Genomic DNA, 112,051 nt, shown 5'->3' on the forward strand with positions numbered 1-112,051 from the left:
AGTCGTCCAGCAGCGGATTGATGCCGGCCTGCGCCGCCGTCTCAGCGTTCAGAGCGGCGGTGCGCTGCTGGATCATCTGCGTCAGCCGCTCATAGTCGTTCTGCCGCTCACGCGATGTCTTGCCCGCGCCTTCGACGGGCGCATCGGCGATCGACACGGTACTGACCGGCTGCGGCGCCATCACCGCCCCGCCCCGCCGGCTGGATCCGGCGCGAGGAGTATCCGCCGCAGGCGGGTTGTAGCCATAGGCCTGCGCTCGCTTCCTCAGCCCCTCCGGCGAATAGTCGATGCCCATGAACTCGCCGAGCTTGCGCCACACCGACGCATTGCCGATCTCAGCCAGGGCGGAACGCAGCGAGCCCAGCTTCTGCACGGCCCTCGAAATGAAGTCGGGCATGCTCTCGATGCTCGACGCCACGGAACCGAGGTTCTCAGCCGCCTGAGCACTGGCGCCTGTCGCCTCGTCGAGCTTGCCGACAAGGTTGATCAGCGCGTTGTTCACGCGGGTGAGACCTTGGCTCACGGTACCCGTCGCCTTGGCCGACTGCCTTTCGAGGTTCGGCATACCCGCAAGGAAGGCGCGGAAGAACGCCTCGCTCGACAGCTTCCCCTCGACCACCAGATTACGCAGCTTGGAGACTGAGCCGCCGGCTTCTTCTAGCCCATCCGCTACCGCCTGCAGGATCGGCCGGGCGCCCTCATTGATCGAGTTGAATTCCTCGGCCCGGACCACGGCGCCGCCCATGGCCTGGCTCAACTGCATCAGCGCGCCGGATGCCGCCTCGGCGCTGGTGCCGCCCACGCGCAGCGCCAGGGCGATTCCATCCGTGAAGCGGGTGAGATCCTCGGCCGAGGCCCCGAGCTCGCCCTGCGCCTGCGACAGGCGGGAATAGAGCGTCACCAGCGGTTCAATGGCGGTGCCGTTGCGCTGTGCGATGTCGAACAGGTCGCGGAAGGTACCCTGCAGCGCCGCGCCCTCAAGCCCGGCCACCTTCAGCGTATTAGCCAGGTCGGTATAAACCGCCGCCGCGCCGGCGATCTTCTGCACCGAGATAGCCGCCGCCAGGCTCGATGCCGCCGTGCGCGAAAGGGCGATCATGGCGGTTGATGTGCGCTCGGAGACCTGCCCCATGCTCTTTTCAATCCGCACGCTGGTGCGGGCGGCACCCTGCGACATCCTGTTGTAGGTGCGGGAGGTCACCGCATCGGCCCGCGCCATTGCCTTTTCAAGGCTGGTAATGCGGCCCTCGATGGCGACGGTCAGGCGATTGCTGTCGAGCGCCATGGCGCTATCCCTTCTGTGTGCGTTTCACAGCCTTGGAGATCGCGCGCTTTGCCCGCGATTTGATGCGCTTGCTGCTCAGGCGATAGGCCGGCCAGAAGAAGGGCTGGGCGGGCGTGTCGATGGTCCCGTACTCGACTGCCAGGGCATAGTCGTAATCCACGCCGGAACCACGCCGCACCTCCCGCGTGGTTGCCTCTCCGCCGGCCTCAACTCTCACCTCAAGATCGTGATCGCCAGGCTCGCGACGGATGGATGCGCGCAGCGTCCCGTCATCGACGGGCGCGAGGCGCCGCGCCATAGTGACCACCTCATCCGCGCTCTTCTCAAGCGTCGGCCGAAGCTCCCGCTTGACGGCTTCCGGGATAGCCATCAACCGCCGCTGAAGACGGGCAAGATCAGGCGACCGCGCCAAGCTCGGCCCCCTCGTCGAAATGCGCCGCATCGGCCTCAATGCCGTAGAGCGCCGCCTCAAGCAGCCGCGCCGCCAGGACCGCATAGGGGGCGATAGGATGAGCATCGAGGAAGCGCTGCACTTCCGTGCGCCCGATAAGGGCGCCACGGGCCGCGCTCGGCATGGCGAGACCGGCCGGGCCGGTCAGCGCTTCGGCCGTGCTGTCCGTCAGCATCGCATATTCGAGAACAAGCTCGACGTCGGAGCGTGTCCAGTCACCCTGTGCAAGGCGACGCAGAAGCGCGTGAGCCGAGCCCCGCAGTTCGCGCTCGAAAGCCGTCAGCGTCTCGCGCCGCAGCTGCAGGCGGCGCGCCTTGCCGTTGAAGATCGCGTTGATGTGCTCGAGCATATCAGCCTCTCATTGGTCGGGGCACGGGGTGTGAAAGGTGCCGGCCGCGCCGCAAAGGAGATCGGCCGCCGGCTGTCGGGGTTGTTGCGGACACTCGCCGACTTGTCCGGGCGCGCTGATGCGCGAGCGCGCCAATGCGCAGTGCCGGCGATGACGGCACTGCGCGCCTCGGGGAGGTCAGGTCTCGCTGATCTTGAGCAGCTTGATTGCCTCGAAGTCGTTCACCGCGCCGCCGACACGGCGATAGCAGTAGAAGATCACATGCGGCTTCGCGCTGTAGGGGTCGCGCAGCAGCCGCGTCGCGTGACGATCAACGATCGTGTAGCCGCGACGGAAATCGCCGAAAGCGATCGGGAAAGCGCCCGCGCCGATATCCGGCATTTCCTCGTCGAGCTCGACGGGATGCCCCAGCAGCAGGGCGGGCTGACCGGCCTGGGTCGCGTTCTGCCAGAGGTAATTGCCTTCCCCGTCCTTCATCTTGCGGACACTGCCGGCCGTCTTACGGTTCATCAGCCAGACGGCGCCGGGGCGGAAGGTCGCCTTCAGCGTATAGACGAGATCGATAAGGCAGTCGGCCGGGGCCGTGCTGGCGAAGGCGCTGGCATGGCCGCTGGGCACATACTGCAGCGATCCCCACGCGCGCGAATCGTCCGCTGCGATGCTCTTTGTATAGGTGAGGAAACCGCGCGGGCGCTTCACGCCGTCACCGGCAACGAAAGCCTCCCCTTCCTTCTGGCCGAGACGGTCGCCGACCTTGGCGACCAGCCATGTGGCGATGTCGATATTTGCGTCGTCGAGGATCGTCTGCGTCACCTTCGGCGCCGCGTAGAGCTCGCGCGCGGGGATCTCGAGAAGGCCCAGCTTCGGGCTCGAGGTTTCCGGCCGCGCTTCCTCCTCGCCGACCCATTCCGCCTGCGCCTGGTCGGCATCGACCAGTTCCGTGAAGGTGCCCGTACCGACGGGAACGACCCGTGCCAGGCGGCGCAGCGGCGACACATCGAAGATCCGCCGGGTGATCGCATCCGAGAAATACGGGGTGACGGTATAGCCACCATCCGGGTTGGACTGCGAGCCCATGGAGGCCTGGACGCCGCGCGACGACAGTTCCGCCAGCGGCCCGGCCTCACCCGCCCCGATGAAGGCACGCAGCGCCGCGTTCACGTCGTCATGCGGGGGCGTTTGCGCCGGCCCGCCGCTACCGCCGCCACTGAGCCGAAGCGACGCCATGGCAGCGTTGATATCGTCGACACCGGCAATGATGTTGTCGATCCGCTTCGATTCCTTGCTCTGAAAGCTCGCGAACGTCTGTCGCAGTTCATTGAAAACGGTTGCCGGATCATCGGAGAGCGGGCCGGCCTTGACCGACATGATGCCGCGAGCAGGCGGCATCGCCCCAGACGCGAGGGGAGAAGCCGGGAAGATCTCGCCGAGGTGCAGTCGAAGATTGGATGGCGACGGCCCCACAGCCGGCGCCATCGCGGCCGTGGCGAGCGCCGACATGGTGAGAATGTCATTCAGCGCACCGATGCGCGCCACGTCGTAATCATGATTGATCAGGCCCACGGCGATGATCACCGCCGCGAAAAGGCCCAGGGGGAGAAGGAAACGGCACGCTTTCATGGCGTTGCGCCTCTATTGATCGTGTGAGTGAGGTGCGAGAGGTCGCCCGCTGATCGCAGAGCGAAACCAGCCCGCAGTGACAAACCGAACCGCTCGGGCCCAAGGCCTGCGAGTGCTCCGGAACGGGCTGCATCACGCTCACCCGCAAAAGCCGCGAAGTCTTGCGGCCCGCCAGTCCCCAGCTACATCACGCGCACCAGGAACCCAATTCAATCATCATCTAGAAGTCTGAAAGCTCTTAAGCCAGGCTGCATCACGCGCGCCCAACTAATTTGAGATTCATCTCACATATTAAAAATGTCAAGTCAGGAAATAAAACAACAAATTCAACTATCTAAGTACTGTAACGCACTGATATTATTACTTTTTATTTAAAAGATATCCTTTGTTAGCCCGAAAATACGATTAACAAGGAAAAAAATCTGCGAATGAGGGGGACGCGGGTCCGCGCTCTGAGAGGGCTATAGACTTTTTGCCCCCCCTACCTTTGCTGCTGAACCCGGCTCTCAACTGGGGTAATGCCGCCGAGTGACCGGATCACCTCTTGGGCTCGCTGGACCACTCGCTTGCGCTCATCTTCTGTATGCACCACGCGCTCATGTCGGCGCGCCTCCATCTCCCGTGTGATGCGCTCATCGTACAGCGCGCGGCGGCCGTCGTTGGGAGAGCTCTCTTGAAAGCGCCGACGTTCACCCGTGATCAGCCGAACGCCCTTCCCCACCCTCGACAAGAGCCCGGCATCTTCCATCTCGCGCAGACGCCGCTGCACCACATCCTCGGACTGCATCGTGCGTGCAGCCAGATACTCAGGATCAGCAGGGCTGTAGGCGACATGATCGCTGATGTCGGCAAGCGCCAGCAGCACAAGCCGAGCGCTGGGCTGAAGGGCCGGCACATCCCATGCCCAAGAAATCAATTCAGCACTCATCAGTGACGATCTCCCTAGACATCAACCTCAGACATGGAGCCGCCTCACTGGCTGCATTCCAGCGCTCGATTTGAACTGCCGCGTATTCCCATCTCTGCTTTCGAAGGCTTCTTTCTTCTCTTTGCTCTTCGTGGGGTTCATAATTTTGGATCGTGCAACCGATTTGGACCCTATCGGCCTGTGAGCGGTCGGGCCGCGTTTGATCCACGCCAGCCATTCGGGCGAAACGATCTCCACCATGTTCGGAAGGCTCTTTGCGCCGCGGCGAGGCCGGTTGGTAACTCTGATCAAGCCCAGCCTTCGCGCCTCATGCAGGGCGTTCTGAACAGACGTGCGGCAGACACCAGCCAGGGCGGCAATCTTGTCGATGGGCAGGTCACAGGCGCCCCGGTGCTTGACTTCGCCAGCGACGATGGCGAGCACCGCCCGCTCGGCTTCAGTGAAGCGCCCGCGAAGTTTGTCCGGCATCGACCCTGAACCGCCCAAGGAGCGCCGCCGCTGCCGCGAGGCCTCGCGATCTGGCGAGGTCTGTCTCCGGCGGGGCGCGAACCGTGACATGATCTGGAGGGCCCGGCCTGCCGAAGGCGGGCAAGGAAAGCGCTTCATCGAGCCACGCCGCGCCTCGATCAGGACCGAAAGAGCTTGCGCCTCTTCATCGTTCAGCAGACCAGAACCATGCAGATTCCACAGGCGGCGAGAGAGGTCATCAAGTCCCTCGATGCCGGTTACGCTGATCGCGTCGCGCATCGTGGCGACGGCGCCGGCTGAGCGGGAAAATGGGACAAGCTCGGTTGTATCGCGACCAGAAACGTTGAGTTTCTCAGTCGTCCCAAATCGGCTTAACGCGTTGCCAAGGCTAAGAGCGGCGCGGCCTACCGGGCCCACCAATGACATCGCGGTTGTCCATGCGGTGGTGATGGCCGACAGAGGGCGCGCGCCCTATAAGGAGAGTGGCGCCGAACTGCCGGCGTCCTCTGCGAGGCTTTGCACATGCCGAACCTTTTCGCTTCCGCTGCCGTGCGCCGCATCGGTGCGGCCTTCCTGCTGTCCCTGATGGCGCTCGGCCTCGCCGGCTGCGGGGTCAACACGATCCCCACCGAGGAGGAGCGCGCCAAGGCGGCGTGGAGCGAGGTGCTGAACCAGTATCAGCGGCGCTCCGATCTGATCCCGAACCTCGTTGAAACGGTGAAGGGCTATGCCCAGCAGGAAAAGGACGTTCTCACGCAGGTGACGCAGGCGCGCGCCAATGCCACCTCGATCAAGGTGGACGCCGATACCATCACCGACCCCGCCAAGTTTCAGCAGTTCCAGAGCGCGCAGGGCCAGCTTTCCAGTGCGCTGGGGCGGCTGATCGCGGTGGCCGAGGCTTATCCGGACCTGAAGTCCAATCAGAACTTCCTCGCCCTGCAGGCGCAGATCGAGGGCACGGAAAACCGCATTGCCGTCGCGCGGCGCGATTATATCGAGGCGGTGCGGGTCTATAATACCGAGCTGCGCACCTTCCCCGGCGCGCTGTGGGCGATGACGCTGTACCGCGCCAACAAGCCGATGGAGACCTTTACCGTCTCCGAGGAGCAGATGAAGGTGCCGCAGGTGAAGTTCAACTAGGCGGGTGAGGCCTGTGCTGATGCTCCGCTCCGCCCGCCGGCTCCTGCCCGCCGCCGCGCTGCTTTTTGCCCTCTTCGTGCTCGGTGGACTGGCCGGGGTGGCGCGGGCCGAACTGGCCTTTCCCGCGCTCACCGGCCGTGTGGTCGACGCAGCCGGTATCCTCGATGCGTCGACGCGGGCAAGCCTCGATGCGGAACTGGCCGCGCAGGAGGCCAAGACGACCGACCAGTTCGTCGTCGCGACCGTCGCGTCGCTTGAGGGCACCTCGGTCGAGGACTATGCCAACCGTCTGTTCCGCCATTGGAAGCTCGGCCAGGCGGATAAGGACAATGGCGTGCTGCTGCTCGTCGCGCCGAATGAGCGCAAGGTCCGCATCGAGGTTGGATATGGCCTCGAAGGGGTGCTGCCCGATGCGGTGGCGAGCACCATCATCAGCACGACGATCCTGCCCGCCTTCCGTGCGGGCGACTTTGCCGGCGGAATCACACGCGGCGCGGCTGCGATCCTCGAAATCCTCAATCTCGACCCGGCTGAAGCGGAAGCGCGCGCCCGGCAGGCGGCCGAGCCGGCGATGACCGCGGATGACTGGATCTTCATCATCATCTTTGTCGCGATGATCCTGTTCTGGGTCTTCGTCATCTATCGGCAGGTTCGTTCCGGGCGGGGCAGGGGCGTTCGTCGTGGCGCCGCGCTCGGCACGGCGGCGGGCTGGGAATGGGGCCGTCGCTCCGGTAGCGGCGGCGGTGGCTGGTCCAGCGGTGGCGGCGGCTTCTCCGGCGGTGGGGGTTCATCGGGTGGCGGTGGCGCCTCGGGGAGTTGGTGATGGCCGAGGCGAGCGAGACTTTTCTCACGACGGATGAACAGACACGGCTTGCCGCCGCCATCGCGCGGGCGGAGGCCGGCACGGCAGGTGAAATCCGGGTGGTGCTGTCGACCCGGCCGCTCACGGACCATGCGTTTCATGCGCTGATGTGGGCCGCGATCATCGCCTTGGTGATCCCCTGGCCGCTGGCGTTTCTGATGCCGGTCGGTGTCGCGGCCTTGCTGGCGTTTCAGGCAGGCAGCTTTCTGCTGCTCGGTGCCATGCTCGCCTTCACCCCGCTGGGCCGGCGCTGCGTGCCGGCCGTGGTCGAGCGCGCGGCGGCGCGTAAGGCCGCGCTGGATCATTTTCTCGGCTTCGGCATCCACCAGACACGAGATCGGACGGGGGTTTTGATCTTTATCGCGCTGCCGGAGCATCGGGTTGAAGTGGTGGCCGATGAGGCCATTCACGCTCACGTCGGCACCCATGCATGGGAGGATGTGTGCACCCGCGTCCTCGCCGGGGCGCGGGCGGGCCGGCTTGCCGAGGGGATCGAGGCGGGCATTGCCGAGGCGGGGCGGCTGCTCGCCAAGCATGCGCCGCGCGGCGAGGTGGACGCGGACGAACTGCCGGACAGGGTCGTCATTCTCTGAACGGTCGGTGATCCATCGCGCGCGCTGAAAGGGTTGCGCGCGTTGATGCTGAAGCGCATAAGCCCGGCCAAGAAGATTGGAGGAATTCCATGCCTGCCTACCGCTCCCGTACCACCACCCATGGCCGCAACATGGCCGGCGCGCGCGGCCTCTGGCGTGCGACGGGCATGAAGGATGGCGATTTCGGCAAGCCGATCATCGCCGTGGTGAACTCCTTCACCCAATTCGTGCCCGGCCATGTGCACCTGAAGGATCTCGGCCAGCTCGTGGCGCGTGAGATCGAAGCGGCGGGTGGTGTGGCCAAGGAGTTCAACACCATCGCGGTCGATGACGGCATCGCCATGGGCCATGACGGCATGCTCTATTCGCTGCCCTCGCGCGAATTGATCGCCGACAGCGTGGAGTACATGGTCAACGCCCATTGCGCCGACGCCATGGTCTGCATCTCCAATTGCGACAAGATCACGCCGGGCATGTTGATGGCCTCGCTGCGCCTCAACATCCCCACCGTGTTCGTCTCCGGTGGGCCGATGGAAGCCGGCAAGGTGGTGCTGGGCGGCAAGACCAAGGCGCTCGACCTCGTCGATGCCATGGTGGCGGCGGCCGATGATCGCGTGTCGGACGAGGATGTGCAGGCGATCGAGCGGTCGGCCTGCCCGACCTGCGGCTCCTGCTCGGGCATGTTCACCGCCAATTCGATGAACTGCCTGACCGAGGCGCTCGGCCTGTCGCTGCCGGGCAACGGCTCGACGCTGGCCACCCATGCCGACCGCAAGCGTCTGTTCGTCGAGGCCGGCCATCTCATCGTCGATCTCGCCCGCCGCTATTACGAGCAGGACGATGCCGGCGTGCTGCCGCGCAACATCGCAACCTTCGCCGCCTTCGAGAACGCGATGACGCTCGACATCGCCATGGGCGGCTCGACCAACACCGTGCTGCATCTGCTGGCCGCTGCTCATGAGGGCGAGGTGCCCTTCACCATGACGGATATCGACCGGCTGTCGCGCCGCGTGCCGGTGCTGTGCAAGGTGGCTCCCGCGATCGCCGATGTGCATATGGAAGACGTGCACCATGCGGGCGGGATCATGGGGATCCTCGGCGAACTGGACCGCGCCGGCCTGCTCGACACCTCGGTCGGCAGCATCCATGCGCCGAGCCTCAAGGCGGCACTGGATCAGTGGGACGTCAAGCGCACCAGCAGCGCCTCCGTGCACGAGTTCTTCCGCGCCGCGCCGGGGGGGGTGCCGACGCAGGTCGCCTTCTCCCAGTCCGCCCGCTACGAGGATGTCGACACCAACCGTGACACGGGTGTCATCCGCAATGCCGAGCACGCCTTCTCCAAGGATGGCGGCCTTGCCGTGCTGTTCGGCAACCTCGCCGAGGATGGCTGCATCGTGAAGACGGCCGGTGTCGACGAGAGCATCCTGAAATTCACCGGCACCGCGCGGGTGTTCGAGAGCCAGGACGATGCCGTCTCCGGTATTCTCGGCAACCGGGTGAAGCCGGGCCAGATCGTGCTGATCCGCTATGAGGGCCCGCGCGGCGGGCCGGGCATGCAGGAAATGCTCTACCCGACCAGCTATCTGAAGTCGAAAGGCCTCGGCAAGGAGTGCGCGCTGATCACCGACGGGCGGTTCTCCGGCGGCTCCTCGGGCCTGTCCATCGGCCATGTCTCGCCGGAAGCGGCCGAGGGCGGCACGATCGGCCTCGTGCATGAGGGCGATACGATCGAGATCGACATTCCGAACCGGCGCATTCACCTCGCGGTCAGCGACGAGGTGCTTGCCGCCCGCCGCGCCGAGCAGGAAGCTCAGGGCTGGAAGCCTGCCGCCCCGCGCAAGCGCAACGTGACCACGGCGCTCAAGGCCTATGCGGCGCTCGCCACCAGCGCCGCCAAGGGCGCGGTGCGCCAGATACCCTGATCGAGTCGGCGCGCGCTGATCTTTTCGGATGGGGCGGAGCCGTCGCTTTGCCCGTCCGCCCCGTCGGCTGGGACAGCCCTCATTTGTAAGCGGAGGCACACATGGCCGACGAAGACGACGCATATGTTTACGACGAGGCCACCGGCGAGTGGCGTCCGGCTTCCGAGCTGAAGGCGGCCGCGGCGGCGGCCTCCGAGGTGCGGGACGCCTCGGGCACCCTGCTGGCGGACGGCGATTCCGTCGTTCTCATCAAGGATCTCAAGGTCAAGGGCGCCGGCCAGACGCTGAAGCAGGGGACGGTCATCAAGACCATCCGGCTCACCGATAACCCGGAAGAGATCGATTGCCGTCACGAGGCGATCAAGGGTCTGGTGCTGCGCACGGAGTTCGTCCGCAAGCGCGGCTAGTCGGGGTATTTTAAAACCGCCGGTGCGGGGCTCCTACCCGAAAGGGGAGTTGCGCCGCGCCGCCGGTGTGGATCAGATGGCGCATCCCAGCAGGCGGAGCGACCATGGCCGACTATGTGAAAATCAGTGGATTTCTTGGCGCCTGCGTCACCGGCGTGGCGCATTTCCTCACCGATTTGCGCAAGGCGCCGGTGCTGGACGAGAAGGCGGGGTATGGCGATTCACCGAGCCTGCCGAAGCCCAAGCCCACCCTGATTCCGGTGATGAAGATCGCCCCTGCGGTCGGCTGGCCGAAGGGGCGCCGGCCGACCCCCGCGACGGGCTTCAAGGTGGTATCATTTGCCGGCGATCTCGATCACCCCCGCTGGGTCTATGAATTGCCGAACGGCGATATCCTCGTCGCCGAAACGGCGTCACCGCCGTCACCGCCCGATGTGTTCAGCCTGCGCTGGTGGGCGATGGGTTTTGTGCTCGTGCGGGCCGGGGCGGGGGTGAAGAGTGCGAACCGCATCACCCTGCTGCGCGACGCGGATGGCGACGGCGTCGCCGAGATCAAGCTGCCCTTCCTGGAGAACCTGAATTCGCCCTTCGGCATGGTCCTGATCGGCGACCAGTTCTATGTGGCCAATGCCGACAGTGTGGTGCGCTTCCCCTATGTGCCGGGCGCAACCCGTATCGATGCCGCGCCGGTGAAGATCTGCGACCTTCCCGCCGGGCGAAACCACCATTGGACCAAGAGCATGGTCGCCAACAAGGCGGGCACCAAGCTCTATGTCGGCGTGGGTTCCAACTCCAATGTCGGCGAATTCGGCATGCATGAAGAGGAGAACCGCGCCAACATTCTGGAGGTCGACATCGCCACGGGAGCGGTGCGCGTCTTCGCGGGCGGTCTTCGCAACCCTGTGGGCATGGACTGGAATCCGGTCACCGGCGAGCTGTGGACCAGCGTCAATGAGCGCGACGAGATCGGCGACGACCTCGTGCCGGACTATATGACCTCGGTGAAGGACGGCGCCTTCTATGGCTGGCCCTACAGTTATTGGGGCCAGACCGTCGACGAGCGGGTGAAGCCGCAACGGCCCGATCTCGTGGCCAAGGCGCTCAAGCCGGACTATGCGCTGGGCTGCCACACGGCGTCCCTCGGCTTGACCTTCGTCGATGATGATCGCTTCGGCGCGCGCTTCCGCAACGGCGTGTTCATCGGCCAGCATGGCTCATGGAACCGCAACCCGCCCTCGGGCTATCGCGTCATTTTCATACCGTTCGCCGATGGCAAGCCGGCCGGTGAACCGGAGGAAATCCTTGGCGACTTCCGGGTCGATGGCAAGGCGCTCGGCCGTCCGGTGGGCGTGCTGGTGGACAAGCGGGGCGGGCTGCTGGTGGTGGACGATGTCGGCGACTGCATCTGGCGCGTGACGCCCGCCTGACCACCGACCGCGGTTTCCACGAAAACAGACGCCGGCGCCGGACGGGTCCGGCACCGGCGCAAGTTGGGCCCTGGACCGCGGGAGGGGGAGAGCGGTCCGCCGGGATAAGGCCGCAGCGGGGGAGCTACGGCTTTCGGTAATAAGATACCTCAGAGGTCATCCGGAGGTCGTTGAGCGGGTGACAGAAGCTGCCACCCGGTCACGATCACGCGCCGCGGCAGGGCTTGTAGCCGGCGGCGAGCAGTTCGCCACGGGAGAACACCACCCAGTCGCGGGCCGGCGGCGTGAAGGCTGCGCGGGCCTTCTCACGCGCCCAGTTCGGCAGCGCGACGTAGTTGGCGCGGGTCTGCGTATCGGCGAGCGCCCAGGCGGCCTTATCGCCGCGCAGACCATCCACCGGACGGGCGGCGTGGAGCGAAATCTCGGCCGAACGACCGACGCAGACCTGGTTCTTGGGCAGCGAGAGCACGACGAGGCCGCAGGCCGACTCGCACACGCCGGTGAGCTGGACCTGACGCTTCCCGATGGAGGCGCGCAGCTTCATGCTGTCGAGCTCGGTGCCGCCCTTGTGATGCCAGATTTCGAGGGCCGAGCCGCTCTGGCCGCCCTGCTCGAAAACCTTGTTGCCATCGCCGCGCTGCGGGATCATCTGCCAGTCACCCCAGCTCGCGCCGCCGTAATACTGAGCAGATGCCGGCATCGCAAGGCCGAGGCTGATGAAGAGAGCGATAATGATCTTTTTCATTGTAGTACTAGATTCCCGTTGCCTATGTTGAATCAGTCAAAATTGACATTGATTGTCCCGACCGAGGCTGGGATTGCGGTCAGCCCCGCGACTAACGCCACGTTCGGCTTGCCGCGACTGCCGGTATGCACAAGCGAACTTGCGCGAAACTGTCGTGATGTGAATTGAGGGCACGCGCGATCGGCTGGCCGGCCGAAGCTCGTCCCGCTTTGTGGTGATAGGTAATATGAAACCGTCAGATGCGTGGCGTATTGGACAACGGGTCTCTCGCCGTAATAGCGCCGACTTCGCAGGCTGCTGTGTGGTTCTGCCGTTCGGTCAACGGAGCGGCGTTTTCGGAGTGTTTTCGATGCTTGTGCGCCGCGTGTCTCTCTGTGCCGTCCTGCTGGTTGCCAGTTTTGTTCCGCTAGCGGCGCAGGAGCTGCCCTCGGCTCCGCGGCGGCAAATTATTACCGTCAGTGGCGAAGGAATCGTGCGGGCGGTGCCGGATATGGCGAGCTTTTCCAGCGGGGTGGTGAGCGAGGCGAAGACCGCGCGCGAGGCGCTCGACGCCAATTCGCAGGCGGTGGGAGCGATGGTTGCTGCGATCAAGGAGGCCGGGATCGAGGCGCGCGATATCGCGACCTCCGGCTTCTCGGTCCAGCCGCGCTACGCGCCGCCGCGCAAGGACGGCACCGGGGAGCAAAATATTACCGGCTACGAGGTGCGCAACACCGTCACCGTGCGGGTGCGCGATCTGGCGCGCCTCGGCGATCTGCTCGACAAGGTGGTGACGACGGGGGCCAACCAGATCGACGGCGTCTCCTTCGACATCGCCGAACCCGTCAAATTGCAGGAAGAGGCGCGTGTGGCCGCGGTGAAGGATGCCCGGCGGCAGGCGGAGATCATGGCCGAGGCGGGCGGTGTCAGGCTCGTGCGGGTGCTGTCCATGACCGCCGACGGCGCCAGCGCCCCGCCGATGCGGCGCATGATGGCCGCTCAAATGATGAAGGCGGAATCGGTGCCGGTCGAGGCCGGCGAGAGCGAGATTCGTGCTGGCGTCACCGTGACTTACGAGATCGAGCCGCGCTAGGCAGCCGGCCCGGTCGCCGGGCGCGGCGGCATCAGCAGCCGTAGCGCGCCCGGTAATATGTTATAGTTCAGCGGCATGGTTTCGCGGTCGAGTTCGCCATCGGTCGAGACCCAGGAACGGGACCGGTTGTGGCGCACGACGGTGATGGAACGGCCGGCAAGGCTGACAATGCCGGGATTTCCCCGCCAGTTGTCGGTGACCATGTCGGCGCCGGCCTTGAGCAAAGCGAGGGCGCCGCGATCCTCGGCGATGTGGATTTCCAGCAGCCCCTCGTCGAGCCGCCCGCGCCGCCAGCCGGGCCCGGTGAAGCGGTTCACGGATACCAGCGCGGCAAAGGCGCTGAAGCTGTGCGCGGTGCCGTCAATGGTGACGTCGAGTTCCATCCGGCCGGAACGGCGGATGGCGTGGAAGGCGGCGAAGGCCACGGCAAAAAACCGCCAGAGCTTCAGCTTGCGCGCGGCTTCACGCGCCCGCGCCATCTGGCTGAAGAAGCCCATGCCGGAAATCGTGTGAAACATCTTGCCGTTAAGCGTGGCGAGATCGACCGTGGACGGCTGCGCCTCGTCGAGCGCGGCAAGGGCGGCCTCCAGCTCCATCGGCATGCCGATATCATGCGCCAGCAGGTTGAGCGTGCCGAGCGGCAGGATGCCGAGCACCTTGTCCGACCCATCGAGGCTGCTGACCGCCAGATTGACGCTGCCGTCGCCGCCGCCGACGATCACGGTATCATGTTGCCCCCGACCGGATTCCCGGATGGAGCGCAGCAGGTTCTTGCCGCTCAGCAGATGGACTTCAAGCGTGCGCCCTTCCTTGCCGAGTTCGCGCTCGACGAGGTCGCGCACCGCCTCGCCGCCACGGTCCAGCAGGGTCCCGGCGCGGGCGTTGAGCAGCACGAGGACGTGGCGCATGGACGGGGCCGTGGCGTCGGCTGCGCGGGCGTTGCTCTGCATGTTCGGCTTCCGGGAAGGGGAGAGGGTCAGGGACGCGGTAGATAGTGCGGATTGCGGAGGGGGCGAGGATAAGGCACTGATTCCGGCATCTTTCCGGCAGGAGGCGACGCCATCATGGCGGATAACCGCGCGACATTCCCCATCATCCGGCTGCGCGCCGGCATTCTTGTGCTTGTGGCGCTTACATTTATTTCCGTCAGCGCCGGCCGGTGGATGGCGACGCTGTTCTCGCTCGGCTGGGGCTGGGCGGCGCTGATCGGCGTCGCGGTGGCGGTGCTGATCGCGCTGATCGTCTCGCGCCTCGACCGTGTGGCCTATTTCGGCATCGCGGTGCTGATCATCCTGTTCGCCAGCTACACCGCCTATGATTTCGCCCGTGGGCCGGTCGACTGGTCGCAGGGGTCGGCGCTGCTGCTGGCGCTGATTCCGGCCGTTCTGCTCGGCGCCGCCTTCTGGGATTTCCGCCATTTCGTGCGCGAGGTGCGGGCCTGGGCGAACAGCCGGAGCTGATCGGAAGGGGGCCATTCGGCCCGCACCCGGACGGGTGTGGCTCTCGGTGTTTTATTACCTCCTTACGTGCCGCTTTATCGTCCGGGGTGCGGAGTTCGCCTGTTTTTCTGTTGGTGAACAAACGGCCAGTGAGGCCGATGAGGTGGACGATCAGGCCGAAGAGTCGCATCAGACCCGTCGCATCAGACCCGTCGCGTCAGACCCGTTGCGTCGGACCCAGGGTCGCCCCGCCGGATCGGCGCGTGCCTCTAGCGGAGGACGAGACGGCGCAGGCCGAGGGTCAGCCGGCGGCGCAGCCGATGCAGCAGCGGGCGGGGATCGGCCGGGCGCGGCGCGGCGGGAGGGACGGGCAGGGGGGCGCTTTCCACCTGCCGCGCCTGCGTGAACCAGAGGCGGGCGCCTTCCGGGTCGGCGGGGCCGCCCAGCCCTTCGGCCAGCGCCGAGGCATAGGCCCGCAGGTCGCCCGCCTCGCCGGTGGCGCAGGCCCGCTCCAGCGCCCGCCGGGCCACCTGTTGCAGGGCCGGGATGCCTGAGGTGCGCAGGCCCGCCCCGACATTGCGGCAGAAGGCCGGGACGCCGCTCTCCACCGCCTGCTCGAACCAGGGAAGGGCGGCGGCCAGGTCTCCGCTGCGCTCCAGCAGCAGCCGCGCATAATCGAACTGGCCGCGATAATCGCCGCCCTCGGCGCCCCGCCGGTACCAGCGCAGCGCCGCGGCGGGACGGGCCGGGCGGTCCCAGCCCTGCTCCAGATAGCGCCCGATCATGGTCATCGACTTCACGTGGCGACCCATATGGCGCCCGCGCGCCGCGCGCACGAACCAGACTAGCGCCTGCGCCCGGTCCGGGGCGACGCCGTGGCCGTCGAGCAGCAGGCAGGCGAGGTTGAACTGGCCCCAGCCATGGCCCTTTTCCGCCGCCGCGCGGTAATGCCGGGCGGCTTCCGACGGGTCGGCCGGCACGCCCCAGCCGCGCTCATGGCAGCGGCCGACCATGTTGATTCCCTCCGCGCTGCCGGCCGCTGCCGCGATGGAGAACCAGCGCAGGCCGGCCTGCGGATCGCGCGGCACGCCATGGCCGTCCAGCAGCATCTGGCCGAAAGCGAGCTGGGCGTTGATGAGGCCGTTGAGCGCGGCGGCCTCGACCCAGCGGGCGGCCTGCTCGGGCCCCTCACTGATGCGCGCGCGCAACACATCCGGGCCCATTCGTTTCAGCTCGGTAAAGGAAATCCACGTCGCGCGCACGGCTGAAACGGTCCTTGGCGGTTGGCGCGGTGGCCTCGGGATGGCCGGGGAACCGCTGGTTTTCGTTGTTTTTCATAAGGTCATACCCCCTGAAGGGGCAAGTCATGCGTGCAGCTTCATAATATAATAATTCCAGACTGCATCTCGTTTGAGTCGTTCCATGATCATGTTTGGAAACAATAAAAAACATACTGTTTGATGACCCCCCTGATGAAAGTTATGAGACAAAAATACATGACGTAGGGGTTGGGGACTCATGAAGACCTTGAAGACACTCCGTTCCGTTGCACCAAACGCAGCGATGGTTGCCGGTTTTGCTGCCACCATGTCGGCGGTTCCGCTGTTCGGTGCCGCCGCGCAGCAGGCGGCGACGACGCCGGTTTCCACTGACGAATTGCCGACCGTGACGGTCGAGGATGAAGGCTCGCCGGCCAATACGCTGGAAGCCTCGACCGGCCTCAGCCGGCTGCCCGGCACGATCCAGGACACGCCGCAGATCGTGAACGTGATCACCCAGGAGACGATGCAGCAGCAGGGCGTGACCACGCTCGAACAGGCGCTGCGCAATGTTCCGGGCGTCACCGCCGGCATTGGCGAGGGCGGCGGCGGCATGAATGGCGACCAGTTCCGCATTCGCGGCTTCCAGGCCAAGGGCGACATCTTCATCAACGGCCTGCGCGATTTCGGCGTCTATGTCCGCGACAGCTTCGCCTATGAGAGCGTGGAAGTGTTCAAGGGCTCCAGCTCGGAATCCTTCGGCCTCGGCACTACCGGCGGCGCCATCAACTCGACGCTGAAGGCCGCCCATCTCGGCGACAAATATGATGTCGAGGGCCAGTTCGGCACCGGCCCGCTCTATCGTGGCGTGTTCGACATCAACAAGCAGATCGACGCCTCGACCGCGATCCGCATCGTCGGCATGGTCAATGAGCAGGACGTCGCCGATCGCGACAATGTCGAATCCAACCGCTACGGCTTCATGGCCGATGTCGGCTTCGGTCTCGGCACGGACCAGACGCTGCACGTCAATTATCTGTACCAGCATGGCGAGCGCACGCCCGATTACGGCGTTCCGGTCGTCACCCCCGGCTATGGCGATGTCGCCAAATATGGCTCGCTCGGCCAGCCGGTGACGGAATGGGGCGTGCCGCGCTCCACCTTCTACGGCAAGGTGACCGACCAGGACGTCACCGACACCAACATGCTGACGGTGAACTTCAAGAAGGAGGTCAATGACTGGCTGACCTTCACCAACGACACCCGCTTCGGCTACTACACCCGTGATTTCTCGACCAGCGTGCCCGGCTGCTCCAGCGTCACCACCTCGGCCAGCGCCTATGCGGCGAGCTGCACCGGCCAGTTTCTGGCGGGCGGTAACCCGGCGATCTCGTTCGGCGGCGGCAATCCCGGCTTCTATCAGGAGAGCTGGAGCGCGCAGAACATCTCGACCCTGACGGCGAAGTTCAACACCGGCTTCCTGCGCCATGAAGTGGTCGCCGGCATCGACATGTATTCGGTGAGCGACAGCCGCACGCTGGTCTCGGTCAGCGGCTCGAAGGGCACCTCGACCATCTATGATCCGGTGTTCGACAACACCACGGGCTATTATCTCTACTCCAACCCCTGGGGCAATAACGGCCAGCGCAGCTCCGGCTCGACCGATTTCGGCATCTTCGTCAGCGACCGCATGTGGTTCACCGAGGAGGTCTCGTTCCTCGCCGGCACGCGCTATGACAGCTACTCGGCCGATTACCGCTACTGGTCGGTCACCAACAATGTCGGCAGCTGGGTGAACGCCGACAGCCAGACCGATTTCTGGAGCCCGAAGCTCGCTCTGATCTGGGAGCCGACGCCGTTCCAGACCTATTACGTCTCCTGGTCGAAGTCCTTCACCCCGCAGGGCGCCTTCCCGACCAACGACATCACCGTGGTCAGCCCGACCCAGAACGACCTGGAGCCGGAAGACAACGAGACCTATGAAGCCGGCTTCAAGGTTTCCTTCCTCGAAGGCCGCCTCGGCGTCACCGGCGCGATCTTCCGCACCGACAAGAGCAACGCCTTCTACACCGACCCGGTGACGGGCGACTCGGTGGAAACCGGCGAGAACCAGCGCGTGCAGGGCGTGGAACTCGGCCTCACCGGCAACATCACCAAGGCGTGGACCATTCAGGCCTCCTACGCCTATTACGACAGCGAGATCCAGACCAGCTCGGCCACCACGGGCACCAATCCTCTTCCGGCCAATTACTACGCCGGCAACGAGGTGCCCTTCGTCTCGCCGAACAACTTCACCCTGTGGACGACCTATAATCTCAGCGACCTCTGGAAGCAGATTCCGGGCGAGCTGCTGGTCGGCGCCGGCGTGACCTATGCGGATGAGTACTTCACCAACACCGCCAACACCGCGATCATTCCCGACACCTTCTCGCTGGATGCGCTGATTTCCTACAAGAAGGACAATTACCGGATCGCGCTCAACGCCTACAACCTGACCGACGAGCTGAACTACTCGGCCGGCTGGGGCAACCGCGCGGTGCCGGCCTCGGGCCGCACCTTCACCCTCACCGTGGGGGCCACCTTCTGACGGGCCTCGCCCTTCGGAAATCCTGACCGTCGACCCTCTGGGGGAAGGCCCGCTCGCGCGCGGCTTTCCCCCTCTTTTCCATTGCGGGCCCCGCCATGCTGATCCAGATCCCCGACATTCTCACCCCCGAGGAAGTCGCCCATTGCCGCCGCGTGCTGGAGGCCTCGCAATGGGTGGATGGCCGCGTCACCGCCGGGGCGCAGGCGGCGCTCGCCAAGAAGAATTTGCAGATTCCCGTCGAGTCGCGCGAGGCGCTGGAACTCGGCGATCTGATCCTGCGCGCGCTCGGCCGCAATCCGCTGTTCAACGCCGCCGCCCAGCCGCTGCGCGTGCTGCCGCCGATGTTCAACCGCTACGATGTCGGCATGAAGTTCGGCGCCCATGTCGACGGGGCGATCCGCACCATTCCCGGCACCGGCCAGCGGCTGCGCTCGGATGTGTCGACCACCATCTTTCTCACCGATCCCGACGACTATGACGGCGGCGAACTGGTCATCGAGGACGCCTTCGGCACGCAGGAGGTGAAGCTGCCGGCCGGCCATGCCGTGGTCTACCCGGCCTCCAGCCTGCACAGCGTCAACGAGATCACCCGCGGCAGCCGCTGGGGCTCGTTCTTCTGGACCCAGTCGATGGTGAAGGATGCCGGCCAGCGCGCCATGCTCTACGATCTCGACATGGCGATCATGGACGCGCGCACCCGGCTGCCGGATGACGACCCGGCGGTGCTCTCGCTCGCCAATGTCTATCACAACCTGCTGCGCCACTGGGCGGAGCTGTAAGGCCCGCCGGCGCCGGCGGGACTGACGCGGCGGCAGATTGACAGCCCGGCGGCCGCATGGGAGGCCTCAGCCTCTCACGAGGCGCGATCCATGGCCTTTTCCCCCCTCTCGACCGAGCTGATCGGCGGCGCCGCCGCCCTGCTCACCACGCTCTGCTGGCTGCCGCAGGCGCTGAAGATCCTGCGCACCCGCGAGACGCGCGATCTCTCGCTCATCGCCTATCTCGCCTTTGCCGGCGGGGTCGGGCTGTGGCTGGTCTATGGCCTGCTGATCGGCTCGATTCCGGTCATCGCGGCCAATGCGGTGACGCTGCTGCTGCTGCTCGGCATCCTCTCGCTCAAGCTGCGCTACGGGTAATCCATGACCAACCTGCTGCCGCCCTCCGTCCTGCCGATCGTGCTGCTGCTGGCCTCGAACATCTTCATGACGTTCGCCTGGTATGGCCATCTCAAGCACAAATCCTCGCCGCTGGTGATCGCCATATTGGCGAGCTGGGGCATCGCCTTCTTCGAGTACTGCCTCGCCGTGCCGGCCAACCGCTATGGCTCGGCGGTCTATTCGACGGCGCAGCTGAAGACCATGCAGGAGGTCATCACCCTCTTGGTGTTCGCCGCCTTCTCGGTGTTCTGGCTGAAGGAGCCGCTGGGCTGGAACCACGCGCTCGGCTTCACCTTCATCGCGCTCGGCGCGTGGTTCATCTTCCAGAAATGGTGAGCCGCGCCTAATCCTCGGTCCGGCTCGTGCCGGGCCGGTCGCGCTCATAATGATGCGCGAGCGGGAAGGGCGGCAGGAAGCTCTCGCGCCGGATGGTCCAGAGCTCATAGGTCGGGGTGAAGCCGTCGGGCGTGTCGAGCGTGCCGAGATACAGCTCGACCTCGTCGCCGGAGCGGCCGAACACCGGCGAGCCGCAGCGCGGGCAGAAATGCCGGCCCTCATAGTCGCCCGTGGCGCCGGCGACGCTCACCGCCTCCTGCGGAAAGATCGCCGAGGCGTGGAACAGCGCGCCATGGTGCTTGCGGCAGTCGAGGCAATGGCACAGCCCGACGCGGTAGGGTTTGCCCGTGGCCTCGATCCGCACATCGCCGCACAGGCAGCCGCCCGTCACCTTGTCCATAGCCGCGTCCCTCTGGTCTCCGCGCCAACGCCGCGCCGCGACCAGTCTAGCGCATCAATCGGCCGGGGCGAGGCGCAGCAGGCGGCCATTGCCGGGATCGTCGGTCAGCAGCCAGAGCGCCCCGTCCGGGCCCTGGCGCACGTCGCGGATGCGCTCGCCCAGATCGGCCAGCAGCACTTCCTCCGCGACCACGCTCCCGCCCGCCGGGTCGAGCTTGATCCGCACCAGCCGCGCCCCGGAGAGCCCGCCGGTGAATAGGCTGCCCTGAAACGGCTTCATCAGTTCGCCCGTGTAGAAGGCGAGGCCGGACGGGGCGAAGGACGGATCCCAATATTTGACCGGCTGTTCCATGCCGGGCTTGGCGGTGCCCTCGCCGAGCGTCGCGCCGCTATAGTCGCGGCCATAGGAAATGACCGGCCAGCCGTAATTCTTGCCGGCCTCGGGATGGTTCAGCTCATCGCCGCCGCGCGCGCCGTGCTCGATGGTCCACAGCCGCCCGGTGGCCGGGTCGAGCGCCGCGCCCTGCACGTTGCGGTGGCCATAGCTCCAGATTTCCGGGCGGGCATTGGGCGTGGCGCGGAACGGGTTGTTCTGCGGCACCGCGCCATCGGGCAGGATCCGCACGACCTTGCCGATATGGGTGGACAGGTTCTGCGCCTCGTTGCGCAGCGTGCCCCGGTCGCCCAGCGTGATGAACAGCGTGCCGTCGCGGCCGAAGACGAGGCGCGAGCCGAAATGCTGGGTGGCGGTTCCCGCCGGATTCTGGCGGAAGATCACCTCCACCTTGTCGAGCCGAGCGGTGCCGGCTTCCTCGACCAGCCGGGCGCGGGCGACGCTGGTGCCGGCCGCACCCTCGCGGGGCTCGGCATAGGAGAAATAGACCATCCGGCTGCTGTCGAAATCCGGCGCCAGCGCGACGTCGAGCAGGCCACCCTGACCGCGGGCGAACACCGGCGGCACGCCGGCGACCGGATCGGACACGGTGCCGTTGCGGCTGACGATGCGCAGCCGGCCGGGCCGCTCCGTCACCAGCATCCGCCCGTCGGGCAGGAAGGCGAGGCCCCAGGGATTCTCCAGCCCCGCCGCGACCGTCTCGACCATCAGCGGGCCGGCGGAGGAGGTGACCTTGACCGGATCCGGCATGGCCTTCTGCACCGGCTCCTGCGCGCGGGCGGGGGAGAGGGCCGGGCCGGCGGCCAGCAGGCCGGAAAGGGCGAGGGTGGAGAGGGCGAGGGTAGAAAGGCGGTATCGGCTCACGCGGTCATTCCTCGTCTGTCACCGTTGCCGGAATGGTTAGGGCGGTGAGATGCCCGCGCCAATGGGGCTGCGGTGACAAGCGAGTGATGACGCTGCGGAAATCACCCTGGGAGGTGACGCTCAACCGCGCCGGCTGCGCGGCGCTTCGATCCGGCGCGGCTCGCCCAGCGTGTCGCGCAGCATGAAGGTGGTCAGCCCGCACAGGCCGACAAAGCCGGCGAGCAGCAGGGCGCCGATGGCGACGCGGCCTTCGGCATCCGGCAGGGTGGAAATTTCCATCGCCGAGGCGCGCTGCAGGCCGAACAGGCACAGCACGGCGACGATGGCGAAGGTGAGCGAGAGCACGACGCCGGCTTCCATCAGCGCGCGGCGCAGGCGACGGCGGGCGGTGTGGTGGGCGGGAGCCGCGCCGGCCGAGGCGGCAAGGCCATCGACATGAGCGGTGGTGACCGGCGCATGGGGCGTTGAATGCGGCATGGCGAACTCCTTTCCGATCGAGTGCGGCGGGTGCGTCCTCGATGAAAGGCAAGTTCGCCGGTGAACCCGGCCCAGCTTCGGCGCGACTATGCTTGTGCCGGTATCATTTCAGGGCAATTTGGGGGCAAAAGGTTAAGCGACGCTAACCATTTGCCGGCTGCCGACCGGGCGCCACGCCATGTCGACGTGCCCGGCCTGCCCGGCCACGCGGTCGAGCCAGGCCCGCACGGTCGGAAAGGGCGCGAGATCGAAATCGCCTTCCTCGGCCACATGGGTGTGGGCGTAGAGCGCGATATCGGCAATGGACAGCACGCCGTCGACGAAGAAGGGGCGGCGCGCGAGGTGGCGCTCCATCACCCGCAGCGCGGCGTGGCCTTCCTCCATCCAGCGGTCGATGTCGTGGGTGCGCAGATCGCGCCCGCCGCGCACCAGCTTCAGCCAGAAACGGGCGGCCGCGATGGCCGGCTCATGGCTGTGCTGCTCGAAGAACATCCAGCGCAGCACCTCGGCCCGCGCCAGCCGATCGGCCGGCAGGAAGGGCGTGCCCTCCGCCAGATAGAACAGGATGGCGTTCGATTCCGCGAGAAAGCGCCCGCCCGGCATTTCCAGCAGCGGCACGCGCCCTTCCGGGTTCTTCATCATGAAATCGGGCGTGCGGTTCTCGCCGCTGAGCACGTCGACATCCACCAGTTCGAAGGGCAGGCCGAGACGGGCGAGCAGCAGGCGGACCTTGTAGCAATTGCCGGAACTCTGCATCGAATGGAGCTTGAGCACGCGCGAATCCCGGTCGACAGGGTGGAGACGTAAGGTCAGCGGCAGCTTATCGCATCTGCAAGGCGCCTCGCAGGTGGGGAATCGCTTGCCGGCGCGCAAGGGCTCGACTAGTTGTCGCGCGCAAAACACCTCAAGGGAGTTCGGCCAATGAGCCTGATATCCGCCGCCCTGAAGCGCATCAACCCGTCGCAGACGATCGCCATTTCCAACAAGGCGCGCGAGCTGAAAGCGGCCGGTCGCGATGTGATCGCGCTGGCGGCCGGCGAGCCGGACTTCGAGACGCCCGACAACATCAAGGAAGCCGCCATCAAGGCGATCCATGATGGCCAGACCCGCTACACCGCCGTCGACGGCATTCCCGAGCTGAAGGCGGCGATCGTCGCCAAGTTCAAGCGCGAGAACGGCCTCACCTACAAGCCGAGCCAGGTGACGGTCGGCACCGGCGGCAAGCAGGTGCTGTTCAACGCGCTGGTGGCGACGCTCGATGCCGGCGACGAGGTCATCATCCCCGCGCCCTATTGGGTGTCCTACCCGGACATCGTGCAGTTCGCGGGCGGCACCCCGGTGCCGGTCGAGACCCGGCTTGAGGACAATTTCAAGCTCCAGCCCGAGGCGCTGGAAGCGGCGATCACGCCCAAGACCAAGTGGCTGATCTTCAACTCGCCGTCCAACCCGACCGGTTCGGCCTATAACCGCACCGAGATGAAGGCGCTCACCGATGTGCTGGTGAAGCATCCGCATGTGTGGGTGCTGACCGACGACATGTATGAGCACCTCGTCTATGACGATTTCGAATTCGTCACCCCGGCGCAGGTCGAGCCGGCGCTCTATGACCGCACGCTGACCATGAACGGCGTGTCCAAGGCCTATTGCATGACCGGCTGGCGCATCGGCTATGCGGCGGGCCCGGAGGCGCTGATCAAGGCCATCGGCACGCTCCAGTCGCAGTCCACCTCGAACCCCAACTCCATCGCCCAGTGGGCGGCGGTCGAGGCGCTGAACGGTCCGCAGGACTTCATCGCCGCGAACAACAAGGTGTTCAAGGAGCGCCGCGATCTGGTGGTCTCCATGCTCAACCAGACCAACGGGCTGACCTGCCCGAAGCCGGAGGGCGCGTTCTACGTGTACCCGTCCTGCGCCGGGCTCATCGGCAAGACCGCGCCGTCGGGCAAGGTTATTGATACGGACGAGGCGTTCGCCAGCGAACTTCTCGAGGCCGAAGGCGTTGCCGTGGTCCATGGCTCGGCTTTCGGGCTCGGCCCGGCGTTCCGTATCTCCTACGCGACCGCCACCAAGGATCTGGAAGAAGCGTGCCTGCGCATCCAGCGTTTCTGCGGCTCGCTGCGCTGACCGCCCCCTGTCGGCGATGGCCGGGCTGCCGCCTGGCCGTCGCCTTCGACCTCCGCGGGCGCCGGTCCGGTCATCGGGCCGGTCCTGCGCACAAAGGAAACTGAAAATGATCCGTTCCGTTCTGTCGCGTAGCCTTCTCGCCGCGGCTCTCGTCGCCGGCGCCGCCGGCCTGTTCGCCGCCCCCGCCGCTGCCCAGAGCGGGCGCGTGCAGGTCGGCGTGCTGGAATGCCGTGGTTCCAAGTCGGTGAGCTTCATCATCGGTTCCAAGCGCACGCTGGACTGCACGTTCAACGCGCCGAAGGGCCGTAAATACGCCTATGAGGGCACGATCCGCCGCTGGGGCCTCGACATCGGCGTCACCGGCCGCAACGCGCTGGTGTGGTCCGTGCTGGCGCCCTCGCGCGGCGTTCGCTCCAGCGATCTGGCCGGCAGCTATGCCGGCGTCTCCGGCAGCGTGGCGCTCGGCCTCGGTGTCGCCGGCAACGTGCTGGTGGGCGGTTCCAACAAGACCATCGCCCTGCAGCCGGTCAGCGTCGAGGGCCAGACGGGCGTCAACCTCGCGCTCGGCGTGGGCGACCTGACGCTGCGCGCCAAGTAAGCTGCGCGCCAAATGAGTTGGCGGCCGGTCGCGAGACCGCCGCTGTCACCACCCACCCGCTGTCGATCAAGCCCGGCCTCGTGCCGGGCTTTTTCGTTTGCGGAGCTTTTTCATTTGAACGGCCGCGTCGCGTAAAATCCATCGCGCACGCGCTAGTGATGAGCGAGGCTGGAATATCGGCATCATCTCCAGCGTAGTCTACCCGGTGATACCAAGGAGACCCGCCATGTTCATCCGTCGCCGCCGTTCCTGGGAACTGCCGGAGAGCGCCGCCACACCCGAATCCGTCTATCTCTCCCGCCGCAACCTGCTCGGCGCCGGGGTGGGCCTTGCCGCGCTGGCCGGGCTGGGGGGTGCCGCCAGCATCCTGCCGGCGGACGCGCAGGCGGTGGGCGATCCCGCGACCGATCCGACCAAGGATCTTTACCCCGCCAAGCGCAACGACGCCTTCACGCTCGACCGGCCGATCACGCCGGAGGAAATTTCCGGCAACTACAATAATTTCTACGAGTTCGGCTCGGAGCGGCGCAATTACCAGATCGCCGACCTCGCCGCCCGCATGCCGCGCCGGCCCTGGACGGTGAAGATCGACGGGCTGGTCGAGCAGCCGCGCGAGGTGGGGATCGACGACATCATCCGCGCCATGGCGCTGGAGGAGCGGCTCTACCGCCATCGCTGCGTCGAGGCGTGGTCGATGGCGGTGCCGTGGACCGGCTTCCCGGTGAAGGATCTGGTGTCCTGGGCGCGCCCGCTCTCGGGCGCCAAATACATCCGCATGGAGACCTTCGTGAACCCGAAGGTGGCGCCGGCGCAGAACGGCTTCGTCTATCCCTGGCCGTATGTCGACGGGCTGACCATGGCGGAGGCGACCAATGATCTCGCCTTCTTCGTCACCGGAGTGTACGGCAAGCCCGCGCCCAACCAGTTCGGCGCGCCGCTGCGCCTCGCCGTGCCGTGGAAATACGGCTTCAAATCGGTGAAGTCGATCGTGCGCATCTCCTTCGTCGCGGAGCGGCCGGTCGGGCTGTGGGAGCAGGTGCAGGGCCGCGAATATGGCTTCTGGGCCAATGTGAACCCGGCGGTCTCGCATCCGCGCTGGAGCCAGGCCAGCGAGCGCGACATCGGCACCGGCGAGCGCCGCCCGACGCTGATCTATAACGGCTATGGCGAGCAGGTGGCCGGCCTCTACAAGGACATGGCCGGCGAGAAGCTGTTCATGTGAGGTTGCCGTCGCGGTTGCCCCGGCGGGCGCCCTGGCAAGAAAAAAGCCGGGCTCACAAGGAGCCCGGCTGAGTCTCGCCGCCGAAGCGGCAACCTTCCAGAGGGGAACAGCCGAAGCATCGATGCATTCGGTGTCTGACCTCCATATGGTCAATTCCGAGGCATACTGCAATAAAGTATGCCCGCATGGCAGGCATGCGTTATTGCATTCGGCCCGTCACATGGCTGTTACTGCCTGTAGAATGTGCGTCAAATTTTTGTCGCGGTGATTGGAACGGAACCGCGTACCACGCTAGGTTTCCCTGGGGCAGTGCAGCCAGGGAGGGTGCCGTGGTCGTTTGCGCGTTCAGAGCCTCATCATGTGACACTGCACCTGTCGCGGCGGCCCCGGTGCCATGCCGCGCGGTGTCCGGGGCGGCATCCGTCATCCTGCTATGCGCGCTGCTGCTGGGTGTCACCCTTGCGCCGGCCGTGGCGCGGGCCGGGGTGCCGGTGCTGGCCGTGGCCGAGATCGGCCTGGTGAATTTTTCCGGCGAGGGGAGCGATGCCGCCGAGGATGAGGCGCGCGGGCATGCCGTTACCGCGGCGATCATCCGCGAGGCGGGCGAGGGCGGCAATCTCGTCGTCGTGCCGCTCGCCTGCAAGGGCACCTGCAATTTCGATGCGGCGGGAGTGGAAGCGCTGCGCCGCCGCGCCCATGCGGCTGGTGCCAGCCACGTACTGGTGGGGAGCGTCCGCCGGATCGGCGCTGCCGTGGCGCTGCTGCGGGTGTCCGTTCTCGACACTGGCAGCGGGCAGATGACGATGGACCGGATGCTGAGCTTTCGCGGCGACAGCGATACCGGCTGGGCCTATGCCGCGTCCTTCGTCGCCCGCGAGGTGGCGGAGGCGCTGCTGCCCCCGCCAGCGCCCTGAGGGGTCAGAAGTTCCAGCGTTGCGCCTTGGCGACGAGGAAGTCGCGGAACACCTGGATGCGGGCCACCGAGCGCATTTCCTGCGGGTAGACGAAATAGGCCTCCAGCGTCGGCGTGGTGCGCTCGGGGAAAAGCTGTACCAGCGTCGCCGAGTCCTCCAGCAGATAGTCCGGCACGATGCCGATGCCGACGCCGCGCTCCACGGCCCGCTTGAGGCCGAGCACGTTGTTGACGGACAGCGAGGGCGTGCGGCCTTCCTTGCCGTCCTCCAGCCCCGCCCGCTCCAGCCAGTTCAGCTCCTGGAAATAGGAGGGGATCGGGCCGCCGAGCAGGATGATGCGGTGCTTCTCCAGCTCGTCCAGCGTGCGCGGGTGGCCGTTGCGCTTGAGATATTCGGCCGAGGCGAAGGCGTGGAAATGCACGGTGAACAGCTTGCGCTGGATCAGGTCCGGCTGCACCGGCTGGCGCAGGCGGATGGCGACGTCGGCCTCGCGCATGGCAAGGTCGAGCTCGTCATCGGTCAGGATCAGCGTGATGCGGATGTCGGGATAGAGTTCGAGGAACTCGCCGATGCGCGCGGTCAGCCAATGGGTGCCCAGACCCATGGTGGTGGTGACGCGCAATTCGCCGTTCGGCTTCTCGCGACTGTCGGTCAGCTTGGCCCGCGCGGCCTCCAGCTTCATGAACACTTCGTGCGCGGTGCGGTAGAGCAGGTCGCCCTGCTCGGTCAGGATCAGACCGCGCGCATGGCGGTGAAACAGCGGGATGTTGAGTTCCTGCTCCAGCGCCGAGACCTGACGGCTGACCGCCGATTGCGAGAGGCCCAGCGCCTCGCCCGCATGGGTGAAGGAGCCGGCCTCCGCGGCGACGTGGAACACTTTCAGCTTGTCCCAGTCCATGTCGCGCGCGCGGTTCGCCTTGTTGTCCATGGCTCAGAGCTTCCTCATTCCGCGGCCTGCGCCAGCGGCTCCCGGGCGGCGATAAAACGCTCCGCCTCCAGCGCGGCCATGCAGCCCATGCCGGCGGCGGTCACGGCCTGACGGAACACATCGTCGGCGACGTCGCCGGCGGCGAACACGCCCTCCACCGAGGTCTGGGTGGAGGAGGGGACGGTCCAGATATAGCCTGACGGCTTCAGCTTGAGCTGGCCTTGCACCAGATCGGTCGCCGGGGCGTGGCCGATGGCGATGAACACACCATCCGCCGGCCGCTCGGTGAGCGCGCCGGTGACGACATCCTTGAGCACCACGCCGGTGACCTTGGTCGGCTCGCTCTGGCCCTTCACCTCATGCAGGGCCGCGTTCCAGACCACCTCGACCTTGGGGTGGGCGAACAGCCGCTCCTGCAGGATGCGCTCGGCGCGGAAGCTGTCGCGCCGGTGCACCACGGTGACCTTGGAGGCGAAATTGGTGAGGAACAGCGCCTCCTCGACCGCGGTGTTGCCGCCGCCGATGACGATGACCTCCTTGCCCCGGTAGAAGAAGCCGTCGCAGGTGGCGCAGGCCGAGACGCCATGGCCGCGATAGGCCTGCTCGGAGGGCAGGTCGAGCCAGCGGGCCTGCGCGCCGGTGGCGAGGATCAGGGTTTCGGCCATCCACACCGTGCCGGAATCGGTCTCCAGCCGGAACGGGCGGGCGGAGAAATCCACTCGGGTGACGATGTCGTTGACGATGCGGGTGCCCATCTTCTCGGCCTGGGCCTGCATCTGCTCCATCAGCCACGGCCCCTGGATCGGATCGGCGAAGCCGGGATAATTCTCGACATCGGTGGTGATGGTGAGCTGGCCGCCGGGCTGGATGCCCTGGATCAGCACCGGCTCCAGCATGGCGCGGGCGGCATAGACGGCGGCCGTATAGCCCGCCGGGCCGGAGCCGATGATCAGCACCTTGACGTGGTTGGAGGCGGGGATGGACGCCGACGACATGGCAAACTCGCTCGGTTTCGGAGCGGGCGAGGGTCGCCGCGCGCCGCAGACGTATCAGATCGGATGGCGACACGGCACGGGCCGCAAGCGGCGCCGGGGTCAGCCATGCGAAAATGTAGGGACTGAGCCCCTCTCCTGCAAGAAGGGCATGGGAGCGCGGCTGTCTATCCTTTAGTTTTCCAGAGGGAACATTGCGCCGGGCGGAGGCGCAAGATAATTGCTCAGGCGGCCGCCCTCCCGCGCGGCCGGAACCGGAGGACCCGCGTGGCTCGGCGCATCGACGCGATCGACTGGAACATCCTGCGCGAATTGCAGGATGATGGCCGCATCACCAATGTGGAGCTCTCGCAGCGCGTCGGCATTTCCGCCCCGCCCTCGCTGCGTCGCGTGCGCGCGCTGGAGGAGGAGGGCATCATCAAGGGCTACCGCGCCCTGCTCGACGAGAAGAAGCTCGGCTTCGACCTGATGGCCTTCGCCATGGTGCATCTGGTGAGCCAGGCCGAGGGGGACCTCACCGCCTTCGCCGATCAGGTGGAACGCTGGCCGCTGGTGCGGGCCTGCTGGATGCTGTCCGGCGAGACCGATTTCATCCTGCTCTGCGTGGCCCCGGACCTGCGCAGCTTCCAGAATTTCGTGCTGGAACTCACCGGCGCGCCCAATGTGCGCAATGTGAAGACCGCGCTGACGCTGAAGCAGACCAAGGACGCGGCCGTGGTGCCGATGGAGAACACGCTGCCATGACGGGCGGGCGGCGTTGGAGTGGGGCGGCGTGACGCACGTTCTCATCCTGCGCGACGCCAAGCCCGGCCATTTCCACCAGGCCGAGGGTGTGGCGCTGGCGCTGGCGCGGCTCACCCCGATCGAGGCCGACCGGCTGGAGGTGCGCCCGGCGCGCCTCGCCACCAGCGACATGCGCAAATTCATCATGCGCCGCTTCGGCCGGGATGCGCGGTTCTGGCTGCGCTGGATGTACGCCATCGACCTCGACGCGGTGGCGCGGCCGCAGGTGATCGTCGGCTCCGGCTGGCCGACCATCGCCGCCGGGCTGCTGCTGTCACGCCATTTCGACGTGCCCTTCGTGTTCGCCGGGCCGATCGGCGGCTACCGGACCGGGCCGCAGGTGATCAGCCTGGTCGCCTCGCCGCGGCAGGCGGGCGATCCCGGCGCGGTGCTGGCGCCGATCCCCTGCACGGTCGATCCCGACGCCTACCCGGCGCCGCGCCGGCTGATGAGCGCGGGCGACCTCGACGGCGCCTCGCTCGGCCTGCTGATCGGCGGCTCGGCCTATCGCCGGGAGTTCCCGCAGAAGGAATGGGACGCGCTGCTCGCCTTCGTGCCCGAACTGGCGGCGCGCTATGGCGTGCGCTGGCGCGTCTCCACCTCGCGCCGCACGCCGGACACGGTGGCGGACCGTTTCAAGGCGCTGGCGCAGGCGGGCGTGCTCGCGCAGTTCATCGACTACCGCGATGCCGGGGCCGGCTCGGTGCGCGACCTGTTCGGCGCCGACGCGCTGGTGGTCACCGAGGATTCCATGTCCATGCTGGCGGAAGGGCTCGCCGCCCGCCGCCCGGTGGTGGCGCTGAAGTCGGCGCGCGTGCACAAGGCCTATGCCAATGAGGTGATCGCCGGCATGGCCGGGCCGCGCCTCGACGGGGCCAGCCTTGCCATCCTGCCGATGGCCGGCGTGACGCCCGAGGCTTTCGTCGCCACGCTCACCCGCCTGACGCCGCCGGCGGAGGATGCGCGCGACGCCATCGCCCGCGCCATCGCGCCCCGGCTGGCGCCGCTGCTCGGCCTTTCACCCGCCCGGAGTGCCCCATGAGTCTCGCTTTCATCTGCCTCAAATGGGGCGAGGCCTATCCGGCCGAGGATGTGAACGTGCTCTATCAGGGCGTGCGCGACCATGTCAGCGAGCCGTTCCGCTTCATCTGCCTGACCGACCGGCCGGACGGGCTGCGCCCCGAGGTCGAGGTCGCCGACCTTCCCGCCACGGGCGCGCTCGGCCTGCGCTGGGGCGGCTGCTGGCCGAAGCTCGGCATGTTCACACCGGGGCTGCTGGAGGGCGTCGACCTCGCCGTTTTCCTCGATCTCGACGTGGTGATCCTGCGCTCCTTCGACCCGATCCTCGCCCATATCCGCGCGATCCCCGGCCTGCATGTGCTGCGCGAGTGGAACCCCAATGTGTGGGAGTTGCTGCCGGTCTCGCTGCGGCCGGATCGCGGCGCGCAGAGCTCCATGGTCGCCTGGCGGCCGGGCGAGCAGGACCATCTCTATCTGGAGGCTATGGCCAATCCCGAGGCGGCCTATGCCATTGCCAAGAACGACCAGCGTTACATCGGGCTGAAGGCGCGCAACTGCCATTACCTGCCGCCGGGCTTCGCCGTGTCGTTCCGCCGGCACCTCGTGCCGCATTACCCGCTGAACTTCCTGTCGACGCGCATCCGCCGGCCGCGCAAGGCCGCGCTGGTGGTGTTCCACGGCGTGCCCAAGCCGATCGACGTGGCGCGCGACGCGGCGGGCGCCTGGGGCACCAGGATGCGGCCGGGCTTCGGGCCGGTGGACTGGGTGCGCGATTACTGGCAGCGGGGGCTGAAAGGCACGCGCGCGGCCTTCGCGGCGCGGGGCAGATCGCCTGACGCCTGACGCCGATCAGCCGCGCCAGATTTCCTCATAGACGGCGTTGATCTTCTGCGCCTCGCGCTCGATGGAATACTCCGCCAGCACATGGGCCCGCGCGGCGCGGCCGACCGCCTCGCGCGCGCCCTCGTCCAGGCCCATCAGCCGGGCGATGGCGGCGGTGAGCGCGGCCTGATCGTCCACCGGCACGAGATGGCCGGTCTCGCCATCCCTCACCAGCTCGGCGGCGGCGCCGGCGCGGGCGGCCACCACCGGCGTGCCGCTGGCCATTGCCTCGATCGGCACCAGACCGAAGCCCTCCCAGCGCGCGGGAATGACCGCGACCGAGAGGCAGCGGAACCAGCCCGGCATGGACGCAATCGGCTGCTCGCCGAGAATAAGGAGGCGCGCCTCCAGCCCGGCGGCGGCGATGCGGGCTTTCAGGGCGGTGAGAAAGGACTGTTCGGAGGGCGTGGACAGGCCGATCACCACCGCCGTCCAGTCGGGATGAGCGGGCAGCAGCTCGATCATCGCCTCGACGAACAGGTCCTGCCCCTTCTGGTAGCGGACGCGGCCGAACACGCCGATGCCGTGGCGGCCCGGCAGCCCTGTCGCGGCCCAGGCGGCCGCACGGTCCGGGGCGGGATGGTAGGTGTCGGTATCGACGCCGTGCATCACCACGGTCGAGGGCACGTCGAGATAGGAGGCGGCCTGCGGCGAGGTGGCGATCACCCGGTCCATGCGGGCGATTAGGAAGCGCAGGAAAGGCCCGTGCCGCTTCTGCGCGGCCGAGGTGAAGACCAGCTTCCAGGGCTGGCGCAGCAGATCGCGCAGCAGGATGCCGACCATCATTTCGGTGTCGCGGCGCGCATGCCAGATGCGCCAGCGGCGCTGCGAGGGGCGGCGCCAGCTGCCCAGACGGAACACGCGCCAGCGGAGCTGCGGCACGCGGGCCGGCAGCGGCCCGAGCGCGCGGATGGCGATGTGCCGGGCCTGCGCCGGGACCACGCCGATCACCGTGGCGACCACTCCCGAGAATCGCTTCTTGAAGCTCGGCGCGACGGCAACGATGCCGTCGGGCCAGCTTTCATCGGACCCGCCCTCATGAGACCGGCTTTCGTGATGCCGGCTTCGGTCGAGCGGGGTTCCGGGGGAGGGGGCGTTCGGGTTCATGGCGTGGCCGCGCGGGGCGGCGTGCTCAGGCGAAGCGCACGTGGGCGATCTCGTAGGAGCGGGCGCCCTTGGGGGTGACCACCTCCACAGAGGTGCCGCACTTCTTGCCGATCAGCGCGCGCGCCATCGGCGAGGAGATGGAGATGCGCCCCGCCTTGGCATCGGCTTCCATGTCGCCGACGATCTGCCAGATGCGCTCTTCCTCGGTGTCCTCGTCGATCAGCGTCACCGTGGCGCCGAACTTGACGACATCGCCGCTGAGCTTGGCCACGTCGATGATCTCGGCGCGCGAGAGCTTGTCCTCAAGCTCGGCGATCCGGCCCTCGTTCAGCGCCTGCTGCTCCTTCGCCGCGTGATATTCCGCATTCTCGGAGAGGTCGCCATGGTCGCGCGCCTCGGAGATGGCACTGATGATGCGGGGGCGTTCGACCTGCTGGCGCTGCTTGAGTTCAACTTCCAGGGCCTGATAGCCCCCAGCGGTCATCGGAAATTTTTCCATTGGTCTTTTCTTGACCTCCCAAAAGCAAATGGAGCCCCCGCAGGGGCTTGCCGTTTCCCCTTAAAGGGAGTGGCAAGCCGTCCGCGACAGGCTCAATTGTCATCCGTCGTTCACATGCGTCCCGACGCGCCTACTGGCGCGATCAGGAACGCTCGGAGCTGAAATAGTCCTGCAGGGCCCGCACTTCCAGATCGCCGCCGATATAAGCCTTGATCCCGCGCGCCGCTGCAATCGCTCCGGACAGGGTGGTGTAATACGGCACTTTATGCAAGAGGGCGGCGCGCCGCAGCGAACGGGAATCCGCCAGCGCCTGCGCGCCTTCCGTGGTGTTGAACACAAGCTGCACGCCGCCATTCTTGATGGCGTCGACGATGTGCGGCCGGCCTTCCAGCACCTTGTTGATGCTGTCGCTGGCAATGGCATGCGCGGCGAGGAAACGCTGCGTGCCCGAGGTGGCGATGATCTTGAAACCGAGCGAGACCAGCAGCCGCGCGGTGTCGAGGATGCGCGGCTTGTCTTCCTCGCGCAGCGAGATGAACACCGTGCCCGAGGTCGGCACCTTGGTGCCGCCGCCGAGCTGGCTCTTGGCGAAGGCCACCGCGAAGGACTTGTCGAGGCCCATCACCTCGCCGGTGGAGCGCATCTCCGGGCCGAGCACCGTGTCGACGCCGGGGAAGCGGGCGAACGGGAACACCGCTTCCTTCACCGCCACATGGTCGCCGCGGAACGGGGTGAGGCCGAAGGAGGCGAGGCTCTCGCCCGCCATCACGCGGGCGGCGATCTTGGCGATCGGCTGGCCGATCACCTTGGCGACGAAGGGCACCGTGCGCGAGGCGCGCGGGTTCACTTCCAGCACGTAGATCTTGCCGTCCTTGATGGCGTACTGGACGTTCATCAGGCCGCCGACGCCGAGCGCCAGCGCCATCTTGCGGGTTTGCGCCTCCAGTTCGGCGATCATCTCCGGCTGCAGCGAATAGGGCGGCAGCGAGCAGGCCGAATCACCCGAATGGATGCCGGCTTCCTCGATGTGCTCCATGATGCCGCAGATGAAGGTGTCCTTGCCATCGGCGAGGCAGTCCACGTCCACCTCGATGGCGTCCGACAGATAGCGGTCGAACAGCAGCGGGTTCTTGCCGAGCAGCGTGTTGATCTGGCCGGTCTTGTCGTTCGGGTAGCGCGCCTTGATGTCGTTCGGCACCAGGCCCGGCAGGGTCTCCAGCAGATAGTCGCCGAGCTGGCTTTCCTCGCGGATGATCTGCATCGCCCGCCCGCCCAGCACATAGGAGGGGCGCACGACCAGCGGATAGCCGAGATCGGCGGTGACGAGACGGGCCTGCTCGACCGAATAGGCGATGCCGTTGGCCGGCTGGCGCAGCTTGAGCTTGTCGAGCAGCGTCTTGAACCGGTCGCGGTCCTCGGCGAGGTCGATGGCTTCCGGCGAGGTGCCGAGGATCGGGATATCCGCCTCTTCCAGCGCGCGGGCGAGCTTCAGCGGGGTCTGGCCGCCGAACTGCACGATCACGCCGTGCAGCGTGCCGTTGGACCGCTCGCGCTCCAGCACTTCGAGCACGTCCTCGGCGGTCAGCGGCTCGAAATAGAGCCGGTCCGAGGTGTCGTAATCGGTCGACACCGTCTCCGGGTTGCAGTTGACCATGATGGTCTCGTACCCGGCATCCTTCAGCGCGAAGGCGGCATGGCAGCAGCAATAATCGAACTCGATGCCCTGGCCGATGCGGTTTGGCCCGCCGCCGAGGATCGCCACCTTCTTGGCGCCGGTGGGGCGGGATTCATCCGCCATCACCCCGGCGAAGGGGGTCTCGTAGGAGGAGTACATATAGGCGGTGGGCGATGCGAACTCGGCCGCGCAGGTGTCGATACGCTTGTAGACCGGGCGCACATCGAGCGCGCGGCGGCGCTCGGCGACCTCGGCCTCGGAGAGCCGGGCGAGGCCGGCGAGGCGCGAATCGGAGAAGCCCATGGATTTGAGGCGGCGGAAGGCGCCGGCGGTGGTCGGCAGGCCGTGCGCGCGGACTTTGGCTTCCATGTCGACGATCTCGCGGATCTGGTCGAGGAACCAGGGGTCGATCTTGCAGCCGGCGTGGATCGCCTCATTGTCGAGGCCGAGGCGCATCGCCTGCGCGACATTCAGCAGCCGGTCCGGGGTCGGGGTGCCGATGGCGGCGCGGATGGCGTTCTTGTCGTCGCCCTGGCCGAGGCCCTCGATCTCGATCTCGTCGAGGCCGGTGAGGCCCGTCTCCAGCGAGCGCAGCGCCTTTTGTAGCGACTCCTGGAAGGTGCGGCCGATCGCCATCGCCTCGCCGACCGACTTCATCGAGGTGGTCAGCGTCGGCTCGGCGCCGGGGAACTTCTCGAAGGCGAAGCGCGGGATCTTGGTGACGACATAGTCGATGGTCGGCTCGAACGAGGCAGGCGTCGCCCCGCCGGTGATGTCGTTGGCGATCTCGTCCAGCGTGTAGCCGACGGCAAGGCGCGCGGCGACCTTGGCGATCGGGAAGCCGGTCGCCTTGGAGGCGAGCGCCGAGGAGCGCGAGACACGCGGGTTCATCTCGATGACGATCATGCGGCCCGATTCCGGGTCGATGGCGAACTGCACGTTGGAGCCGCCGGTCTCGACGCCGATCTCGCGCAGCACCGCCAGCGAGGCGTCGCGCATGATCTGGTATTCCTTGTCGGTCAGCGTCAGCGCCGGCGCGACGGTGATGGAGTCGCCGGTGTGGACGCCCATCGGGTCGATGTTCTCGATCGAGCAGATGATGATGCAGTTGTCCGCCTTGTCGCGGACGACCTCCATCTCGTATTCCTTCCAGCCCAGCACGCTCTCTTCCACCAGCACTTCATTGGTGGGGGAGGCGTCGATGCCGCGCTCGATGATCTCGATATATTCGGACTTGTTGTAGGCGATGCCGCCGCCGAGCCCGCCCATGGTGAAGCTCGGGCGGATGATGACCGGCAGGCCGATCTCTTCCAGCGCTTCCAGCGCCTGCGGCAGGGTCTTGATCTGGCGCGAGCGCGGCGTGTCGAGACCGATCTTGGTCATCGCGTTGCGGAACAGCTCGCGGTCCTCGGCCTTGTCGATGGCCTCGGCGGTGGCGCCGATCATCTCGACGTCAAACTCGTCCAGCACGCCCATTTTGCGCAGCGACAGCGCGCAGTTGAGCGCGGTCTGGCCGCCCATGGTCGGCAGCAGCGCGAAGCCGCCGGGGATGGCGTGGCGCTCCTTGGCGATGATCTTGGCGACGATCTCCGGTGTGATCGGCTCGATATAGGTGGCGTCCGCCAGATCCGGGTCGGTCATGATCGTCGCCGGATTGGAGTTGACCAGGACCACGCGGTAGCCCTCGGCCTTCAGCGTCTTGCACGCCTGGGTGCCGGAATAGTCGAACTCGCAGGCCTGGCCGATAACGATGGGGCCGGCGCCGATGATGAGGATGGTGGAGATATCTGTGCGTTTCGGCATCGGATCCCGTGCGGCTCGCGCAATTGGTCCGGGCGCACGAAAAAGGACGCGTTGCGCAACGCGTCCTTGGGCGGACCCGGATTGAACTTTCTGGGCGGAGTTTGCCCCCGCAATTGCGGCTTCCCTTAAACCAGATTCCCGCAGGGGGGAAGGGCCGGGCGCAAAACCGGCCTGCACGCGGCGCATGGCGGCCGTGCGGCAGGCGGATCAGCCCTTCCACAGCCGCGTCAGCGGACCCGCCGCGCCGCCGACTGGGTCGCTGGACGGAAGGGGCACGCGGGCGATGGCGGCGAACGCGCGCGGCAGGTCCGCCGCCTCCGGGCGCTCGATCTGGTAGTCCTGGCCGGGCGGGTAGGCGCCGACGATGAGGAAGTCGCCGCTGGCGGTCAGCCGCCTGTGGCCGGTGCCGGCGGGCAGCACCAATGCGTCCCCGGCGGCGATCTCGATTGTGTCGCCGTCCTCGCCGCCAATCTGCACGCGGGCCCGCCCGCTCGCCACCATCAGCGCCTCATGGGCGGTGCTGTGGAAGTGATGGTAGTCGAAAATGCCGTTGCGCCAGCGGCACTCCCAGCCATTGGCGTTCACATGGGTCTCGATGGCGCCGGCATCGGCCGGCAGCGCGGCCCGGTAGATCAGCACGGGCAGGGCCGGGTTGTTCGGCACGCCCTGGGACGGCGGGAACAGACGGGTCTGTGGCTCGATCATCGGCATCTCCTCCTCCTCGGGCTAACCGCCGCCCGGGAGGGCGGTTCCCCGGCTCACGCGCCGGCGAGTTCGCGCGCCTGCCGCAGGTCCGCCACCAGAGCCGCGAAGCCCTGCGCCTGCGCGACCGGGTCGGGCAGGCGCAGGAGGTAGGATGGATGGAGGGTGACGAAGCCCGGATGACGGCCGAGCGGTCTGGGGCCACGTTGCGTCGTCACCGCGACCGCCTCACCCGAGAGTGCCAGCGCCGCCGTGGCGCCGAGCGCGACGACGAGGCGCGGGCGCACGAAACCAAGCTCGGCGTCCAGCCACCAGCGATAGTGCTTCACCTCGCCCGCGGTCGGGGTCTGGTGCAGGCGCCTCTTGCCACGCGGGGCGAATTTGAAGTGCTTCACCGCATTGGTGAGATAGAGCCGCTCGCGGTCGAGCCCGGCCTGCGCCAGTGCCTTCATGAGCAACTGCCCGGCGGGGCCGACAAAGGGGCGGCCCTCGATATCCTCCCGGTCGCCGGGCTGCTCGCCGACCAGCGCCAGTGCCGCGCCCACCGGCCCCTCGCCGAGCACGGCGTTTGTGCCGCCGGGCACGAAGGCGGGCGTGGCGCGGATCAGCGCGTTCAGCTCGGCCAGGCTCGATGGGGCCTGCCGTGCCATGGCGGCGACGGCCTTGGCGGGATCGCGCTTGCGCGGCGCCTGCGCCTCCCGCTCGATCATCGCCGCGACGCGGGCCGGTGCGCTCTCCAGCAATGCGGGGATCAGCCGGGCCTCCGGCAGGTTGGCCCAGTATTTCCTGGGCATTTCCGTGCGCATCATCACCGGGTTGGCGCGGGCCGGGTTGAAGGCGCTGGCGTAATAGGCGAGCCAGCCCTCCTCGAAGCCGTCGGCCTCCGGCAGAGGCGGGCGCGCGGCGGGCGGGCCGAAGGCGAGCGCCTGCCCGTCCCAGCCGACCGTGCCCAGCGGCGTCAGGATGGCCCAGTCCATCGCCGGAAAGCGCGTGCGGAAGAAGGGCGCGGCCGCCTCGACGATGAAATGCTCCGGCTCGAACCAGGCGATGAACCGCTCGCGCCCGCTCTCCACGCCCAGCGCGCGGAAGCGCACGAAGGCGTGCATCTTGTGGATGTCGCGCCGCACCGATTTCGCCATCAGCGACAGGCGGTGCACCAGCGGGTCGGCCGGGTTGTCGGCGAGCCGCCGCTCGCCCTGGGCGATCCGCCAGATCAATGAGTACAACCGGGCGAAGCGGTCGGTGTCGTGATGGCAGAGCACGAGATCCGCGATCTCGCCCGCCGCGCGCGGCACGGCAAGGGCCGGGGTCTGGCCGGCCTCGTCGCCCACGTCCGGCGTGGCCGTCGCGCCGAACAGGTCGGCGGCGGGCGCGCCCTCCGCCTCGCCCGGCTCGCGCATCCGCCAGACCACCTGATCGGGCGGCACGCGCGCCGCGACGAGCCGGCGCACCGCGCGGCGGAAACCCGCCCGATCGGCGCCATAGGCCAACGCGACGCTTTCCGTCTCAACCGCGCCGAGCGCCCGTGCCGTGCTCACGCGAACAGCTCCAGCTGACGGGCCGGCGGGGCGAGGCGCTCGCGCAAATCCGAACGGTCGGTGAGCTTCAGCGGGTGATGATCGGCGGTGATGAGGAAGGCGCGGGCCCGCTTCACCCCGGTGCTCAGCCGGCCGATATCGTCCAGCGTCAGCCGTGTCTGGCGCCGCGCCCGCAGGATGCGGTCGACCGCCCGCGCGCCAAGGCCGGGCACGCGCAGCAGGAGTTCCCGGTCGGCGCCGTTCACATCCACCGGAAAGCGTTCCCGGTGCTTCGGCGCCCAGGCGAGCTTGGGGTCGATGTCGAGATCGAGCATCCCGGCGCTGCCGCCGGCGGTGATTTCCTCGACCGTGAAGCCGTAGAAGCGCAGCAGCCAGTCCGCCTGATAGAGCCGGTTTTCGCGGCGCAGCGGGGCGGCCTTGACCGGCAATACGCGGCTTGCTTCCGGGATCGGGCTGAAGGCGGAATAATAGACCCGCTTCAGCCCGTAGCCGCCATAGAGCCCGGCGCTGGTGCGCAGCACCGTCTCGTCCGTGGTGTCGTCGGCGCCGACGATCATCTGCGTGCTCTGGCCGGCCGGGGCGAAGCGGCGGCGTTCTTCCTTGGCCTCCAGCATGCGTTCCTGCATCTGGCCCATCGTCGCCTTGATGCCGGGCGCGTCCTTCTCCGGCGCCAGCGCCTTCAGGCTGATGTCGGAGGCGAGCTCGATATTCACCGAGAGCCGGTCCGCCCACAGCCCCGCCTGTTCGACCAGCCAGGGGCTGGCCTCGGGAATGGCCTTGAGGTGGATATAGCCGGCAAAGCCATGCGCCTGCCGCAGCGTGCGGGCGACCAGCATCATCTGCTCCATCGTATGGTCGGGCGAGCGGATGATGCCGGAGGAGAGGAACAGCCCCTCGATATAGTTGCGCTTGTAGAAGCCGAGCGTGATGCGCACCACCTCGTCCACCGAAAGGCGCGCCCGCTCCACATTGGAGGAGCGGCGGTTGATGCAATAGGCGCAGTCGAACAGGCAGTAATTGGTCAGCAGGATTTTCAGCAGCGACACGCAGCGCCCGTCCGGCGTGTAGGAATGGCAGATGCCGGCGCCCGTGGTGGAGCCGATGCCGTCCCTCGCCGCCTTACGCCCGCGCCCGCCGGAGGAGGCGCAGGAGGCATCATATTTGGCGGCGTCGGCCAGAATGCCGAGCTTGGTCCTGAGAGTGTCGTCCACGCGGAGGCTCCTTCCGCGTTCACTTTATGTTCTCATTCCTGTGGGTCAAGTCCCGCCCGGCTACCGTGCGGCGCGCGCATCGAAGGCGGCGCGGGCGGTCTCGATCCTCTCAAGATTGGCTTCCGCCCATCGCCACACCCCGCAGAACGCCTCGCTGAGCGTGTAGCCGAGATCGGTGAGGCGGTACTCGACATGGGGCGGGATGACCGGGTGCACGGTGCGCACCACCAGCCCGTCACGCTCCATCTGCCGCAGCGTCTGGGTCAGCATCTTCTGGCTGATGCCGCCGGCAAGCTGGCCGATGCGGGTGAAGCGCAGTTCACCATGCTCGGTGAGCACCTCCAGCACGATCATCGTCCATTTGTCGGCGACGCGGCCGATCACCTCATTCACCAGCGCCTCGACGCGGGGGTCGAGGTCGTCCGTCCGGCTGTCGGTGGCGGCGCTGGCGGTCTCGGGGGCGGTCAGGGGAGCCGTCATGACACTCTCTTTCAGGTAAGTACAAAACGTTTTAGTGCCTACTTTCCATAGGAGAGTGACTACCTTAGCTCTCCTGTCCGGTGCAACCCAATCTACGAGGCACGGACATGAACATCAGCGGCAACACCATTCTCATCACCGGCGGCAATGCCGGCATCGGCCGGGCGCTGGCCGGCGCCCTCCATCGCGAGGGCAATCGCATCATCATCACCGGCCGGCGCGAGGCGGCGCTGAAGGAGACGGTCGCGGCCCATCCGGGCATGGAGTGGCGCGTCCTCGATGTCGCCGATCCGGCCGCCATCACCGCCTTCGCGGCGCAGATCGTCCGCGAGGTGCCGGAGCTGAACGCCGTCGTGCACAATGCCGGCATCATGATCGTCGAGGATCTGACCGCCGAGCCGGTCGACCTCGCCGTGCCGGAAGCGATCATCGCCACCAACCTGCTCGGGCCGATCCGCCTCACCGCGGCGCTGCTGCCCCATCTCAAGCGGCGCGAGGCGGCGAGCATTCTCACCGTCTCCTCGGGCCTTGCCTTCGTGCCGCTGGTCGCCACCCCGACCTATAACGCCACCAAGGCGGCGATCCATTCCTGGAGCGAGGCGCTGCGGGCGCAGCTTGCGCAGACCAGCGTCGACGTGATCGAGATCGTGCCGCCGGGGGTGGCCACCGATCTCATGCCCGGCCATGCGCAGAACCCCAATTCGATGCCGCTCGACGCCTTCATCGCCGAGGTGATGGCGCTGCTGAAGGCGCATCCGCACGGACCGGAAATCTGCGTGGAGCGGGTCGGCTTCCTGCGCGGGGCGGAGGCGCGGGGCGAGTACGCCACGGTCTTCGCGCGGCTCAACGAACTCTTCTGACAACAAAGGCCGGGAGCGGCGCCGCTCCCGGCCTTTTCATTGGTGCGCGTCAAGGCGGCGAGGCCGCCCGAAGGTCACGCGGCCTTTTTGGTCTTGGCGATCAGCTCGACGAAGCGGTCGAACAGATAGTGGCTGTCCTGCGGGCCGGGGCTGGCTTCCGGGTGGTACTGCACCGAGAACACCGGCTTGTCGGTCAACTCGATGCCGGCATTAGAGCCGTCGAACAGCGAGACATGGGTTTCGCGCGCGGTGGCCGGCAGGCTGTCGCGATCGACCGCGAAGCCGTGATTCATCGAGGTGATCTCGACCTTGCCGGTGGTCATGTCCTTGACCGGATGGTTCGCGCCGTGATGGCCCTGATGCATCTTCATCGTGCGCCCGCCCACGGCGAGCCCGAGCATCTGATGGCCGAGGCAGATGCCGAAGGTCGGGATGCCGCGCTCGATGATGTCGCGAATCACCGGCACGGCATATTCGCCGGTCGCCGCCGGATCGCCGGGGCCGTTGGAGAGGAACACCCCGTCCGGGTTCAGCGCCAGCACCTCCTCGGAGGTGGCGGTGGCCGGCAGCACGGTCACCTTGCAGCCGGCGCGGGCGAGCAGGCGTAGGATGTTGCGCTTGATGCCGTAATCGATGGCGACCACATGATGCACCGGGGTGGTCTGCTGGCCATAGCCTTCCGGCCACTGCCAGGGGGTCTCGTCCCAGCTGAAACGCTGGGCGCTGGTGACCATCGGCACGAGGTCCATGCCGACAAGACCCGGCCACGCGGCCGCTTCCTGCTTCAGCGCCTCGACATCGAATATGCCGTCCGGCGCATGGGCGATCACCGCATTGGGCATCCCCTTGTCGCGGATCAGCGCGGTCAGCGCGCGGGTGTCGATGCCGGAAATGGCGATGATGCCGCGGGCCTTCAGCCACAGGTCGAAATGGCGGGTGGCGCGGTAATTCGACGGATCGGTGATCGCCGAATGCAGCACCACGCCGCGCACGCCCGAGGCGCCGGCCATCGAGATGGTCTCGATGTCGTCCTCATTGGTGCCGACATTGCCGATATGGGGGAAGGTGAAGGTGATGATCTGTCCGGCATAGGACGGATCGGTCAGCACTTCCTGATATCCCGTCATCGCCGTGTTGAAGCACACCTCGCCGACCGCCTGGCCGGTGGCGCCCAGACCGAAGCCTTCGAGGACGGTGCCATCGGCGAGCACGAGAAGGGCGGTCGGAAGGGGCTCGGCCCACACGTCCCCGCCGGAGAGCTGTTCAGCGCTACCGCTCATCTGATCTTGTTCCCTGTCGTTGTGTGCCCTAATTAGTCGGTCGCCGCGCCGGACGCCAGCCTTGAGGCTGCGCATCTGTCCCTCGTCAAGCGGATGGCTGCGGGAAAAACGCGGTCATGCGCCCCTCGATGCGGCGGCCCCGGGTTTTTGGGCGGATCAACAAGCGGTTCGCGAGGGCATGGCAGGCACGGAACAGGGTTCCGGCCGGGCTGGCTTGCGGACATGAAGAAAAGGCGGACACCGTGCTGCGCGACGATATCAACACCTCGCTGAAAGAATCCATGAAGGCGGGCGACAAGCGCCGTCTCGGCACGCTGCGTCTCATCAATGCGGCGATCAAGGATCGCGACATCGAGGCGCGCGGCCATGGCAAGGACCCGCTGTCCGACGACGACCTGCTCGGCCTGCTGACCAAGATGATCAAGCAGCGCGAGGAATCGGCGAAGGTCTATGAGGAAGCCGGCCGCGCCGATCTCTCCACGCAGGAGCGCGAGGAAATCGTCATCATTCAGGGCTTCCTGCCCGCGCAGATGAGCGAGGCCGAATCGCAGGCCGCCATCGCCGCCGTGATCGCCGAGATCGACGCGCATGGGCTCAAAGACATGGGCCGCACCATGGCCGCGCTCAAGGAACGCTATACGGGCGTGATGGATTTCGGCAAGGCGAGCGGCACGGTGAAGACGCTGCTGACGGCCTAAGCCGAGGCGTCTGGCCAATTCCCTTACGCACATTATCGCCATGTCCCTAGCCCCCCAAGAGCCCGCGCCGGCCACGCTGACCTGGGCGGGGTGCTGGCGCGGGGCGCGCGCGATCATGGCCGTCCTCCCGCCGGTCTTCGTGTTCGGCGTCGCCTTTGGCATTGCCGCGCGCGGTGCCGGGCTTGAGGGCTGGCTGGCGGCGCTGATGAGCGTCGTCGTCTTCGCCGGGGCGGCGCAGTTCGCGGTGCTGGATCTGTGGACAACGCCGGTGCCGTGGCTGCCGCTGCTGGTGGCGACCTTTGCCATCAATGCCCGGCACATCCTGCTCGGCGCCTCGCTGCGGGCCTTATGCCGGGGGCTGGCGCCGTGGAAAGTCTATGGGGCGATGACGCTGTTGAGCGACCTCAACTGGGCGGCGCTGATCGCCGCCGAGCGCAAGGGCGAGCGCGATCTCGGCTATCTCGTCGGCGGCGGACTGCTGATGTGGGCGACCTGGGTGGCGGCGACGGTTATCGGCGCGGTCGCTGGCGGACTTACGCTGGATGATGTGAAAACCTACGCGCTCGACCTCGTGCTGGTGGCGTTCTTCGCCACCACGCTGGTCGGGCTGCGGCGGGGGCGGGTGGACGATCTGCCCTGGCTGGTGGCCGGGCTCGCGGCCATGGGCGCGGTGTGGTTCCTGCCGCCGAACTGGCACGTCATGGTCGGTGGGCTTGCGGGGGGCCTCGCGGGTCTCCTGCGCGACGAAATCAAACGGCCTGGTTGACGCGAACATGACCACCACGCAGGCCCTTCTCGTCGTCTTCGCCATGGCCCTCGTCACCTATGCGACGCGGGCTGGCGGCATTTTTCTCGTCGGCTTCGTGCCGATGTCGGCCCGCACCGAGAGCTTCCTGCGCTATCTGGCCGGGGCAGTGCTGGTCGCGCTGGTGGTGCCGGCAACGGTGCGCGGCGGGCCGGAGGGCTATGTCGCGGTCGGCGTCGCCGTGCTCGCCCGGCTGGTGTTGCGCAAGGCGCTGCCGGCCATTGCGCTGGGCATCCTCGCGGCGGCGCTGTGGCGCGCCTCTATGGGGGCGAGCTGAGGGCTGGGGGCCGGGCGGGTGCCCGGCCATGTGCTGTTGTCCGTGCCTTATTCCGGCAGGCGCCCCTCATATTCCGCGCGGTACTGCGCAAAGAGCGGCCACAGCGCCGGGCGCTCATGGCCTTCCAGCTCCTCGGCGAGCAAGGTGAGATGGGCGTGCCAGCCGCCGGCGACGCCGAGCATCGTGCTGCGCTTGGCCAGACGCCGATGGGTGACGGTGAGCAGCACCTTCTCGCCGCGCGGGGCCAGCTCGAAGGTGACTTCCGACTCGTTCGGCCCGTCCGCCTCCCAGGTGAAGCGCAGCCGGCGGTTCGGCTCGCACTCCAGCACCTGCCCGGCATTGTGGAACTCGCCGGCGAATTTGGCGAAATTCTCGGGCGTCGGCTGGCCGGCATTGAGCTCGCCATTGCGGAAGACGAGATCGACCGCGCCGCCCGCCCGCAATTCCATCGGTCCGTCGGCCAGCCAGAGCCGGCGCTTGGCGGGCTCGGTGAGATAGGCCCAGACCCGTTCGATGGGGCCGGGGAGGATGCGCTCGAAGCGCAGCGTTTCGGCATCCTGCCGGGTGGCGAAAGCGGCGGGGGCGGTGGCGTTGTTCATCTGTCCTCTCCGTATGGGGCGCCGTGCGGGGCGTCGGGTGTGGCCTTGCCCGCGTCTTCCGCGCGCAGCAGGGCGTCGAGAGTGCCGAGCCGATCGGTCCAGAAACGCTCGTAGAAGCCGAGCCATTCATGGGCGGCGGCGAGCCGGGCCGGCTCCAGCCGGCACAGATGCTGGCGCCCGCGTATGTCCCGCCGCACCAGCCCGGCCGCCTCCAGCGCCTTGATGTGCTTGGAGGCGCCGGCGAGCGACATGGCGAAGGGCTCCGCCAGTTCCCCCACCGAGCGTTCCCGCTCGCTGAGGCTGTGCAGCATGGCCCGCCTTGTGGGGTCGGCGAGGGCATGGAAGATGTGATCCAGCCGAGGATCGGCGATGTCGATATATTCAACCATACGGTTTAATATCTGCGCGTCCCGCTCCATTGTCAACCGTATGGTTTAATGTTTGTCGGCGGCAGGGCCTCGGTGGATTGCGGGGATAACGGGCAGGGATTGCCGCGCGCCGCCCGGCACGCCACATCAGGGGGTGCGGCCATCAATCGGCCCGGCTCTTGCCTGCTACAAGGGTCGTTCGTTCTGGAGAATCGATACCCCGTCATGCGCTTCCCGCCCTCGTTCCTCGACGAGATTCGCGCCCGCCTCCCGGTGTCGGAGGTGGTGGGAAAGCGCGTGCAGCTGAAGAAGCAGGGGCGCGAATGGCGCGGCCTCTCGCCCTTCAATCCCGAGAAGACGCCGTCCTTCTATGTGAACGACCAGAAGGGCTTTTATCACTGCTTCTCCTCCGGCAAGCATGGCGACCAGTTCGACTTCATGATGGAGGTCGAGGGCCTGCCCTTCCCGGAGGCGGTGGAACGGCTCGCCGGTCTGGCCGGCCTGCCCATGCCGGTCCAGTCGCGCGAGGAGGAAAAGCGCGAGAGCCGTCGCAAGACGCTCCACGAGGTGATGGAACTCGCCACCAAATTCTTCGAGACCACGCTGCAGAACCGCGCCGGTGCCAAGGGGCGGGGCTATCTCGCCGACCGTGGCCTCGGCCCCGCGACCCAGCAGCGTTTCCGCCTCGGCTATGCCCCGCCCGATCGCTTCGCGCTGAAGGAGGCGCTGGGCGGCAAGGGCGTGCCGATCGAGGACATGATCGAGGCGGGGCTGCTGATCAGCGCCGAGGACATCGCCATTCCCTATGACCGCTTCCGCGACCGGGTGATGTTCCCGATCACCGATCTGCGCGGGCGGGTGGTCGCGTTTGGCGGGCGAGCGCTGGAGAAGGACGTCTCGGCCAAATACCTCAACTCGCCGGAGACCTCGCTCTTTCACAAGGGCTCGCTGCTCTATAACGGCTTCACCGCCCGCGCCGCGGCCCATAAGGGCGCGCCGGTGATCGCGGTCGAAGGTTATGTCGACGTCATCGCGCTGGTCGAGGCCGGCTTCCCCGCCGCGGTGGCCCCGCTCGGCACGGCGCTGACCGAGGACCAGCTGGCGCTGCTCTGGCGCATGGCGCCCGAACCGGTGCTGCTGTTCGACGGCGACAAGGCCGGCCGGCGGGCCGCCTATCGGGCGCTCGACCTCGCTCTGCCCCATCTCAAGCCCGGCATGAGCCTGTCCTTCGGCACGCTGCCCGACGGGCAGGACCCGGACGATCTGGTGCGCGCCGGCGGCCGCGAGGCGGTGGACGCGGTGCTTGCGCAGGCCCGCCCGCTTGCCGACGTGCTGTGGGAGCGCGAGCTGGAGGGCGCCAATATCGAGACCCCCGAGCGCCGCGCGGCGCTGGAGGCGCGGCTTGGCGAGATCGTGCGCGGCATCGCCGACGAGACGGTGCGCAAGCATTATCGCAGCGAGTTGATGGAGCGTTTCCGCCGCCTGTTCGCCCCGGCGGTCATTCAGGGTGGGGCAAATCGGCGCGAGCCCGGCCGTTTCACCGGCAAGGGGAACGGCACCGGACGGGGCGCGGGCGACCGGCGCGCCGTCGGCGGGCGGGCGGGCGGCTCGGCCGGGGAGGGGATGCGCCGCTCGGCGCTGATGCGCGGCTCAGCCGCCGAAATTCCGCGCAACGAGGCGCTGCTGCTGTTCGCCGCCATGAACCATCCCTGGCTGATGGAACGCTTCGCCGAGGAGCTTGCCGACCTGCCGCTGCTCAACAAGGATGCGGCGCGGCTGCGTCAGGCGCTGCTGGACGCTCATATGGAAGGGGCGGACGAGGATGCCGAGCATCTGGCCGTCCGTCTGGAGGCGGTCGGCGTCGGCCCGGTGGCCCAGCGCCTCGCCCAGATCGCGGTGGCGCGGCATGACTGGCCGGCCTTTGCCGATGCCGGCCGGGTCGATGTGGAATTGTGGTGGCACCAGCGGCTGGTCTTGCACCGGCGCAGCCACGCCCTATCTAAGGACCTCAAGGAAGCGGAAAAACGCCTCGCAGAGGAGCCCACCGAGATGAACTGGGCACGCTTTCTCGACATACAAAGACAGCTCGCGGCACTTGACGGAACCGAAGCTTTGGTAGAGGGGTTCGGCGCCGCGTCGGGTCGTCCGGCTCGGTCGATGTAGAAAGTCCTCTGGGTCGCCCGCCCCTGCGCACCAACTGCGCCGTGGAGCGTGTGGCCCCGTTTGCGTCGTGGTCGCCCCGGTGACCGCACGGGGTTTGAAGGTCGAAGGGGCGGCGCGCCGGATAAGCCGGACGCCGTTGGACGCCAGGGCGCAAGCCCTCAGGCGGTTAAGGAGCACACGCATGGCGAAGCAGGCAGCGGACGCGACGGAAGCCCCCGAAAAGGACGGCGAGACCCCGGATAGCCCGTTGCTGGACCTTTCGGACGCTGGCGTCCGGAAGATGATCAAGCTCGCCAAGAAGCGTGGCTATGTCACCTATGACGAGCTGAACGAGGTTCTCCCCTCCGAGCAGAACACCTCCGACCAGATCGAAGACATCTACGCGATGCTCAACGAGATGGGCATCAATGTCGTCGAGGCGGAAGAGGCCGAGGCGGAAGCCGAGGGCGAGGAGCCGGCCGAGGCGGCGGACGACGAGGAAGAGGCCGGCGGCGAGATCGCCGAATCGGCCCCGCGCGCGGTCATCCGTTCCGAGACCAAGTCCGAGCCGGGCGAGCGCACGGACGATCCGGTGCGCATGTATCTGCGCGAGATGGGCTCGGTCGAGCTGCTCTCCCGCGAGGGCGAAATCGCCATCGCCAAGCGCATCGAGGCCGGCCGCGAGGCGATGATTGCGGGCCTCTGCGAGAGCCCGCTGACCTTCCAGGCCATCATCATCTGGCGCGACGAACTCGTCGAAGGCAAGGTGCTGCTGCGCGACATCATCGACCTCGAGGCGACCTATGCCGGTCCCGAGGCGAAGAACGGCCCGATCGTCGAGGGCGGCACGCTGGCGCCGGAAGGCGACGAGGAGCGTGAGCCGACGCTGGGCGAGACCATCGCCGCCGATGATGACGACGACATGGAGAACTCGCTCTCCCTCGCCGCCATGGAAGCGGAGATCAAGCCGAAGGTTCTGGAGACCTTCGACCGCATCGCCGACTATTACAAGAAGCTGCGCCGCCTGCAGGACCAGAACGTCGAGTCGAAGCTCAAGAATGAGAGCCTCTCGCCCTCGCAGGACCGCAAATACAAGAAGCTCAAGGACGATCTGATCCTCGACGTGAAGTCGCTGTCGCTCAATCAGGCGCGCATCGACAACCTCGTCGAGCAGCTCTACGACATCAACAAGCGCCTCGTGTCGCTCGAAGGCCGGCTGATGCGTCTGGCCGAGAGCTTCGGCGTCTCGCGCGAGGACTTCCTGAAGCAGTATCAGGGCTCCGAGCTCGACCCGAAGTGGATCAGCCGGGTCAAGAACCTGACCTCGCGCGGTTGGAAGGGCTTTGTCGGCCAGGAACTGGACGGCATCCGCGATCTGCGCTCGGAAATCCACGCGCTGGCCACCGAGACCGGGCTGGAAATCCAGGAATTCCGCAAGATCGTCCAGATGGTCCAGAAGGGCGAGAAAGAAGCCCGTCAGGCCAAGAAGGAAATGGTCGAGGCCAATCTGCGCCTCGTCATCTCCATCGCCAAGAAGTATACGAACCGCGGCCTGCAGTTCCTGGATCTCATCCAGGAGGGCAATATCGGCCTGATGAAGGCGGTCGACAAGTTCGAGTACCGGCGCGGCTACAAGTTCTCGACCTATGCGACCTGGTGGATCCGTCAGGCCATCACCCGCTCGATCGCCGATCAGGCCCGCACCATCCGCATTCCCGTGCACATGATCGAGACGATCAACAAGATCGTGCGCACCTCGCGCCAGATGCTGCACGAAATCGGCCGCGAGCCGACCCCGGAAGAACTGGCCGAAAAGCTGGGCATGCCGCTGGAGAAGGTCCGCAAGGTCCTGAAGATCGCCAAGGAGCCGATCTCGCTGGAGACGCCCATCGGCGACGAGGAAGACAGCCATCTCGGCGACTTCATCGAGGACAAGAACGCGATCCTGCCGATCGACGCGGCGATCCAGAGCAATCTGCGCGAGACCACCACGCGCGTGCTCGCCTCGCTCACGCCGCGCGAGGAGCGCGTGCTGCGCATGCGCTTCGGCATCGGCATGAACACCGACCACACGCTGGAGGAAGTCGGCCAGCAGTTCTCGGTGACCCGCGAGCGTATCCGCCAGATCGAGGCCAAGGCGCTGCGCAAGCTCAAGCACCCCTCGCGCTCGCGCAAGCTGCGCTCGTTCCTCGACAACTGAGCGTGCGTCTCACGGAATGCGAAAAGGCGGCCTGCGGGCCGCCTTTTTCGTTTCAGGCTCACGGTGGTTTCAGATTTCGGTGGTTTCAGGCTTGGGGCGGTTTCGGGTGTCGATCACCTCGTCGGCGGCCTAGTCTTCGCACAACCCTTTCGTGGAGCGCGAACCGATGACCGCCGCCCTGTCCCCCGACTTCCTGTTCATCTGCTTCATCGTCGTCGCCTCGCCGGGCACCGGGGCGCTCTACACCATGGCCGCCGGCCTCGGGCAGGGGCGCGGGGCGAGCGTGCTGGCCGCCTTCGCCTGCACGCTCGGCATCGTCCCGCATCTGGCCGCCGCGCTGCTCGGGCTGGCGGCGGTGCTGCATGCGAGCGCGCTCGCCTATGAGGCGCTGCGCTATGCCGGCGTCGCCTATCTGCTCTACATGGCCTGGCAGACGCTGCAGGCGGACGGACCGCTGCGCCTCGCGCCGGGCACCGCGAGGCTTCGTCCGGCGCGGGTGATCGCCGACGGCATCCTGCTGAACCTGCTCAACCCGAAGCTCTCGATCTTCTTCGTGGCGTTCCTGCCGCAATTCATCGCGCCCGGCGAGCCGGCCCCGCTGACGGCCATGCTGGAGATGTCGGGTATGTTCATGGCGATGACCTTCGTGGTCTTCGCGCTCTATGGCGTCTTCGCCGCGGCGGTGCGCGGGCAGGTGCTGGCCCGCCCCGCCATCCTCGGCTGGCTGCGCCGTGGCTTTGCCGCCGCCTTTGTGGCGCTGGGCGCCAAGCTCGCGCTCAGCGAGCGATAGAGCATCTCGAGCGACGTGGATTCCGGTTCGCGCGCGGAAAATGCGTCAGCTCCAGACAAAGAAAAACCCCGCCCGCGGGGGAAGCGGGACGGGGCAGTGTCGTGCCGTCGCGGTGTCTCCTCGACGGCACCGGCGCCTGGATGCGCCTCTTCCAGGTGACACCCCCGTTGGGGGGAGGGTGCCGCCCGAAATGGGTAGGCTCACGCGCCCGCAGAATCACTCGCCGGGCAGCGGATGGTTGCGGCGGCGCGTCTCGCGGGTCGAGATGTCGACATAGGCGAGCACCCCGGCGAAGCCGCCGAAGGCGATCACGGTGGCGGTGAGGAAAAGCACGGTCTCCATGGGCATTGGCGTTCTCCCATCAACTTGAATGGGATGACGCTACGCCCCGCGCGGGTGGCTTGCCTTGCGGTAAGTCAATCCGGCGCGCGTCCGATGCCGCTGGGGAAGAACGGCGTTCAGGGCGTCGAGATCGCCTGATCGACCAGCAGGGCTAGGCCGACAAGACCGAGGAAGATCACGAAGAACAGGCCGAACAGGATCAGCGAGATCCGCCGCGCCAGGGCGGACACATTGGTCATGCCGATGGCGCCGGCAATGATCGAGATGATCAGGAAGATGACGGCGTATTTGAACATGCTGGGCTCCCGCAAGCGTCAGGCCAAGAACGGCTTACCGGCCGCGAGGTTCCCCAGCTTTGCCAAGAGGGCGCCTCAGCCGCCGTCCGAGCGCCCGTCCTGCGCGGAGGGGAAGGCCTCCTCATCCGCCGCGCGGCGCATCTGCGCGCGCCGGTCGGGTTGGGAAGCGGCGGGCGAGGGGGCGTCGGCGGTCTCGTCCTCGGGCAGCGGAATGGTGCCGGTGACGGCGCAGGCGATGCCGGCCTCCTCCATCCCCGGCCCGGTGCCCCCCAGCGGCGCGGCATCGCGGCAGCACATCCGCCAGACCACGAACAGCAGCAGCAGCGTGTGCGAGCCGGCGGTGAAATAGAACAGCGCGCCCGGCCCGTAATGCTGCATCCCGTAGGAGGCGAGCGCCGGCCCGACCACCGAGCCGATGCCGTAGAGCAGCAGCAGGCCCGCCGCCGTCTCCACCGCCTGCGAGGCCGGGGTGCGGTCATAGGCATGGGCGGCGGCCAGCGAATAGGCCGGCAGCGACAGCGCGCCGAAGATCAGGCCGAGCACGCACAGGCCGAGCAGGCCGAAATCGAACATGCCGAGCGCCAGCCCCGCCAGCATGGCGCCGACCATCAGCCCGGCGAGGATGCGGCGGCGGTCGGTGCGGTCGGAGAAGAAGCCGACCGGCCATTGCGCCAGCGCCCCGGCCACCACCACGGCGCTCATGAAGGTCGCCGCGCCGTCGGCGGTCAGCCCGCGCCCGATGCCGAAGATCGGCCCGAGCGACCAGAGCGAGCCATTGGTCAGGCCGATCACGAAGCAGCCGACCATGGCGACGGGGGCGGCCCGGAACAGCCGCAGCGGGCGGATGCGCGCGGTCTCGATCGGCGCCGGCTGGCCGGAATTGGAGATCACCACCGGCAGGGTGGCGAGCGAGAACAGGATCGCCGCCAGCGCGAACAGCTCGAAGCCGCGCACCGGGTAGAGCGTGATCATCATCTGCCCGGCGGTCAGCGCGGCATAGTCGACCATGACATAGGCGCTCATGACGAAGCCGCGCGTCTGGTTGGTGGCGCGGTCGTTCAGCCAGCTCTCGATCACCAGATAGAGCCCGGCGAAGCAGAAGCCGGTGATGCCGCGCAGGGCGAACCAGACGAACGGATCGACGAAGATCGGGTGCGCCATCATCGTCGCCACCACGCCCGCGGTCAGGGCGGCGAAGGCGCGGATATGGCCGGAGCGGCGCACGAGGTGCGGAACCGCAAGACAGCCGACCACGAAGCCCAGATAGTAGCTGGAACCGAGAATACCCAGATTGATCGCGCTGAAGCCCTCAAAGGCGCCGCGCAGCGGCAGCAGCGTGTTCTGCAGGCCGCTGCCGGTAACCAGAAAGAACACGCCGAGAAGGAGCGCGGCGACAGGGCCGAGAGTCTGGGCCATGATGGAACCGGCGGTGAAAGGGCGACGGGGAGGCGATTCCTGCGGGAATCAAGCATCTATCCGCTTTCGGTAGCCCTGTTCCGGGATGAAGTCGAGACAGCGAAAGGCATGAGTGCAGCAACATGAGTGCAGCAATGAGCAGCGCAGCGGGCGACCAGCCGGTGAAACTCACCTCGGACCATCTCAGCGTGGAGATCGCGCGGCTCGGCGCGGAGATGCAGAGCCTCAAGGATGCGCAGGGGCGCGACCTGCTGTGGGACGGCGATCCGGCATTCTGGACCGGCCGCGCGCCGCTGCTCTTTCCCATCGTTGGCCGCCTGCCGGGCGACCAGCTGGTGCATGAGGGCGTGGCCTATCCCATGAGCCAGCACGGCTTCGCCCGCCGCCGCGCCTTCGCACTGCGCGAGGCCAGCGCCTCGCAGGCGCGCTTCTCGCTGCGCGCGGATGGCGAGACGCGCAAACAGTACCCGTTCGATTTCACGCTGACGGTCACCTACACGCTGATCGAGGCGACGCTGACCATCGAGGTGCAGGTGGCCAATCCCGGCCCGGTCACGCTGCCGGCGAGCGTCGGCTTCCACCCCGCCTTCCGCTGGCCGCTGCCCTATGGCGGCACGCGGGCCGACCACCGGCTGGTGTTCGAGAAGGCGGAGGTGGAGCCGGTGCATCGCCCGGTGGGCGGGCTGCTCTCGGCCGCTTCCGAGCCGAACCCGGCGGTGGATACGGTGATCGCCCCGGATGACGCGATGTTCGAGCGCGATGCGCTGATCTTCCTGCATCCGCGCTCGCACCATGTACGCTTCGGCGTGCCCGGCGAGCCGGGGCTGGAGATCGCCTATCCCGGCATGGAACAGCTCGGCCTGTGGTCGAAGCCGGGCGCGCCGTTCCTGTGCATCGAGCCATGGTCGGGTTACGCGTCTCCCGAGGCGTCCTCGTCCGAGCCGGGGGCGGCCGAGTTCATGGACAAGCCGGGCCTCAGCCTCATCCCGCCCGGCGGCTCCAAAAGCTTTGCCATGGCGGTGCGCTGGCTGCCGGATATCGGTCGCTGAAACCGGCAGGGTGGTCGAAAAGCGGCGGTGAAAAAGGGGCGGTGAGGGGACGCGGTCAGGCGTGCTTTTCGAGCGCGCCGGGACCGGGTCCGTTGGCATCGAACTCCGCGATGTCGGGCATGTTGATGTCCGAGCTGTGGGCGGACATCACCCGGTCGCGTCCGTTCTGCTTGGCGCGGTAGAGCGCCGCGTCGGCGGCCGCGATCAGCCGCTCGATGTTGAGCACGCTCGACGGCTGGGCGGCGACGCCGATGCTGGCGGTGATGAGCTTGCCGTCCGGGCGCGTCAGCGCCGCGGCGGCCAGCGCGGTGCGCACCCGCTCGGCGATGCGGCGGGCATTGTGGACGTCGGCGCCCGGCAGCACGGCGACGAATTCGTCCCCGCCATAGCGGGCCACGAGGTCGCCATTGCGCTGCCGGAAGCCGGCCAGCGTCCGGCCGACGCCGCGCAGCAGCTGGTCGCCGGCGGGATGGCCGAAGCCGTCATTCACTTCCTTGAAGCAGTCGATGTCGATCATCACCAGCCCGAGCGCCTCGCCGGTACGCTCGCAGCGGCTTGCCGCCCGCGACAAGCCCTCGTCCAGCGCGGTGCGGTTGGCGAGGCCGGTCAGCGGGTCGATGCGCGAATGGTGCACCAGTTCCCGGTTGCGGCGGAACAGTTCCACCTCGTCGGTGGCGATGCGGGCGAGGACACGCAGGGGTTCGAGATCGGTATTGGCCGCGCGCAGCGGCGCCGCGTTCATCACGCAGAGCGTGCCGATGGGCTGGCCGTCGAGCAGTAGCGGCACGCCGGCATAGAAGCCGATGCGCCACGCGGCGGCATCCGGGTGGCCCTGAAAGCGGGGATCGGACGCCAGATCATGCGTCACCAGCGCCTCGCCATCGGCGATGATGTGCTGGCAGATCGAGCGTTCGCGCTCCAGCACAGGCGCGATCGGCTGGCCGGCCGCCGATTTGATCCACTGCGTGCGCTCGTCGATGAAGCTGATGAAGGCGGTGTCCGCCTGATAGACATGGCGGGCCAGCCACGTGATCCGGTCGAATCGTTCATCGCCCGGCGTGTCCATGATGTCGCATGCCTGCAGCGCGCCGAGGCGGGCCTGTTCATTCGCCGGTGGGGCCGGTACCCGCCACATATCGAAAACGCTCCGGGGCCTCGCATCCCCTGTCGCCCGGTACGGACGGCAGGTTGCCTGCACCCTTTTTACTACCTTCGCGGGTCAACCGAAATGGTCGGCGGCCTGCGAAAGATCGGCGAGGAAACCCTCGCACCAGCTATGGATCGTGTTGGTCTCGACCTTGTCCATATTGGTGCGCCAGCGTTCGCGCCGCTCCTCCACCGGCATGGTGAAGGCGCGGTGGAAGGCGTCGGCCATGCCTTCCACGTCATAGGGATTGACCAGCAGGGCACCCGTCAGTTCGTCCGCCGCGCCGGCAAAGCGCGAGAGCACCAGCACGCCCGGATTTTCCGGGTCCTGCGCGGCGACATATTCCTTGGCGACGAGGTTCATCCCGTCGCGCAAGGGCGTGACGATGCCGAGCCGGGCATTGCGGTAGATCGCGGCGAGCGTGGCGCGCTGGAACGGCCGGTTGAGATAGCGCAGCGGCACCCAGTCGAATTCGGCATATTCGCCGTTGATCGCGCCGGCCAGTTCCTCCAGCTCGCGCCGCAGGGCCTGATATTCGGTGACCTCGGCCCGGCTCAGCGGCGCGATCTGCATCATCGTCATCTTCGAGCGGTGCTCGGGATAGCGCGCGAGGAAATCGCCGAAAGCGGCGAACTTGCTGGGCAGGCCCTTGGAATAGTCCAGCCGGTCGACGCCCACCGCCAGCGCGCGCCCGGCCAGGCTTTCCTTGAGGCGCTTCTCCTCATCCTTGCCGACCGAGGCGCGGGCATCCTTGACGAAGGCCTCGGCGTCGATGCCGATCGGGTAGGCGACCACGCGAAAGCGCCGGTCCTTCAGCCCGACCCCGCCGCCGGGCGCGATCCAGCCGCGCGCCTCGGAGGAGATATAGGTCAGCAGGGCCCGCACATCGTCCTCGGTCTGGAGACCGACCAGATCGTAATGCGAGATGTCGCGCACCAGCGCCGCATGCGAGGGCAGGGAGAGGAAGACTTCCGGGGTCGGCCAGGGGATGTGGTGGAAATAGCCGATCCGCCCCTCGAAGCCGAGCTTGCGCAGCTCGGCCGCCAGCGGGATGAAATGGTAGTCGTGCACCCAGACGATGTCGTCCGGCTTCAGCAGCGGCAGCAGCGAGCGGGCGAAATGCGCGTTGACGCGGCGATAGCCCTCCCAGTCGGCGCGGCGGAAGGACAGCAGGCCGAGCCGGTAATGGCACAGCGGCCAGAGCGTGCCATTGGCATAGCCGGCGTAATGGGCGCGCTGGTCCTCGGGGTCGAGATCCTGCAACGCATAGCTCACCCGGCCCGAGCGGAAGACCTTGGGCGGCGGCGGGTCGACCTGCGTCTCGCCGCTCCAGCCGAACCACAGGCCGCCGCGCTGGCTCAGCGCCTCGCGCAGGGCGACCGCCAGACCTCCCGCCTTGGCGGCGCGCTCTCGCGGCGATGCCACGCGGTTGGAGACGATTACGAGCCGCGCCAAAACGCTTCCTCCCATGTCTTCGACAGCCGCATGGCCATGTCGATCAGGCCGACCATCGAATAGGTCTGCGGAATGTTGCCCCACAGTTCGAGGGTCTGGTTGTCGATGTCCTCGGACAGCAGCCCCGCCTCGTTGCGCCGGGCGAGCAGGTTGGTGAACAGCTCGCGCGCCTCGTCCCGGCGCCCGATCAGGTCGAGCGCGCCGGCGTACCAGAAGGAGCAGATGGTGAAGGAGGTCTCGGGCAGGCCGAAATCATCCTCGCCGGCATAGCGCATCAGATAGCCGTTGCGCATCAGCCCGCGCCCGATCGCCTCCACGGTCGCGACATAGCGCGGATCGTCCGGCCTCACGAAGCCCAGTTCGGCGAGCAGCAGCAGGCTGGCGTCGAGCTGGCCGTCCTCCTCCGCGTCGACGAAGCTGCCGAGCTTCTCGCTCCAGGCGAAGGTGAGGATGCGGGCGCGGATCTCGTTGCGCCGCTCCAGCCAGAACTGCACGCGCTCCGGCAATTCGAGCACGCGGGCGATGCGGGCGAGCCGGTCGCAGGCGGCCCAGCTCATCACCGCCGAGAAGGTGTGGACGCGCCGCTTGCCGCGCAGCTCCCACAGGCCGGCATCGGGTTCGAAAGCGAATTCCACCGCCTTGGCGCCGACCCCCTCCAGCAGCTCGAACAGCGCCCGGTCGCCGCGATTGGGCAGGCGTTCGTCGAAGAACATCTGCGCCGCCGCCAGCACGACATGGCCATAGCCGTCATTCTGCACCTGCTCGGCCGCCTGATTGCCGACCCGCACCGGCCCCATGCCGGAGAAGCCCGCCAGCGCCGGGGCGAAACGCTCCTCAAGCTGGGTGCCCGGCACGATCGAATAGACCGGCGCCAGCCGCCCGGACGGCTCGGAGGCGATCACCGTGGTCAGATAGCGGATATAGTCTTCCATCGTGCGGGTGGCGCCGAGCAGGTTCAGCGCGCGCACCGTGAAGTAGGAATCGCGCAGCCAGCAATGGCGGTAGTCCCAGTTGCGGATCGAGTGCGGCGCCTCGGGAATCGAGGTGGTGAGCGCGGCGACGATGCCGCCGGTCTCCTCATAGGCGCACAGCTTGAGCGAGATGGCGGCGCGGATCACCGCGTCCTGCCATTCGAAGGGAATGGAGAGGTAGCGCACCCATTCCCACCAATAGTCGCGCGTCTTATCCTCGAAGCCCTGGGCCGTTTCCGCGAGGCTCGAGGCGAAGGGCTCGTCCGGCCCGAGCACCAGCGTCGCCGCCTTGCTGAGCACGAAGGGGCGCTCCTCCATCACATAGACGATGGGCAGGTCGGTGGTGGCGCGCAGGGTGAAGTCGTCGCCGGCAAAGCGCATATGGTTGGAGCCGCGCACCGGTACCGGACGCTGCTCGCCCCATTTGAAATGCGGGCGCAGGCGGATGGTGACGCGGCAGGTGCCGGCGATCGGCTCGATCCGCCGCACCAGCATGGCCGGGCGATAGATGCGGTCATAGAGCTTGAAGCGCGGCGCGAAGTCGGTGATGCGCAGCTTCGCCCCGTCCGCGCTCTCCAGAATGGTCTCGATGATGGCGCTGTTGTGCTGGTAGCGGCGCGTGGCCTTCACCTGCCCGTCCAGCACCACGTCGAAGAAGCCCGCTTCCGGTTCCGTGCCGCCGAGCATGGCGGAGAAGATCGGGTCCCCGTCGATGCGGGGCCAGCAGCACCAGGCGATGCGCCCGTTGGGATCGACGAGGGCGGCGATGGTGCCGTTGCCGATGGCGGCGAGATTCAGATTGGTCACGTGGCGGCGGGCTCCAGCATCTGCGGGATCTGGTCGAGCCAGTGCCGGACATCGGCCGGCGTGGCGAGGCGATGATCGGCCTGGGTGGTCGGGCGGGGGCCGATGGCGACGGCGAGGCCGCCGGCGGCGCGCACGGCGCGGAAGCCGTCCTCGTCGGTCACGTCATCGCCGACGAAGACCGGCCGCCGCCCGGCGAAGATCGAGGTGCGCATGAACTGCTCGACCGCCGTGCCCTTGGTGTGGCCGGCCGGCCGGACCTCGATGACGAAGCGGCCCTTGAGGAATTCGACCCCGTCATCGAAGCCGCGGCCCAGTTCGACCACCTTGTCCATGATGGCGTCCGACCATTCCGGCACGGCGCGGAAATGCACGGCGAGCGAGAGCGGCTTGTGCTCGATGAACACGCCCGGCCAGGCGGCCAGCTCGCGCACCAGCGTGTGTTCCAGCGGCTGGCGCCATTTCGGGATGGTGATCGGTACGGAGGGGGCGTCGGGGGCGAGGCGGATTTCGGCCCCGTGCTGGCCGGAGGCGGCGAGCCGGGCGGGGGCGAAGCGGCGGTCCATCCAGTCGATGGTACGGCCGGAGACCAGCGCCACCGCGCCGCCGAGCGCCTGCTGGAGCGCGACCAGCATGTCCGGCATCCGCGTCGGGATGGTCACCCCCTCGGGGTGGTCGGCATGTTCGATCAGCGTGCCGTCAATATCGAGAAACAGCGCCCAGTCGGGCTGGGCAGGGGGGAGGGCGGGAAGCGCGGCTTCGGGAAGGTCGGGAACAGGTCCCTTGGCCTCGGGGAGAGTGTGCATTCCGTTTCCTGGTAGCGTCGGGGCTCTCACCGTCGACCAATAACGCGCGTATCCGCCGACAGGGTGGTAACAAGGTGTAGAATAGGCGCAAATCGCCCCTGTTAACGCGCAGGAGGCGATGGCGTTCCAATACCAATCGAAGAAGGTGATGTGACCGGCGCGGCGCGGCTCAGCGCGCGGGCATCAATTGCCCGTCGGCGGAGGGCAGGGAGCCGGCATCCCAATGCAGGCGAATGCCGCGCCCGCCTTCGGCTTTCACCGCATAGAGCGCCTGGTCGGCGCGCTCGATGAGCTGGCTGCGCACCTCGCTGATCGTCGCATCATGGGGAATGCGCGAGAGGCAGGCGGCGCCGGTGCTGATGGACAGGCGCGCCCCGCTTATGCTGGCATGCTCGATCTCCAGCGCCTCCACCGCCTTGTGCAGGCTCTCGGCCACCTTGAGCGCGCCATTGGCGGCGGTGCCCGGCAGCACGACGATGAATTCCTCGCCGCCGAAGCGGGCGACGATATCGCCGGGGCGGCGCAGCACGCTGCCCATCACCTGCGCCACGGCATGCAGCGTGTCGTCGCCGGCGAGGTGGCCGTAACGGTCATTGTATTTCTTGAAGTCGTCGACATCGATCAGCAGCACCGAAATCGGCGCTCCCTCGCGCCGGCAGCGCAGGATTTCGCGCGGCAGCAGCTCTTCCAGCGCGTGGCGGTTCCACAGGCCGGTCAGCGCATCAGTCGAGGCCGCTTCGGCCAGTCGGCGATTGGCGGCCTGAAGTTCCTGATTGGCGCTCTCCAGCCTCTCTTCCAGCCGCTTCTGCTCGGTGATCTCGGTCAGCGCCGTGCAGATCGCGTTGATCTGTCCGCCCTCGTCGCGGATCGGCCGGACGGAGACGATGAAGACCCGTCCGAACAGGCTGATTTCCTGCGGCGGCTCGGCCGCGCCCCTGTCGAAGGTCGCGAAAATGCGCTTGGAGATGTTGAGCGCCGCCTCGCCGAACACATCGCCCACGTTCCGCCCGGTGATGCCGTCGCCGGGATCGGGGATGACGCCGGCGAATTCCCGGTTGGCCGCAAGAATGTGCCCTTCGCGGCTGATGAGGCAGGACGCGATGGGGAAGTCCAGATAGATGCGTCGGAGGTCTTCGGCCGAAAGGTGCGCGAGCATACCGCCGAACTGGGATGATGAATGATTGAAAAGGGCGTTAACTATAACAGGAGGGGGCCCGTCCGCAATTGACACGTGTCAATCCGGCGCCGCTTTTCGTCCGGCTGACGCAGAGTCGTTGCAGCAACGCCGTCGCCATGCTCCCAAGACCGGCGCCCGCGCTCTGCCCGTGCCCTGCGTCGCGGGATCGCGCCGGCAAAGCTCCGGTCGCGTTCCGGGAGAACGCCGGTCTTGCCGCTCGCGGGCGCGCGGTTTACATAGCGCCCGACCCAATTCCGTCTCGTCGCAGGGCCCGTTGCCGTCAGGCGGCGTGCGTCCCCCACGCGCCTTAAGCGCAGGATCTCGGCACATGGCTTCCTATCAGTACGTCTACCACATGCACGGCATGTCCAAGGCCTATCCGGGCGGCAAGAAGGTGCTCGACAATGTGCACCTCTCCTTCTACCCGACGGCCAAGATCGGCATTCTCGGCCCGAACGGCTCGGGCAAGTCGACGCTGCTCAAGATCATGGCCGGCATCGACAAGGACTTTTCCGGCGAGGCCTGGGTCGCGGAAGGCGCGCGCGTCGGCTACCTGCCGCAGGAGCCGCAGCTCGACCCGACCCTCTCGGTGCGCGAGAACGTGATGCTCGGCGTCGCCAAGCAGAAGGCGATCCTCGACCGCTACAACGAACTCGCCATGAACTATTCCGAGGAGACCGCGGATGAGATGACCGCGCTCCAGGACGAGATCGAGGGCCAGGGCCTGTGGGATCTCGACAGCAAGGTCGACCAGGCGATGGACGCGCTGGGTTGCCCGGAAGAGGGCTCGGACGTCGCCCGGCTCTCGGGCGGCGAGCGCCGCCGCGTCGCGCTGTGCCAGCTCCTGCTCTCGCAGCCGGAACTGCTGCTGCTCGACGAGCCGACCAACCATCTCGACGCCGAGACCACCAACTGGCTGGAAGGCCATCTGCGCAACTATCCGGGCGCGATCCTGATCGTCACCCATGACCGCTACTTCCTCGACAATGTGACCGGCTGGATTCTCGAACTCGATCGCGGCCGCGGCATCCCCTATGAGGGCAACTACTCCTCCTGGCTGGCCCAGAAGACCAAGCGGATGCAGCAGGAAAACCGCGAGGACGAGGCCCGCCAGCGTGCCCTTGCCTCCGAGCAGGAATGGATGGCGGCCTCCCCCAAGGCGCGTCAGGCCAAGAACAAGGCGCGTATCCAGCGTTACGACGAGCTGGTGAAGAAGGCCTCCGAGAAGGCGCCGACCACCGCCCAGATCGTCATTCCCGTGTCCGAGCGCCTCGGCAACAACGTCATCGAGTTCAACGGCCTGACCAAGTCGTTCGGCGACCGCCTGCTGATCGACAATCTGTCCTTCAAGCTGCCGCCGGGCGGCATTGTCGGCGTTATCGGGCCGAACGGCGCGGGCAAGACCACGCTGTTCCGCATGATCGCCGGGCAGGAGACGCCCGACGCCGGCAGCATCAGCGTTGGCGACAGCGTGCAGCTTGGCTATGTCGACCAGAACCGCGACGCGCTGAACGACAAGAAGACCGTCTGGGAGGAAATCTCCGGCGGCCAGGAAGTGCTTTATCTCGGCAAGCGCGAAATCAATTCGCGCGCCTATTGCGGCGCCTTCAACTTCAAGGGCGGCGACCAGCAGAAGAAGGTCGGCATGCTCTCGGGCGGCGAGCGCAACCGCGTGCATCTCGCCCGTATCCTCCAGCAGGGCGCCAACGTCCTCCTCCTCGACGAGCCGACCAACGATCTCGACGTCGAGACGCTGCGCGCGCTGGAAGAGGCGCTGGAAGACTTCGCCGGCTGCGCGGTCATCATCTCGCATGACCGCTTCTTCCTCGACCGTATCGCCACCCACATCCTCGCCTATGAGGGCGAGGGCCATGTCGAATGGTTCGAAGGCAACTTCCACGATTACGAGGAAGACAAGAAGCGCCGCCTCGGCGTCGACGAGATCGTCCCGCACCGCATGAAGCACAAGAAGCTGACGCGCTGAGGGGGCTCAACCGGGGAACAGCAGGGGCTCGTAATCCATCGCACCGTGCAGGACATGAAGGATCTGCACGGTGTCTTCGCTGACCCGGAAGAAGATGAGATAATTGCCGTGGACGCAGCGGCGCACGCCCGCCGCCGCGACGCGCGGCACCAGCGGGTAGGCCTCCGGGGCCGCCCCGATGCGCGCGGCATGCTCGCGCAGCTCTCGTATGAAGGCGAGGGCGCGCCGCGGATTGTCGGCGGCGATGTGGTCGCCGATGCGCTCCAGATCCGCCTCGGCCTGCGCCGTGATGAGGACGATCATTCGCCGGTCTTGTCGACCATCGCCGCGTATTTCGCCTCAAGCCGCCCGAGAACGCGCTCTGCCGGCGTCACCCGCCCGGCCTCGGCGTCGTCCAGCCCGCGCGCGAGTGCCTGCTCCAGCGCGGCGACCCGCATCTCGCGCTCCTGAAGCAGCCGCACACCCTCGCGCAGCACCTCGCTTTTGGAATGGTAGCGGCCCGAGGCGACGAGCCGGTTCACATAGGTCTCAAGCTGCTGGCCGAGTTCGGCGCTGATGGCCATGGCGTCCTCCATTCGCGTCAGTCTAGCGCACCAATAACAGTTATTGAATCAAATCTGCGCGGTGGTGCCGTGGTCGGGTGGTGCGGGCGGCGCGGGATCGGTTAGGTAGGGGGCATGAAGCACATCCCGATGATGCTGGTCGCCGCGCTGATCGCGCTCACCCCCGCGCTCGCCCGCGCCGATGCCGCCTTCGACCGGTGGCTGGCGGCGCAATGGCCGGCGGCGCAGGCGATGGGGATTTCCCGCGCCACCTTCGAGCGGGAAACGCGCGGCCTTGAGCCCGACCTCTCGCTGCCGGACCTCGCTCTGCCCGGCAAGCCGAAGGCGCCGGACCGGCAGGCCGAGTTCGTGCAGACGCCGGCCACCTATGTCTCGGACAAGGCGATCGGCACCTATGCCGCGCGCGGCCGGGCGCTCGCCAAGCAATATGGCCCGCAGCTCGCCGCGCTGGAGAAACGTTTCGGTGTGCCGGGCCCGATCCTGCTCGCCATCTGGGCGCGCGAGACCTCCTATGGCGGGGCCAAGCTCGACCGCGACGCGCTGCGCGTATTGGCGACGCAGGCCTATGTCGGCCGCCGCAAGGACGAGTTCCGCGCCGAATTCCTCGCCGCGCTGAAGATCCTCGACGAGGGGCATATCTCCCGCGCGCAGATGAAAAGCTCCTGGGCCGGCGCCATGGGCCTCACCCAGTTCCTGCCGACCGGCTATCTGGAATATGGCGTCGATCTCGACGGCGACGGCACCGCCAATATCTGGACCGATGTGCCGGAGGCGCTGGCCGCGACCGCCAGCCTGCTGAAGGAAAAGGGCTGGCAGGCCGGCAAACGCTGGGCCTATGAGATCACCGTCCCCTCCGGCTTCGACTGCACGCTGGCCGAGCCGGAAACCCGCCTTTCCATCGGCGACTGGCTGAAGCGCGGGGTGAGAATCGCCGATGGCCGCCGCGTGCCGCCATCCGCGCTCAAGGACGAGGCCTCGATCATCATGCCCGCCGGCCCGTTCGGCCCGGCATTTATGACGCCGGCTAACTATTTCGTGCTCAAGAGCTACAATTTCGCCGATCTCTACGTGCTCTATGTCGGCCATCTCGCCGACCGCATCGAGGATGACCGGCCCTTCGCGCAGGGCTGGAAGGACATCGCGCTGGTGAAGACCGCCGATCTCGAATTCATGCAGAAGGTACTGACTCATCAGGGCTATTACACCGATAAGGTCGACGGCAAGGCTGGCATGAAGACCCGCGCCGCGCTCGGCGCCTACCAGAAGGTCAACGGCCTCGCACTCGATTGCTGGCCCGACGCGGCGGTGCTCGCCCATATGCGGAAGGGTGGGTAGGGGGCACGCCGGCTAAGTAAAAAAGCCGGCTGTTGGACAATGTCGATCGCTGGAAGGTTTTTAAATACCGTTGCACGCGCCTTTCGCCTCACCCTTTCCACCTCACACACCGTCATGGCCGGGCTTGACCCGGCCATCCACGTCTTGGCCGGCGCGCGCGGGACGTCGTGGATCCCCGGGTCAAGCCCGGGGATGACGGCGCGAGGGTGGGCCCCGTGTCCCGGGCGCGGCGGTGCTGACGCATATGCGGAAGGGTGGGTAGGGGGCCCCGGTTGCCTCTCCTCCCTTTCCACTCCACGCGCCGTCATAGACGGGCGTGTTCCATCCTCTGGTCGCAAAGGAGGATTTCATGCAGCCGTTCCAAATGACACACCGTCAGGACCGTCCCCGGACGTGATCCGGGGATCAGCCCGGCCATCCACGTCGTTGGCCCGGCGCTCGCGGAAAGTCGTGGATCCCCGGGTCAAGCCCGGGGATGACGGCCCGACAGGTGGACGGCGGGGCGAGCGCGACGCGCGTGCCCTCTCCTACTTCCCCGCCAGCTTCTCCAGCCGCGCCGGCAGTTCGGCGAGCAGGGCGTCGCGGGCGCGCACGCTGGTCGGCGTCTCCTGCCGGGTGGCGTCGCGGTCGAGCTGGGCGAAGAGGATGCTGCGCCCGTTCCGGCTCGCCCAGCCGACATACCAGCCATAGGGCTGGCCGCGCACCGGCGCGCCCTTGGCGTCGAGCGCGAAGCCCATGCCGGTCTTGCCGTGCACGGTCCAGCCGCCCACCTCGCCATAGCGGATGATCGCGGCGGTCATCGCCACCGCATGGGGCGAGACCGGCAATTCGCCGCGCAGCATCCGGCCGAGGAAAGCCGCCTGCTCGCGCGGGGAAATGGCCAGCGAGGTGGAGAGCCAGGACCGGGTGAGCCCGTCATCTTTCCCGCGCGTGCCCGCCACATCCGCATTGCCGTAGCCGAAGCCGGTGACATAGGCGTTGAAGCGTTTCATGCCGAGCCTGCGGGTGATCTCCTGCGAGTACCAGACGACCGATTCCTTCATCCAGTAGGTCGGATCGGTGTCCCGCTTCCATTCCTCCCGCCATGAGGCATAGCCCGGCTTGAACGACCAGACGGGGGCATGGGCGTCGGTCAGGATGCCGGCATCATAGCCCATCAGCGCGATCGGGATCTTGAAGGTCGAGGCCGGCGTCACGCGGGCGGCGCAGCCCGGTCCCTCCTCGCTCAGCACCGTGCTGGTGGCGGCGTCGGCGAACAGCGTGCACAGCGTCTCGGCCCCGGCGCGGCTTGCCAGCGGCAGCGTGAACAGGGCGGCGAGAAGACCGGCAAGTGGAAAGCCGGCGACGATGCGGAGCGGGGCAGGGGGCAATGGCGCGATTCCGGTTGAAGGCGCGCGCACCCCACCATCACCCTGTGGCGACAATCGGGAGCGGCGTCGCTCGAACGCAGCGCCTCTAGCGCGGCATGCGGCTGATGACGCGCAGGTCCTTGCCGGCGCCGAGGTCGCGGGCGGAGAGCCAGAACACCTCGCCCTCGCTGTCCTCGGTGTCGAGCCAGAGGAAGGGCAGGTTGGGATATTCGGCTTCCAGCAATTCGCGGCCGGTGCCGATCTCGCAGACGATGCCGCCCTTGGCGGTCAGGTGCTTGGGCGCTTCGGTGAGGATGCGCCGGACGAGGTCGAGTCCGTCCGGCCCGCCGTCGAAGGCCAGCGTCGGCTCGTGCCGGTATTCCGGCGGCAGCGTGGCCATCGCCTCGGCATCGACATAAGGCGGGTTGGTGATGATGAGGTCGTAGAGCCGCCCGGTCAGCGGGCCGAACAAATCGCCCTCGATCAGGCTCACCCGCTCGCCCAGCTCGTGCTCGGCGACATTCTCGGCGGCGAGTTCCAGCGCCTTGGGCGAGAGGTCGACCGCGTCGACCTGCGCTTCCGGGAAGCTCATGGCGGCGAGAATGGCGAGGCAGCCGGAGCCGGTGCACAGATCCAGCACCCGCCCCACCGCGTCGGGGTCCTCGATCAGCGAGAAGCTGTGGCCGCCGCTGAACAGGTCGCCGGCCATCAATTCGCCGATGAAGGAGCGCGGCACGATGGCGCGCGCATCGCTCTTGAACGGCACGCCGCGAATATAGGTGCGCCCGAGCAGATAGGCCGCCGGCTGGCGGGTCAGGCAACGCTGGTCGATCAGGTCGGCGAGCCGGGTGCGCTCGCCCTCCACCAGCCTTGCGTCGAGCCAGGGGGCGAGGTCGTCGACCGGCAGGTGCAGCGATTCCAGCACGATGAAGGCGGCTTCGTCGAGCGCCGTGGTGGTGCCGTGGCCGAAGGCCAGGTCCGCCTGGTTGAAGCGGCTTACCGCATAGCGCACGAAGTCCCGTACCGTCTTCAACTCGTCGGCCGCCGCCATTATCGTCTCCCTGTCCGTGCCAGAGGTGCAGCACGACCGGCGGGGGAAAGCAAGGCCGGCCGGGCGCGCCCGTCGCCGGGTCCCGTTTCCGGGGGGCCTGTTTTCAGCACGACCTTGTTTTCAGCGCGACCTTGTTTTCAGAACGACATGGTTCGATAGGAAGAAGGTGTGAGCGCGGAAAGGATGCATGATGGCCGACGCGGCAAGTGACGAAATCACCCTGGTGGTCGACCGCTCGGTCGCGGTCGTGCTGTTCGAGTTCCTCTCGCGCACGGTCGACGATGCCGATGGCGAGGCGCTGCTCGACTTCATCGACGACGAGGCGGAGATTCCCGCCCTCTGGGCCCTGCTGGCGGGGCTGGAGAGCGTGCTGACCGAGCCGATGGCCGAGGATTACGAGCGCCGCGTGCTCGCCGCCCGCGAGGCGGTGATGAAGCGTTTCGGCGGCGCCTTCTCGGGCAAGGGCGAGGACTGACACCGAGACCGCGCCGGGCGGTATGGACTGCCTTCGCGCGCCCTATGGCGCCAGCGTCGCGGTCGGTGCCGCGATCGAGGCCGGCACCGCGCCGCCCGCGCCCGCCGCTGCCGACGCCGCTGCCTTGGGCGAGGTCATGTCGGCGGAACGCTGCTGGCTGTCGATATTGGCGATCATCGCCCGGCCGAGATCGCGCGCCAGGCAGTTATAGCTCCAGTCATTCATGTGGAAGCCGTCCTTCCACAGGAAGGATTCGAACGGCATGCCGGCCGTCTCGTGCCATTCGCGCATCAGCGCGAAGCGGTGATAGACGCCGACGCCCTGTTCCGCCGCGATGGTGTCGATCATGCGGATCATCGGCGCGGTGTCGGCATCGGCCAGCACGCGCGGGGAATATTGCGGGTCGACCAGCAAGAGGTCGGCATGGATGGCGCGCACGCGGGCGATCGCCTCGCGCAGCTGCCCCTCGGCGGTGCTGAGGCCGTTGTCGCGGAACAGCGCGTTCACGCCGGCCTGCCAGATCACCAAAGTCGGCTGGGCGGCGGCGACGTCGGTGTCGAACCGGGCCAGCATTTCCGGCGCGTCCTGCCCGTTCACCCCGCGATTGAGCACGGTGATGTCGGCCTGCGGAAAGCGTTCGCGCAGCAGGGCCTGAAGGCGGCTCGGATAGGAGCCTTCAGGCGTCGAGGCGCCGGCGCCGGCGGTGGAGGAGGAGCCGATCGCCACGATCACTACGGTCTCGCCGGCGCGCAGCCTGGCCGCGGTGCGGGCCAGCGGCTGGGTCAGCCGGGTCGCGACCTTGGGCGCCGGGCAGGTGGGGGCGCTCAACAGCGGCTGGCCGCCCAAAGTCTGGCCTCCCAAACTCTGCGCGCCGGCGGGCAGCGCCAGCAGGGGCAGCGCCAGCAGGGGGAGGATCGCGGCGGCGGTGAGGGCGGTGCGGCGCATGGTCAGCGGGAACCCAGAGTGCGGCTGTCGACGCCATCGACGATCATGCCGACCAGAAGCCGGCCGATGCAGCGATGGACATCCTCGAACAGGGAGGGGGAGGGGCGGGCACTGTCGAAATCGAAGATGCCCTCGGTCTCCCAGAAGCGCATCACGTCATAGCGGTCGAAGAACGGCACGCCGGCCGCGCGGGTGGTCCAGGCGAGGGCGCTGCTATAGGGCGCGACATCGAAGGCGAAGGCGGTGCGCGGGCTGTATTGCGGGGAGACGACGATCACGTCCGCCCCCGCCTCATGCGCCGTCTCAATACCGTTCATCACCGCGTCGGAGAAGGACGAGGTATCGGCCCCGAGGATCGCGTCATAGGTGCCGGTCTGCCAGATCATCAAAGCGGGCTTGGTTTCCGCCAGCGCCTCCGGCAGCGTGGCGAGAATGGCCTCGGCGGTGGCGCGCGGCTGGTTGTGCGTGGTCACCACCACCCCGCCAGCCGGATAACGCTCGCGCAGGATTTCCTCGATGAAGCTCGGGAAGCCGCGCGGTATCGCGTCCTTCGCGGCGGCGCTGCCGGAGGATTTGGTCGCGGGGGCCTTCTTGGCGGTGGAGGAGTTCAGCACGAGGATGGTGGTCGGCTCCTTGCCGGCAAGCGAACGGGCGAGGCGCGGCAGGGCGAAGCCGGCGCGAGTGAGTTCGGACGGGGCGGCGCACACCGGCTCCCCCGCCGCGCGGGCCATGTCGGCACCCGCTAGGGTGAGGGCGGAGATCAGGACGAACCCAAGGATCCGGCGTGTCACGATGAACCGCGTCGATCAGTCAATTTTCGCGCGGCAACTTCGCGCTCGACGCGACCATACCACGACAGAAGAACCGAGAGAGCTACCATTAAGGCGATGCCGGCGACGCTGAGCGCAAGCTGCATCCACAGCGCGCCGGTGATTTCGTTAAGCACGAAATGTGCGGCAAAAGAAAGGAAGACGCCGAAACAGAAGACTTCGAGCGAGTTCTGGCCGCACAGGATCATCGGCCGAAGTATCGGGCTACGCAATGCCGGCAGATCGACCGGTATCAATCGTACCACAACCACCGCCAGTGCGAGGAAATGCAGCACCCGCAGCGGCGACAGGTCGGTCTTGCTGATCGGGTAGATGATCTGTGCCACCAGCTCCGGCACGATGCCATCGAGCGGGGGCCACCACCAGCTCAGGACCACGGCCAGCGAGAGCGCGAGATAGGCGACCGACAGCGCCAGCACCAGCCGCGAATGGACGAGGAAGCCCAGCCGGTCGCTGCCGCCCAGCCCGCACCAGCCGCCGAACACGAACATCAACTGCCAGGCGAAGGGGTTGAAGAACCACATCCGGTCGTCGGGATAGGCCGGCAGGTTGAAGCCGGTCATGCCCGCCGCCGCCCAGACGAGAAGGGAGACCGCGAGCGTCAGGTCCGGCGCCTTCTTCAGCGCCCACAGGATGGGCGGGAAGGTGGCGAGCAGCACGATGTAGAGCGGCAGCACGTCCATATTGGCCGGGCGGAACTTCAGCAGCATCGCCTGCACCAGCGCCACATCCGGCTCGGCGAGGAATTGCAGCGCGCCCATCTCCTCCGCATAGAGCGGGTTGGAGAAGGAGCCGACGACATAGGAGATTTCCGCGAGATAGATGACGAACAGGAAGATGAAGGCGACGTAGAGCTGCCAGGCGCGGCGCAATATGCGCGCCGAGGTCACCATTACGCCCGCCGTGTCGATCTGCCGGCCATAGACCATGGCGGCGGTGTAGCCGGAGATGAAGACGAAGATCTCGGTGGCGTCGGAAAAGCCGAAATTCCGGTTGGTGATCCAGTTCGCCACATTGTTCGGGATGTGGTTCAGGAAGATGAACCACAGCGCGAGGCCGCGAAACAGGTCGAGCCGCAGATCCCGCCCGCTGGGCGCCGGGGGCGCCGGCCTTTCGGCCGACGTCCCGGAGGTGTCCGCCATGGCGGCGGGGCGGGCGAGCACGAGGCTCGGCTCACTTCTTCAGGCGCAGGCCGAGCATCAGCACGGCAAGGCCATTGAAGACGAGGTCGACGCCGAGGAACAGGCCGAGCACCCAGATCCCGCTCACCGGCCAGCCGGCGACGATCATCACGCCGAGCAGCACGGTCAGCACGGCGGAGGCGGCGATCCAGCCCCAATTGGCGGCCGGGCGCATCTGGAAGGCGGCGATGATGCGGAACACGCCGCCGACGATCAGCGCCGCGCCGAGCAGCAGGGTCAGCACCGCCGCCGCCAGCAGCGGCTCGGCAAAGGCGACCACGCCCGCCGCGACATAGAGCAGGCCGTCGAGCAGCCAGAAGGCGAAGGCGCCCCAGCCCTTGACCTGGAAGGCATGGAAAATCTGCGCCACGCCGGAAATGGCCAGCACCACGCCGATATAGAGCACCGACACCACCGTGCCGAGCGCGACATTGCCGAGCACGAAGGCGCCGGCGGCGATCATCAGCAGGCCGAGGGCGACGAACCAGCCCCATTTGGTCCGCAGTTCGCTGAGGTAGCCGGCGAGCGCGCCGCCGGGCGTCGGCGTCAGGGAGTCAGTCGGAAGTGACATGATCGGTCCTCATCCATTCGGCGCGCCGGCAGCGCGGTAACGCCGTCCGGCCTCCGGGGTTCCATCGACTCGTCCGGGGACGAGTGCCCCATGGTATAGTCGCGCCCATCTCAGCGGTAACGCCGCTTCGCACGTCCGTATTCTGACTTAGGAGCCAGGATGGCCGCAGAATCCGACCCTTTGACGGTGCCCGCCTTCGCCGTCGACCTGTTCGGTGCCCCCTCGGAGATTCCCGCGCGGCGGATCAAGGCCCGGCTCGCCCGCACCTTGGTCGCCGATGGCCGGGGCTTTCTCACCCGCGACGTGCCGGCGCTGGCCGTGACGCTGGAGGGCATCGCCGGGGACCGCCATCACGGCGTCGCCCGGCCGGCGGATTCGCGCGTGCCCTGGTATCCGCGCGGCACGCCGATCCGCAATTCCCGCCAGCTTACGCTGGTGTCGCCGGAGGAACTCGCCGAGATCGCCCGCCGCCTTGCCATTCCCGAGCTGCGGCCGGAATGGCTCGGCGCCAATCTGGTGATCGAGGGGCTGGCCCGCCTCACCCGGATCCCGGTCGGCACGCGGCTGCATCTGCCCGGCGGCGCGGCGCTGGTGGTGGAAGGCGAGAACGCGCCCTGCCGTCACGCCGGCAAAGCTGTGGCCCAGGGGCTGGCGGTGGCGCAGGGGCTCGCGGAGAGGGGGCTGCTGGCCGCGTCCGGCCGGGCGGGGCCGTCCTCGGGCGAGGAGAAGCCGCTGGAGACCGCCTTTGTCGGCGCGGCGCGCGGGCTGCGCGGCCTCGTCGCCTGGGTCGAGCGCGCGGGCGAGATCGCCGCCGGCAGCGAGATCACCGTGAAGGTGCCGGCGCAGCGTTTCTGGGAGCCGTGAGGCCGCGCCTTTAACGAAAACCCCGGCGAACGCGCGGTTCGCCGGGGTTTTGCTACAAGGGTCTTGCGTAATCGCGAAAGCGAAACTGCGCTCAGCGCACCACGCCGGGGGCGCCGCTGGCGGCGGTGCTGACCGGCATGGGCTGCGGGTCGAGCGGGGCCTCGGCGGTCTTGGGCGCGGTGTTGCCCGGCAGCACGACGACGCGGGTGCCGACCTTCACCCGGTCATACAGGTTCTCGACATCCTCGTTCAGCATGCGGATGCAGCCCGACGACATGAACTGGCCGATGGTGGAAGGCTGGTTGGTGCCGTGGATGCGGTAGATGGTGCCGCCCAGATACATGGTGCGGGCGCCGAGCGGGTTGCCCGGACCGCCGGCCATGAAGCGCGGCAGATAGGGCTGGCGCTCGATCATTTCCGCCGGCGGGCGCCAATCGGCCCATTCCGCCTTGCGGGAGATCTTCTCGGTGCCGGCCCAGGTGAAGCCCTCGCGGCCGACGCCGATGCCGTAACGCTCCGCCTTGCCGCCCGGCAGCACGTAATAGAGGTAGGTGTTCGGCGTATCGATGATGATGGTGCCCGGCGGCTCCTTGGTCACGTAGTCGACCACCTGCCGGCGCAGATTGTCCGGCAGCGGCTTGGCCGGGCCGTCCTCGGGCTGGTCTTCCGGCGGCAGCATGGCGACGCTGGAGCCGTTCGAGCCATAGGAATTGTTCAGGTCCTGACGCGGGGCGCTGCCGACGGCGGCCGGGGGCGCATAGACCGGCGCGCCCGGCTGGGCGGCGGCGGAGCCATAGGCCGGCGGCTGGCCGTAATTATTGGCCGGCGCCTGCCCATAGGGCGAGGCCATGCCCGCCGGCTGCTGGCCGGAATAGGCACCCGACGGATAGCCGGCGGGCTGGCGCGACGGATCGGAATAGGGCGCGTTGGCGATCGGGGCGACGCCCGGCGGCACGTTGGACGCGCCGGGGGCAGCCGCGGCCGGAACCTGCCCGGCGCCGGCGATCGGCTGCGCATAGGGATCGCGCACGCCCGGCGGCGTGGTGCTGGCCGGCTGCCCGGCGGGGGCGGCGGCCGTCGCGCCATAGGGATCATAGGGGGCCGGAATCTCGGCCTCGGTCGGCGAGGTGGCCGCCTCATAGGGCGAAGCGGAAGACTGTGCGGCGGGATAGGACTGCGCGCCGGCGGTGCCGGCCGACGCCAGCACGATCAGCGCGACAGCGGGAGCGAAACCAAGGCGAACGACCATCATCAAGCCTTAACTGAAATGCCGGGACAGGGGGCGCGGAACGTCCACGCGATGCTTTCGAGAGCAGATGACCTACGATCAAGGCAGGTTCAAGACCAGAGTGAGGTTCGGAACCGACCCGCAACATCCAGCCATGCGCGTTGTGCAGGGCTGATGCATTCTTGTCACATTCACCTTAGCGTCAGCTTAGCGGTGGGTTGCTGGCCCGAAGCTTGTCGCACCAGCCCCCATCAAGTCCCGTCCGGCCGCTTGTGTTCCCGATGCCAGCCGACAATCGCCTCGGGGAAGTCGTCGGTCGAGGCGAAATAGGGTTTGATGTCGAGCAGCGGCGTGCCGTCGAGGCAGTCGAGCCCGGCGACGGTGAGGGTGCTGTCGGTCATGCCGAGAAGGCGCACCGCGCTCATCGCGATCGGGTTCGGCCGGGCCGGGCTGCGCAGCGCGAAGGTACCGCGCCCGACGCCATAGGAGCGGGGCACCTGCACGACCAGGTTTCGCGGCGCATGGTCCATCCAGTAGAGCAGCCAGAGATGGCTGGTGCCCGCCAGCCCCTCCAGAGCGGGGCGGAAGGGGGCGTCGATCTCCACCGTGCAGGGGGCGTCCGATTCGCGGCTGTTGCGCGGGCAGTCCGCCCGGCGCGTCCAGGGCGTACGCAGGCGCCCGATGAAATGCAGCCCGGCATCGGGCGTGGCCGGCAGCTCGATCGCGATCTCGCCGGGGCGGGGGCCGAAATCCGGGCCGCTCATCGGGCGGGGCTCCGCCGGACGCGCGGGCGTGTCGACAGGCATCTGAACCCGATGGACTCGCTGATACACATTGGCCTGATCGTCCACCTCACTGCACTGACACTCCACGCTCCGGGGCTGGGATGCCAGACCCCTTGCGCTATGTTCCGATAAGACATAAACATATCTTTATATCTTATCAGAGAGCGCCCGTGGCCACGCTGCCCCTATCCTTCCCGCTGCTGCTCGACGGCCTCAAGGCAGCCGGCGAGGACACGCGCCTGCGCCTGCTGGCGCTGATCGGCGAGGGGGAACTCACCGTCTCCGAGCTTACCGAGATTCTCCGCCAGTCGCAGCCGAGAATTTCGCGTCATCTCAAGCTTTTGGCCGAGGCCGGGCTGGTCGAGCGGTACCGCGAGGCGAGCTGGGTGTTCTACCGCCGCGCCACTGACACGCCCGCCGCCGCGCTCACCGACGCGCTGCTCGACCTGATCGCGGCGGATGACGCCATCCTGCTGCGCGACCGCGAGCGGCTGGAGGCGGTGCGCGCCGCCCGGGCCGCCCAGGCGCAGGCCTATTTCCGCGCCCATGCCCATGAATGGGACGCCATCCGCCGCCTGCACGCCCCCGAGGCGCAGGTGGAAGCCGCTATAAAATCAGCACTTTCCGGCGCGCCGATCGGCGCCCTGCTCGATCTCGGCACCGGCACCGGGCGCATTCTGGAGCTGTTCGCCGAGCAGATGGAGCGCGGCGTCGGCATCGACCTGTCGTCGGAAATGCTCACCGTCGCCCGCGCCAATCTGGAACATGCCGGCGTGCGCCATGCCAGCGTGCGCCACGGCGACATCTACAGCCTTGCGCTGCCCCGCGATTCCTTCGATGTGGTAATTATCCACCAGGTGCTGCATTTCCTGGAGGACGCCCCCCGCGCGCTGAAGGAAGCCGCGCGGGTGCTGCGTCCCGGCGGGCGGCTGCTGGTGGTCGATTTCGACCCGCACGATCTGGAGTTCCTGCGCGAGCAGCACGCCCATCGCCGCCTCGGCTTCGCGCCCGAAATCATGGAAAATTGGCTTGTGCAGGCGGGACTTAGCCCGCAGTCGCATCGCCTTCTCGCGCCGCAAGCCGACGGCAAGCTTACGGTTTCACTATGGCTCGCCCGCGATCCGCGCATCGCGCTGGCGGATACTCAGAACACAAGGGAGGTCGCCTGATGTCGTCGGATGTCGAGCGCCGCAGCCGCCGCGCCGGCGGGCGGCCGATTTCGGTTTCGTTCGAGTTCTTTCCGCCGAAGACGCCGGAAATGGAGGCGACCCTGTGGTCGTCCATTACCCGTCTGGCGCCGCTCGCCCCGAAATTCGTCTCCGTGACCTATGGTGCGGGCGGCTCCACCCGTGAGCGCACCCACTCCACCGTGGAGCGCATCGTCAAGGAGACCCGCCTGTCCCCCGCCGCCCACCTCACCTGCGTCTCCGCCTCGAAGGGCGAGGTGGACGAGGTCGTGCGTGGGTATTGGGATGCCGGCGTGCGCCATATCGTGGCGCTGCGCGGCGATCCGCCGGGCGGTGTCGGCCAGTCCTATGAGCCCCATTCGGACGGCTACAAGACCTCCGCCGATCTCGTGTCCGGCATCCGCCGCATCGCGAATTTCGAAGTTTCCGTCTCGGCTTACCCGGAAAAGCACCCGGAGAGCCCGAGCTTCGATACCGATCTCGACATCCTCGCCGCCAAGGTCGAGGCCGGCGCGACGCGGGCCATCACGCAATGCTTCTTCGATAACGACCTCTATTTCCGCTACCTCGACAAGGCGCGCGCGCGCGGTATCGAGGTGCCGATCGTGCCGGGCATCCTGCCGGTCTCCAACTTCAAGCAGGCCAAGAACTTCTCCGAGAAGACCGGCACCTACATGCCCGGCTGGCTCGCCGCGCGTTTCGAGGGGCTCGACAATGATCCCGAGACCCGCAAGCTGATCGCAGCGGCCGTGGCCGCCGAGCAGGTGTTCGATCTGGTGGATCGCGGCGTGACCGAGTTCCACTTCTACACGCTGAACCGCGCCGACCTCGTCTACGCCGTCTGCCACCTGCTGGGCCTGCGCCCGCCGCAGGAGGCCGTGGCCGGGCAGAACGGGCAGGCAGCCGCGTGAGCGGAAATTGAGCTGATGTGGCGGTACCTTAACCTCTCCCCGACGGGGAGAGGTCGCCGCGCAGCGGCGGGTGAGGGGGATGCCGGGTAGGATTTCGCGAGCGCGTCGGTTGAGGAAAGACCAGACCGATGTCGAAGCCCTGCTCTGGTCGCGTCTGCGCGATCGTCGGCTGGAAGGCTGGAAGTTTCGACGTCAGGCGCCGGTCGACAGATATATCGTCGACTTCCTCTGCGTCGATGCGAAACTGGTGATTGAACTCGACGGTGGTCAACACGCCGTCGAAGACGATGCGGAAAGAACACGGATGATCGAGGCCTGTGGCTATCTGGTCATCCGTTTCTGGAATAACGACGTGCTGACAAACCTCGACGGCGTTCTGCTGCGCATTGTGGAAGCTCTGTGCGGTGGAACCCCTCACCCCAACCCTCTCCCCGTGGGGGAGAGGGAGTAGGAAGCGTTCTCATGGCTGCCACCGTTCCGCCCGCCGACACCTTCGCCGCCCTTCGCGCTGCCGCGTCCGAGCGTATTCTCGTGCTCGACGGCGCCATGGGAACGATGATCCAGCAATTGAAGCTGGACGAGGCCGGCTATCGCGGCGAGCGGTTCAAAAGCTGGAACCGCGACCTCAAGGGAAATAACGACCTTCTCAACCTGACGCTGCCCGACGCGGTGCGCGACATCCACCTCGCCTATTTCCTGGCGGGGGCGGACATCGTCGAGACCAACACCTTCTCCGGCACCACCATCGCCATGGCCGATTACGGCATGGAGAGCCTGGTCTACGAGATCAATTTCGAGGGCGCGCGCGTCGCCAAGGAGGCGGCCCGACTGGCCGAGGCCAAGGATGGCCGCCCCCGCTTCGTCGCCGGCGCCATCGGTCCGACCAACCGCACCGCCTCGATCTCCCCGGACGTCAACGATCCCGGCTACCGCGCGACGAGTTTCGATGAGCTGGCAATCGCTTACGGCCAGCAGGCCGGCGCTCTGATCGACGGCGGATCCGACCTTCTGCTGATCGAGACCATCTTCGACACGCTGAACGCCAAGGCCGCCGTGTTCGCCATCGAGCGCCTGTTCGAGGAGCGCGGCATCCGCCTGCCGGTGATGATCTCCGGCACCATTACCGATCTGTCCGGCCGCACCCTGTCGGGCCAGACCGCCACCGCTTTCTGGTATGCGCTGCGCCACGCCAGCCCGTTCTCCATCGGCTTCAACTGCGCGCTCGGCGCCAAGGAGATGCGCGCTCATATCGACGATCTGTCGCGCCTCGCCGACACCTTCGTCTGCGCCTATCCCAATGCCGGCCTGCCCAACGAGTTCGGCCTCTATGACGAGAGCCCGGAAGCGATGGCCAAGCTCGTCGGCGAGTTCGCCGCCTCGGGCCTCGTCAACATTGTCGGCGGCTGCTGCGGCACGACGCCCGACCATATCCGCGCCATTGCCGACGCGGTCGCGCCGCATGCGCCGCGCGTGGTGCCGAAAGTCGAGCCGCGCCTGCGCCTCTCGGGCCTCGAACCCTTCGAGCTAACGTCGATCATCCCCTTCGTGAATGTCGGCGAGCGCACCAACGTCACCGGCTCGGCCCGTTTCCGCAAACTGATCACCAATGGCGACTACACCGCCGCTCTCGCGGTGGCGCGCGACCAGGTGGAGAGCGGCGCGCAGGTCATCGACATCAACATGGATGAAGGCCTGCTCGATTCCGAGAAGGCCATGGTGACCTTCCTGAACCTGCTGGCCGCCGAGCCCGACATCGCCCGCGTGCCGATCATGGTCGACAGCTCCAAATGGAGCGTCATCGAGGCGGGCCTCAAATGCATCCAGGGCAAGGGGATCGTGAACTCGATCTCCATGAAGGAGGGCGAGGAGGCGTTCCGCCATTACGCCCGGCTGGTGCGCGCCTATGGCGCCGCCGTGGTCGTCATGGCCTTTGACGAGCAGGGCCAGGCCGACACCTATGAGCGCAAGATCGAGATCTGCTCGCGCGCCTACCGCATCCTCGTCGACGAGGTCGGTTTTCCGCCCGAGGACATTATCTTCGATCCCAACGTCTTCGCGGTGGCGACCGGCATCGAGGAGCACGCCGGCTATGGCGTCGCTTTCATCGAGGCAACGCGGGCGATCCGCCAGCAATTGCCCTACGCCCATATTTCCGGCGGCGTTTCCAACCTGTCCTTCTCGTTCCGCGGCAATGAGCAGGTGCGCGAGGCGATGCACGCGGTGTTCTTATACCACGCCATCGCGGCGGGGATGGATATGGGCATCGTCAATGCCGGCCAGCTCGCGCCCTATAGCGAGATCGAGCCGGAGCTGCGCGAGGCGTGCGAGGACGTGGTGCTCAACCGCCGCGACGACGCGACGGAGCGTCTTCTGGCGCTAGCCGAGCGGTTCCGCGGCGGCGGGCGCGAGAAGAAGGAGGCCGATCTCACCTGGCGCACCTGGGATGTCGAGAAGCGCATTGCCCATGCGCTGGTCAACGGCATCACGGATTTCGTGGAGGTCGACACCGAAGAGGCACGCCAGCAGGTGGCGCGGCCGCTGCACGTCATCGAAGGGCCGCTGATGGCCGGCATGAACGTGGTCGGCGACCTGTTCGGCTCCGGTAAGATGTTCCTGCCGCAGGTGGTGAAATCCGCCCGCGTGATGAAGCAGGCGGTCGCCTATCTCATGCCCTTCATGGAGCAGGAGAAGCTGGACAGCGGCTCCACGGAGGATTCCTCGGCCGGCAAGGTGCTGATGGCGACGGTGAAGGGCGATGTGCACGACATCGGCAAGAACATCGTCGGCGTCGTGCTCCAGTGCAACAATTACGAGGTGATCGACCTCGGCGTCATGGTGCCGACCGCCAAGATCCTCGAAGCGGCACGGGAGCACAAGGTCGACGTCATCGGCCTGTCCGGCCTCATCACCCCCTCCCTCGACGAGATGGTCCATGTCGCCTCGGAGATGGAGCGCGAGGGTTTCACCGTACCGCTCCTGATCGGCGGCGCGACGACCTCGCGCGTCCACACAGCGGTGAAGATCGCCCCGCAATATGTGCGCGGGCAGGCCGTCTATGTCACCGATGCCAGCCGCGCGGTGGGCGTGGTCTCCAACCTCCTGAACGACAATACGCGGGCGGAATACGTCGCCGGCCTGCGCGCCGAATACGCCAAGGTCGCCGACGCCCACGCCAAGAGCGACCGCAACAAGGTCCGCGTGAAGCTGGAGGAGGCACGCGCCAACCGGCTGGTTCTGCCGTTCGACGACTATACCGCGCCGGTGCCGACCTTCCTCGGCACGCGGGTGTTCGAGGAATATGATCTGGGCGAACTCGTGCCCTATATCGACTGGACACCGTTCTTCCAGTCCTGGGAACTCGCGGGCCAGTATCCGCGCATCCTTCAGGACGAGAAGGTCGGGGTGGCGGCGCGCGCGCTCTTTGACGATGCCCAGCGGATGCTGGAGACCATCGTGGCCGAGAAATGGCTGACGGCACGGGCGGTGGTCGGCTTCTGGCCGGCCAATACGGTGGGCGATGACATCGTGCTGTTCACCGATGACAGCCGGAGCACCGAACTCGCCACGCTGCACACGCTGCGCCAGCAGATGGGCAAACGCGAGGGGCGGGCGAATGTGGCACTGGCCGATTTCATCGCGCCGAAAAGCGCGGCGGTGCCGGACTATATTGGCGGCTTCTGCGTGACGACCGGCTTTGGCGAGCCGGAGCGTTCGGACGCCTTCAAGAACGCCAATGACGACTATTCCTCCATTCTTCTCAAGGCTTTGGCCGACCGTCTTGCGGAAGCCTTCGCCGAGCGGATGCATCAGCGCGTCCGCACGGAATTCTGGGCTTACGCGCCGGATGAAGAACTTGAGAATGAGAATCTGATTCAAGAAGCCTATCGCGGCATCCGCCCCGCGCCGGGCTATCCCGCGCAGCCCGACCACACGGAAAAGGCGACTCTTTTCAAACTGCTGGAGGCCACGCCTAAGATCGGCGTCGAACTGACCGAAAGCTTCGCCATGTGGCCGGGGGCGGCGGTATCGGGGCTCTATTTCGCGCACCCGGAAGCGGCCTATTTCGGCGTCGGCCGGATCGAGCGCGATCAGGTCGAGGATTATGCCCGGCGCAAGGGCATGAGCATCGAGGACGCTGAACGCTGGCTCGCACCGGTGCTGAACTATGATCCGTTGAGCCACAAGAAGATCGCGGCGGAGTAGGCCGCGATCGGGCCGATGGGCCTCCGGCTCAGCCGGCAGCGATGGCGCGCTCAAGGAAACGGGCGGCGCTGAGCGTGGCGCGGTCCCGGCCGAAGCGGCCGACGACCTGAATACCGATCGGCAGGCCGGTCGCGCCGGTGAGGCCGGTGACGTTGACGCAGGGCGCGCCGGTCAGCGTCCATAGCCGGTTGAAGGCTGGCGATCCGGTTGTGGCGAAGCCCTCCGGCGCTTCGCCGGGAGCCGCGAAGGTCAGCAGCGCATCGAAGCCGGCGAAGAGATCGGCCTGCGCATTGCGGGCCTTGCGGGCGGCGCGGCGCGCGGCATCGTACTGTTCCGGCGTGGTGTTCTGCGCCTCGGACAGATAGCCCTGCAGCAGCGGCGAGAGCTGGTCGCGGTGCCGGTCCCATTCGTCGGCCATGGCGAGAGAGGCTTCATAGGCCTGCATGGCGGCGCTGGCCGCGTCCCCGGCCTCGAGCGCCGGCGAAAATTCGACCGCCTCCACCGAGGCTCCGGCCTGACGCACGGCGCGCACCGCCTCTTCCAGCGCCGCATGGGCATCCGCCGAGGCAAGTCCGGCACGGGGTGTGGGCGCCACCGCGAAGCGTGGCAGGACCGGCTCGGCGTCGAGGTCGAAGTCCCGCCCGGTGATGGCCGCCATGGCGAAGGCGACATCGGCGACATGGGCGCCGAACAGGCCGATCGTGTCGAGCGACCAGGCGAAAGGCTTCAGGCCGAGCACCGGCAGCAGCTTGAAGGACGGCTTGTAGCCGGTGACACCGCAGAAGGAGGCGGGGCGGATGACCGAGCCGCCGGTCTGGGTGCCGATCGCGAGCGGCAGCATCCCGGCCGCCACCGCCGCCGCGGAGCCCGAGGAGGAGCCGCCGGGCGTATGGCTCAGGCGGCGCGGATTGCGCGTCGGCGAGGGCTGCATGAAGGCAAATTCGGTGGTGACGGTCTTGCCGGCGATCAGGCCGCCGGCGCGGGCCACCATGCGCACGACCGCCGCATCCGCCGGCGGGCGGTAGCCGGCAAAGAGCGGCGAGGCGCGTTCAGTGGGGAAGTCCACCGTGTCGAGAATGTCCTTGATACCGACCGGAAGACCCGCCAGCGGCGTCTGCGCCAGCCCCTCGGCCTGCGCCGCGCGGGTGAGCGCCTCAGGGTCGAAGGCGGCAAAAGCCTTTATTTCCGGCTCCCGCGCGGCAATCGCTTCGAGACAGAGCGCGGTGACATCGGCGGGTGACAGGCGCCCGGCGCGGATGGCCTGGGCAAGAGCGGCGGCGGAGAGCATCTCGGTCATGGTCATCGCTGTCGCATGAGCGGCCGCGTCCGGCAAGGGGAGTGCGCCGCCGCCAAGAACGGGCCGTTCGGCAACACATCCAGCAAGGTTATGGGTTTGCTCACCGAATTTCGTTTGAGAGCTTGCATCGCAAGGCTTAAGCGCGGATCGTTCCGGTCAGGTGGGGCGCAGACGCGATGAATATTCTCTCGATCCAGTCTTGGGTCGCTTATGGTCATGTCGGCAATGCGTCGGCGATGTTTCCGATGCAGCGCCTCGGCCATGAGGTCTGGGGCGTGCATACCGTGCAGTTCTCCAACCACACCGGCTATGGCGCCTGGCGGGGCGAGGTGTTCGGCGCCGGCCTCATTCGCGAATTGGTCGGCGGTCTTGAGGACCGCAACGTGCTGCCGCGCTGCGACGGCGTGCTCTCGGGCTATATGGGCTCGGCCGAGACCGGCGACGCCATTCTCGACGCGGTCGGCCGCGTCAAGGCGGCGAATTCACAGGCGCATTATTGCTGCGATCCGGTGATCGGCGATGTCGGGCGCGGGGTCTTCGTCCGGGCTGGCCTGCCGGAATTCATCCGCGAACGCGCCGTGCCGGCCGCCGATCTCATCACCCCGAACCAGTTCGAGCTGGACTACCTGTCTGGCCGGACCACGACCACGCTGGCCGAGGCGCTGGCGGCCTGCGATGTGGTGCACGCCACCGGGCCGCGCGTCATCCTCGTCACCAGCCTGCACACCGAGGACACCCCGGCCGATTCCATCGACCTGATGGCTTCCGGTCCCGACGGGCGATTCCGCGTGCGCACGCCCAAGCTCGGCATTTCCGTCAATGGCGCCGGGGACGCCATCGCCGCTCTGTTCTTCGTGCACTGGAAGTCGACCCACTCGACCGCCGAGGCGCTCTCCAAGGCCGCGTCTTCGGCCTATGGCTTGCTTGCCCGAACGGCAGCCGCCGGCTCGCAGGAGATCCTGACCGTCGCGGCACAGGATGAATTCGTCACGCCGTCCCGCCTCTTCACGCCGGAGAAGCTTTGATCGCCATGACCCGCCGCTTCCTCACGCTCGACGTTTTCACCGATCGTCCCCTCGCGGGGAATCCGCTCGCCGTCGTGCTGGACGCGGAGGGGCTGGACGGCAACCAGATGCAGGCCATCGCCCGCGAGTTCAATCTCTCGGAGACGGTGTTCCTGGTGAAGCCGCAGGACGAGCAGAGCCGCGCCAAGCTGCGCATCTTCACCGTCAATCACGAACTGCCCTTTGCCGGTCATCCGACCGTCGGCACCGCGGTGCTGCTGGCGATCCGCGACGGGGTGGAGACGTCGACGGACTTCGTGCTGGAGGAAAATGTCGGCCCGATTCCCTGCCATGTGAACGTCAAGGGCGAGCGCCTCGGCCACGCCATCTTCACCGTGCCGCGCATCCCCGAGATCGTTCTTGAGGAGCCGATGAGCGTGGAGGCCTGCGCGCAGGCGCTCGGCCTCGATACCTCCGATATCGGCTTCGACGGCTACCGCCCGGTGGTCGCCTCGGCGGGCGTGCCCTTTGTCTGCGTGCCGCTTGCCTCGCGCTCGGCGCTGGCGCGCATCAGCCCGAGCGCCGCCCGCCTCATCGGCACGTTCGGCGGCGAGGCGGACTCGGTCTATGTGTTCTGCCGCGACGAGGATGGCGAGGGCGATTTCCGCGCCCGCATGTTCGGCGCCAATATGGGCATCGACGAAGATCCCGCCACCGGCTCGGCGGCCGCCTCCCTGGCCGCGGTGCTGTTCGCCGGCGAACGGCCGGGAGATGGCTTCCACGCCTTCGACATTCTCCAGGGGGTGGAAATGGGGCGGCCGAGCCTTGTGCGGCTCGGGCTGGAGGTGACGAGTGGGGCGCTCTCCGCTGTCACCATCGGCGGCGGCGCGGTGATCGTGGGCGAAGGCGTGATCCATGTCTGAGGTTGGGCCTGGTTCCATGGCGCGCAGGTCGTGACGCTGGCCGGCGCCGGGCCGATCGAGGTCTTCCGGTTCGAGCGACTCGACATGCGCCTCGATCCGGCTCCCTGCGCCCTGTCCATGGAGAACCGGCCGGCCATCGACGCGCATTTCGCCGAACGCGTGCGGCGTCAGCCCGACATCTGGAACGGGCCCGTTCTTCTCCTCGTCGACCATGACATCGACGGCCCCGTTCTGACCGGGCGCTATGCACAGGCGGATTATGCCTCGCTGCTCTGGCTGCTGGCGACCGAACCTGCGCACCCCCGCGCCCGCAACGCCTTTGCCATGGGCGCGCTGCGCGGGGCTGATGGCGGTTTCGTGCTCGCCCGCATGGCGCCGTGGACCGCCAATGCCGGCCGCATCTACTTCGCCGCCGGCACGCCCGACCCCTCCGACGTAACGCCGGACGGGCGGGTCGATCTGGACGGCAGCCTGCTGCGCGAGCTCACCGAAGAAACCGGCATCGCTGCGGCCGAGGTGCGCCCCGCGCCGTTCTGGACCGCGCTGCGCGATGCGCGGCGCCTCGCCCTGTTGCGCGAGATCGTCGCCGAGATGCCCGCCGAGGCGCTCGCCGCCCGCATCCGCGCCCATATCGCCGGTGAGGAGCGGCCGGAGATCGACGCGGTGATTATCGCGCGCGGCCCGGACGATCTTGCCGAAGGGATGCCGCCTTTCATCCGTAGCTATCTCCAGTCCGCCTGGGGATGCTCCGAAAACGCGCGTGACTTTTCGGACTAATCAGTTCGAAAATGGCACGAGGCTCGCATGGAAGGGCGCCTTGCACGGCGTGATCGGCATCATCCTGGCCGTACCACCGTCTTTTGCTCGGGGAGATGAGAGAAATGGTCGTCAAGTCGTCCGGCACCCTGCTGCTTTTTTCCGCAGGAAGCATTGATCGGCGGCAGCTCCTGGCGCTCGGCGCCGGCGCGCTCGCGCTGACCACCTTTGGCGGCGCGGCTTTCGCCGCCAAGCCCACGCCCATCAAGGTCGCCGCCATCTTCACCGTTCCGGTGGAACAGCAATGGGTGTCGCGCATCCATAAGGCGCTGAAGGCCGCCGAGGCGCGCGGCGACATCACCTATAAGTTCTCCGAGAATGTCGCCAACACCGATTATGAGCGGGTGATGCGGCAATACTCGCAGGAGGGCGCCGACCTCGTGGTCGGCGAGGTTTTCGCGGTCGAGCGTCCGGCCCGCAAGGTGGCGGCGGACTATCCCAAGACGGCCTATCTCATGGGCTCGTCCTTCGGCCCGACCAAGCCGAACTTCTCGGTGTTCGACAATTTCATCCATGAGCCGTCCTTCCTGACCGGCATGGTGGCCGGCAAGACCACCAAGTCCAACGTCATCGGCCTGGTCGGTGGCTATGCGATCCCGGAGGTGAACCGGCTGATGCAGGCCTTCATGGAGGGCGCGCTGTCGGTGAACCCGAACGTGAAGTTCATCGTCACCTTCATCAACTCCTGGTACGACCCGCCCAAGGCCAAGGAGGCCGCCTTCGCCCAGATCGACAAGGGCGCGGACGTTCTCTACGCCGAGCGTTTCGGCGTGTCGGACGCGGCCAAGGAACGCGGCGTGAAGGCGATCGGCAACGTGATCGACACCTCCGCCCAGTATCCGGGCACGGTGGTCGCCTCGGCGCTCTGGCACATGGAGCCGACCATCGACCGCGCCATCAAGGCGGTGATCGACGGCACCTTCACCGCCGAGGATTACGGCCCGTTCAGCTACATGGCCCATGGCGGCGCGAGCCTCGCCCCGCTCGACCCCAAGGTCGTGCCGCCGGAGGTGATCGACGTCGTCCTTCTCAAGGAGAAGGAGATCAAGGACGGCCTGTTCCGCGTCAACGTGAACGACGGCGAGCCCAAATCGACGATGTGAGTCGATAATAGGCCCGCTGCCTTCCCCCTCTCCCCGCCGGGGAGAGGGGTGGGGTGAGGGGCCGTGCTCTACCCCCTCACCCGGCCGCTTTGCGGCCGACCTCTCCCCGTCGGGGAGAGGTGCAGATCGCGCCCCAGGCGGCAGTTCACATGCACCCCGATCCCCGCCCGCTCGTCCTCTCGCTTGCCGGCATCACCAAGCGTTTCGGCCCGCTGACGGCGAACGACCAGATCGACCTTGATGTGCGGGCGGGCGAGATCGTGGCGCTGCTCGGCGAGAACGGCGCCGGCAAGACCACACTGATGAGCATCCTGTTCGGCCACTACATCGCCGATGAGGGGACGGTGCACATTGCGGGGGCGGATGGTCAGCTCGTCCCGCTGCCCGGCGGCTCGGCGGATGCCGCATTGAAGGCCGGCATCGGCATGGTGCACCAGCACTTCGCGCTGGCCGAGAATCTCACCGGCTTCGAGAATATCGTGCTGGGCACGCAGCCTCTGTTCAGCCTCACGCTCACCCGCCGTGCCGCCCGTGCCAAGATCGAGCGGCTGATGGCGGAAAGCGGCCTCACCGCCGACCTCGACGTGCCGGTGGCGCGGCTTTCGGTCGGCGAGCAGCAGCGCATCGAGATTCTCAAGGCCCTTTACCGCGACGTGCGCGTGCTCATTCTCGACGAGCCCACGGCGGTGCTCACACCGCAGGAGGCCGACGGCCTCGCCGCCACGGTGCGGGCGCTGGCGGGAAGGGGGCTGGCGGTCATCTTCATCAGCCACAAACTGCACGAAGTGCTGGCGCTGTGCGAGCGCGTCGTCGTGCTGCGCGGCGGCGCCAAGGTGGCGGACCGCCCGACCGCCGGCGCCGACCGGGCGATGCTCGCCGAACTCATGGTCGGGCGGGCCATCCCGCCGCGCGAGCGCCCGCCTTCCACACCGGGCGCACCGGTGCTGAGCCTCAAGGCTGTCAGCGTCGGCTCGCCCGGCCAGCGCGATCGTCTGGAACAGGCGGATCTTGACGTCTGCGCGGGCGAGATCGTCGGTATTGCCGGCGTGTCGGGCAACGGTCAGGGGGCTCTGGCCTCTCTTGTGGCCGGCCTTGCCGCCCCGCGCGAGGGCGAGGCACGGATCGCCGGCGCCCGTCTCGGCCGGGCCGATCCTTCCGGTCGCATTGCGGCCGGTGTCGGCCGTATCCCGGAGGATCGCCATCGCGACGGCACGGTCGGGGCGCTCACCGTGGCGGAGAATTACGTGCTGGAGAGCATTTCCGAGCCGGAGAACCAGTCCGGCGGCTTCCTGCGGCGCGGCGCCATCCGCGCGCGGGCGCAGGAGGCCATTGCCGCCTTTGACGTGCGCTGCCCCGGCCCCGATGCGGCAATCCGCGCCCTGTCCGGCGGCAATATGCAGAAGGTGGTGCTGGCCCGCGCGCTGGCCCGCGAGCCACGCCTCGTGCTGGCCCACCAGCCGACGCGCGGCCTCGACATCGGCGCGACGACCGATGTTCACCGCCGCCTCATCGCCGCGCGCGGGCGCGGTGCGGCGGTGCTGCTGATCTCCGAGGACCTCGACGAACTCTTCGCCCTGTGCGACCGCATCGCCGTAGTCCATGCCGGTCATCTGTCGCCAGCGATGGACACGCAGGGCCTCGACGTGCGCACGGTGGGGCTCATGATGGCCGGGCACGGCGCGGGGGAGGCGGCGTGATGGGGCTCGCGGTCGATCACTATCCTTCGAGGCTCGCGGGCCCTGCCTTGGGACACGCTGCTCAAAGTCTGAGGGCAAAGCCTTCGATCGACGTCATCCCCGGGCTTGACCCGGGGATCCCCGCCTTCGACTCAGCTCGCTCTCGGCCAGAAGACGTGGATGGCCGGGTCAAGCCTGGCCATGACGGTGCGCGAATGCATCGCCGACACATGACAAGAGTCGTGCCCGGAGACTCCGCATGATCCGCTTCGTGCCGCGCGCGCGGACCCCGGTCTGGCTCACCGTCGCCGTCTCGGTCGGCTCGGGCCTTGCCGCGCTCCTTCTCACCGCCGTTCCGCTGGCGCTTTCCGGCGCGCCGGTGCTGGCGGCCTTCGTGCTGATGGCGCAGGGCGCGGCGGGCGACGGCTTCGCTCTTGCGGAGACGCTGACCCGCGCCACGCCGCTGATCTTCACCGGCCTTGCCGCCGCCGTCGCCTTCCGGGCCAAGCTCTGGAACATCGGCGCCGAAGGCCAGCTTTATGCCGGGGCGCTGGCCACCGTCGCGCTGGGGGCGGGGCTGATCGAGGCGCCAGCCTATATTCTCGTGCCGACCGTGCTCATCGGCGCCGCCGCGGCCGGCGCGGCGCTGTTGCTCATTCCGGTGCTGTTCAAGACCCGCTTCGGCGCCGACGAGGTGGTCGTCACGCTGCTGATGAATTTCATCGTGCTGCTGTTCGTGCAGATGATGATCGAAGGCCCGATGAAGGACGAGATGGCGATGGGCTGGCCGCAATCGGCGCCCGTGCTCGACGAGGCGACGCTGCCCAAGCTGGTCGCCGGGCTGCGGCTGCACTGGGGCTTGGTCATCGCCGTGGTGGCCGCGCTGGCGCTGCACATCTTCATCACCCGCACCGTCTGGGGCTTCCGCATTCGCGCGGTGGGCGAGAATGCGCGCGCCGCCCGCTATGCCGGCCTTCCCGTCGGCAAGGCGATGGCGCTGGTCGGCGTGCTCTCCGGCGGGCTGGCGGGGCTGGCCGGAGCCAGCGAGGTGGCGGGGCTCAAGGGCTATCTCACCTCCGATCTCTCGCCCGGCTTCGGCTATGCCGGCATCGTCGTCGCGACGCTGGCGAACCTGTCACCGCTCGGCGTCGTTCCCGCCGCCATTTTCGTCGCCGGGGTGTTCGTCGGCGCGGATTCGATGAGCCGGGCCATCGGCGTGTCCAATTACCTCGCCGATCTCGTCGTCGCCTTCGCGCTGCTGAGCGTGCTGGTCGGCGGCCTGCTCACCCGCTTCCGCATTGTCGTCGTGCGCCGGGGGACAGCTTGATGTGGGACGCGTTCGACATTCTTCTTCAGGCCAATTTCTGGGCGGCGACCATCCGCATCGCCACGCCGCTGATCTTCGGCGTGCTCGGCGCGCTGCTGTGCGAGCGGGCCGGGGTGCTCAATCTCGGTATTGAGGGCATTTTTGTTGCCGGCGCCATGTCGGGCTGGCTGGCGGTCTATCTCGGCCTGCCGCTCTGGGGCGGCGTGCTGGTGGCGGCGGGGGTCGGCGCGTTGTTCGGGCTGATCCATGGCACGCTCACCGTGCCGCTCGGCCTGTCCCAGCACGTCACCGGCATCGGGGTCACGCTGCTCGCGACCTCGGTGGCGTATTTCGGCTACCGCGTCGCCTTCCCCAATGTCGCGACGCCGCCGCGCATCGAGCCGTTTGCCCCGCTGGATGTGCCCGTGCTCGGCGAGCTGCCGTTCATCGGGCCGATCCTCGGCCAGCAGACCGCCTTCACCGTGCTGGCCTTCGCCTGTGTCGGCATCCTCGCCTTCGTGCTGGCGCGAACCCCGCTGGGCCTCGCGCTGCGGGCGGTGGGCGACAACCCGGAGGCCGTGGAGGCGCAGGGGCTCTCCGTGGTCGGCCTGCGCATGGGGGCGGTGATGGCCGGTTCGGCGCTGATGGCGCTGGGCGGCGCCTTCCTCACGCTGTCCGCCTTCAACGCCTTCTATTTCGGCATGATCAACGGACGCGGCTGGGTGTGCATCGCGCTCACCGTCTTCGCTTCGTGGCGGCCCGGCAAGGCGCTGCTGGGGGCGCTGCTGTTCGGTGCGCTCGACGCCTATCAGCTCCGGCTCCAGACCATCACCGGCGGCGCGGTGCCCAGTCAGATTTTCCTGATGCTGCCCTATCTCTTCTCCATCGCCGCTCTTGTGCTGGTCGCCCGCCGCGCCGACTATCCACGTGCGTTGATGAAGCCCTATTTCAAGGGCCAAAGGTGAGCCGCGAATCCAGATGAGCATCGATCTGCTTGTGAAGAATGCCCGCCTGCCGGACGGGCGCACAGGTGTCGACATCGCCTGCGAGGGTGGCCGTATCATCGCTGTCGAAGCTGGGATCGAGGCCGAGGCGGGCCGGGTCGTCGAGGCCGATGACCGGCTGGTCACCCCGCCCTTCGTCGACGTGCATTTCCACATGGACGCGACGCTGTCGCTTGGCCTGCCGCGGCTCAACACCTCCGGCACGTTGCTGGAGGGCATCGCGCTGTGGGGTGAGCTGAAGCCGCTGCTGACCCATGACGCCGTGGTCGAGCGCGCGCTGGCCTATTGCGATCTCGCGGTCAGCCAGGGCCTGCTTGCCATCCGTTCGCATGTCGATATATGCGACGACCGGCTGCTGGCGGTCGAGGCGCTGCTGGATGTGCGCGAGCGGGTGAAGGACTATATCGACCTCCAACTCGTCGCCTTCCCGCAGGACGGTTATTACCGCTCCCCCAACGCCGCGCGGAACCTCGACCGCGCGCTCGATATGGGCGTCGATGTGGTCGGCGGCATTCCGCATTTCGAGCGCACCATGGCCGATGGCGCGGCCTCGCTGAAGGCGCTGTGCGAGATCGCCGCCGCGCGCGGGCTGCGCGTCGACATTCACTGCGACGAGACCGACGATCCGCTGTCGCGCCACATCGAGGCGCTGGCCTATGAGACGCAGCGGCTCGGCCTGCAAGGCCGGGTGGCGGGCTCGCATCTCACCTCCATGCATTCGATGGACAATTACTATGTCTCGAAGCTGATCCCGCTGATTGCCGAGGCGGGCGTCCACGCCATCGCCAACCCGCTGATCAACATCACCTTGCAGGGCCGGCACGACACCTATCCCAAGCGTCGCGGCATGACGCGGGTGCCGGAACTGCGCGCCGCCGGGGTCAACGTTGCCTTCGGCCATGATTGCGTGATGGACCCCTGGTACTCGCTCGGCTCGGGCGACATGCTGGAGGTGGCGCATATGGCGCTGCATGTGGGTCAGATGACCTCGCGCGAGGCCATGAACTGGTGCCTGGACGCGGTGACCACCAACCCGGCGACGATCATGGGGCTGGAGGGTTACGGCCTCACACCCGGCTGCAACGCCGATTTCCTTGTGTTGCAGGCGGCCGATCCGATCGAGGCGATCCGTCTCAAGGCGGCGCGGCTTTTCGTGGTCCGGCGCGGGCGGGTCATCGCCGAGGGCGCCCCTCGGGTCTCCGCCCTCAGCTTGCCGGGCCGGCCGCCAATGGTCGATCCGGCCGCCTATGCGCCGAAGGAAGCATGAGGCATTTCATATCGGGAAACATATGATGGGCGCGCTATGTATGCTGGTGGCATCCTGTCTCCCATTCGGCGAGTGATCCCGTCTCGCATGTGATCGGTCATGTCGTTCAAAGCCGAAGATATGCCCCCTCTGCCCCATTCCCTTCCGGAGTGCCGGACGGAGGGCTTCGACCTGCTGTACCGGCCGGTCTGGATCCTCGACATGGATGCCATGCGGAAATTCTATGCCAATGGCGCGGCGCGGGCGCTGTGGCGGGTCGAACCGGGCGAGGAGGCGGAATTCTTCGCGCGGGACTTTGCCCCGCATTCTCCAGCGATCCGCTCGCGGCTGACCCGCACGATGGAGCGGCTGCGCGCCGGCGAGGTGTTCACCGAGCGTTGGACCTTCTACCCCAAGAGCCAGCCCTTTACCGCCGCCTGCCTGATGAGCGGCGTGCGGCTGCCCAATGGCCATGCCGGCATGCTGGTCGAGGCGATGGTCGCGGAGACCGAGCCGGAGGATCTGCGGGCGCTGGAGGCGCTGCGCCACACCGGGGTGCTGGTGACGCTCTATGACGAGGCCGGCGCGGTGCTGTACCAGAATCCGGCCGCGGCGCGCGGCTATCCCGGCGAGCATCATCGCTTCATTGATAGCTTCGCGGTTCGGGAGGAGGGGCGGTCGCTCTGGGAGGCGGCGTTTCGCCATGATCCGGCCCGGACGAATGCCTTCATGGGCCAAACTGTCTCTGGCGAGTTCCGCGTGCTCACCAGCGCCGGGGAGCGTTGGCACGGCATCGACCTGCGCACCACGACCGATCCGGTAAGCGGGCATGTCGGGGCGCTGGTGAATGAGCGCGACATCACCGAGCAGATGCGGGCCAAGGCGCGCTCCGAATATCTCTCCACCCACGACATGATGACGGACCTGCTCAACCGGACCACCTTTGTGGAACGGTTGCAGGAGGCCATGGAACAGCCCGGCGCCGCCGGCGCCTTGCTCATGATCGACCTCGACAATTTCAAGGAGGTCAACGACACCTATGGCCATGCGGCGGGCGACGGAGTGCTGCGTGAGATCGGTGCGCGGCTGCGGGCGAGCCTGCGGCCGGGGGACGTGGCGGCGCGCCTGGGCGGGGACGAGTTCGCCCTGCTGCTGGCCCATGTGGTCGACGCGGAGGTGTTGCGGCGGCGCGCCAGCGAGATCGACCTGCGGCTCATCCAGCCCATCGCGGATCCTGTCTCGGGCGCGGTCTTCAGCATGGCGGCAAGCTTCGGCATCGCCACCTGGCCGGAGGATGGCGAGAGCCCGGACACGCTGCAGCGCAACGCCGATCTCGCTCTCTACGCCGCCAAGACCGAGAGCGGTCGACGCGTGCGCCGCTTCAATGTCGGCATGAGGCGCGAGGCCGACGAGCGCCATCAATGCATCCTCGACCTCTCCTCCGCACTGGAGCATGACGAGTTCGAGATGTTCTACCAGCCCATCGTCGATCTCGCGACGCTGGCGCCAAAGGGTTTCGAGGCCTTGCTGCGGTGGCGCCATCCCACGCGCGGCCTTTTGCTGCCCGATTATTTTATCCCGGCGGCCGAGAGTGTCGGGCTGATGGCGCCGATCGGCACGGCGATGTTCGCGCGCATCTGCGCGCAGGTGCGCGCCTGGATCGACGAAGGGCTCGATCCGGGCCGCGTCGCGGTCAATCTTTCAGCGAACCAGTTCCGCAATCGCGCCCTTCCTGATCATATCCTCGCGGAGCTTGACGCGGCTGGCCTCACGCCCGCGCGGATCGAGTTCGAGGTCCCGGAGACGGTGACGCTGGGGCGCAGCGGCGAGGCCGTGGTGGATACGCTCTCGGCACTGCGGCGGGCCGGATTCAGCATCGCGCTGGATGATTTCGGCACCGGCCATGCCTCGCTCACCCATTTGCGGCGCCTGCCGGTCGACGTCATCAAGATCGACCGCAGTTTCATTGCCGACATGGAGCACTCCGCCGCCGACCGTGCCATCGTCCACGCGGTGATCGCGCTGGGCCGGGAACTGGGCATGAGCGTGCTGGCGGAGGGGATCGAGAATGAAGGGCAGCGCGCCTCGCTGCACCTGCTCGGCTGCCATCTCGCCCAGGGCTATCTGTTCGGCCATCCGATGCAGGCGGCCCGCGCGGCCGAATGGATGCAGCGCCAGGCCGCGCGCCTGGGAGCGGGCAGCAAGGTCATCACCTTCCCGGCAGCACCATGACCGTCGGCGTGGTCGGCAGCGTGGCGCGCGAGAACATCATGGTCGCGCTCGGCTGCCGCTGGACGGCATAGCGGCTGTCCGCCAGCCGGGCGAGGAAACGCTCCAGCGTGCTCGGGTTGAAATAGTGCATGGGAATCACGACCGGCGATTCCAGCGCCTTCAGCACCTCGATCATGCCGTCGACATCCAGCGTGTAGCTCCCGTCCACCGGCGCCAGCACGATGTCGATCCGGCCGAGCGCCCCGAGATCTTCCGGCGTCAGAATATGGTGCAGATGGCCGAGATGGGCGATGCACAGGTCGGCGGCGCGGAAGATGAAGATCGAATTGCCGTTCTGGATCGTGCCACCTTCCCAGTCGCGGATATTGGTCGGCAGGTTGCCGATCCACAGATCGTCCACCTCCAGGTCATGGCGCGCCGGCTCGCGGTCCTCCCGCCAGCCCTTGAGCACATGCTCGATGCCGGGATCGGGATTCAGCGAATAATGGGTGGAATGGGCGCGGTTCATGGTGGCGACGCGCGGCACGATGGCGGGGCGCACATAGTCGTTGTAATCGGTTGCCAGCGTCACCCCGCCGGCGGTCTCGATCAGGAAGGTCGCGTGCCCGACAAAGGTCAGGCTGACCTCGCGCGGCTGCGGCATGGCGGCCGGCAGGGCGGTGAGCCGGGGCGGGGAGAGGAAGGGGCTGGTGGCCACCAGCTTCGGGCAACGATCGGCCTGCGCGTGGCCCGGCGTCGCGAGTGGGGGCATCGCGAGGCCGATCAGGCCGAGGATGCAGACGGCGAGCAAACGCGGAAACGGGCTCGGCATGGGCGGGGCTCCGGGCGGGCGTCCGAAGCATCATGGCGCGGGCTGACGCAGGGGCGAGTCACGTTTGCGTGCCGGCTGGCAGCACGTCACTGACAAGCCATCTCAGCGGATGAAGGGGTTGGTCCGCTTTTCCAGCGCGATATTGGTCGCGTTGCCATGGCCGGGCAGCACGGTGAAGGCATCCCCGAGCGGGAGGATCTTCTCCTTGATGCCCTTGATGAGCAGCGGGCCGTCGCCATAGGGGAAATCCGTCCGACCGACCGACCGCTGGAACAGCGTATCGCCGACGATGGCCAGCCGATTGTCATGGTTGACCAGCACGATATGGCCGGGCGTGTGGCCGGGCACATGCAGCACGTCGAAGGCAATGCCGCCAATGTCCACGGTATCGCCTTCGTCGAGCCAGCGGTCCGGGGTCACCGCGCGGCCGGGAATGCCGGTGCGCTCGCCATCGGCGGGCAGGTTGTCGAGCAGGAACCTGTCGCCCTCATGCGGGCCTTCGACCAGAATCTTCAGCGTTTCGGACAGCTCGGCCGCGCCCGCCGCGTGATCGATATGGCCATGCGTGAGCACGATCTTCTCGGCATTGACCTCAAGTTCTTCCAGCGCAGCGAGGATGCGCGGCAGGTCGCCGCCCGGATCGATCACCGCCCCGCGCTTGGTCTCCTCGTCCCAGATGATCGAGCAGTTCTGCTGGAAGGGGGTAACGGGAACGACGGCGACCTTCAGTTGCGGCATTGACGGCTCCTCGACACAGGCTGCGGGACTGTGGTCGATGATATGCCAGCGCGCAAGGGTGGCCGGCGCCCCGGAGTGCGCCGGCCGGGCTTGGCGTCAGCACTGGCCGATATTCGGAATGCAGGCGCCGACGCAGTTGCCGAACAGGCAGGCGCCGACACAGCATTTTCCGGGGCCGCAGCAATCCGAGGGCTGCAGGCCGGCGCTCAGGTCTCGCGCGGCGGTGGTGTGCCGCGCCACGGGGAGGGACTGGGAGGGAAGTCGCATAGTCGCTTTCCTTTCAAGGTCGCTGGCCCGGGAGGCTCGGTGGCTGGTGCCGGCATACGCCGGCGAGACGCCGCTCCCGCAGCGGCGTGTTCGATCAGAGGCACTCGATGCAGTCGCTCATGCCGAGCGCCGCGAAGCACTGGATGCAGGCCCCCGGACCGCCGGCACAGGCCGCGACGCATGCCGCCACGGCGGCGGCGCAGATGACGTTCTCGGGAAATCCGCAACCGGCGGGATGCACCGCGCCATTGAACGGCGCGAAGCTCGGGCTGCGAAGAATGGCGGGGCTCTGGATGGGCATTTTCATGATGATGTTCCTCGTGCTCGGGGTGTGGGCGTCCGCGCCCTGTCGACAGGGCGCAGACAGGGATCAGAGGCGGCAGTGCTGGCTGCACAGAATGCGGCAGGTCTCCCGCATCGGCTTGGGAAGTTCGCTGCAGGCCGCATGGCAGCGGACGCAGTCGGAAAGCGTCATGCCGAGGCGTATCTGCAGCGGCTGCGTTGAGGGCCCGCGCGGTCGCGGCGGGACCTGCGGCGGCAGGCGCATCAGGCTCGCCACGGGCGCGGGTGCGGCGGGCTTGCGCCGGGAAGCTCGCGGGCGCTTTTCCGCCATGGCTAGACTCTCCGCGCCCAACTGCGCACGGTGCCCACCGTCACCGGCACGACATCGCTGACATCGACGGTGAAGCGGTAGATACGGCTCGCGACATTGGTGTTGTCGGGATTGAAGAAGGCGATCTCGACGTCGTAGCAGTCGGAATCGGGCCGGCAGACCGGGCTTTTCTTGACCATGATCGAGTCGAGGTCGAGCTGCTGGCGCGTCGTGCTCTGGAGCACCGAGGCGATCTGGCTCGCATTGGTGGCCGAGTAGTTGAGGGCGCGCTCCTCGCCGGTGATGCCCAAATTGCGCAGGTCATAATAGACGCGGCTGAGGAAGTTGGTCAGTCCGGCGGAAAAGCGGTCATAGGTGTCCTGATCCGTCGCCGCCATCGGTTGCATCCCGAGAATCGCATCAATTATCGCTTGCGGATTCCAGCAGTAGATGCCGCGAATGGCCGGCACGATGACCGGTACCGTTTGCCCCGACTGCAGCCTCGCCGTGCCGCTGATCACGCCGGGAATGGAGACGATCTCCGCGCCCTCGTGGATCTGCGCCTTGAAGGCGTCGCGCAGCATCTTGTAACCGGTATCGCCAAAGGCACCGACCGGGTGGATCGCGTAGATCGGCGTCGCGTCGAGATTGAGCGTCCAGATCACCGACGCGGCGTCGTAGGGCTTGGCATCGAGATGGCCGAGCCAATGATCCGGGTGAAGGGGATTGTTGGCCTCGCCTGCCATCGCCTGCATGAACGAATCGCGCCGGGCTTCCGAACCGAAATCATAGCCGACCCGCCCGAGCGCATAGACGAGCTGTGGTCGGGCGGGCGCTTGACCCTTGCCGCCACAGCCGCATCCGCAGCCGCCGCCTTCGGCTTTTTTCTTGCCCCCGCACCCGCATCCGCAATCGGAGGGTGTCACCGTGGCCTGTTCCGGGCCGGGGCTGGCATCGGTCGCCGAGGGCTCGGGCGCCGGCTCGCCCGATGCCATGATGCGGGCAGAGGCGAGTGGCCGGGGCGCGGTGTCCCGGATCGTGGCGTCGGCGATCGGCACGTGCAGGCTATCGGACATGGCGCATCCCCCTTGAATCCTTGCGGTGGCTCCGATGATGTCGAGACGGCCGGCGAGAAAGCGCGCGCAGTCGGCGGCGCTTTCGTCCGGGCACGGAATGGCGGTCTCAAGCAGCGCCGCGCGGATCGCATGCGGGTCAGGCGCATGTCCGCAGGCTATCTGCAGGGCGGCGAGCCGGGCGGCCTGGCCGGCGACATGGGGCGCGGCATAGCTCGTGCCGCTGCGCCGCGCCGTGCCGCCACCGGCGCGGGCTCCGAGGATCTCCTGGCCCGGCGCGAGCAGGCCCTGCGTCCGGTAAAGGGCACCCCAATTGCTCGAGGCCAGCGGCGCCCCGTCCGTGCCGAGAGCGCCGACCGCGAGCACGGAGGGGACCGCTGCCGGAACATGCAGGCACGCGCACCCGTCATTGCCCGCCGCCGCGATGATGAGCACGTTGCGCTCGGCACAACGGGCGATGGCCTGCGCGAGCACGGGATCGGGCGCGCCGGAGGGCGAGAGCTGCCCTCCGCTTATGTTGATGAAGTGCGCACCGTTTTCCACAGCCACCAGGATCGCCCTGGCGAGATCGAGCTGGGAGGCGGCGAGCCGGTCTCCATCCCCGGTGAAGATGGGAATGATGAGCCCGCGGCAGGCCGGAATCAGGCCGGCCACCTCGCTGCCGATCTGCCCGAACAGCAGGCTCGCCACATGCGTCCCGTGCAGCGTGGCTGCCGAACTGTCGAGAGGCTCGGGCTGGCCAAGCGGCAGTTCTATCTGCGCTCCGCGGAAGCAGGCGTGATCCAGGTCGACGGGGCCGTCCAGTACAGCGACCGTGACCTGCGTCTGTCCCTGCTGACCGGCGGCCGTGATGTGCATTTTGCAACCCCCGGATGCAATTTGCCGTTGTGGGCTCGGTTCGTCAACCTATGATATATGTAAAGTTAAATTATCTACCTTTGATTGCAGTTGCGCGTATGCCGACCTGCGCCGGGTCCGTGATCGGCCGCTTGAGGGAGCGGCGCGCCGCGCCTGTTCGGCCGTGTAGATGAGGTTTCCGTTTTCGCTGCGGATGCTCTATACGCCCGGCCATGAGCACCGAGCCGATCGACAACATCCGCAACTTCTCCATCGTCGCCCACATCGATCATGGGAAGTCGACTCTCGCCGACCGCCTGATCCAGATCACCGGCGGATTGTCGGAGCGCGAGATGTCCGAGCAGGTGCTCGACAGCATGGATATCGAGCGCGAGCGCGGCATCACCATCAAGGCGCAGACCGTGCGCCTGTCCTACCGGGCGAAGGACGGCAAGGATTACATCCTCAACCTCATCGACACGCCCGGCCATGTCGACTTCGCCTATGAGGTGAACCGCTCGCTCGCCGCCGTCGAGGGCTCGCTGCTGGTGGTCGATGCCTCGCAGGGCGTCGAGGCGCAGACGCTGGCGAACGTTTATCAGGCCATCGACAACAATCACGAGATCGTCCCGGTCCTCAACAAGATCGACCTGCCGGCCGCGGAGCCGGACAAGGTGAAGGCGCAGATCGAGGACGTGATCGGTCTCGATGCCTCGAATTCGGTGATGATTTCCGCCAAGACCGGCATCGGCATTCCCGATGTGCTGGAAGCCATCGTCACCCGCCTGCCGCCGCCCAAGGGCGACCGCGACGCCCCGCTCAAGGCGCTGCTGGTCGATAGCTGGTACGATGTCTATCTCGGCGTCGTCGTGCTGGTGCGCATCGTCGACGGCGTGATGAAGAAGGGCCAGCGCATCAAGATGATGCGTACCGAGGCGGTCTATGACGTCGACCGCGTCGGCGTGTTCACGCCCAAGCTCACCGTCCTGTCGCAGCTCGGCCCGGGCGAGATCGGCTTCCTCACCGGCTCGATCAAGGAAGTCGCCGATACCCGCGTCGGCGACACCATCACCGAGGAAAAGCGCCCGACCGCCGAAGCGCTGCCGGGCTTCAAGCCGGCGCAGCCGGTGGTGTTCTGCGGCCTGTTCCCGGTCGATGCCGCCGATTTCGAGGATCTGCGCGCCGCCATGGGCAAGCTGCGCCTCAACGACGCAAGCTTCTCCTTCGAGATGGAGACCTCGGCCGCGCTGGGCTTCGGCTTCCGCTGCGGCTTCCTCGGCCTGCTGCATCTGGAGATCATCCAGGAGCGGCTGGAGCGCGAGTTCAACCTCGACCTGATCGCCACCGCCCCCTCGGTCATCTACGAGATCGAGATGAATGACGGCACCGTGATCGACATGCACAACCCGGCCGACATGCCGGATGTGGTGAAGATCAAGGAGATCCGCGAGCCGTGGATCCGCGCCACCATTCTGACGCCTGACGACTATCTCGGCTCGGTCATCAAGCTGTGCCAGGACCGGCGCGGCAGCCAGATCGAGCTGACCTATGTCGGCGCGCGCGCCATGCTGACCTATGATCTGCCGCTGAACGAGGTGGTGTTCGACTTCTATGATCGGCTGAAGTCGATCTCCAAGGGCTATGCCTCGTTCGATTACCAGATCACCGATTACCGCGTCGGCGATCTCGTGAAGATGTCGATCCTCGTCAATGCCGAGCCGGTGGACGCGCTGTCCATGCTGGTGCACCGCACCCGCGCCGAATATCGCGGCCGCGCCATGTGCGAGAAGCTGAAGGACCTGATCCCGCAGCACCTGTTCCAGATTCCGATCCAGGCGTCGATCGGCGCCAAGATCATTGCCCGCGAGACCATCAAGGCCCTGCGCAAGGACGTGACCGCCAAGTGCTATGGCGGCGACATCAGCCGCAAGCGCAAGCTGCTGGAGAAGCAGAAGGAGGGCAAGAAGAAGATGCGCCAGTTCGGCCGCGTGGAAATCCCGCAGGAAGCCTTCATAGCCGCGCTCAAGGTCGACGACTGAGACATGTCCGTTTCGGTCGAGATAGCCCCACACGCCCGAGAGAGTGCACAGGAGCGGGGCGCGACCGAAGTCGAGATCGTCGAGACGGTTGTGTCAGGCGAATCGTTTCCAGCGAAGTTCGGAAGGGTTGGCTTTCGCCGTAATCACCCTTTCAATTCTCACTGGCGTGGCCAATTCTATACCACCAAACAGATCGAAGTTTTTGCGGTCGAGGAGCACGGTCGCTGGATCGTCGTAACCGTTCTGGTCAAATTCTTCGGAAAGGCGGCGCCATGAAACTCACCCATGATCCGACGCTGAACATCGCCTATATCCGCCTGCGCGAGCCTGCCGGCGAGGTTGAGACCGTTCATATCAGTGATGAGCTGAACGTCGATCTGGCGCCGGACGGATCGATCTACGGCATAGAGCTGTTGAATGCGAATGAACAGCTCGGGGCGCAAGAACCCGTCGCAATCGTCAAGAGTGCATCGGGTTCGGGGAACCGCATCGAGATTTATCGAGACAAGACGGGCGAGTATCGCGTCAGAGGGCTCAGGCCGAATGGCGAGCCTCTCTGGCTGGCTGGACCTTTTACCGGCAAGGCCGAGGCGGTTGCCGCCGTTGAGGAAATGCGGAAGGGTTTCTCCGAAGCCGAGCTTGCGGACCTGACAGCGGCGTGATCTGCCGCGCTCAAGGTGGACGACTGAGCGCGCCTACCCACGGGCGGCCTTTCGTGCTGACATGGTGCCTCCCACAGGGAGGAAACCATGTACAAATTCGAGGTCTACAAGGACAAGGCGGGCGAATTCCGCTTTCGCTTCAAGGCGCCGAACGGCGAGGCGATGTTCAGCTCGGAAGGCTACAAGGCCAAGGCGTCCGCCTTGAGCGCCATCGAGTCGATCAAGAAAAACACCCCCGGCGCGGATCTGGTCGACACGACCAAGGAATGACCGACCCTAATGAAAAGGCCGGGCGCGAGCCCGGCCTTCTGTTTTGTGGGACGTCGCCCGTCAGATGACGTAGGGCGGCACCTTGTAATAGTCGTTCACCTTGCTGTCCCAGTCGCGGTCTTCCCAGGAGCGGTCATCGGCGCTCGCATGGTGGGGCGCGCCGCGCAGCTGCTCCTCGGTGATGTCGACCACATAGCCGTCCAGCGCCTCGTCATAGTTCAGCAGCGACCAGGGCAGGGGATAGTAGTCCTCGCCAAAGCCGAGAAACCCGCCGAAGCTCATCACCGCATAGGCGGTCTGGCCGCTGAGCTTGTCGATCATGATGCGCTCGATGGAGCCGACGCGCTCGCCATCGGGGCGGTACACGGCGGTGCCTTCGACCTTGTCGGAGCCGATCAGCGTCATGGTTTCGCTGGCGGCGAGATTGTGCTGCGTGCTGTCCATATCGTGGCTCTCCTGTTGAATGGCTTGCATTGTCAGGAAAACGACCGAGACAACGTAACGTTCCATGTCAAATTTCGAAGAAAATAAGATGTTCCTGCGGTTCGCCAGCCGCGCGGCGCCGAAAACCTGCGCCGTTCAGCTTCATGTTACCTGTCAGCTGACGCGTCTGGCCGACATGGCGTCCGCCGGCCCCCGACGCTATAAAGCGCGCCAGGTCCGATGCGGAGAATCACCCCTATGCGCCACGCCCGCTCCCTTCCGCTGACGCGGCGCACCGCTCTGGGACTGTTCGGCATGGGTGCCGCGGCCGCACTCGCGGGGCCGGCGACCGCGCAGACGGCGGTCGTCACCGATGTCGATGCGCTGAAGCCCGGACAATATGTCTGGTATCCCGACCGCGCGCCGGACGGTTTCGTCGCCATCATCGTCTCGCTGCCGGACCAGCGTTGCTATGTCTATCGCAACGGCGTCCGCATCGGTGCGTCCACCTGTTCGACCGGCAAGGAAGGCCACGAGACGCCGGTCGGGGTGTTCACCATCCTGCAGAAGGATGTCGATCACCATTCGTCGATCTATGACGACGCCTCCATGCCCTTTACCGAGCGCCTGACCTGGTCGGGCGTCGCGCTGCATGCGGGCGGGCTGCCGGGCTATCCGTCCTCGCATGGCTGTGTTCACCTGCCGCTCGAATTCGCCAAGCTGGTGTTCGGCGTGACGCATTACGGCACGCCGGTCATCATTGCCGATTCCCATTCCCAGCCGGTCGACGTGCTGCATCCCGGACTCGTGCTGCCGGCCGATGCCACGACCGCCATTCAGGCCGACGCGCCAAAGAACGCCAATGGCACGCCCGACACGGAAGCCGCGCCGAACCCGGCGCAGGACGCCGTCTCGCTGATCGTCAGCGGCGCCGACAAGCAGCTCGTTGCCCTCAAGGATGCGGTGGAGGTGCTGCGCGCGCCCGTCACCCTCACCGATCCGCAGACCCCGCTCGGCAATGTCGTCTATGTGCTGAAGCAGGTCGGCGGCGAGGTGTCCTGGACCGCCATTTCCTTCGAGGGCAATGGCGCGGCGGCGGGCAAGGCCACGAGCGCCATCAACCGCATCACCGTCGCGCCGGAGGCCAACCAGCAGCTCGCCAAGCTGCTCGTGCCGGGCTCGACCCTGTTCATCACCGACCTGTCCGCCGCGCCGCAGACGCGCTCCGGCAAGGATTTCGTCGTGCTCTCCCAGGCGATGAGCTAACCGTGCGGGGCGCGGTGATCCTTTTGCTGGCCGCGATGCTGGCGCCCTCCGGCGCGCAGGCGCAGTCCGCCGCCGACACCACGCCCGCCAAGCAATTGTTCGGCGGCGCCAAGGAGCCGGCGGAGCTGTCGACCCGCTCCATCGGCTTCTATTCCAAGGGCTGCCTCGCCGGTGCGATCGCCCTGCCGATCAACGGCAAGGCGTGGCAGGCGATGCGCCTGTCGCGCAACCGCAGCTGGGGCCATCCCGCCCTCGTCGCCTTCTTGGAACGCTTCGCCGCAAAGGTGCCGCAGGTCTCCAAATGGCCGGGCATCCTGGTCGGCGACATGTCGCAGCCGCGCGGCGGGCCGATGCTCACCGGCCACGCCTCGCACCAGATCGGGCTTGATGCCGATATCTGGCTGACCCCGATGCCGAAGCGCGCCTTCACGCCTGAGGAGCGCGAGAAGATTTCCGCCACCATGATCGTGCGGCCCGACCGGCGGGACGTCGATACGGCGGTGTGGACGCCCTCGCATATCGCCGTCATCCGCGCGGCGGCGCAGGACCCGGATGTCGAGCGCGTGCTGGTCAACGCGGCCATCAAGAAGGCGCTGTGCCGCGATGCCACGGGCGACCGGACATGGCTCCAGAAGGTCCGCCCCTATTGGGGCCACGACTACCACATGCATGTGCGCATCGCCTGCCCGGAGGGTAGCCCCGACTGCCGGCCGCAGGACCCGGTGACGCCGGGCGAGGGATGCGGCAGCGCGCTGGACTGGTGGTTCTCGGAGGGCAATATCAACCCCAAGCCGGCGCCCAAGCCCGCCAAGCCGCCACCGCCGATGATGCTGAAGGACCTGCCGCCCGCCTGCCGTCAGGTGCTGCTGGCGCCGTAGCTTTCGCCGATCGTCAAAATGGGGCGCTTATGGCGATGGGGGCTCCTCCCTCTCCCCGCCGGGGAGAGGGTTGGGGTGAGGGGGCACTTCCGCCCGCAGCCGTGTCACCCCTCACCGACCCGCTTCGCGGGCCACCTCTCCCCAATGGGGAGAGGAAAGAGGCCGCTAGGAGGTGCTCCCACTGGGCAACGAGTGGATAGTGTTCTCACCGCCCGTCCTCGAGGATCATTCCCGCCGCCTTCTCGGCGATCATGATGGTCGGCGAATTGGTGTTGCCGGAGGTGATGGTCGGCATGACCGAGGCGTCCGCCACCCGCAGCCCGCCGATCCCGAACACCCGCAGCCGCGCGTCGACCACCGCCATCGGGTCGCTCGGCAGGCCCATCTTCGCCGTGCCGACGGGATGGAAGATGGTGGTGCCGATGTCGCCGGCCGCCCGCGCCAGCGCCTCCGGCGTGTCGTCGATGCTCGGGCCCGGCAGCATCTCGTCCGGCCGGTAGGGCGCCAGCGCCTTCTGCCCGACGATGCGGCGGGCGACCCGGATGCTGTCGGCGGCGACCTGCCGGTCTTCGTCGGTCGCCAGATAGTTCGGGCGAATGCGCGGGGCGGCGGTGGCGTGGGCGCTGGCCAGAGTGAGGTCGCCCCGGCTGGTCGGACGCAGGTTGCACACGCTCATGGTGAAGGCCGGGAAGCTGTGCAGCGGCTCGCCGAACTTGCCGAGCGAGAGCGGCTGCACGTGGAATTCGAGGTCGGCGCGTTCCACCTCGGCCCGCGAGCGGGTGAAGATGCCGAGCTGCGAGGGCGCCATGGTGAGCGGCCCGCGCTGGAACAGCGCGAAGTCCAGCCCCATCTTCGCCCGGCCGAACAGCGAGTGATATTGCTCGTTCAACGTCGGCACGCCCGAGACCTTGTAGATCATCCGCAATTGCAGATGGTCCTGAAGGTTGGCGCCGACGCCCGGCCGGTCGAGCGCGACCGGGATGCCGTGCCCCGCCAGTTCCGCGCCGGGCCCGATGCCGGAGAGCTTCATCAGATGCGGCGAGCCGATGGCGCCGGCGGCGAGGATCACCTCAGCCTTCGCGCGGGCGGTGCGCGTCACCCCATTCTGCCGGTAGACCACGCCAACCGCCCGACCATTCTCGATCAGCACCCGCTCGGTCAAGCAATGGGTTTCCAGCCGGAGATTGTCCCGCTTCAGCGCGGGTTTGAGGAATCCCCGCGCGGCGCTCCAGCGAAAGCCGCGCTTCTGGTTCACCTGGAAATAGGACGACCCCTCATTGTCCCCGGTGTTGAAATCGGCGATCGGCGGGATGCCCGCCTGCTCGGCCGCCTTGCGCACCGTGTCAAGCAGCGTCCAGGTGAGGCGGGGAAACTCCACCCGCCACTCGCCGCCCGCGCCGTGGAATTCGCCCGCGCCGAGATAATGGTCTTCGTGCTTTCGGAACACCGGCAGCACGTCGTCCCAGCCCCAGCCGGTGAGGCCGAGCTGGCGCCAGTGGTCGTAGTCGCCGGCCTGCCCGCGCATATAGATCATGGCGTTGATGGCGGAGGAGCCGCCAATGGTCTTGCCGCGCGGGTAGTTCAGCGCCCGCCCGTTCAGTCCCGGCTCGGCCTCGGTCTTGAAGCACCAGTCGGCGCGCGGATTGCCGATGGCGAAGAGGTAGCCGACCGGGATGTGGAACCAGATCCAGTTGTCACGGCCGCCCGCTTCCAGCACCAGCACGCGGTTCTTCGGATCGGCCGAGAGCCGGTTCGCCAGCACGCAGCCTGCCGAGCCGGCACCGACGATGATGTAGTCATAGGCTTCCGTGTCGGGGGAGGGGGCGGGCATGGGCGATTCCTCGGACGATTCAGCGGTACGTTTCTTGGCCCGCAACCTGCCCGCCACGCCGCCGCGCGACAATGCGCATTCCCGCCCACGCGATGTTCGCAAACGCGGGCTGCGCCCTACTGCGTCAGCTGTTCGGCGAAGATGCCGAGCGCCTTGGCGTAGACCTCGGCCTTGTTCCAGCCGAGCAGCGCCTGGTAGTTCGGCTCGCCCGGTCCCCAGCCGGCGCCGGCGCGCCAGCCATAGCCGCGCAGGTAATTGGCGGTGGAGGCCAGCACGTCGGGCGCGCTGCGCACGAGGTCGGCGCGCCCGTCGCCGTCGAAATCGACCGCGAACTTCGCATAGGAGCTGGCGAGGAACTGCGTCTGGCCGATCTCGCCGGCCCAGGCGCCGCGCATCTCGTCGAGCGTCAGGTCGCCGCGCTGATAGATGCGCAGGGCGTCGAGCAGTTGCGGCGTGAAGAAGCCGGAGCGGCGGCAGTCATAGGAGAGGGTGGCGAGCGAGCGCAGGATCGGCATCTTGCCGATATTGGCGCCGTAATCGGTCTCCATGCCCCAGATCGCCACGAGGATCGGGCCGGGCACGCCATATTGGCGCTCGATGCGCGCCAGCGTCGGTCCGTACTGCTTGAGCATCTGCCGGCCCTTGGCGATACGGCCCTTGGAGATGCGGTTCTTGATGAACTCTTCGAGGCTTACCTTGAAGTGCTTCTGGTTGCGGTCGAGGCTGATGACCTTGGTGTCGTAGGTCACCCCGTCCAGCGTGCGCAGCGTCGCCGGGGTGATGCCCTGCGCCACGGCTTCGCGGCGGAACTCGCCCAGCCAGGCATTGAAGCCGGAGGCGTCATTGCCGCATTGCGCCGCCTGCGCGGGGGCCGCGAGGGCGAGGAACGCGGCGGCGCCGGCAGCGGCGAGAAGGGCACAGGCTCGGACGGTGCGCGTGGCGGTCTGGTTCAGCATGGTTCCTCCCCGGAGTATTTCTTCCATCATGCACGCGGCTGATGAACGCGCGGTATCCGCCGAGGATCAAATGCCGATGCGGCCAAAGCCGGGCAGCTTGATACCCGGCCGCCGCACATCGAGCCCCGCGACGGCGCCGAGGATGTTCACCTCGATGCCTTCCACCCAAGCGAGGGTGAACCCGGCATAGCCGTCGAGCGACACTTTCAGGCCCGTGCCCGAGGGGGCAAGGCCGAACCAGCCGCCGGCCACCGGATAATCCTTGCCGATGGCGGTGGGCGGCAGGGCGATGGCCATTTCCGGCACCTGCCCGACGACATGGGCGATGAAGGTGTTCGAGTTCGGTCCCGGCCAGACCCGGTAGTCGCCATAGTCCCGGTAGGGATAGCTCTCGACCGCCGCCCGCAGCTTCGGAATCAGCGCGGCGGCCTGCGCGCCGCTCGCCTCGAACACGATCTCCGGCTCGTTGCCATACCAGCGCCCGTCCGGGGCGTAGCCATTGCGGCGCACCGGCGAGCCCCAGCCGACCTTGTCGTAGCGCTCATAGGCCCGCGCGCCGTCGTCCTTCAGCACCAGCCAGGTATGGACGGCGAAGATGCCGCGCCAGCGCCCGACCCGCGCCGCATAGACCCGCACCATGGCGTCGGGATGCGCGTCGGCGGCGGGCAGGGTGCCGGTGCTCGACCAGTCGGCGGTGCGCCAGTTCGCCGACCAGTCGCGCCCGTGCCATTGCACGAGGGCATGGGCGCCGAGCGGCAGGGCGAAGAACAGGAGAAAGGTGAGGAGGAGCATGCGGAAGGCGCGGATCATGGGGTGCTAATCTGTCCCCGATGGCGCCATCCACAAGGCCTTGCGGCGCCGCACGCGAAAATGTGTCCTCTCCGCACCTCCGCGCCGAAAGAGCAGGGCACTGGATTTGCCGCACCGGTCACCACTTTGCGCCCACGACCCGGCGCGGCCCCGGCTTGCGCCCGTCGTACCGACGCGCTCTCATACGTTCCTCTCCGGCGCGGTTCGCGCGCCCGCTCACCATTGCCAGGAGCGACCATGGACGCAGGCGCGCGCTTCTTCGGCGATCTGCTCGGCTCCATCGCTGAGCGCGGCCGCGCGCTGCTCGATATCGGCCGCGAGCGCCGGCCGGCGGGGGCGCTGCGGGCCGCCGGGCTCAAGGATCTGTGCGACCGGCTGCTGTCGGGGCAGGGCGAGGCGTCGGGGGTGGCGCTGGCGCGGGAGATCCTGCTCGCCTATGGCCGGCTGAAGACCGGCGAGCGCAATGCCTTCTTCGAGACGCTGGCGACCTCTTTCGGGCCGGACATGGCCCGGCTCGACGCCGCCATAGCCACTCATGCCGCCGCGCCCTCCGGCGCCTCCATCGCCGAGCTCCACGCCGCGAGCGAACCGCGCCGGCAGGAACTGATCCGGCGGCTGAACCTTGCCCCCGGCGCCACGGCCCGGCTGGTCGCCCTGCGCGCCGACCTGCTCGACGGCCTGCCCCGCCGCCGCGACCTCGCCGAGGTTGACCGCGACTTCACCCATCTGTTCTCATCCTGGTTCAATCGGGGGTTCCTCGTGCTGCGCCGGATCGACTGGTCGACGCCCGCCAATGTGCTCGAAAAGATCATCCGCTATGAAGCGGTCCACGAAATCCGCGACTGGAACGACCTGCGCGCCCGCGTCGACAGCCCGGATCGGCGCTGCTACGCCTTCTTCCATCCCGCGCTGGTCGACGAGCCGCTGATCTTCGTCGAGGTGGCGCTGACCCGCGAGGTGCCCGGCGCCATCGCTCCGATTCTCGCCGAGAAACGCACGCCGCTCGACCCGAAGACGGCGAAGGCGGCGGTGTTCTATTCCATCTCCAACTGCCAGCGCGGGCTTGGCGGGGTGAGCTTCGGCAATTTCCTCATCAAGCAGGTGGTCGAGGAGATTTCCCGCGAATTCCCCAACCTCTCCACCTATGTCACGCTCTCGCCGGTGCCCGGCTTCCGCGCCTTCATCGAGGCGGAGCGGGCTGACCCGGCCTCCCTCGTGCTGACCGGCGAGGACCGCGTCGCGCTCGACGCGCTGGCCGCGAGCGATTCGCCCGATGCCGCGCAGCTCGCGGCGGCGACGGCGACCATCGAGGCGCTGGCGGCGCATTATTTCCTGATCGCCCGCTCGCCCAAGGGCAAGCTGCTCGATCCGGTGGCGCGCTTCCATCTCGGCAATGGCGCGCGGCTGGAGCGGATCAACGCCTTCGGCGACCTGTCCGCCCGCGGCATGGCGCAGGCCTTCGGGCTGATGGTCAACTACCGCTATCTGCTGGAGGATATCGAAGCCAATCACGAGGCCTATTTCGACAAGGGCGAGATCGTCGCCAGTGCCCCGGTGCGCCGTCTCCTGCGCGCGGAAGGGCCCGCCAAACCCGCTGCCGCCAAATCCGCGACCAGCCGGGCGCTCGCCGGCTGACGTTCCTGCTGACGTTACGTTGATTTGCTCTTTCGATGCCTGCGGCGTCCTGATGTGATCAGATATTTTCGAACGTTGCCGAAGGACGAGGCCCGACTTGCAGCAAGACGGGGTGCCAACGAACGATAGCGCGGTATCGCCGCTGCTCCGGCACATGGACGGCCGCTCGATAGACGATCTTCTCGATCTCGCCTGCATGGCCCTCGACATGCCGGGGGCCATGCTGTTGCTGAGCGCGCCGCCGGGCCGCGTGCGCCGTGGCACGCTGAAGGCGGATGTGCTGGATGGCGTCGATCTCGCGGCGTTTCATGGCACCGGTGGCCTGCGCGTCGTGGAGGACACGCGCGCGGATGCGACGCTGGCGCATGTGGCCCGGCTTGGCTTCTATGCCGGCGTGCCGGTCGAGCTGGATGGCGAGACCAAGGCGATCCTCGCGGTCTTTGATGCCTGCCCGCGCGCTTTTCCCGCGAGCGCGGCCGCGGGCCTTGAGCGTGTCGCCGGTGTCGTCGCGGGTCTGCTGCGCATGGCGACGCGGACCGATGCCATCACACGGGAAGCGCAGGGCCGCGAGGCGGACCTTGTCCGCTACCGGAAAATGTATGAGCGATCCTCCAGCCTCGCGCGGATCGGGGTCTGGGAATGCGATCTGGTCACCGGCGAATTGACCTGGACCGACGGCATTTACGACATCTTCGGGCTGCCGCGCGGCAGTCCCATCACGCGAGAGACCGCTCTGCGCCTCTACAGCGATGAGTCGCGCGAGCAGATGGAGCGTCTGCGCTCCCGCTGCGTCGCCGAGGGTGGAGGCTTCACCCTCGATATCGAGGTGCGCACGATGACGGGACAGGCCCGCTGGGTGCGGCTGTCGGCGGAAGTCGAAACCGTCGATGATCGCCCGGCCCGCATCTTCGGTACCAAGCAGGACATCACGCTGGAACGCCAGCTCATGGACCGGCTGCGGGTTCTGGCGGAGTGCGATCCGCTGACCGGTATCGCCAATCGCGGGGTGTTCGAGGCCCGGCTGGCGGAAGCCGCGGCGGCTGGCGAGGGGCGCAACCGGCTGGCGGCGCTGGTCATCGTGGATATCGACGGCTTCAAGCAGATCAACGATACGTTCGGCCATGCGGCGGGGGATGAGTGCCTGCGCGAGGTGGCGCGGCGCCTGCGCGGCGTGTTCGGTGCCGATGCGCTGGTGGCCCGCATCGGCGGCGATGAATTCGGCGTGCTGGCCTTCGGTCCCCGCGAGGAGGCGGCGATTGCCAGCCTCGCCGCCTGTGCGGTGGCGAGCCTTGCCGTGCCCTTCGTCTGGCGCCACCGGCCCGTGTCGATCAACGGATCCATGGGCGTCACTCTGGCGGGCTCGCCGGCGCATGCGCCGTCCGACCTTTTCGCCCAGGCCGATCGCGCCCTCTATGCCGCCAAGGCGGCGGGCCGCAGCACCTACTGCCTGTTCGACCCCCAACGTCACAGGCCCGGCCAGTCCGGGCGGCGGCCGGTCGCCGTTGTTTCCAGAAACAGTCTGCCTTGACAGGGCGGGCCGGGCGGTGCCCGATGCCCCTCTTTTTGTCGACGTGCGGTGCCCTTCATGCGGTTTCTTCCCCATTTGCTGAAACGTTTCGTCCACAAGGGCAGCCTCGTGGTTATCGAGCCGGAGGGGACAAGGACCGTTTTCGGCAGTGGCCGGGAGGGGCCCACCGTCGTCATGCGCCTGCACGACGACAAGCTCGACCGCGAGCTGTTCTTCAATCCCGAATTGCTGGCCGCCGAGGCCTATATGGACGGCCGGCTGACCTTCGAGGATGGCTCGACGGTCTATGATTTCCTCTATCTGTTCTCGATCAACCGCCGGGGTCTGGCCGCCCATCCGGTGCAGCAGGCGCTGCGCCGCGGCTGGCGGGCCCTGAAGCGGTGGCACCAGTCCAATCCGCTTGGCCGCGCCGCCAGCAACGCGCAGAGCCATTACGATCACCCGCCGGATTTCTACCGCCTCTGGCTCGACAGCCAGATGATCTATTCCTGCGCCTATTTCCCCACCCCCGATGCCTCGCTGGAGGAGGCCCAGCAGGCCAAGCTCCGCCACATCGCCGCCAAGCTGAAGCTGGAGCCGGGGATGCGGGTTGCCGAGATCGGCTCGGGCTGGGGCGCGCTCGCCATCTATCTCGCCAAGCTCGGCGTGCATGTCACCGCCATCAACGTCGCCACCGAGCAGCTCGCCGAATCGAAGAAGCGCGCGGAGGCGGCCGGCGTGCTCGACCGCATCACCTTCTTCGAGCGCGATTACCGCGACCTGACCGGCACGTTTGATCGCGTGGTCTCGGTCGGCATGATGGAGCATGTCGGCGTCAATCATTTCGACGACTATTTCAACACGATCAAGCGCCTGCTGGCGCCCGGCGGCTTCGCCATGATCCATGCCATCGGCCGCATGTCGCAGCCGGGCACGACCGCGCCCTTCATCCGCAAATACATCTTCCCCGGCGGCTATGTGCCGGCCATGTCGGAGGTGTTCACCTCGCTGGAGCGGGTGGGGCTGTGGACGGCGGACTGCGAAGTCCTGCGGCTGCACTATTACTGGACCATCAAGCACTGGCGGCAGAACTTCGAGGCGGTGCGCCCGCAGGTCGTCGCCATGATGGGCGAGCGTTTCACGCGGATGTGGGAATTCTATCTGGTCGCCGTGGAGCTCGGCTTTCTCAACGGTTCCAACATGGTGTTCCAGCTCCTGCTGGCCAATGAGCGCGACGCGGTGCCGGTGATCCGCGACTTTATCGTGGACGAGGAACGCGCCTTGGCGGCCCGTATGCCGCAGGCGGAACTCGCCTAGGTCTGGAACTACCGTCGGGCGCAGGCGTTGAAAGTGCTTTGGTCGCCAATGGTCAGAGCTCCCGCCCGCATGTCCGCTTCATCCGCCTTCATCCATTCACGGCCTCCGCTCCGTCCGGTCCCGTCCCCCGCCGCCGGGCGGCGCGCCGGCCGCGTGGGCTGAGGGGCGTATGGTGCAGGGACCCGTCGACCTCTCCAATTGCGACCGCGAACCGATCCATGTGCCCGGCGCCACCCAGTGCCATGGCTGCCTGATCGTCTGCGATCCCCAGGGCGGGCGGGTCCGCCGCCATTCCAGCAATGCGCCGGACATGCTCGGCCTGTCCGGCGAGTTTGTTGGGCAGGATCTGGCCGAGCTGATCGGCGAGGCGGGGGCGACGCGCATCCGCGCTGCGCTTGATGCGGCGCCCGACCCCTCCGCTCCCGCCCTGCTGTTCGACCTCGCCCTATCCTCCGGCGCGCGCTTTGACGTGGCCGTGCATTGTTTCGCGGGCAACGCCCTCATCGAGTTCGAGCCGCCCTCGGTGGAGGACGGGCCGACGCTCGACCTCGCCCGCGCGCTGCTGGAGCGGGTACGCAGCGAAAAGGATGTCGACAAGCTGCTGGAGCACTCGACGCGGCTGCTGCGTTCCACCCTCGGCTATGACCGGGTGATGATCTACCGCTTCGCGGCGGATGGGGCGGGGCAGGTGGTCAGCGAGGACAAGCGCGAGGAGCTGGAGAGCTTCCTCTATCAGTGGTTCCCGGCCAGCGACATTCCCCAGCAGGCGCGCGCGCTCTATCTGCGCAACATCATCCGCGTCATCGGCGATGCCGGCGGCGAGCGTTGCGGGCTGGTGCCCGCGGAAGAGGAGATGGACGCGCCGACCGACCTGTCCCATGCGCATCTGCGTGCCGTCTCGCCGATCCATCTGGAATATCTGCGCAATATGGGGGTCGCCGCCTCCATGTCGATTTCCGTCGTGGTGGATGGCCAGCTTTGGGGGCTGGTGGCCTGCCACCATTATGCACCCCGCGTGCTGCCCATGGCGAAGCGCGTGGCGGCGGAAATGTTCGGCGCCTTCTTCGCCCTGCATCTGCAGGCGCTGAAGCAGAAGCGCACGCTCGACGTCGCCACCGCCGCCCGCCGCACGCTCGACCGCTTCCTGCGGCTGGCCTCGCAGCATGAGAATGTCGGCGAGCTGCTGCGCACCCATATGGCCGAGTTCGCCAAGCTGATGGCGTGCGACGGCATCGGCCTGTGGCTGTCCGGCGAATGGAGCGCCCAGGGAGCGGTGCCGCCGATCTCGGCCGTGCCGGGCCTGCTGGCCCATGCCGGGGCGCGGGCTGACGGCAAGGTGTGGGCGACCGACAGCCTGGCGCGCGACTGGCCGGATGCGGAAGCCTTCAGCGCGACGGCGGCGGGCGTGCTGGCCCTGCCGCTGTCGCAGCTGCCGCGCGATTATCTGTTCTTCTTCCGCAAGGAGATCGTGCACACGCTGGACTGGGCCGGGCGTCCCGAGAAGATCTACGCCACCGGCCCGTTCGGCGATCGGCTCACCCCGCGCAAGAGCTTCGCCATCTGGAAGGAGACGGTGCGCCATCAGGCGACCCCGTGGAGCGACGCCGATCGCGAGATCGCCGAGGCGGCGCGCTCGACGCTGGTCGAGATCGTCCTGCGTCACAGCGAACTGATGGCCGACGAGCGCGACAAGGCCGATACCCGCCAGCGCATGCTCAATGAGGAGCTGAACCACCGGGTCAAGAACATCCTCGCCGTCATCAAGTCGCTGGTCGAGCACTCGCTGCAGGATGGGCGGAGCACGCAGGACTATGTCGAGAGCCTGCGCGGGCGCATCCAGGCGCTGGCGGTGGCCCATGACCAGGTGGTGCGCGGGGCCGGCGGCGGCTCGCTGGCCGATCTGCTGCGGGCCGAGCTTTCCCCCTATGG

At 67.4% G+C, this 112,051-nt stretch carries 108 protein-coding genes (1 of these 108 cut by a window edge); 54 read left to right on the forward strand and 54 right to left on the reverse strand.

From position 1 onward, the window contains the following. The 6 genes from KIP89_RS00235 to KIP89_RS00260 form a co-directional block, all read right to left on the reverse strand. Positions 1–1,285 (reverse strand): tape measure protein (locus tag KIP89_RS00235; protein ID WP_213753414.1); only part of this gene is annotated, 1,285 nt, incomplete at its 3' end. 4 nt (positions 1,286–1,289) lie between these two features. Then, on the reverse strand, positions 1,290–1,727 hold the full coding sequence (locus KIP89_RS00240; protein ID WP_256441395.1) for an HK97-gp10 family putative phage morphogenesis protein: 438 nt from the start codon (positions 1,725–1,727) through the stop codon (positions 1,290–1,292). After that, a complete protein-coding gene (locus KIP89_RS00245; RefSeq protein WP_213753416.1) occupies positions 1,681–2,085 on the reverse strand; it encodes a hypothetical protein in 405 nt (134 codons plus the stop codon). Before KIP89_RS00245 ends, KIP89_RS00240 begins: the two co-directional genes overlap by 47 nt. Before the next feature lie 177 nt (positions 2,086–2,262). Then, positions 2,263–3,585, reverse strand: coding sequence for a phage major capsid protein (locus KIP89_RS00250; protein ID WP_213753417.1), 1,323 nt, complete (start codon positions 3,583–3,585; stop codon positions 2,263–2,265). Between the two features lie 601 nt (positions 3,586–4,186). Beyond that, positions 4,187–4,633, reverse strand: a complete 447-nt coding sequence (locus KIP89_RS00255; protein ID WP_213753418.1) for a helix-turn-helix domain-containing protein — start codon at positions 4,631–4,633, stop codon at positions 4,187–4,189. 27 nt (positions 4,634–4,660) lie between these two features. Next, the gene (locus KIP89_RS00260; RefSeq protein WP_213753419.1) at positions 4,661–5,527 is read right to left on the reverse strand and encodes a hypothetical protein; all 867 of its coding nucleotides are present in this window, start codon (positions 5,525–5,527) and stop codon (positions 4,661–4,663) included. Between the two features lie 96 nt (positions 5,528–5,623). On the opposite strand from KIP89_RS00260, the gene KIP89_RS00265 reads away from it, so the two are divergent. The 6 genes from KIP89_RS00265 (at position 5,624) to KIP89_RS00290 (ending at position 11,452) form a co-directional block, all read left to right on the forward strand. Continuing rightward, positions 5,624–6,241 carry a LemA family protein gene (locus KIP89_RS00265; protein WP_213753420.1) on the forward strand — a complete coding sequence of 206 codons (618 nt, stop codon included), beginning with the start codon at positions 5,624–5,626 and terminating at the stop codon, positions 6,239–6,241. A gap of 19 nt (positions 6,242–6,260) precedes the next feature. Next, positions 6,261–7,064 carry a TPM domain-containing protein gene (locus tag KIP89_RS00270; RefSeq protein ID WP_213753421.1) on the forward strand — a complete coding sequence of 268 codons (804 nt, stop codon included), beginning with the start codon at positions 6,261–6,263 and terminating at the stop codon, positions 7,062–7,064. Then, the gene (locus KIP89_RS00275; protein ID WP_213753422.1) at positions 7,064–7,696 is read left to right on the forward strand and encodes a TPM domain-containing protein; all 633 of its coding nucleotides are present in this window, start codon (positions 7,064–7,066) and stop codon (positions 7,694–7,696) included. The genes KIP89_RS00270 and KIP89_RS00275 overlap by 1 nt, the downstream gene beginning before the upstream one ends. An 89-nt stretch (positions 7,697–7,785) precedes the next feature. Beyond that, positions 7,786–9,618 carry a dihydroxy-acid dehydratase gene (ilvD, locus tag KIP89_RS00280; protein WP_213753423.1) on the forward strand — a complete coding sequence of 611 codons (1,833 nt, stop codon included), beginning with the start codon at positions 7,786–7,788 and terminating at the stop codon, positions 9,616–9,618. Positions 9,619–9,719: 101 nt separating this feature from the next. Beyond that, positions 9,720–10,025, forward strand: a complete 306-nt coding sequence (locus KIP89_RS00285; protein WP_213753424.1) for an alkylphosphonate utilization protein — start codon at positions 9,720–9,722, stop codon at positions 10,023–10,025. Between the two features lie 104 nt (positions 10,026–10,129). Beyond that, entirely contained in the window at positions 10,130–11,452 is a 1,323-nt protein-coding gene (locus KIP89_RS00290; RefSeq protein WP_213753425.1) for a PQQ-dependent sugar dehydrogenase, read from the forward strand. A 205-nt stretch (positions 11,453–11,657) separates the two neighbouring features. Here the strand turns inward: KIP89_RS00290 and KIP89_RS00295 are convergent, their stop codons facing one another. After that, positions 11,658–12,197 (reverse strand): hypothetical protein, encoded by a 540-nt coding sequence (locus KIP89_RS00295; protein ID WP_213753426.1) that lies wholly within the window; start codon positions 12,195–12,197, stop codon positions 11,658–11,660. 349 nt (positions 12,198–12,546) lie between these two features. On the opposite strand from KIP89_RS00295, the gene KIP89_RS00300 reads away from it, so the two are divergent. Further along, positions 12,547–13,269 (forward strand): SIMPL domain-containing protein, encoded by a 723-nt coding sequence (locus KIP89_RS00300; protein WP_213753427.1) that lies wholly within the window; start codon positions 12,547–12,549, stop codon positions 13,267–13,269. Here the strand turns inward: KIP89_RS00300 and KIP89_RS00305 are convergent. Further along, positions 13,266–14,219: a diacylglycerol/lipid kinase family protein gene (locus KIP89_RS00305; protein WP_250152089.1), complete on the reverse strand. Its 954-nt coding sequence runs from the start codon at positions 14,217–14,219 to the stop codon at positions 13,266–13,268. The genes KIP89_RS00300 and KIP89_RS00305 overlap by 4 nt on opposite strands. Before the next feature lie 114 nt (positions 14,220–14,333). On the opposite strand from KIP89_RS00305, the gene KIP89_RS00310 reads away from it, so the two are divergent. Next, complete coding sequence (locus KIP89_RS00310; RefSeq protein WP_213753428.1) at positions 14,334–14,729, forward strand: hypothetical protein; 396 nt, start codon at positions 14,334–14,336, stop codon at positions 14,727–14,729. 248 nt (positions 14,730–14,977) lie between these two features. Here the strand turns inward: KIP89_RS00310 and KIP89_RS00315 are convergent, their stop codons facing one another. Continuing rightward, positions 14,978–15,970: a tetratricopeptide repeat protein gene (locus KIP89_RS00315; protein WP_369807008.1), complete on the reverse strand. Its 993-nt coding sequence runs from the start codon at positions 15,968–15,970 to the stop codon at positions 14,978–14,980. A 325-nt stretch (positions 15,971–16,295) separates the two neighbouring features. On the opposite strand from KIP89_RS00315, the gene KIP89_RS00320 reads away from it, so the two are divergent. From KIP89_RS00320 to KIP89_RS00335, 4 genes are all read left to right on the forward strand, one after another. Next, positions 16,296–18,554, forward strand: coding sequence for a TonB-dependent receptor (locus tag KIP89_RS00320; RefSeq protein WP_250152090.1), 2,259 nt, complete (start codon positions 16,296–16,298; stop codon positions 18,552–18,554). 95 nt (positions 18,555–18,649) lie between these two features. Then, positions 18,650–19,333 (forward strand): Fe2+-dependent dioxygenase, encoded by a 684-nt coding sequence (locus KIP89_RS00325; RefSeq protein WP_213753430.1) that lies wholly within the window; start codon positions 18,650–18,652, stop codon positions 19,331–19,333. A 90-nt stretch (positions 19,334–19,423) separates the two neighbouring features. Further along, positions 19,424–19,690 (forward strand): SemiSWEET family sugar transporter, encoded by a 267-nt coding sequence (locus tag KIP89_RS00330; RefSeq protein ID WP_213753431.1) that lies wholly within the window; start codon positions 19,424–19,426, stop codon positions 19,688–19,690. A 3-nt stretch (positions 19,691–19,693) separates the two neighbouring features. Beyond that, complete coding sequence (locus tag KIP89_RS00335) at positions 19,694–20,047, forward strand: DMT family protein (protein ID WP_213753432.1); 354 nt, start codon at positions 19,694–19,696, stop codon at positions 20,045–20,047. Positions 20,048–20,054: 7 nt separating this feature from the next. On the opposite strand, the gene KIP89_RS00340 is transcribed toward KIP89_RS00335, so the two are convergent. The 4 genes from KIP89_RS00340 to KIP89_RS00355 all read right to left on the reverse strand — a co-directional run bounded on the left by KIP89_RS00340 (position 20,055) and on the right by KIP89_RS00355 (position 22,955). Then, complete coding sequence (locus KIP89_RS00340) at positions 20,055–20,447, reverse strand: GFA family protein (RefSeq protein ID WP_213753433.1); 393 nt, start codon at positions 20,445–20,447, stop codon at positions 20,055–20,057. A gap of 54 nt (positions 20,448–20,501) precedes the next feature. Beyond that, complete coding sequence (locus KIP89_RS00345; protein WP_369807009.1) at positions 20,502–21,704, reverse strand: PQQ-dependent sugar dehydrogenase; 1,203 nt, start codon at positions 21,702–21,704, stop codon at positions 20,502–20,504. Between the two features lie 120 nt (positions 21,705–21,824). Then, complete coding sequence (locus KIP89_RS00350) at positions 21,825–22,181, reverse strand: hypothetical protein (RefSeq protein WP_250152091.1); 357 nt, start codon at positions 22,179–22,181, stop codon at positions 21,825–21,827. Positions 22,182–22,313: 132 nt separating this feature from the next. After that, positions 22,314–22,955, reverse strand: coding sequence for a glutathione S-transferase family protein (locus KIP89_RS00355; RefSeq protein ID WP_213753434.1), 642 nt, complete (start codon positions 22,953–22,955; stop codon positions 22,314–22,316). A 147-nt stretch (positions 22,956–23,102) separates the two neighbouring features. On the opposite strand from KIP89_RS00355, the gene KIP89_RS00360 reads away from it, so the two are divergent. The 4 genes from KIP89_RS00360 (at position 23,103) to KIP89_RS00375 (ending at position 27,039) form a co-directional block, all read left to right on the forward strand. Then, positions 23,103–24,305, forward strand: a complete 1,203-nt coding sequence (locus tag KIP89_RS00360) for a pyridoxal phosphate-dependent aminotransferase (protein WP_213753435.1) — start codon at positions 23,103–23,105, stop codon at positions 24,303–24,305. A gap of 106 nt (positions 24,306–24,411) precedes the next feature. Then, on the forward strand, positions 24,412–24,903 hold the full coding sequence (locus KIP89_RS00365; RefSeq protein WP_213753436.1) for a DUF992 domain-containing protein: 492 nt from the start codon (positions 24,412–24,414) through the stop codon (positions 24,901–24,903). 226 nt (positions 24,904–25,129) lie between these two features. Further along, a complete protein-coding gene (gene msrP / locus KIP89_RS00370) occupies positions 25,130–26,125 on the forward strand; it encodes a protein-methionine-sulfoxide reductase catalytic subunit MsrP (protein ID WP_213753437.1) in 996 nt (331 codons plus the stop codon). A gap of 404 nt (positions 26,126–26,529) precedes the next feature. Beyond that, complete coding sequence (locus KIP89_RS00375) at positions 26,530–27,039, forward strand: DUF2380 domain-containing protein (RefSeq protein WP_369807010.1); 510 nt, start codon at positions 26,530–26,532, stop codon at positions 27,037–27,039. 4 nt (positions 27,040–27,043) lie between these two features. Here the strand turns inward: KIP89_RS00375 and KIP89_RS00380 are convergent, their stop codons facing one another. Then, positions 27,044–27,937: a LysR family transcriptional regulator gene (locus tag KIP89_RS00380; RefSeq protein WP_213753653.1), complete on the reverse strand. Its 894-nt coding sequence runs from the start codon at positions 27,935–27,937 to the stop codon at positions 27,044–27,046. Positions 27,938–27,981: 44 nt separating this feature from the next. Next, on the reverse strand, positions 27,982–28,947 hold the full coding sequence (trxB, locus tag KIP89_RS00385) for a thioredoxin-disulfide reductase (RefSeq protein ID WP_369807022.1): 966 nt from the start codon (positions 28,945–28,947) through the stop codon (positions 27,982–27,984). Positions 28,948–29,226: 279 nt separating this feature from the next. Between trxB and KIP89_RS00390 the strand changes: the two genes are divergently transcribed. The 3 genes from KIP89_RS00390 to KIP89_RS00400 are packed head-to-tail and all read left to right on the forward strand — an operon-like array spanning position 29,227 to position 31,605. Next, positions 29,227–29,703 (forward strand): Lrp/AsnC family transcriptional regulator, encoded by a 477-nt coding sequence (locus KIP89_RS00390; protein ID WP_213753439.1) that lies wholly within the window; start codon positions 29,227–29,229, stop codon positions 29,701–29,703. A 28-nt stretch (positions 29,704–29,731) separates the two neighbouring features. After that, positions 29,732–30,784, forward strand: a complete 1,053-nt coding sequence (locus KIP89_RS00395; protein WP_213753440.1) for an ELM1/GtrOC1 family putative glycosyltransferase — start codon at positions 29,732–29,734, stop codon at positions 30,782–30,784. Beyond that, a complete protein-coding gene (locus KIP89_RS00400; protein WP_213753441.1) occupies positions 30,781–31,605 on the forward strand; it encodes a hypothetical protein in 825 nt (274 codons plus the stop codon). Before KIP89_RS00395 ends, KIP89_RS00400 begins: the two co-directional genes overlap by 4 nt. Before the next feature lie 6 nt (positions 31,606–31,611). Here the strand turns inward: KIP89_RS00400 and KIP89_RS00405 are convergent, their stop codons facing one another. The 7 genes from KIP89_RS00405 to KIP89_RS00435 all read right to left on the reverse strand — a co-directional run bounded on the left by KIP89_RS00405 (position 31,612) and on the right by KIP89_RS00435 (position 40,659). Then, positions 31,612–32,751, reverse strand: a complete 1,140-nt coding sequence (locus tag KIP89_RS00405) for a glycosyltransferase family 4 protein (RefSeq protein WP_213753442.1) — start codon at positions 32,749–32,751, stop codon at positions 31,612–31,614. Positions 32,752–32,776: 25 nt separating this feature from the next. Beyond that, on the reverse strand, positions 32,777–33,250 hold the full coding sequence (greA, locus tag KIP89_RS00410) for a transcription elongation factor GreA (protein ID WP_213753443.1): 474 nt from the start codon (positions 33,248–33,250) through the stop codon (positions 32,777–32,779). Between the two features lie 142 nt (positions 33,251–33,392). Beyond that, on the reverse strand, positions 33,393–36,728 hold the full coding sequence (gene carB, locus KIP89_RS00415) for a carbamoyl-phosphate synthase large subunit (protein ID WP_213753444.1): 3,336 nt from the start codon (positions 36,726–36,728) through the stop codon (positions 33,393–33,395). A 207-nt stretch (positions 36,729–36,935) separates the two neighbouring features. After that, the gene (locus KIP89_RS00420) at positions 36,936–37,433 is read right to left on the reverse strand and encodes a cupin domain-containing protein (RefSeq protein ID WP_250152092.1); all 498 of its coding nucleotides are present in this window, start codon (positions 37,431–37,433) and stop codon (positions 36,936–36,938) included. A gap of 53 nt (positions 37,434–37,486) precedes the next feature. Beyond that, entirely contained in the window at positions 37,487–38,968 is a 1,482-nt protein-coding gene (locus KIP89_RS00425; protein ID WP_213753445.1) for a UdgX family uracil-DNA binding protein, read from the reverse strand. Beyond that, positions 38,965–40,179, reverse strand: coding sequence for a putative DNA modification/repair radical SAM protein (locus KIP89_RS00430; RefSeq protein ID WP_213753446.1), 1,215 nt, complete (start codon positions 40,177–40,179; stop codon positions 38,965–38,967). The genes KIP89_RS00425 and KIP89_RS00430 overlap by 4 nt, the downstream gene beginning before the upstream one ends. 60 nt (positions 40,180–40,239) lie before the next feature. Continuing rightward, entirely contained in the window at positions 40,240–40,659 is a 420-nt protein-coding gene (locus KIP89_RS00435; RefSeq protein ID WP_213753447.1) for a winged helix-turn-helix transcriptional regulator, read from the reverse strand. Positions 40,660–40,766: 107 nt separating this feature from the next. On the opposite strand from KIP89_RS00435, the gene KIP89_RS00440 reads away from it, so the two are divergent. After that, positions 40,767–41,519 carry an SDR family oxidoreductase gene (locus tag KIP89_RS00440; protein ID WP_213753448.1) on the forward strand — a complete coding sequence of 251 codons (753 nt, stop codon included), beginning with the start codon at positions 40,767–40,769 and terminating at the stop codon, positions 41,517–41,519. A gap of 74 nt (positions 41,520–41,593) precedes the next feature. Here KIP89_RS00440 and carA read toward each other — a convergent pair whose 3' ends face one another. Continuing rightward, the gene (carA, locus tag KIP89_RS00445) at positions 41,594–42,799 is read right to left on the reverse strand and encodes a glutamine-hydrolyzing carbamoyl-phosphate synthase small subunit (RefSeq protein WP_213753449.1); all 1,206 of its coding nucleotides are present in this window, start codon (positions 42,797–42,799) and stop codon (positions 41,594–41,596) included. 242 nt (positions 42,800–43,041) lie between these two features. On the opposite strand from carA, the gene KIP89_RS00450 reads away from it, so the two are divergent. The 3 genes from KIP89_RS00450 to KIP89_RS00460 all read left to right on the forward strand — a co-directional run bounded on the left by KIP89_RS00450 (position 43,042) and on the right by KIP89_RS00460 (position 44,579). Then, positions 43,042–43,497, forward strand: a complete 456-nt coding sequence (locus KIP89_RS00450) for a GatB/YqeY domain-containing protein (RefSeq protein WP_213753450.1) — start codon at positions 43,042–43,044, stop codon at positions 43,495–43,497. Between the two features lie 115 nt (positions 43,498–43,612). Then, positions 43,613–44,263: an AzlC family ABC transporter permease gene (locus tag KIP89_RS00455; RefSeq protein WP_250152093.1), complete on the forward strand. Its 651-nt coding sequence runs from the start codon at positions 43,613–43,615 to the stop codon at positions 44,261–44,263. Positions 44,264–44,270: 7 nt separating this feature from the next. Next, positions 44,271–44,579 carry an AzlD family protein gene (locus tag KIP89_RS00460; RefSeq protein WP_213753452.1) on the forward strand — a complete coding sequence of 103 codons (309 nt, stop codon included), beginning with the start codon at positions 44,271–44,273 and terminating at the stop codon, positions 44,577–44,579. Between the two features lie 47 nt (positions 44,580–44,626). On the opposite strand, the gene KIP89_RS00465 is transcribed toward KIP89_RS00460, so the two are convergent. Together KIP89_RS00465 and KIP89_RS00470 are read right to left on the reverse strand one after the other, a co-directional pair. Further along, positions 44,627–45,178 (reverse strand): SRPBCC family protein, encoded by a 552-nt coding sequence (locus tag KIP89_RS00465; protein WP_213753453.1) that lies wholly within the window; start codon positions 45,176–45,178, stop codon positions 44,627–44,629. Beyond that, entirely contained in the window at positions 45,175–45,567 is a 393-nt protein-coding gene (locus KIP89_RS00470) for an ArsR/SmtB family transcription factor (RefSeq protein WP_213753454.1), read from the reverse strand. Before KIP89_RS00470 ends, KIP89_RS00465 begins: the two co-directional genes overlap by 4 nt. A 204-nt stretch (positions 45,568–45,771) precedes the next feature. On the opposite strand from KIP89_RS00470, the gene dnaG reads away from it, so the two are divergent. The 3 genes from dnaG to KIP89_RS00485 all read left to right on the forward strand — a co-directional run bounded on the left by dnaG (position 45,772) and on the right by KIP89_RS00485 (position 50,678). Then, positions 45,772–47,709, forward strand: coding sequence for a DNA primase (gene dnaG, locus KIP89_RS00475; protein WP_213753455.1), 1,938 nt, complete (start codon positions 45,772–45,774; stop codon positions 47,707–47,709). Between the two features lie 181 nt (positions 47,710–47,890). Further along, the gene (gene rpoD, locus KIP89_RS00480; protein ID WP_213753456.1) at positions 47,891–49,888 is read left to right on the forward strand and encodes an RNA polymerase sigma factor RpoD; all 1,998 of its coding nucleotides are present in this window, start codon (positions 47,891–47,893) and stop codon (positions 49,886–49,888) included. Between the two features lie 178 nt (positions 49,889–50,066). Then, positions 50,067–50,678: a LysE family translocator gene (locus KIP89_RS00485; protein WP_213753655.1), complete on the forward strand. Its 612-nt coding sequence runs from the start codon at positions 50,067–50,069 to the stop codon at positions 50,676–50,678. A 216-nt stretch (positions 50,679–50,894) separates the two neighbouring features. On the opposite strand, the gene KIP89_RS19950 is transcribed toward KIP89_RS00485, so the two are convergent. The 3 genes from KIP89_RS19950 to KIP89_RS00495 form a co-directional block, all read right to left on the reverse strand. Next, complete coding sequence (locus KIP89_RS19950; RefSeq protein WP_256441400.1) at positions 50,895–51,026, reverse strand: hypothetical protein; 132 nt, start codon at positions 51,024–51,026, stop codon at positions 50,895–50,897. 110 nt (positions 51,027–51,136) lie between these two features. After that, positions 51,137–51,316: a DUF1328 family protein gene (locus KIP89_RS00490; RefSeq protein ID WP_213753457.1), complete on the reverse strand. Its 180-nt coding sequence runs from the start codon at positions 51,314–51,316 to the stop codon at positions 51,137–51,139. A gap of 75 nt (positions 51,317–51,391) precedes the next feature. Further along, on the reverse strand, positions 51,392–52,732 hold the full coding sequence (locus KIP89_RS00495) for an MFS transporter (RefSeq protein ID WP_213753458.1): 1,341 nt from the start codon (positions 52,730–52,732) through the stop codon (positions 51,392–51,394). A gap of 134 nt (positions 52,733–52,866) precedes the next feature. Between KIP89_RS00495 and KIP89_RS00500 the strand changes: the two genes are divergently transcribed. Further along, positions 52,867–53,781 (forward strand): aldose 1-epimerase family protein, encoded by a 915-nt coding sequence (locus KIP89_RS00500; RefSeq protein WP_213753459.1) that lies wholly within the window; start codon positions 52,867–52,869, stop codon positions 53,779–53,781. A 55-nt stretch (positions 53,782–53,836) separates the two neighbouring features. On the opposite strand, the gene KIP89_RS00505 is transcribed toward KIP89_RS00500, so the two are convergent. The 5 genes from KIP89_RS00505 to KIP89_RS00525 form a co-directional block, all read right to left on the reverse strand. Then, complete coding sequence (locus KIP89_RS00505; RefSeq protein ID WP_213753460.1) at positions 53,837–54,916, reverse strand: GGDEF domain-containing protein; 1,080 nt, start codon at positions 54,914–54,916, stop codon at positions 53,837–53,839. A gap of 84 nt (positions 54,917–55,000) precedes the next feature. Beyond that, positions 55,001–56,383: an alpha,alpha-trehalose-phosphate synthase (UDP-forming) gene (locus KIP89_RS00510; RefSeq protein ID WP_213753461.1), complete on the reverse strand. Its 1,383-nt coding sequence runs from the start codon at positions 56,381–56,383 to the stop codon at positions 55,001–55,003. After that, positions 56,368–58,161: a glycoside hydrolase family 15 protein gene (locus tag KIP89_RS00515; RefSeq protein WP_213753462.1), complete on the reverse strand. Its 1,794-nt coding sequence runs from the start codon at positions 58,159–58,161 to the stop codon at positions 56,368–56,370. Before KIP89_RS00515 ends, KIP89_RS00510 begins: the two co-directional genes overlap by 16 nt. Next, entirely contained in the window at positions 58,158–58,964 is an 807-nt protein-coding gene (otsB, locus tag KIP89_RS00520; protein WP_213753463.1) for a trehalose-phosphatase, read from the reverse strand. The genes KIP89_RS00515 and otsB overlap by 4 nt, the downstream gene beginning before the upstream one ends. Before the next feature lie 169 nt (positions 58,965–59,133). Beyond that, positions 59,134–60,120 (reverse strand): sensor domain-containing diguanylate cyclase, encoded by a 987-nt coding sequence (locus KIP89_RS00525; protein WP_213753464.1) that lies wholly within the window; start codon positions 60,118–60,120, stop codon positions 59,134–59,136. Positions 60,121–60,469: 349 nt separating this feature from the next. On the opposite strand from KIP89_RS00525, the gene ettA reads away from it, so the two are divergent. Further along, on the forward strand, positions 60,470–62,125 hold the full coding sequence (gene ettA, locus KIP89_RS00530) for an energy-dependent translational throttle protein EttA (RefSeq protein WP_213753465.1): 1,656 nt from the start codon (positions 60,470–60,472) through the stop codon (positions 62,123–62,125). Between the two features lie 6 nt (positions 62,126–62,131). On the opposite strand, the gene KIP89_RS00535 is transcribed toward ettA, so the two are convergent. Continuing rightward, positions 62,132–62,428: a type II toxin-antitoxin system RelE/ParE family toxin gene (locus KIP89_RS00535; RefSeq protein WP_213753466.1), complete on the reverse strand. Its 297-nt coding sequence runs from the start codon at positions 62,426–62,428 to the stop codon at positions 62,132–62,134. Continuing rightward, a complete protein-coding gene (locus KIP89_RS00540) occupies positions 62,425–62,688 on the reverse strand; it encodes a type II toxin-antitoxin system ParD family antitoxin (protein ID WP_213753467.1) in 264 nt (87 codons plus the stop codon). The genes KIP89_RS00535 and KIP89_RS00540 overlap by 4 nt, the downstream gene beginning before the upstream one ends. A 114-nt stretch (positions 62,689–62,802) precedes the next feature. On the opposite strand from KIP89_RS00540, the gene KIP89_RS00545 reads away from it, so the two are divergent. After that, the gene (locus tag KIP89_RS00545; protein ID WP_213753468.1) at positions 62,803–64,023 is read left to right on the forward strand and encodes a lytic murein transglycosylase; all 1,221 of its coding nucleotides are present in this window, start codon (positions 62,803–62,805) and stop codon (positions 64,021–64,023) included. Positions 64,024–64,550: 527 nt separating this feature from the next. Here KIP89_RS00545 and blaOXA read toward each other — a convergent pair. Together blaOXA and prmB are read right to left on the reverse strand one after the other, a co-directional pair. Continuing rightward, the gene (gene blaOXA / locus KIP89_RS00550; RefSeq protein WP_369807023.1) at positions 64,551–65,372 is read right to left on the reverse strand and encodes a class D beta-lactamase; all 822 of its coding nucleotides are present in this window, start codon (positions 65,370–65,372) and stop codon (positions 64,551–64,553) included. 106 nt (positions 65,373–65,478) lie between these two features. Continuing rightward, a complete protein-coding gene (gene prmB / locus KIP89_RS00555) occupies positions 65,479–66,423 on the reverse strand; it encodes a 50S ribosomal protein L3 N(5)-glutamine methyltransferase (protein WP_213753469.1) in 945 nt (314 codons plus the stop codon). 187 nt (positions 66,424–66,610) lie between these two features. Here prmB and KIP89_RS00560 point away from each other — a divergent pair, with 187 nt between their 5' ends. Further along, complete coding sequence (locus KIP89_RS00560; protein WP_250152095.1) at positions 66,611–66,898, forward strand: hypothetical protein; 288 nt, start codon at positions 66,611–66,613, stop codon at positions 66,896–66,898. A 42-nt stretch (positions 66,899–66,940) separates the two neighbouring features. On the opposite strand, the gene KIP89_RS00565 is transcribed toward KIP89_RS00560, so the two are convergent. The 4 genes from KIP89_RS00565 to KIP89_RS00580 are packed head-to-tail and all read right to left on the reverse strand — an operon-like array spanning position 66,941 to position 70,425. Beyond that, positions 66,941–67,843 (reverse strand): SGNH/GDSL hydrolase family protein, encoded by a 903-nt coding sequence (locus KIP89_RS00565; protein WP_213753470.1) that lies wholly within the window; start codon positions 67,841–67,843, stop codon positions 66,941–66,943. A 2-nt stretch (positions 67,844–67,845) separates the two neighbouring features. After that, positions 67,846–68,634 (reverse strand): SGNH/GDSL hydrolase family protein, encoded by a 789-nt coding sequence (locus KIP89_RS00570; protein WP_369807011.1) that lies wholly within the window; start codon positions 68,632–68,634, stop codon positions 67,846–67,848. Then, on the reverse strand, positions 68,631–69,836 hold the full coding sequence (locus KIP89_RS00575) for an OpgC family protein (RefSeq protein ID WP_369807012.1): 1,206 nt from the start codon (positions 69,834–69,836) through the stop codon (positions 68,631–68,633). The genes KIP89_RS00570 and KIP89_RS00575 overlap by 4 nt, the downstream gene beginning before the upstream one ends. 10 nt (positions 69,837–69,846) lie before the next feature. Continuing rightward, entirely contained in the window at positions 69,847–70,425 is a 579-nt protein-coding gene (locus KIP89_RS00580; protein WP_213753471.1) for an HdeD family acid-resistance protein, read from the reverse strand. 159 nt (positions 70,426–70,584) lie between these two features. Here KIP89_RS00580 and KIP89_RS00585 point away from each other — a divergent pair, with 159 nt between their 5' ends. Continuing rightward, positions 70,585–71,289 carry an MOSC domain-containing protein gene (locus tag KIP89_RS00585; protein ID WP_213753472.1) on the forward strand — a complete coding sequence of 235 codons (705 nt, stop codon included), beginning with the start codon at positions 70,585–70,587 and terminating at the stop codon, positions 71,287–71,289. Positions 71,290–71,380: 91 nt separating this feature from the next. Here KIP89_RS00585 and KIP89_RS00590 read toward each other — a convergent pair whose 3' ends face one another. Beyond that, entirely contained in the window at positions 71,381–72,541 is a 1,161-nt protein-coding gene (locus KIP89_RS00590) for a L,D-transpeptidase (protein WP_213753473.1), read from the reverse strand. Between the two features lie 227 nt (positions 72,542–72,768). After that, the gene (gene tsaA / locus KIP89_RS00595) at positions 72,769–73,281 is read right to left on the reverse strand and encodes a tRNA (N6-threonylcarbamoyladenosine(37)-N6)-methyltransferase TrmO (RefSeq protein ID WP_213753474.1); all 513 of its coding nucleotides are present in this window, start codon (positions 73,279–73,281) and stop codon (positions 72,769–72,771) included. Positions 73,282–73,472: 191 nt separating this feature from the next. Here tsaA and KIP89_RS00600 point away from each other — a divergent pair, with 191 nt between their 5' ends. The 4 genes from KIP89_RS00600 (at position 73,473) to metH (ending at position 79,603) form a co-directional block, all read left to right on the forward strand. Then, positions 73,473–74,471, forward strand: a complete 999-nt coding sequence (locus KIP89_RS00600) for an ArsR/SmtB family transcription factor (protein ID WP_213753475.1) — start codon at positions 73,473–73,475, stop codon at positions 74,469–74,471. Then, positions 74,471–75,400, forward strand: coding sequence for a methylenetetrahydrofolate reductase [NAD(P)H] (gene metF, locus KIP89_RS00605; RefSeq protein WP_213753476.1), 930 nt, complete (start codon positions 74,471–74,473; stop codon positions 75,398–75,400). The genes KIP89_RS00600 and metF overlap by 1 nt, the downstream gene beginning before the upstream one ends. Before the next feature lie 79 nt (positions 75,401–75,479). Then, on the forward strand, positions 75,480–75,851 hold the full coding sequence (locus KIP89_RS00610) for an endonuclease domain-containing protein (protein ID WP_213753477.1): 372 nt from the start codon (positions 75,480–75,482) through the stop codon (positions 75,849–75,851). Positions 75,852–75,862: 11 nt separating this feature from the next. Beyond that, on the forward strand, positions 75,863–79,603 hold the full coding sequence (gene metH, locus KIP89_RS00615) for a methionine synthase (RefSeq protein ID WP_213753478.1): 3,741 nt from the start codon (positions 75,863–75,865) through the stop codon (positions 79,601–79,603). Between the two features lie 28 nt (positions 79,604–79,631). Here the strand turns inward: metH and KIP89_RS00620 are convergent, their stop codons facing one another. Beyond that, on the reverse strand, positions 79,632–80,906 hold the full coding sequence (locus KIP89_RS00620; RefSeq protein WP_250152096.1) for an amidase: 1,275 nt from the start codon (positions 80,904–80,906) through the stop codon (positions 79,632–79,634). Positions 80,907–81,076: 170 nt separating this feature from the next. On the opposite strand from KIP89_RS00620, the gene pdxY reads away from it, so the two are divergent. The 9 genes from pdxY to KIP89_RS00665 all read left to right on the forward strand — a co-directional run bounded on the left by pdxY (position 81,077) and on the right by KIP89_RS00665 (position 92,210). Next, positions 81,077–81,925, forward strand: coding sequence for a pyridoxal kinase PdxY (pdxY, locus tag KIP89_RS00625; RefSeq protein WP_213753479.1), 849 nt, complete (start codon positions 81,077–81,079; stop codon positions 81,923–81,925). 5 nt (positions 81,926–81,930) lie between these two features. Beyond that, on the forward strand, positions 81,931–82,827 hold the full coding sequence (locus KIP89_RS00630) for a PhzF family phenazine biosynthesis protein (RefSeq protein WP_213753480.1): 897 nt from the start codon (positions 81,931–81,933) through the stop codon (positions 82,825–82,827). 30 nt (positions 82,828–82,857) lie between these two features. Further along, a complete protein-coding gene (locus tag KIP89_RS00635; RefSeq protein ID WP_369807013.1) occupies positions 82,858–83,604 on the forward strand; it encodes an NUDIX hydrolase in 747 nt (248 codons plus the stop codon). 104 nt (positions 83,605–83,708) lie between these two features. Then, positions 83,709–84,746 (forward strand): BMP family protein, encoded by a 1,038-nt coding sequence (locus tag KIP89_RS00640; RefSeq protein ID WP_213753481.1) that lies wholly within the window; start codon positions 83,709–83,711, stop codon positions 84,744–84,746. A 149-nt stretch (positions 84,747–84,895) separates the two neighbouring features. Then, positions 84,896–86,443, forward strand: a complete 1,548-nt coding sequence (locus tag KIP89_RS00645; RefSeq protein WP_213753482.1) for an ABC transporter ATP-binding protein — start codon at positions 84,896–84,898, stop codon at positions 86,441–86,443. 238 nt (positions 86,444–86,681) lie between these two features. Continuing rightward, positions 86,682–87,749, forward strand: a complete 1,068-nt coding sequence (locus KIP89_RS00650) for an ABC transporter permease (RefSeq protein WP_213753483.1) — start codon at positions 86,682–86,684, stop codon at positions 87,747–87,749. Then, complete coding sequence (locus KIP89_RS00655) at positions 87,749–88,693, forward strand: ABC transporter permease (RefSeq protein ID WP_213753484.1); 945 nt, start codon at positions 87,749–87,751, stop codon at positions 88,691–88,693. The genes KIP89_RS00650 and KIP89_RS00655 overlap by 1 nt, the downstream gene beginning before the upstream one ends. A gap of 13 nt (positions 88,694–88,706) precedes the next feature. Then, positions 88,707–89,999: an amidohydrolase family protein gene (locus KIP89_RS00660; RefSeq protein WP_213753485.1), complete on the forward strand. Its 1,293-nt coding sequence runs from the start codon at positions 88,707–88,709 to the stop codon at positions 89,997–89,999. 99 nt (positions 90,000–90,098) lie between these two features. After that, a complete protein-coding gene (locus KIP89_RS00665) occupies positions 90,099–92,210 on the forward strand; it encodes a putative bifunctional diguanylate cyclase/phosphodiesterase (RefSeq protein ID WP_213753486.1) in 2,112 nt (703 codons plus the stop codon). Here the strand turns inward: KIP89_RS00665 and KIP89_RS00670 are convergent. The 6 genes from KIP89_RS00670 to KIP89_RS00695 form a co-directional block, all read right to left on the reverse strand. Beyond that, on the reverse strand, positions 92,188–93,021 hold the full coding sequence (locus KIP89_RS00670) for an MBL fold metallo-hydrolase (RefSeq protein ID WP_213753487.1): 834 nt from the start codon (positions 93,019–93,021) through the stop codon (positions 92,188–92,190). The two genes, KIP89_RS00665 and KIP89_RS00670, sit on opposite strands and share 23 nt — an antisense overlap. Positions 93,022–93,123: 102 nt before the next feature. Further along, positions 93,124–93,759, reverse strand: a complete 636-nt coding sequence (locus KIP89_RS00675; RefSeq protein WP_213753488.1) for an MBL fold metallo-hydrolase — start codon at positions 93,757–93,759, stop codon at positions 93,124–93,126. Between the two features lie 96 nt (positions 93,760–93,855). Then, positions 93,856–94,026 (reverse strand): hypothetical protein, encoded by a 171-nt coding sequence (locus tag KIP89_RS00680; protein WP_213753489.1) that lies wholly within the window; start codon positions 94,024–94,026, stop codon positions 93,856–93,858. A 94-nt stretch (positions 94,027–94,120) separates the two neighbouring features. Then, entirely contained in the window at positions 94,121–94,333 is a 213-nt protein-coding gene (locus tag KIP89_RS00685) for a hypothetical protein (RefSeq protein WP_213753490.1), read from the reverse strand. A gap of 63 nt (positions 94,334–94,396) precedes the next feature. Beyond that, positions 94,397–94,639 carry a hypothetical protein gene (locus KIP89_RS00690; protein WP_213753491.1) on the reverse strand — a complete coding sequence of 81 codons (243 nt, stop codon included), beginning with the start codon at positions 94,637–94,639 and terminating at the stop codon, positions 94,397–94,399. Positions 94,640–94,641: 2 nt separating this feature from the next. Further along, positions 94,642–96,549, reverse strand: coding sequence for a PatA/PatG family cyanobactin maturation protease (locus KIP89_RS00695; RefSeq protein ID WP_213753492.1), 1,908 nt, complete (start codon positions 96,547–96,549; stop codon positions 94,642–94,644). 212 nt (positions 96,550–96,761) lie between these two features. On the opposite strand from KIP89_RS00695, the gene lepA reads away from it, so the two are divergent. The 4 genes from lepA (at position 96,762) to KIP89_RS00715 (ending at position 99,499) form a co-directional block, all read left to right on the forward strand. Then, complete coding sequence (gene lepA / locus KIP89_RS00700; RefSeq protein WP_213753493.1) at positions 96,762–98,567, forward strand: translation elongation factor 4; 1,806 nt, start codon at positions 96,762–96,764, stop codon at positions 98,565–98,567. A 3-nt stretch (positions 98,568–98,570) separates the two neighbouring features. Then, positions 98,571–98,843, forward strand: a complete 273-nt coding sequence (locus KIP89_RS00705) for a hypothetical protein (protein WP_213753494.1) — start codon at positions 98,571–98,573, stop codon at positions 98,841–98,843. After that, on the forward strand, positions 98,840–99,229 hold the full coding sequence (locus KIP89_RS00710) for a DUF2283 domain-containing protein (protein WP_213753495.1): 390 nt from the start codon (positions 98,840–98,842) through the stop codon (positions 99,227–99,229). The genes KIP89_RS00705 and KIP89_RS00710 overlap by 4 nt, the downstream gene beginning before the upstream one ends. An 87-nt stretch (positions 99,230–99,316) precedes the next feature. Further along, on the forward strand, positions 99,317–99,499 hold the full coding sequence (locus tag KIP89_RS00715) for a YegP family protein (protein ID WP_213753496.1): 183 nt from the start codon (positions 99,317–99,319) through the stop codon (positions 99,497–99,499). A gap of 60 nt (positions 99,500–99,559) precedes the next feature. On the opposite strand, the gene KIP89_RS00720 is transcribed toward KIP89_RS00715, so the two are convergent. Next, complete coding sequence (locus KIP89_RS00720) at positions 99,560–99,943, reverse strand: PRC-barrel domain-containing protein (protein WP_213753497.1); 384 nt, start codon at positions 99,941–99,943, stop codon at positions 99,560–99,562. A 237-nt stretch (positions 99,944–100,180) separates the two neighbouring features. Between KIP89_RS00720 and KIP89_RS00725 the strand changes: the two genes are divergently transcribed. Next, the gene (locus KIP89_RS00725) at positions 100,181–101,188 is read left to right on the forward strand and encodes a L,D-transpeptidase (protein WP_213753498.1); all 1,008 of its coding nucleotides are present in this window, start codon (positions 100,181–100,183) and stop codon (positions 101,186–101,188) included. Between the two features lie 35 nt (positions 101,189–101,223). Beyond that, on the forward strand, positions 101,224–102,066 hold the full coding sequence (gene mepA, locus KIP89_RS00730) for a penicillin-insensitive murein endopeptidase (protein WP_213753662.1): 843 nt from the start codon (positions 101,224–101,226) through the stop codon (positions 102,064–102,066). 205 nt (positions 102,067–102,271) lie between these two features. Here the strand turns inward: mepA and KIP89_RS00735 are convergent, their stop codons facing one another. From KIP89_RS00735 to KIP89_RS00745, 3 genes are all read right to left on the reverse strand, one after another. Continuing rightward, positions 102,272–103,897 (reverse strand): GMC family oxidoreductase, encoded by a 1,626-nt coding sequence (locus KIP89_RS00735; RefSeq protein WP_213753499.1) that lies wholly within the window; start codon positions 103,895–103,897, stop codon positions 102,272–102,274. A gap of 116 nt (positions 103,898–104,013) precedes the next feature. After that, positions 104,014–104,853, reverse strand: coding sequence for a lytic murein transglycosylase (locus KIP89_RS00740; protein WP_213753500.1), 840 nt, complete (start codon positions 104,851–104,853; stop codon positions 104,014–104,016). Positions 104,854–104,919: 66 nt separating this feature from the next. Beyond that, entirely contained in the window at positions 104,920–105,663 is a 744-nt protein-coding gene (locus KIP89_RS00745) for a DUF3750 domain-containing protein (protein WP_213753501.1), read from the reverse strand. A gap of 237 nt (positions 105,664–105,900) precedes the next feature. Between KIP89_RS00745 and KIP89_RS00750 the strand changes: the two genes are divergently transcribed. The 4 genes from KIP89_RS00750 to KIP89_RS00765 all read left to right on the forward strand — a co-directional run. Continuing rightward, positions 105,901–107,298 (forward strand): malonyl-CoA decarboxylase, encoded by a 1,398-nt coding sequence (locus KIP89_RS00750; protein WP_213753502.1) that lies wholly within the window; start codon positions 105,901–105,903, stop codon positions 107,296–107,298. 112 nt (positions 107,299–107,410) lie between these two features. After that, on the forward strand, positions 107,411–108,826 hold the full coding sequence (locus KIP89_RS00755) for a diguanylate cyclase domain-containing protein (RefSeq protein WP_213753503.1): 1,416 nt from the start codon (positions 107,411–107,413) through the stop codon (positions 108,824–108,826). Positions 108,827–108,883: 57 nt separating this feature from the next. After that, a complete protein-coding gene (locus KIP89_RS00760) occupies positions 108,884–110,122 on the forward strand; it encodes an SAM-dependent methyltransferase (RefSeq protein ID WP_213753504.1) in 1,239 nt (412 codons plus the stop codon). Positions 110,123–110,291: 169 nt separating this feature from the next. Next, on the forward strand, positions 110,292–112,051 hold the 5' portion of the coding sequence (locus KIP89_RS00765) for an HWE histidine kinase domain-containing protein (RefSeq protein WP_213753505.1). 808 nt of this gene lie beyond the right edge of the window; only the first 1,760 of its 2,568 coding nucleotides appear in the window; the start codon lies at positions 110,292–110,294; its stop codon lies off the right edge, out of view.

It is taken from the genome of Ancylobacter radicis, from assembly GCF_018449475.1.
In the GTDB taxonomy this organism is placed as follows: domain Bacteria; phylum Pseudomonadota; class Alphaproteobacteria; order Rhizobiales; family Xanthobacteraceae; genus Ancylobacter; species Ancylobacter radicis.

Coding starts and splice junctions, on each gene's coding strand:
- KIP89_RS00240 (WP_256441395.1), bottom strand. CDS start 1,727: ATGCGGCGCATTTCGACGAGGGGGCCGAGCTTGGCGCGGTCGCCTGAT.
- KIP89_RS00245 (WP_213753416.1), bottom strand. CDS start 2,085: ATGCTCGAGCACATCAACGCGATCTTCAACGGCAAGGCGCGCCGCCTG.
- KIP89_RS00250 (WP_213753417.1), bottom strand. CDS start 3,585: ATGTCGGCGCTCGCCACGGCCGCGATGGCGCCGGCTGTGGGGCCGTCG.
- KIP89_RS00255 (WP_213753418.1), bottom strand. CDS start 4,633: ATGAGTGCTGAATTGATTTCTTGGGCATGGGATGTGCCGGCCCTTCAG.
- KIP89_RS00260 (WP_213753419.1), bottom strand. CDS start 5,527: ATGTCATTGGTGGGCCCGGTAGGCCGCGCCGCTCTTAGCCTTGGCAAC.
- KIP89_RS00265 (WP_213753420.1), top strand. CDS start 5,624: ATGCCGAACCTTTTCGCTTCCGCTGCCGTGCGCCGCATCGGTGCGGCC.
- KIP89_RS00270 (WP_213753421.1), top strand. CDS start 6,261: ATGCTCCGCTCCGCCCGCCGGCTCCTGCCCGCCGCCGCGCTGCTTTTT.
- KIP89_RS00275 (WP_213753422.1), top strand. CDS start 7,064: ATGGCCGAGGCGAGCGAGACTTTTCTCACGACGGATGAACAGACACGG.
- ilvD (WP_213753423.1), top strand. CDS start 7,786: ATGCCTGCCTACCGCTCCCGTACCACCACCCATGGCCGCAACATGGCC.
- KIP89_RS00285 (WP_213753424.1), top strand. CDS start 9,720: ATGGCCGACGAAGACGACGCATATGTTTACGACGAGGCCACCGGCGAG.
- KIP89_RS00290 (WP_213753425.1), top strand. CDS start 10,130: ATGGCCGACTATGTGAAAATCAGTGGATTTCTTGGCGCCTGCGTCACC.
- KIP89_RS00295 (WP_213753426.1), bottom strand. CDS start 12,197: ATGAAAAAGATCATTATCGCTCTCTTCATCAGCCTCGGCCTTGCGATG.
- KIP89_RS00300 (WP_213753427.1), top strand. CDS start 12,547: ATGCTTGTGCGCCGCGTGTCTCTCTGTGCCGTCCTGCTGGTTGCCAGT.
- KIP89_RS00305 (WP_250152089.1), bottom strand. CDS start 14,219: ATGCAGAGCAACGCCCGCGCAGCCGACGCCACGGCCCCGTCCATGCGC.
- KIP89_RS00310 (WP_213753428.1), top strand. CDS start 14,334: ATGGCGGATAACCGCGCGACATTCCCCATCATCCGGCTGCGCGCCGGC.
- KIP89_RS00320 (WP_250152090.1), top strand. CDS start 16,296: ATGTCGGCGGTTCCGCTGTTCGGTGCCGCCGCGCAGCAGGCGGCGACG.
- KIP89_RS00325 (WP_213753430.1), top strand. CDS start 18,650: ATGCTGATCCAGATCCCCGACATTCTCACCCCCGAGGAAGTCGCCCAT.
- KIP89_RS00330 (WP_213753431.1), top strand. CDS start 19,424: ATGGCCTTTTCCCCCCTCTCGACCGAGCTGATCGGCGGCGCCGCCGCC.
- KIP89_RS00335 (WP_213753432.1), top strand. CDS start 19,694: ATGACCAACCTGCTGCCGCCCTCCGTCCTGCCGATCGTGCTGCTGCTG.
- KIP89_RS00340 (WP_213753433.1), bottom strand. CDS start 20,447: ATGGACAAGGTGACGGGCGGCTGCCTGTGCGGCGATGTGCGGATCGAG.
- KIP89_RS00350 (WP_250152091.1), bottom strand. CDS start 22,181: ATGCCGCATTCAACGCCCCATGCGCCGGTCACCACCGCTCATGTCGAT.
- KIP89_RS00360 (WP_213753435.1), top strand. CDS start 23,103: ATGAGCCTGATATCCGCCGCCCTGAAGCGCATCAACCCGTCGCAGACG.
- KIP89_RS00365 (WP_213753436.1), top strand. CDS start 24,412: ATGATCCGTTCCGTTCTGTCGCGTAGCCTTCTCGCCGCGGCTCTCGTC.
- msrP (WP_213753437.1), top strand. CDS start 25,130: ATGTTCATCCGTCGCCGCCGTTCCTGGGAACTGCCGGAGAGCGCCGCC.
- KIP89_RS00380 (WP_213753653.1), bottom strand. CDS start 27,937: ATGGACTGGGACAAGCTGAAAGTGTTCCACGTCGCCGCGGAGGCCGGC.
- KIP89_RS00400 (WP_213753441.1), top strand. CDS start 30,781: ATGAGTCTCGCTTTCATCTGCCTCAAATGGGGCGAGGCCTATCCGGCC.
- KIP89_RS00405 (WP_213753442.1), bottom strand. CDS start 32,751: ATGAACCCGAACGCCCCCTCCCCCGGAACCCCGCTCGACCGAAGCCGG.
- greA (WP_213753443.1), bottom strand. CDS start 33,250: ATGGAAAAATTTCCGATGACCGCTGGGGGCTATCAGGCCCTGGAAGTT.
- carB (WP_213753444.1), bottom strand. CDS start 36,728: ATGCCGAAACGCACAGATATCTCCACCATCCTCATCATCGGCGCCGGC.
- KIP89_RS00420 (WP_250152092.1), bottom strand. CDS start 37,433: ATGATCGAGCCACAGACCCGTCTGTTCCCGCCGTCCCAGGGCGTGCCG.
- KIP89_RS00435 (WP_213753447.1), bottom strand. CDS start 40,659: ATGACGGCTCCCCTGACCGCCCCCGAGACCGCCAGCGCCGCCACCGAC.
- KIP89_RS00440 (WP_213753448.1), top strand. CDS start 40,767: ATGAACATCAGCGGCAACACCATTCTCATCACCGGCGGCAATGCCGGC.
- carA (WP_213753449.1), bottom strand. CDS start 42,799: ATGAGCGGTAGCGCTGAACAGCTCTCCGGCGGGGACGTGTGGGCCGAG.
- KIP89_RS00455 (WP_250152093.1), top strand. CDS start 43,613: ATGGCCGTCCTCCCGCCGGTCTTCGTGTTCGGCGTCGCCTTTGGCATT.
- KIP89_RS00460 (WP_213753452.1), top strand. CDS start 44,271: ATGACCACCACGCAGGCCCTTCTCGTCGTCTTCGCCATGGCCCTCGTC.
- KIP89_RS00465 (WP_213753453.1), bottom strand. CDS start 45,178: ATGAACAACGCCACCGCCCCCGCCGCTTTCGCCACCCGGCAGGATGCC.
- KIP89_RS00470 (WP_213753454.1), bottom strand. CDS start 45,567: ATGGTTGAATATATCGACATCGCCGATCCTCGGCTGGATCACATCTTC.
- dnaG (WP_213753455.1), top strand. CDS start 45,772: ATGCGCTTCCCGCCCTCGTTCCTCGACGAGATTCGCGCCCGCCTCCCG.
- rpoD (WP_213753456.1), top strand. CDS start 47,891: ATGGCGAAGCAGGCAGCGGACGCGACGGAAGCCCCCGAAAAGGACGGC.
- KIP89_RS19950 (WP_256441400.1), bottom strand. CDS start 51,026: ATGCCCATGGAGACCGTGCTTTTCCTCACCGCCACCGTGATCGCCTTC.
- KIP89_RS00490 (WP_213753457.1), bottom strand. CDS start 51,316: ATGTTCAAATACGCCGTCATCTTCCTGATCATCTCGATCATTGCCGGC.
- KIP89_RS00495 (WP_213753458.1), bottom strand. CDS start 52,732: ATGGCCCAGACTCTCGGCCCTGTCGCCGCGCTCCTTCTCGGCGTGTTC.
- KIP89_RS00500 (WP_213753459.1), top strand. CDS start 52,867: ATGAGCAGCGCAGCGGGCGACCAGCCGGTGAAACTCACCTCGGACCAT.
- KIP89_RS00505 (WP_213753460.1), bottom strand. CDS start 54,916: ATGTGGCGGGTACCGGCCCCACCGGCGAATGAACAGGCCCGCCTCGGC.
- otsB (WP_213753463.1), bottom strand. CDS start 58,964: ATGCACACTCTCCCCGAGGCCAAGGGACCTGTTCCCGACCTTCCCGAA.
- KIP89_RS00525 (WP_213753464.1), bottom strand. CDS start 60,120: ATGCTCGCGCACCTTTCGGCCGAAGACCTCCGACGCATCTATCTGGAC.
- ettA (WP_213753465.1), top strand. CDS start 60,470: ATGGCTTCCTATCAGTACGTCTACCACATGCACGGCATGTCCAAGGCC.
- KIP89_RS00535 (WP_213753466.1), bottom strand. CDS start 62,428: ATGATCGTCCTCATCACGGCGCAGGCCGAGGCGGATCTGGAGCGCATC.
- KIP89_RS00540 (WP_213753467.1), bottom strand. CDS start 62,688: ATGGCCATCAGCGCCGAACTCGGCCAGCAGCTTGAGACCTATGTGAAC.
- KIP89_RS00545 (WP_213753468.1), top strand. CDS start 62,803: ATGAAGCACATCCCGATGATGCTGGTCGCCGCGCTGATCGCGCTCACC.
- prmB (WP_213753469.1), bottom strand. CDS start 66,423: ATGGCGGCGGCCGACGAGTTGAAGACGGTACGGGACTTCGTGCGCTAT.
- KIP89_RS00560 (WP_250152095.1), top strand. CDS start 66,611: ATGATGGCCGACGCGGCAAGTGACGAAATCACCCTGGTGGTCGACCGC.
- KIP89_RS00565 (WP_213753470.1), bottom strand. CDS start 67,843: ATGCGCCGCACCGCCCTCACCGCCGCCGCGATCCTCCCCCTGCTGGCG.
- KIP89_RS00580 (WP_213753471.1), bottom strand. CDS start 70,425: ATGTCACTTCCGACTGACTCCCTGACGCCGACGCCCGGCGGCGCGCTC.
- KIP89_RS00585 (WP_213753472.1), top strand. CDS start 70,585: ATGGCCGCAGAATCCGACCCTTTGACGGTGCCCGCCTTCGCCGTCGAC.
- KIP89_RS00590 (WP_213753473.1), bottom strand. CDS start 72,541: ATGATGGTCGTTCGCCTTGGTTTCGCTCCCGCTGTCGCGCTGATCGTG.
- tsaA (WP_213753474.1), bottom strand. CDS start 73,281: ATGAGCGGCCCGGATTTCGGCCCCCGCCCCGGCGAGATCGCGATCGAG.
- metF (WP_213753476.1), top strand. CDS start 74,471: ATGTCGTCGGATGTCGAGCGCCGCAGCCGCCGCGCCGGCGGGCGGCCG.
- KIP89_RS00610 (WP_213753477.1), top strand. CDS start 75,480: ATGCCGGGTAGGATTTCGCGAGCGCGTCGGTTGAGGAAAGACCAGACC.
- metH (WP_213753478.1), top strand. CDS start 75,863: ATGGCTGCCACCGTTCCGCCCGCCGACACCTTCGCCGCCCTTCGCGCT.
- KIP89_RS00620 (WP_250152096.1), bottom strand. CDS start 80,906: ATGACCATGACCGAGATGCTCTCCGCCGCCGCTCTTGCCCAGGCCATC.
- pdxY (WP_213753479.1), top strand. CDS start 81,077: ATGAATATTCTCTCGATCCAGTCTTGGGTCGCTTATGGTCATGTCGGC.
- KIP89_RS00630 (WP_213753480.1), top strand. CDS start 81,931: ATGACCCGCCGCTTCCTCACGCTCGACGTTTTCACCGATCGTCCCCTC.
- KIP89_RS00640 (WP_213753481.1), top strand. CDS start 83,709: ATGGTCGTCAAGTCGTCCGGCACCCTGCTGCTTTTTTCCGCAGGAAGC.
- KIP89_RS00645 (WP_213753482.1), top strand. CDS start 84,896: ATGCACCCCGATCCCCGCCCGCTCGTCCTCTCGCTTGCCGGCATCACC.
- KIP89_RS00650 (WP_213753483.1), top strand. CDS start 86,682: ATGATCCGCTTCGTGCCGCGCGCGCGGACCCCGGTCTGGCTCACCGTC.
- KIP89_RS00655 (WP_213753484.1), top strand. CDS start 87,749: ATGTGGGACGCGTTCGACATTCTTCTTCAGGCCAATTTCTGGGCGGCG.
- KIP89_RS00660 (WP_213753485.1), top strand. CDS start 88,707: ATGAGCATCGATCTGCTTGTGAAGAATGCCCGCCTGCCGGACGGGCGC.
- KIP89_RS00665 (WP_213753486.1), top strand. CDS start 90,099: ATGTCGTTCAAAGCCGAAGATATGCCCCCTCTGCCCCATTCCCTTCCG.
- KIP89_RS00670 (WP_213753487.1), bottom strand. CDS start 93,021: ATGCCGAGCCCGTTTCCGCGTTTGCTCGCCGTCTGCATCCTCGGCCTG.
- KIP89_RS00675 (WP_213753488.1), bottom strand. CDS start 93,759: ATGCCGCAACTGAAGGTCGCCGTCGTTCCCGTTACCCCCTTCCAGCAG.
- KIP89_RS00680 (WP_213753489.1), bottom strand. CDS start 94,026: ATGCGACTTCCCTCCCAGTCCCTCCCCGTGGCGCGGCACACCACCGCC.
- KIP89_RS00685 (WP_213753490.1), bottom strand. CDS start 94,333: ATGAAAATGCCCATCCAGAGCCCCGCCATTCTTCGCAGCCCGAGCTTC.
- KIP89_RS00690 (WP_213753491.1), bottom strand. CDS start 94,639: ATGGCGGAAAAGCGCCCGCGAGCTTCCCGGCGCAAGCCCGCCGCACCC.
- KIP89_RS00695 (WP_213753492.1), bottom strand. CDS start 96,549: ATGCACATCACGGCCGCCGGTCAGCAGGGACAGACGCAGGTCACGGTC.
- lepA (WP_213753493.1), top strand. CDS start 96,762: ATGAGCACCGAGCCGATCGACAACATCCGCAACTTCTCCATCGTCGCC.
- KIP89_RS00705 (WP_213753494.1), top strand. CDS start 98,571: ATGTCCGTTTCGGTCGAGATAGCCCCACACGCCCGAGAGAGTGCACAG.
- KIP89_RS00710 (WP_213753495.1), top strand. CDS start 98,840: ATGAAACTCACCCATGATCCGACGCTGAACATCGCCTATATCCGCCTG.
- KIP89_RS00715 (WP_213753496.1), top strand. CDS start 99,317: ATGTACAAATTCGAGGTCTACAAGGACAAGGCGGGCGAATTCCGCTTT.
- KIP89_RS00720 (WP_213753497.1), bottom strand. CDS start 99,943: ATGGACAGCACGCAGCACAATCTCGCCGCCAGCGAAACCATGACGCTG.
- KIP89_RS00725 (WP_213753498.1), top strand. CDS start 100,181: ATGCGCCACGCCCGCTCCCTTCCGCTGACGCGGCGCACCGCTCTGGGA.
- mepA (WP_213753662.1), top strand. CDS start 101,224: ATGCTGGCGCCCTCCGGCGCGCAGGCGCAGTCCGCCGCCGACACCACG.
- KIP89_RS00735 (WP_213753499.1), bottom strand. CDS start 103,897: ATGCCCGCCCCCTCCCCCGACACGGAAGCCTATGACTACATCATCGTC.
- KIP89_RS00740 (WP_213753500.1), bottom strand. CDS start 104,853: ATGCTGAACCAGACCGCCACGCGCACCGTCCGAGCCTGTGCCCTTCTC.
- KIP89_RS00745 (WP_213753501.1), bottom strand. CDS start 105,663: ATGATCCGCGCCTTCCGCATGCTCCTCCTCACCTTTCTCCTGTTCTTC.
- KIP89_RS00750 (WP_213753502.1), top strand. CDS start 105,901: ATGGACGCAGGCGCGCGCTTCTTCGGCGATCTGCTCGGCTCCATCGCT.
- KIP89_RS00760 (WP_213753504.1), top strand. CDS start 108,884: ATGCGGTTTCTTCCCCATTTGCTGAAACGTTTCGTCCACAAGGGCAGC.